Annotated in this window: 99 protein-coding genes, 3 tRNA genes and 2 pseudogenes (2 of these 104 running past the window's edge); 43 read left to right on the forward strand and 61 right to left on the reverse strand. The window is 69.4% G+C overall.

From position 1 onward, the window contains the following. A protein-coding gene (locus tag OG406_RS20065; RefSeq protein ID WP_081218393.1) for a protein kinase domain-containing protein crosses the window boundary here: on the reverse strand, window positions 1–212 show its 5' portion. The gene continues 1,369 nt to the left of window position 1, outside the view; 212 of the gene's 1,581 nt are visible here — the first part of the coding sequence; its start codon is at window positions 210–212; the stop codon falls past the left edge of the window. Between the two features lie 302 nt (window positions 213–514). On the opposite strand from OG406_RS20065, the gene OG406_RS20070 reads away from it, so the two are divergent. Continuing rightward, the gene (locus OG406_RS20070; RefSeq protein WP_329187007.1) at window positions 515–2,131 is read left to right on the forward strand and encodes a protein kinase domain-containing protein; all 1,617 of its coding nucleotides are present in this window, start codon (window positions 515–517) and stop codon (window positions 2,129–2,131) included. 114 nt (window positions 2,132–2,245) lie between these two features. Here OG406_RS20070 and OG406_RS20075 read toward each other — a convergent pair whose 3' ends face one another. Beyond that, window positions 2,246–2,788, reverse strand: coding sequence for a bacterial proteasome activator family protein (locus OG406_RS20075; RefSeq protein ID WP_081218391.1), 543 nt, complete (start codon window positions 2,786–2,788; stop codon window positions 2,246–2,248). 229 nt (window positions 2,789–3,017) lie between these two features. Here OG406_RS20075 and OG406_RS20080 point away from each other — a divergent pair, with 229 nt between their 5' ends. After that, window positions 3,018–3,509 carry a hypothetical protein gene (locus OG406_RS20080; RefSeq protein WP_329187010.1) on the forward strand — a complete coding sequence of 164 codons (492 nt, stop codon included), beginning with the start codon at window positions 3,018–3,020 and terminating at the stop codon, window positions 3,507–3,509. 43 nt (window positions 3,510–3,552) lie between these two features. Here OG406_RS20080 and OG406_RS20085 read toward each other — a convergent pair whose 3' ends face one another. The 8 genes and pseudogenes from OG406_RS20085 to pdhA all read right to left on the reverse strand — a co-directional run bounded on the left by OG406_RS20085 (window position 3,553) and on the right by pdhA (window position 12,450). Next, window positions 3,553–4,539 carry an NAD(P)H-quinone oxidoreductase gene (locus tag OG406_RS20085; RefSeq protein ID WP_329187012.1) on the reverse strand — a complete coding sequence of 329 codons (987 nt, stop codon included), beginning with the start codon at window positions 4,537–4,539 and terminating at the stop codon, window positions 3,553–3,555. A 31-nt stretch (window positions 4,540–4,570) separates the two neighbouring features. Further along, entirely contained in the window at window positions 4,571–5,677 is a 1,107-nt protein-coding gene (locus OG406_RS20090; protein WP_164372748.1) for a potassium channel family protein, read from the reverse strand. 113 nt (window positions 5,678–5,790) lie between these two features. Then, window positions 5,791–7,242 carry a molybdopterin molybdotransferase MoeA gene (locus OG406_RS20095; RefSeq protein ID WP_329187015.1) on the reverse strand — a complete coding sequence of 484 codons (1,452 nt, stop codon included), beginning with the start codon at window positions 7,240–7,242 and terminating at the stop codon, window positions 5,791–5,793. Then, entirely contained in the window at window positions 7,239–8,180 is a 942-nt protein-coding gene (locus tag OG406_RS20100) for a DUF6457 domain-containing protein (protein ID WP_434481586.1), read from the reverse strand. The genes OG406_RS20095 and OG406_RS20100 overlap by 4 nt, the downstream gene beginning before the upstream one ends. Further along, window positions 8,154–8,564, reverse strand: a pseudogene (locus OG406_RS39430) (NTP transferase domain-containing protein); the annotation flags it as partial. The pseudogene OG406_RS39430 and the gene OG406_RS20100, both read right to left, overlap by 27 nt. Window positions 8,565–8,642: 78 nt before the next feature. Then, entirely contained in the window at window positions 8,643–10,280 is a 1,638-nt protein-coding gene (locus OG406_RS20105) for a dihydrolipoamide acetyltransferase family protein (protein WP_329187016.1), read from the reverse strand. Further along, entirely contained in the window at window positions 10,280–11,284 is a 1,005-nt protein-coding gene (locus OG406_RS20110; protein WP_164372744.1) for an alpha-ketoacid dehydrogenase subunit beta, read from the reverse strand. Before OG406_RS20110 ends, OG406_RS20105 begins: the two co-directional genes overlap by 1 nt. Next, complete coding sequence (gene pdhA / locus OG406_RS20115; protein WP_329187020.1) at window positions 11,281–12,450, reverse strand: pyruvate dehydrogenase (acetyl-transferring) E1 component subunit alpha; 1,170 nt, start codon at window positions 12,448–12,450, stop codon at window positions 11,281–11,283. The genes OG406_RS20110 and pdhA overlap by 4 nt, the downstream gene beginning before the upstream one ends. A gap of 174 nt (window positions 12,451–12,624) precedes the next feature. On the opposite strand from pdhA, the gene OG406_RS20120 reads away from it, so the two are divergent. Further along, window positions 12,625–13,125 carry an Lrp/AsnC family transcriptional regulator gene (locus OG406_RS20120; protein WP_266615147.1) on the forward strand — a complete coding sequence of 167 codons (501 nt, stop codon included), beginning with the start codon at window positions 12,625–12,627 and terminating at the stop codon, window positions 13,123–13,125. An 85-nt stretch (window positions 13,126–13,210) separates the two neighbouring features. Here OG406_RS20120 and OG406_RS20125 read toward each other — a convergent pair whose 3' ends face one another. Next, a complete protein-coding gene (locus tag OG406_RS20125) occupies window positions 13,211–13,801 on the reverse strand; it encodes a TetR/AcrR family transcriptional regulator (RefSeq protein ID WP_081218381.1) in 591 nt (196 codons plus the stop codon). Continuing rightward, window positions 13,798–15,312, reverse strand: coding sequence for a 3-hydroxyacyl-CoA dehydrogenase (locus OG406_RS20130; RefSeq protein WP_329187024.1), 1,515 nt, complete (start codon window positions 15,310–15,312; stop codon window positions 13,798–13,800). The genes OG406_RS20125 and OG406_RS20130 overlap by 4 nt, the downstream gene beginning before the upstream one ends. 148 nt (window positions 15,313–15,460) lie before the next feature. Between OG406_RS20130 and paaN the strand changes: the two genes are divergently transcribed. Beyond that, window positions 15,461–17,170 carry a phenylacetic acid degradation protein PaaN gene (paaN, locus tag OG406_RS20135; RefSeq protein ID WP_329187026.1) on the forward strand — a complete coding sequence of 570 codons (1,710 nt, stop codon included), beginning with the start codon at window positions 15,461–15,463 and terminating at the stop codon, window positions 17,168–17,170. A gap of 22 nt (window positions 17,171–17,192) precedes the next feature. On the opposite strand, the gene OG406_RS20140 is transcribed toward paaN, so the two are convergent. Genes OG406_RS20140 through OG406_RS20150 form a run of 3 tightly spaced genes read right to left on the reverse strand, consistent with a single transcriptional unit; the run spans window position 17,193 to window position 20,370 of the window. Next, on the reverse strand, window positions 17,193–17,942 hold the full coding sequence (locus tag OG406_RS20140) for a TrmH family RNA methyltransferase (protein ID WP_329187027.1): 750 nt from the start codon (window positions 17,940–17,942) through the stop codon (window positions 17,193–17,195). Beyond that, a complete protein-coding gene (locus OG406_RS20145) occupies window positions 17,939–19,171 on the reverse strand; it encodes an HTTM domain-containing protein (protein WP_329187029.1) in 1,233 nt (410 codons plus the stop codon). The genes OG406_RS20140 and OG406_RS20145 overlap by 4 nt, the downstream gene beginning before the upstream one ends. Continuing rightward, window positions 19,168–20,370, reverse strand: coding sequence for a DUF5819 family protein (locus OG406_RS20150; RefSeq protein ID WP_443067091.1), 1,203 nt, complete (start codon window positions 20,368–20,370; stop codon window positions 19,168–19,170). The genes OG406_RS20145 and OG406_RS20150 overlap by 4 nt, the downstream gene beginning before the upstream one ends. A 323-nt stretch (window positions 20,371–20,693) precedes the next feature. Here OG406_RS20150 and paaA point away from each other — a divergent pair, with 323 nt between their 5' ends. The 6 genes from paaA to OG406_RS20180 all read left to right on the forward strand — a co-directional run bounded on the left by paaA (window position 20,694) and on the right by OG406_RS20180 (window position 25,712). Next, complete coding sequence (paaA, locus tag OG406_RS20155; protein ID WP_326842765.1) at window positions 20,694–21,734, forward strand: 1,2-phenylacetyl-CoA epoxidase subunit PaaA; 1,041 nt, start codon at window positions 20,694–20,696, stop codon at window positions 21,732–21,734. Further along, on the forward strand, window positions 21,731–22,018 hold the full coding sequence (gene paaB / locus OG406_RS20160; RefSeq protein ID WP_164372737.1) for a 1,2-phenylacetyl-CoA epoxidase subunit PaaB: 288 nt from the start codon (window positions 21,731–21,733) through the stop codon (window positions 22,016–22,018). The genes paaA and paaB overlap by 4 nt, the downstream gene beginning before the upstream one ends. Further along, the gene (gene paaC / locus OG406_RS20165) at window positions 22,015–22,734 is read left to right on the forward strand and encodes a 1,2-phenylacetyl-CoA epoxidase subunit PaaC (protein WP_327409380.1); all 720 of its coding nucleotides are present in this window, start codon (window positions 22,015–22,017) and stop codon (window positions 22,732–22,734) included. Before paaB ends, paaC begins: the two co-directional genes overlap by 4 nt. Next, window positions 22,728–23,273: a 1,2-phenylacetyl-CoA epoxidase subunit PaaD gene (gene paaD, locus OG406_RS20170; RefSeq protein ID WP_329187030.1), complete on the forward strand. Its 546-nt coding sequence runs from the start codon at window positions 22,728–22,730 to the stop codon at window positions 23,271–23,273. The genes paaC and paaD overlap by 7 nt, the downstream gene beginning before the upstream one ends. After that, window positions 23,273–24,337: a 2Fe-2S iron-sulfur cluster-binding protein gene (locus tag OG406_RS20175; protein ID WP_329187031.1), complete on the forward strand. Its 1,065-nt coding sequence runs from the start codon at window positions 23,273–23,275 to the stop codon at window positions 24,335–24,337. The genes paaD and OG406_RS20175 overlap by 1 nt, the downstream gene beginning before the upstream one ends. Before the next feature lie 241 nt (window positions 24,338–24,578). Next, window positions 24,579–25,712: an acyl-CoA dehydrogenase family protein gene (locus tag OG406_RS20180; protein WP_327411055.1), complete on the forward strand. Its 1,134-nt coding sequence runs from the start codon at window positions 24,579–24,581 to the stop codon at window positions 25,710–25,712. A 169-nt stretch (window positions 25,713–25,881) separates the two neighbouring features. Here the strand turns inward: OG406_RS20180 and OG406_RS20185 are convergent, their stop codons facing one another. The 4 genes from OG406_RS20185 to OG406_RS20200 form a co-directional block, all read right to left on the reverse strand. Next, the gene (locus OG406_RS20185; RefSeq protein WP_081218370.1) at window positions 25,882–26,229 is read right to left on the reverse strand and encodes a rhodanese-like domain-containing protein; all 348 of its coding nucleotides are present in this window, start codon (window positions 26,227–26,229) and stop codon (window positions 25,882–25,884) included. A gap of 65 nt (window positions 26,230–26,294) precedes the next feature. Then, window positions 26,295–27,332, reverse strand: coding sequence for a hypothetical protein (locus OG406_RS20190; protein ID WP_404128919.1), 1,038 nt, complete (start codon window positions 27,330–27,332; stop codon window positions 26,295–26,297). A gap of 149 nt (window positions 27,333–27,481) precedes the next feature. Beyond that, entirely contained in the window at window positions 27,482–29,113 is a 1,632-nt protein-coding gene (locus OG406_RS20195; RefSeq protein WP_329187034.1) for a DUF2252 domain-containing protein, read from the reverse strand. 218 nt (window positions 29,114–29,331) lie between these two features. Continuing rightward, window positions 29,332–29,703, reverse strand: coding sequence for a winged helix-turn-helix transcriptional regulator (locus OG406_RS20200; protein WP_164372733.1), 372 nt, complete (start codon window positions 29,701–29,703; stop codon window positions 29,332–29,334). 306 nt (window positions 29,704–30,009) lie between these two features. Between OG406_RS20200 and OG406_RS20205 the strand changes: the two genes are divergently transcribed. Beyond that, window positions 30,010–30,663: an FMN-dependent NADH-azoreductase gene (locus tag OG406_RS20205; protein ID WP_267051348.1), complete on the forward strand. Its 654-nt coding sequence runs from the start codon at window positions 30,010–30,012 to the stop codon at window positions 30,661–30,663. Window positions 30,664–31,099: 436 nt separating this feature from the next. Here OG406_RS20205 and OG406_RS20210 read toward each other — a convergent pair. Beyond that, a tRNA-Leu gene (locus OG406_RS20210) sits at window positions 31,100–31,183 on the reverse strand. A 576-nt stretch (window positions 31,184–31,759) separates the two neighbouring features. Between OG406_RS20210 and OG406_RS20215 the strand changes: the two genes are divergently transcribed. The 6 genes from OG406_RS20215 (at window position 31,760) to pknB (ending at window position 39,901) form a co-directional block, all read left to right on the forward strand. Then, on the forward strand, window positions 31,760–32,602 hold the full coding sequence (locus OG406_RS20215) for an FhaA domain-containing protein (RefSeq protein ID WP_164372731.1): 843 nt from the start codon (window positions 31,760–31,762) through the stop codon (window positions 32,600–32,602). A 10-nt stretch (window positions 32,603–32,612) separates the two neighbouring features. Beyond that, entirely contained in the window at window positions 32,613–33,137 is a 525-nt protein-coding gene (locus OG406_RS20220; protein WP_164372730.1) for an FHA domain-containing protein FhaB/FipA, read from the forward strand. 128 nt (window positions 33,138–33,265) lie between these two features. Beyond that, on the forward strand, window positions 33,266–34,792 hold the full coding sequence (locus OG406_RS20225) for a Stp1/IreP family PP2C-type Ser/Thr phosphatase (protein WP_239155399.1): 1,527 nt from the start codon (window positions 33,266–33,268) through the stop codon (window positions 34,790–34,792). 26 nt (window positions 34,793–34,818) lie between these two features. Then, window positions 34,819–36,258: an FtsW/RodA/SpoVE family cell cycle protein gene (locus tag OG406_RS20230; protein ID WP_081218363.1), complete on the forward strand. Its 1,440-nt coding sequence runs from the start codon at window positions 34,819–34,821 to the stop codon at window positions 36,256–36,258. Further along, a complete protein-coding gene (locus tag OG406_RS20235) occupies window positions 36,255–37,727 on the forward strand; it encodes a peptidoglycan D,D-transpeptidase FtsI family protein (RefSeq protein ID WP_164372728.1) in 1,473 nt (490 codons plus the stop codon). Before OG406_RS20230 ends, OG406_RS20235 begins: the two co-directional genes overlap by 4 nt. Before the next feature lie 170 nt (window positions 37,728–37,897). Further along, complete coding sequence (gene pknB, locus OG406_RS20240; RefSeq protein ID WP_267051346.1) at window positions 37,898–39,901, forward strand: Stk1 family PASTA domain-containing Ser/Thr kinase; 2,004 nt, start codon at window positions 37,898–37,900, stop codon at window positions 39,899–39,901. 146 nt (window positions 39,902–40,047) lie between these two features. Here the strand turns inward: pknB and OG406_RS20245 are convergent, their stop codons facing one another. The 6 genes from OG406_RS20245 to OG406_RS20270 all read right to left on the reverse strand — a co-directional run bounded on the left by OG406_RS20245 (window position 40,048) and on the right by OG406_RS20270 (window position 44,665). Then, window positions 40,048–40,815, reverse strand: coding sequence for a class E sortase (locus tag OG406_RS20245; protein ID WP_388648494.1), 768 nt, complete (start codon window positions 40,813–40,815; stop codon window positions 40,048–40,050). A 141-nt stretch (window positions 40,816–40,956) separates the two neighbouring features. Next, the gene (locus OG406_RS20250) at window positions 40,957–42,246 is read right to left on the reverse strand and encodes a class E sortase (RefSeq protein ID WP_267051345.1); all 1,290 of its coding nucleotides are present in this window, start codon (window positions 42,244–42,246) and stop codon (window positions 40,957–40,959) included. Beyond that, on the reverse strand, window positions 42,243–42,881 hold the full coding sequence (locus OG406_RS20255) for an aminodeoxychorismate/anthranilate synthase component II (RefSeq protein ID WP_164372725.1): 639 nt from the start codon (window positions 42,879–42,881) through the stop codon (window positions 42,243–42,245). Before OG406_RS20255 ends, OG406_RS20250 begins: the two co-directional genes overlap by 4 nt. Then, window positions 42,878–43,039 carry a hypothetical protein gene (locus OG406_RS20260; RefSeq protein WP_107482591.1) on the reverse strand — a complete coding sequence of 54 codons (162 nt, stop codon included), beginning with the start codon at window positions 43,037–43,039 and terminating at the stop codon, window positions 42,878–42,880. The genes OG406_RS20255 and OG406_RS20260 overlap by 4 nt, the downstream gene beginning before the upstream one ends. Before the next feature lie 31 nt (window positions 43,040–43,070). After that, window positions 43,071–43,823, reverse strand: coding sequence for a class E sortase (locus tag OG406_RS20265; RefSeq protein ID WP_267051344.1), 753 nt, complete (start codon window positions 43,821–43,823; stop codon window positions 43,071–43,073). 62 nt (window positions 43,824–43,885) lie between these two features. Continuing rightward, on the reverse strand, window positions 43,886–44,665 hold the full coding sequence (locus tag OG406_RS20270; protein ID WP_081218356.1) for a DUF881 domain-containing protein: 780 nt from the start codon (window positions 44,663–44,665) through the stop codon (window positions 43,886–43,888). A gap of 142 nt (window positions 44,666–44,807) precedes the next feature. Here OG406_RS20270 and crgA point away from each other — a divergent pair, with 142 nt between their 5' ends. Beyond that, window positions 44,808–45,062 carry a cell division protein CrgA gene (gene crgA, locus OG406_RS20275; protein WP_081218355.1) on the forward strand — a complete coding sequence of 85 codons (255 nt, stop codon included), beginning with the start codon at window positions 44,808–44,810 and terminating at the stop codon, window positions 45,060–45,062. A 289-nt stretch (window positions 45,063–45,351) separates the two neighbouring features. Here the strand turns inward: crgA and OG406_RS20280 are convergent, their stop codons facing one another. Next, entirely contained in the window at window positions 45,352–46,263 is a 912-nt protein-coding gene (locus tag OG406_RS20280) for a rhomboid family intramembrane serine protease (protein WP_266615127.1), read from the reverse strand. Window positions 46,264–46,441: 178 nt separating this feature from the next. Continuing rightward, window positions 46,442–46,975 carry a peptidylprolyl isomerase gene (locus OG406_RS20285; protein WP_329187044.1) on the reverse strand — a complete coding sequence of 178 codons (534 nt, stop codon included), beginning with the start codon at window positions 46,973–46,975 and terminating at the stop codon, window positions 46,442–46,444. A 394-nt stretch (window positions 46,976–47,369) separates the two neighbouring features. Between OG406_RS20285 and OG406_RS20290 the strand changes: the two genes are divergently transcribed. Further along, a complete protein-coding gene (locus OG406_RS20290; RefSeq protein ID WP_164372720.1) occupies window positions 47,370–48,071 on the forward strand; it encodes a DUF5324 family protein in 702 nt (233 codons plus the stop codon). Between the two features lie 484 nt (window positions 48,072–48,555). Here OG406_RS20290 and OG406_RS20295 read toward each other — a convergent pair. After that, window positions 48,556–48,628, reverse strand: a tRNA-Ala gene (locus tag OG406_RS20295). 182 nt (window positions 48,629–48,810) lie between these two features. On the opposite strand from OG406_RS20295, the gene OG406_RS20300 reads away from it, so the two are divergent. Further along, a complete protein-coding gene (locus OG406_RS20300; protein WP_037689714.1) occupies window positions 48,811–49,359 on the forward strand; it encodes a helix-turn-helix domain-containing protein in 549 nt (182 codons plus the stop codon). A 130-nt stretch (window positions 49,360–49,489) separates the two neighbouring features. Then, window positions 49,490–51,295 carry a protein kinase domain-containing protein gene (locus OG406_RS20305; RefSeq protein WP_329187046.1) on the forward strand — a complete coding sequence of 602 codons (1,806 nt, stop codon included), beginning with the start codon at window positions 49,490–49,492 and terminating at the stop codon, window positions 51,293–51,295. Between the two features lie 91 nt (window positions 51,296–51,386). Here OG406_RS20305 and OG406_RS20310 read toward each other — a convergent pair whose 3' ends face one another. Next, window positions 51,387–52,799: a hypothetical protein gene (locus OG406_RS20310; protein WP_329187048.1), complete on the reverse strand. Its 1,413-nt coding sequence runs from the start codon at window positions 52,797–52,799 to the stop codon at window positions 51,387–51,389. A 288-nt stretch (window positions 52,800–53,087) separates the two neighbouring features. Beyond that, complete coding sequence (locus tag OG406_RS20315; protein WP_003999697.1) at window positions 53,088–53,216, reverse strand: DLW-39 family protein; 129 nt, start codon at window positions 53,214–53,216, stop codon at window positions 53,088–53,090. A 327-nt stretch (window positions 53,217–53,543) separates the two neighbouring features. Here OG406_RS20315 and OG406_RS20320 point away from each other — a divergent pair, with 327 nt between their 5' ends. Next, on the forward strand, window positions 53,544–53,990 hold the full coding sequence (locus tag OG406_RS20320; RefSeq protein ID WP_329187050.1) for a DUF6344 domain-containing protein: 447 nt from the start codon (window positions 53,544–53,546) through the stop codon (window positions 53,988–53,990). Between the two features lie 673 nt (window positions 53,991–54,663). On the opposite strand, the gene OG406_RS20325 is transcribed toward OG406_RS20320, so the two are convergent. The 9 genes from OG406_RS20325 to dnaA form a co-directional block, all read right to left on the reverse strand. Further along, window positions 54,664–54,737 (reverse strand) — tRNA-Ile (locus OG406_RS20325). Between the two features lie 101 nt (window positions 54,738–54,838). Further along, window positions 54,839–55,558 carry a DUF3566 domain-containing protein gene (locus OG406_RS20330; protein ID WP_164372715.1) on the reverse strand — a complete coding sequence of 240 codons (720 nt, stop codon included), beginning with the start codon at window positions 55,556–55,558 and terminating at the stop codon, window positions 54,839–54,841. Between the two features lie 19 nt (window positions 55,559–55,577). Further along, window positions 55,578–58,169, reverse strand: a complete 2,592-nt coding sequence (gene gyrA, locus OG406_RS20335) for a DNA gyrase subunit A (protein ID WP_164372714.1) — start codon at window positions 58,167–58,169, stop codon at window positions 55,578–55,580. Between the two features lie 42 nt (window positions 58,170–58,211). Then, a complete protein-coding gene (gene gyrB, locus OG406_RS20340; protein WP_323178188.1) occupies window positions 58,212–60,275 on the reverse strand; it encodes a DNA topoisomerase (ATP-hydrolyzing) subunit B in 2,064 nt (687 codons plus the stop codon). Between the two features lie 586 nt (window positions 60,276–60,861). Next, window positions 60,862–61,437 (reverse strand): DUF721 domain-containing protein, encoded by a 576-nt coding sequence (locus OG406_RS20345; protein WP_267051340.1) that lies wholly within the window; start codon window positions 61,435–61,437, stop codon window positions 60,862–60,864. Next, entirely contained in the window at window positions 61,434–62,558 is a 1,125-nt protein-coding gene (gene recF, locus OG406_RS20350) for a DNA replication/repair protein RecF (RefSeq protein WP_164372711.1), read from the reverse strand. The genes OG406_RS20345 and recF overlap by 4 nt, the downstream gene beginning before the upstream one ends. Window positions 62,559–62,689: 131 nt before the next feature. Then, the gene (gnd, locus tag OG406_RS20355; RefSeq protein WP_081218342.1) at window positions 62,690–63,565 is read right to left on the reverse strand and encodes a phosphogluconate dehydrogenase (NAD(+)-dependent, decarboxylating); all 876 of its coding nucleotides are present in this window, start codon (window positions 63,563–63,565) and stop codon (window positions 62,690–62,692) included. Between the two features lie 192 nt (window positions 63,566–63,757). Continuing rightward, on the reverse strand, window positions 63,758–64,888 hold the full coding sequence (gene dnaN, locus OG406_RS20360; RefSeq protein WP_081218341.1) for a DNA polymerase III subunit beta: 1,131 nt from the start codon (window positions 64,886–64,888) through the stop codon (window positions 63,758–63,760). 1,094 nt (window positions 64,889–65,982) lie between these two features. After that, entirely contained in the window at window positions 65,983–68,058 is a 2,076-nt protein-coding gene (gene dnaA / locus OG406_RS20365) for a chromosomal replication initiator protein DnaA (protein ID WP_329187055.1), read from the reverse strand. Between the two features lie 398 nt (window positions 68,059–68,456). On the opposite strand from dnaA, the gene rpmH reads away from it, so the two are divergent. The 9 genes from rpmH (at window position 68,457) to OG406_RS20410 (ending at window position 75,531) form a co-directional block, all read left to right on the forward strand. Beyond that, window positions 68,457–68,594: a 50S ribosomal protein L34 gene (gene rpmH, locus OG406_RS20370; RefSeq protein WP_006381191.1), complete on the forward strand. Its 138-nt coding sequence runs from the start codon at window positions 68,457–68,459 to the stop codon at window positions 68,592–68,594. A 21-nt stretch (window positions 68,595–68,615) separates the two neighbouring features. After that, window positions 68,616–68,987, forward strand: a complete 372-nt coding sequence (gene rnpA, locus OG406_RS20375) for a ribonuclease P protein component (RefSeq protein ID WP_081218338.1) — start codon at window positions 68,616–68,618, stop codon at window positions 68,985–68,987. After that, a complete protein-coding gene (yidD, locus tag OG406_RS20380) occupies window positions 68,984–69,337 on the forward strand; it encodes a membrane protein insertion efficiency factor YidD (protein WP_081218337.1) in 354 nt (117 codons plus the stop codon). The genes rnpA and yidD overlap by 4 nt, the downstream gene beginning before the upstream one ends. 3 nt (window positions 69,338–69,340) lie before the next feature. Continuing rightward, window positions 69,341–70,615: a membrane protein insertase YidC gene (yidC, locus tag OG406_RS20385; RefSeq protein ID WP_164372710.1), complete on the forward strand. Its 1,275-nt coding sequence runs from the start codon at window positions 69,341–69,343 to the stop codon at window positions 70,613–70,615. 15 nt (window positions 70,616–70,630) lie between these two features. Further along, a complete protein-coding gene (locus OG406_RS20390) occupies window positions 70,631–71,140 on the forward strand; it encodes a Jag family protein (RefSeq protein WP_081218335.1) in 510 nt (169 codons plus the stop codon). Window positions 71,141–71,342: 202 nt separating this feature from the next. Continuing rightward, a complete protein-coding gene (rsmG, locus tag OG406_RS20395) occupies window positions 71,343–72,059 on the forward strand; it encodes a 16S rRNA (guanine(527)-N(7))-methyltransferase RsmG (RefSeq protein ID WP_327409391.1) in 717 nt (238 codons plus the stop codon). 362 nt (window positions 72,060–72,421) lie between these two features. After that, window positions 72,422–73,495 (forward strand): ParA family protein, encoded by a 1,074-nt coding sequence (locus OG406_RS20400; RefSeq protein ID WP_164372980.1) that lies wholly within the window; start codon window positions 72,422–72,424, stop codon window positions 73,493–73,495. After that, window positions 73,492–74,586, forward strand: coding sequence for a ParB/RepB/Spo0J family partition protein (locus tag OG406_RS20405; RefSeq protein ID WP_329187061.1), 1,095 nt, complete (start codon window positions 73,492–73,494; stop codon window positions 74,584–74,586). Before OG406_RS20400 ends, OG406_RS20405 begins: the two co-directional genes overlap by 4 nt. Before the next feature lie 327 nt (window positions 74,587–74,913). Further along, the gene (locus OG406_RS20410) at window positions 74,914–75,531 is read left to right on the forward strand and encodes a GNAT family N-acetyltransferase (RefSeq protein WP_081218331.1); all 618 of its coding nucleotides are present in this window, start codon (window positions 74,914–74,916) and stop codon (window positions 75,529–75,531) included. 198 nt (window positions 75,532–75,729) lie between these two features. Here the strand turns inward: OG406_RS20410 and trxA are convergent, their stop codons facing one another. The 7 genes from trxA to OG406_RS20445 form a co-directional block, all read right to left on the reverse strand. After that, window positions 75,730–76,062, reverse strand: coding sequence for a thioredoxin (gene trxA / locus OG406_RS20415; protein WP_081218330.1), 333 nt, complete (start codon window positions 76,060–76,062; stop codon window positions 75,730–75,732). A 43-nt stretch (window positions 76,063–76,105) separates the two neighbouring features. After that, on the reverse strand, window positions 76,106–77,071 hold the full coding sequence (gene trxB / locus OG406_RS20420) for a thioredoxin-disulfide reductase (protein ID WP_081218329.1): 966 nt from the start codon (window positions 77,069–77,071) through the stop codon (window positions 76,106–76,108). 237 nt (window positions 77,072–77,308) lie between these two features. Then, entirely contained in the window at window positions 77,309–78,208 is a 900-nt protein-coding gene (locus OG406_RS20425; protein WP_329187065.1) for a hypothetical protein, read from the reverse strand. Further along, complete coding sequence (gene sigM / locus OG406_RS20430; protein ID WP_329187067.1) at window positions 78,205–78,936, reverse strand: RNA polymerase sigma factor SigM; 732 nt, start codon at window positions 78,934–78,936, stop codon at window positions 78,205–78,207. The genes OG406_RS20425 and sigM overlap by 4 nt, the downstream gene beginning before the upstream one ends. Before the next feature lie 28 nt (window positions 78,937–78,964). After that, entirely contained in the window at window positions 78,965–80,680 is a 1,716-nt protein-coding gene (locus OG406_RS20435) for a protein kinase family protein (protein WP_266615100.1), read from the reverse strand. A gap of 118 nt (window positions 80,681–80,798) precedes the next feature. Next, window positions 80,799–83,045, reverse strand: a complete 2,247-nt coding sequence (gene murJ, locus OG406_RS20440) for a murein biosynthesis integral membrane protein MurJ (protein WP_266615098.1) — start codon at window positions 83,043–83,045, stop codon at window positions 80,799–80,801. 46 nt (window positions 83,046–83,091) lie between these two features. Next, entirely contained in the window at window positions 83,092–85,512 is a 2,421-nt protein-coding gene (locus OG406_RS20445; protein WP_329187070.1) for a DUF6049 family protein, read from the reverse strand. A 220-nt stretch (window positions 85,513–85,732) separates the two neighbouring features. Here OG406_RS20445 and OG406_RS20450 point away from each other — a divergent pair, with 220 nt between their 5' ends. Beyond that, window positions 85,733–87,199: a CCA tRNA nucleotidyltransferase gene (locus OG406_RS20450; RefSeq protein WP_267051334.1), complete on the forward strand. Its 1,467-nt coding sequence runs from the start codon at window positions 85,733–85,735 to the stop codon at window positions 87,197–87,199. Between the two features lie 195 nt (window positions 87,200–87,394). Here the strand turns inward: OG406_RS20450 and OG406_RS20455 are convergent, their stop codons facing one another. The 4 genes from OG406_RS20455 to OG406_RS20470 all read right to left on the reverse strand — a co-directional run bounded on the left by OG406_RS20455 (window position 87,395) and on the right by OG406_RS20470 (window position 91,169). Then, window positions 87,395–87,901: an LppU/SCO3897 family protein gene (locus OG406_RS20455; protein ID WP_164372701.1), complete on the reverse strand. Its 507-nt coding sequence runs from the start codon at window positions 87,899–87,901 to the stop codon at window positions 87,395–87,397. Window positions 87,902–88,015: 114 nt separating this feature from the next. Then, window positions 88,016–89,278: an MFS transporter gene (locus OG406_RS20460; protein WP_164372700.1), complete on the reverse strand. Its 1,263-nt coding sequence runs from the start codon at window positions 89,276–89,278 to the stop codon at window positions 88,016–88,018. A gap of 81 nt (window positions 89,279–89,359) precedes the next feature. Beyond that, entirely contained in the window at window positions 89,360–90,442 is a 1,083-nt protein-coding gene (locus OG406_RS20465; protein ID WP_329187072.1) for an inositol-3-phosphate synthase, read from the reverse strand. A 43-nt stretch (window positions 90,443–90,485) separates the two neighbouring features. After that, window positions 90,486–91,169 carry a PadR family transcriptional regulator gene (locus OG406_RS20470; RefSeq protein WP_081218319.1) on the reverse strand — a complete coding sequence of 228 codons (684 nt, stop codon included), beginning with the start codon at window positions 91,167–91,169 and terminating at the stop codon, window positions 90,486–90,488. A 374-nt stretch (window positions 91,170–91,543) separates the two neighbouring features. Between OG406_RS20470 and OG406_RS20475 the strand changes: the two genes are divergently transcribed. Then, window positions 91,544–94,267 (forward strand): transglycosylase domain-containing protein, encoded by a 2,724-nt coding sequence (locus OG406_RS20475; protein ID WP_329187075.1) that lies wholly within the window; start codon window positions 91,544–91,546, stop codon window positions 94,265–94,267. Window positions 94,268–94,385: 118 nt separating this feature from the next. Beyond that, the gene (locus tag OG406_RS20480; RefSeq protein ID WP_164372696.1) at window positions 94,386–95,894 is read left to right on the forward strand and encodes a glycosyltransferase family 87 protein; all 1,509 of its coding nucleotides are present in this window, start codon (window positions 94,386–94,388) and stop codon (window positions 95,892–95,894) included. A gap of 107 nt (window positions 95,895–96,001) precedes the next feature. Here OG406_RS20480 and OG406_RS20485 read toward each other — a convergent pair whose 3' ends face one another. From OG406_RS20485 to OG406_RS20495, 3 genes are all read right to left on the reverse strand, one after another. Next, complete coding sequence (locus OG406_RS20485; protein ID WP_081218316.1) at window positions 96,002–97,033, reverse strand: alanine racemase; 1,032 nt, start codon at window positions 97,031–97,033, stop codon at window positions 96,002–96,004. 129 nt (window positions 97,034–97,162) lie between these two features. Then, window positions 97,163–98,284, reverse strand: coding sequence for a peptidoglycan bridge formation glycyltransferase FemX (femX, locus tag OG406_RS20490; RefSeq protein WP_081218315.1), 1,122 nt, complete (start codon window positions 98,282–98,284; stop codon window positions 97,163–97,165). 163 nt (window positions 98,285–98,447) lie between these two features. Further along, window positions 98,448–98,759 carry a hypothetical protein gene (locus OG406_RS20495; protein ID WP_164372695.1) on the reverse strand — a complete coding sequence of 104 codons (312 nt, stop codon included), beginning with the start codon at window positions 98,757–98,759 and terminating at the stop codon, window positions 98,448–98,450. 288 nt (window positions 98,760–99,047) lie between these two features. Between OG406_RS20495 and rpsF the strand changes: the two genes are divergently transcribed. The 4 genes from rpsF to rplI all read left to right on the forward strand — a co-directional run bounded on the left by rpsF (window position 99,048) and on the right by rplI (window position 100,782). Next, window positions 99,048–99,338 carry a 30S ribosomal protein S6 gene (rpsF, locus tag OG406_RS20500; protein ID WP_037615007.1) on the forward strand — a complete coding sequence of 97 codons (291 nt, stop codon included), beginning with the start codon at window positions 99,048–99,050 and terminating at the stop codon, window positions 99,336–99,338. 76 nt (window positions 99,339–99,414) lie between these two features. After that, window positions 99,415–100,023, forward strand: coding sequence for a single-stranded DNA-binding protein (locus tag OG406_RS20505; protein ID WP_164372693.1), 609 nt, complete (start codon window positions 99,415–99,417; stop codon window positions 100,021–100,023). 57 nt (window positions 100,024–100,080) lie between these two features. Beyond that, window positions 100,081–100,317 (forward strand): 30S ribosomal protein S18, encoded by a 237-nt coding sequence (rpsR, locus tag OG406_RS20510; protein ID WP_003949403.1) that lies wholly within the window; start codon window positions 100,081–100,083, stop codon window positions 100,315–100,317. Window positions 100,318–100,335: 18 nt separating this feature from the next. Then, window positions 100,336–100,782 (forward strand): 50S ribosomal protein L9, encoded by a 447-nt coding sequence (gene rplI, locus OG406_RS20515; protein WP_081218312.1) that lies wholly within the window; start codon window positions 100,336–100,338, stop codon window positions 100,780–100,782. A 189-nt stretch (window positions 100,783–100,971) separates the two neighbouring features. Here rplI and OG406_RS20520 read toward each other — a convergent pair whose 3' ends face one another. Beyond that, window positions 100,972–102,309, reverse strand: coding sequence for an MATE family efflux transporter (locus tag OG406_RS20520; protein ID WP_329187079.1), 1,338 nt, complete (start codon window positions 102,307–102,309; stop codon window positions 100,972–100,974). 460 nt (window positions 102,310–102,769) lie between these two features. Here OG406_RS20520 and dnaB point away from each other — a divergent pair, with 460 nt between their 5' ends. Both dnaB and OG406_RS20530 read left to right on the forward strand, forming a co-directional pair. Further along, window positions 102,770–104,245, forward strand: a complete 1,476-nt coding sequence (gene dnaB / locus OG406_RS20525) for a replicative DNA helicase (protein ID WP_164372691.1) — start codon at window positions 102,770–102,772, stop codon at window positions 104,243–104,245. 72 nt (window positions 104,246–104,317) lie between these two features. Then, window positions 104,318–105,703, forward strand: coding sequence for a serine hydrolase domain-containing protein (locus OG406_RS20530; protein WP_329187081.1), 1,386 nt, complete (start codon window positions 104,318–104,320; stop codon window positions 105,701–105,703). A gap of 141 nt (window positions 105,704–105,844) precedes the next feature. Here OG406_RS20530 and OG406_RS20535 read toward each other — a convergent pair whose 3' ends face one another. Further along, a complete protein-coding gene (locus tag OG406_RS20535) occupies window positions 105,845–106,297 on the reverse strand; it encodes a GNAT family N-acetyltransferase (RefSeq protein ID WP_267051327.1) in 453 nt (150 codons plus the stop codon). Window positions 106,298–106,306: 9 nt separating this feature from the next. Continuing rightward, complete coding sequence (locus tag OG406_RS20540) at window positions 106,307–106,795, reverse strand: MarR family winged helix-turn-helix transcriptional regulator (RefSeq protein ID WP_267051326.1); 489 nt, start codon at window positions 106,793–106,795, stop codon at window positions 106,307–106,309. A 140-nt stretch (window positions 106,796–106,935) separates the two neighbouring features. Between OG406_RS20540 and OG406_RS20545 the strand changes: the two genes are divergently transcribed. After that, window positions 106,936–108,144 (forward strand): MFS transporter, encoded by a 1,209-nt coding sequence (locus OG406_RS20545; RefSeq protein ID WP_329187084.1) that lies wholly within the window; start codon window positions 106,936–106,938, stop codon window positions 108,142–108,144. A 100-nt stretch (window positions 108,145–108,244) separates the two neighbouring features. Then, on the forward strand, window positions 108,245–108,670 hold the full coding sequence (locus tag OG406_RS20550) for a GlcG/HbpS family heme-binding protein (RefSeq protein WP_164372686.1): 426 nt from the start codon (window positions 108,245–108,247) through the stop codon (window positions 108,668–108,670). 172 nt (window positions 108,671–108,842) lie between these two features. On the opposite strand, the pseudogene OG406_RS20555 reads toward OG406_RS20550, so the two are convergent. After that, a pseudogene (locus OG406_RS20555) lies at window positions 108,843–108,973 on the reverse strand (GNAT family N-acetyltransferase); the annotation flags it as partial. Between the two features lie 663 nt (window positions 108,974–109,636). Between OG406_RS20555 and OG406_RS20560 the strand changes: the two are divergent. Further along, window positions 109,637–111,406 carry a globin domain-containing protein gene (locus tag OG406_RS20560; protein ID WP_329187087.1) on the forward strand — a complete coding sequence of 590 codons (1,770 nt, stop codon included), beginning with the start codon at window positions 109,637–109,639 and terminating at the stop codon, window positions 111,404–111,406. A 36-nt stretch (window positions 111,407–111,442) separates the two neighbouring features. On the opposite strand, the gene OG406_RS20565 is transcribed toward OG406_RS20560, so the two are convergent. The 3 genes from OG406_RS20565 to OG406_RS20575 all read right to left on the reverse strand — a co-directional run. Further along, window positions 111,443–111,922, reverse strand: a complete 480-nt coding sequence (locus OG406_RS20565; RefSeq protein WP_164372684.1) for an NUDIX domain-containing protein — start codon at window positions 111,920–111,922, stop codon at window positions 111,443–111,445. Between the two features lie 103 nt (window positions 111,923–112,025). Then, complete coding sequence (locus OG406_RS20570) at window positions 112,026–112,931, reverse strand: LysR family transcriptional regulator (protein ID WP_164372683.1); 906 nt, start codon at window positions 112,929–112,931, stop codon at window positions 112,026–112,028. Window positions 112,932–113,147: 216 nt separating this feature from the next. After that, window positions 113,148–114,078: the 3' portion of a cystathionine gamma-lyase gene (locus OG406_RS20575; RefSeq protein WP_164372682.1), read on the reverse strand. 257 nt of this gene lie beyond the right edge of the window; 931 of the gene's 1,188 nt are visible here — the last part of the coding sequence; its start codon lies beyond the right edge, outside the window; the stop codon is at window positions 113,148–113,150.

Below are 114,078 nucleotides of genomic sequence, written 5' to 3' on the forward strand. Positions count from 1 at the left end.
GACCGGAGCAGCTTGACCGCGACGGTCCGCCCGAGGCGCACGTCCTCGGCGGCGAACACCTCGGCCATGCCGCCCCGGCCGAGTCTGCGTGTCAGCCGATATCGGCCGTCGCCGACCAGCCCGCCGTTACCCCACAACTCGGGCGCATCTGACATACCGCCGCCAGTCGCCTCGGGGTCGGACGGGCCCTGAGCGCGCTGCTGCTGTGCCATCAGTCCTCGCCGTCGTTTCTGCCCGCGGTCTGCGCGGTGGTTGTTACGGTCTCCGTCGGGCCACGCTACAGGCTCAGCGCAAGGCGTCGGCCCGAGATGAAAGTGAGATGGACGGGCCATCCAACCCGTCCCAGGTCCGTGCGTGCAAATTCTGTGTACCGGCCGCGCGGCACCTGTAACGCTTCCGCGACGCTTCTTTCGCAGACGGTCACGGAACGGGCACCGCGCTTGACGTGTCAGTGCCCTCGGGCAGACTTGGCCCGGAATAAGCCAATCGATCACGGCCGCGGGGGACGCAGAAGATGAGCCAGGACGGCGCACAGGGCCGGTATGCGGGGCGTGCGGTCGCCGGCGGCCGCTACCAGCTGCGCGATCTGCTCGGCGAGGGCGGCATGGCCTCGGTGCACCTCGCGTACGACTCGGTGCTCGACCGGCAGGTCGCGATCAAGACGCTGCACACCGAGCTCGGCCGCGAGCAGGCCTTCCGCGAGCGCTTCCGCCGCGAGGCCCAGTCGGTGGCCAAGCTCACCCACACGAACATCGTCTCGGTCTTCGACACCGGCGAGGACGACCTCGACGGCATGACGACGCCGTACATCGTCATGGAGTACATCGAGGGCAAGCCGCTCGGCTCGGTCCTCGAGGCGGACATCCAGCAGTACGGCGCGATGCCCGCCGACAAGGCCCTGAAGATCACCGCGGACGTGCTGGCGGCCCTGGAGATCAGCCACGAGATGGGCCTGGTCCACCGGGACATCAAGCCGGGCAACGTGATGATGACCAAGCGCAACGTCGTGAAGGTCATGGACTTCGGCATCGCCCGCGCCATGCAGTCCGGCGTCACCTCCATGACCCAGACCGGCATGGTCGTCGGCACCCCGCAGTACCTCTCCCCCGAGCAGGCGCTGGGCCGGGGCGTCGACGCCCGGTCCGACCTGTACTCGGTGGGCATCATGCTGTTCCAGCTGGTGACCGGACGCCTGCCGTTCGAGGCGGACTCCCCGCTGGCCATCGCGTACGCGCACGTCCAGGAGGAGCCGGTCGCGCCCTCCTCGGTGAACCGCTCGCTGCCCCCCGGGGTGGACGCGCTGGTCGCCCGCGCGCTGAAGAAGAACCCGAACGAGCGTTTCCCGAGCGCCGAGGCCATGCGCGACGAGTGCATGCGGGTCGCCCAGTCCTTCCACGCCGCCCCGCCGAGCATCGTGCCGGGCGCCCAGACGCCGAGCGGCGCGGGCGTCGCCTCCGCCGTCTTCCCGCCCGTCGACCAGGGCACCCCGGCCCCGGGCCCCGTCCAGACCCCGTACCAGCCGGGCCCGTACGGCACACCCGCCCCCGCCTACGGCTACCCGCAGCAGGGCGGCTACCAGACGCCGGCGCAGCAGACCTCCGCCTACGCCCCGCAGCACGGCACGTCGACCCCGCCGCCGTACCACCTCAGCCCGCAGCACCCGACGCCCGGTTCGGGCGGCGGGAAGAGCAACAGGGGTGTGGTGATCGGCGCGATCGTCGTCTCCCTCATCGCGATCGGCGGCCTGATCACCGCGCTCGTCCTGAACGGCGGCGGCAGCGGCGACGACACCAAGGGCGGCGATGACACCACGAGCGCTTCGCCCTCCGTGGTGAGCGGCCACAAGGGTCCGGACACGTCGAAGACCGTCGACACCGACGTGTGCACGGACGCGCAGGAGTCCTACAACGACCCGGACAAGATCCAGGTCCCGGACTTCCAGTTCAAGAACCTCACCTCGGTGAAGTCCTGCTTCCAGGCGGCCGGCTGGCAGATGAAGGTCACCCGCGTCGACGAGAACACCTACGGCGAGGACACGATCATGGATCAGTTCCCGTCATCGGGCACGGACGTCGACCCCAAGAAGATGCCGGAGATCGAGCTCAAGGTGTCGTCGGGCGACCCCTCCTGAGGCACCCCGCACCCGCACCGACGTGAACGGGCCCGGCACTTCGGTGCCGGGCCCGTCCCGTTCGGGGTGACGTGGGCGGATCAGGTGTCCGGGAGGACCCGGTGATCCGTGGGGCTACAGGTACGGGCCGCCCGAGCGGCCCCCCGTCCGGGGATCCTCGTCGCCCTCCGCCCCGCCGACACCCGGCGGGAGCGCACGGCGCATCTGCTCCAGTTGTGCCCTCGCCGCCATCTGCTGGGCGAAGAGGGTCGTCTGGATCCCGTGGAAGAGTCCCTCGAGCCAGCCCACCAACTGGGCCTGCGCGATCCGCAGTTCCGCGTCGCTGGGCGTCGTCTCGTCGGCGAAGGGCAGGGAGAGCCGCTCCAGTTCGTCGACGAGCTCGGGGGCCAGCCCGTCCTCCAGCTCCTTCACGGAACTGGCGTGGATCTCCTTGAGCCGGGCCCTGCTCGCCTCGTCCAGAGGCGCCGCGCGCACCTCCTCCAGCAGCTGCTTGATCATGCTGCCGATACGCATCACCTTGGCGGGCTGTTCCACCATCTCCGTGACCGGGACCTCGCGGGAGTCCTCGTCTCCGGTGCCACCGAGAGCCATACCGTCCTGGCCGACAACCAGGATCTGAGGGTTCTCCGGCGACCTTTCGTTCCTCGGCATCTCCATGCCGCCATTCTCTCGCACCCGTGCACTCCATCACGGTGGCGCCCCCTCCACACGGTGATCCACGAGGTACGGGGGCGGCCGTTCGCCGTCCGGTGCCCCGCAGACGGTCGGCGGGCGCTCACCGAGCGCCACTTTCCGCCGGGATGCCGGGAACGATCCCTCATGTGAGGCTTGTCCCGTCGATCACGGCACTCGTCGTGGCGAACCGCACCGGGAGGGGGTCACCGGCGTGACTCCATGGCTCCGCATCCTGCCCACGGCCGGGCTGCTCGCTGCCGCCCTGCTGTGCGGCACCGGCCCCGCGGCGAACGCCGCCCCGCCGGCCGCCGGGATCCTCGCGTCCACCGGGTCCCTCGGACAGCCCGGACCGGGCGCCCCCGAGCCCGGACGGGCCATTCCTACGCCGGACGCCTCGGGCGCCGGGAGCCTCGCGGGCGAGGGCCGGGTGCGACCGGGACGCCCCGACGAGGACTCACCCGACCCCGAGGACTCGGACTCGGACTCCGGCACGGACATCGGCAGCGACATCGGCTCCGGGCTCAGCCAGGTGGGTGACGTTCCCGAGGCGCGGGACGACCCGGCTCCCGTGCAGCAGAGCGTCGTGAGCCCCGGGTCCACCACCGAGCCGGTCTGGCAGGTACTGCCGCTGGGCGGCGGCCTGATCCTCGTGGGCCTCGGGCTGGGCCTCGCCTTCGTGGGCCTGCGCGTCCGCCGCGGCTGAGGCACACCGCGAGGGACACGGTGCGCCTCGAAGCCGCGTGGGCTCAGCTCTGCGGTGCGACCAGCAGGACCTTGCCGATGTGGCCGCTCTCCTCCAGCACCCGGTGCGCCGCGCCCGCCTCGCTCATCGGCAGCTCACGGTCCACGACAGGCCGGACGTGACCGCCGTCGATCAGCGGCCACACGTGCTCGCGTACGGCCGCCACGATGGCCGTCTTCTCACTGAGCGGCCGGGCCCGCAGCGAGGTGGCGCTGACGGCGGCGCGCTTGTTCAGGAGGGTGGCGATGTTCAGTTCGCCCTTGACCCCGCCCTGCATGCCGATGATGGCGAGCCGTCCGTTCACCGCGAGGGCGCGCACGTTCCGGTCGAGGTACTTGGCACCCATGTTGTCGAGGATGACGTCGGCGCCCGCCCCGTCGGTGGCCCGCTCGATCTCCTCGACGAAGTCCTGCTCGCGGTAGTTGATCAGGATGTCCGCGCCCAGCTCGGCACAGAGGTCGAGCTTCTCCTTCGTTCCGGCCGTGACGGCGACCTTCGCGCCGACGGCCTTGGCCAGCTGGATGGCCATGGTGCCGATGCCGCTGGATCCGCCGTGCACGAGCAGCGTCTCGCCGGGGAGCAGGTGGGAGACCATGAAGACGTTCGACCAGACGGTGCACGTCACCTCGGGCAGCGCAGCCGCCTGCAACAGGTTCAGGCCCTTGGGGACGGGCAGCAGCTGCCCCGCCGGAACGGCGACCTTCTGGGCGTATCCGCCGCCGCCGAGCAGCGCGCACACCTCGTCGCCGACGGCCCAGCCGGAGACCCCGGTGCCGACCTGGACGACGCGGCCCGAGCATTCGAGGCCGGGGTAGGCGGAGGCTCCGGGCGGCGGGTTGTACATGCCCTGCCGCTGCAGCAGATCGGCACGGTTGACGGCGCTGGCCACCACCTCGACCAGCACTTCGCCCTCGCCCGCCACCGGATCGGGGACCTCGTCCCACACCAGCGCCTCGGGCCCACCAGGTTCAGGAATCGTGATCGCGTACATGAGGACGACGCTACTCCTGGGGGGTGGCTCCCTAGTCCTGCGGGCGGATCCGGTTCCCGGGTGTCACCTGGGTGCCCGGCGTGACCCGCGCGATCGTGATGAGCCGGTCCGTCAACTGGAGGGTGCCGACGGCCGGATCGTCGTACCCGAGGACGCGATGCCCCCGGACGACGCTGACCACCAGGTCGGGAGTCTCCCGCACCCCCTTGCCCACCTCGGCCTTTATGACGGGACGCTCGACCATGTCGAGCCCGCTGCCCTGATGGATCAGGTCCTCCATCACCATGCCGGCGGCGGGGCTGAGCACGGAGAGGCCGAGCAGGCGTCCGGCCGCGCTGGCACTGGTGATGACCGCGTCGGCGCCGGACTGTTTGAGCAGGGGCGCGTTCTCCTCCTCGCGCACGGCGGCGACGATCTTCGCCCCACGGTTGAGCTGCCGGGCCGTCAGGGTCACGAGCACGGCCGTGTCGTCGCGCTGCGTGGCGATGATGATCTGTCGTGCCCGGTGCAGCTCGGCGCGCATCAGGACATCGCTGCGGGTGGCATCACCGATCACACCCGCGTAGCCCTCGGCGGTCGCCGCGTCGACCACCCGGGGACTCGGGTCGACGACCACGACCTGCTCCTTCTTCAGCCCGGTCGCGCACACGGTCTCGACGGCCGACCGGCCCTTGGTCCCGAAGCCGACAACGACGGTGTGATCTCTCAAGGCCGCCCTCCAGCGGTTCAGGCGCCATTCCTCACGGGTGCGTTCCGTGAGGACCTCCAGCGTGGTGCCGACCAGGATGATCAGGAACAGCACCCGCAGCGGCGTGATGAGCAGGATGTTGATGAGACGGGCGCCGTCGCTGGTCGGGGTGACGTCGCCGTAGCCGGTGGTCGAGAGGGTCACCGTCGCGTAGTAGAAGGAGTCGAGCAGGTCGACGCTTCCGTCCGAGTTGTCGGTGTATCCGGCGCGGTCGAACCAGACGATCAGCGCGGTGGCGACCAGCACCAGCAAGGCCATCGCCAGCCGCTTGGCGACCTGCCGGATCGGACGCTCGACGACCTTCCGCGGCAGCTTCACCTGGTGGGTCACGAGATGCTCGTCCGCCTGGCGGGCGATCGCATCATGGCCCGGAAGTTTCACGTGAAACACACCCCGTTCGGATTCATGCCGCTCCCACCCCGGACGTCACGCCGCCCCTGCACCGCCGTCACCCCGGTACCACCGTCGTCCCGCTGCCGCTTCGGTCCCTGCCCGGCCCCATCTCAGACGAAGCACGCGTCGATCCCCGCGGACGCCCACGGCAGGTCGACGAGTTCCAGCTCCTGACCCGCCCGCGCGCCGTCCGGCGGTACGACGGCGAGGGCGTCGGACGCGGCGATGCCCCGCAGCATCGCCGGGCCGTTGTAGTGCAGCGGCACGGCACGCTCGCCGCGCAACGAGACGGGGACGAGCCGGGTGTCGTACGGATGCCCCTGCACGGCCTCCCTGCAGGGCATCGTGTACGGCTCCGGGGCCGCGCGTCCGGCCAGCGTGCGCAGCAGCGGCTCGGCGAGCGTCAGGAGGCCGGAGACGGCCGCGAGCGGGTTGCCGGGCAGGCCGACGAGGTGCCGGCCCTCCTCGATGCGGGCCAGCAGCATCGGATGCCCCGGCCGCACCTTGACGCCGTCGACCAGCAGTTCGGCGCCGAGCCTGCGCAGTATCGGGTGGACATGGTCGACGGGGCCGGAGGCGGTGCCCCCGGTGGTGACGATCAGGTCGGCCCGGGAGCCGGTGATCGCCTTGTGCAGGGCCGCGGCGTCGTCGCCGAGACGGCGCACGGCGACGACCTCGGCGCCGAGCGCCCGCAGCCACGGCGGCAGCATCGGGCCGAGCGCGTCCCGGATGAGGCCTTCGCGAGGCAGTCCCTCGGTGAGCAACTCGTCCCCGAGGACGAGTACGTCGACGCGGGGGCGGGGGATCACGGTGAGGGTGTCGTAGCCGGCCGCGGCGGCGAGGCCGAGCGCGGCAGGGGTCACCAGGGTGCCGAGCGGCAGCAGTTGGTCTCCGCTGCGGCACTCCTGGCCGCGGGGGCGGATGTCCTGGCCGTGCGCCACGTCCAGGGTTCCGGCCTGCCGGGCGGGGCCGTGGCCCTGTGCGTGACGGGCGTGCAGGCGTCCCTTGTCGTCGAGCCGTCCGTGCTCGCTGCGCAGGACGGCGGTCGCGTCGCGCGGAACGCGGGCGCCGGTCGCGATGCGGACGGCCTCGCCGTCGGTGAGCCGCTCGGGTGCCGCGTTTCCGGCGAGCACCCCGTCGCCCCGCACCTCCCAGGGGCCGGGGCCCGCGACGGCCCAGCCGTCCATCGCCGAGGTGTCGAAGGAGGGAAGGTCGGTGAGCGCTGTCAGCGGCGCGGCGAGGACGAGGCCGAGGGCCGCGTCGAGGGGGACGGAGACCGGGGCCCGGCGCGGTGCGGACCGGGCGGCCCGCTCGGCGACGACGCGCGCCTCGGGCCAGGGGGTGGCCTTGTGCTGGGCCTGCTTGTCGGGGGTGCCTTGCTGCGCTCCGCTACCCGGGGCCGGGGCGCGATCGCCTCCGCGGGGTGCCCCCGCGGGGACGTCCCCGGCGCGGAGCTGTTCGGCGGACGGGCGCGGTCCGGGGTTCTTGACCAGGGCGAGCGCCTCCTCGACGTCGAACTCGTCGGCGTCCTGGCCGTCCCGGGTGGAGCGGGCGGCGGTCATCCGGCGTCCGGCTCGGTGGCGGCCGTGGGCGAGCTGCCCTTGGCGGTGTCCGGTGCGTCCTCGGCGGCCCAGCGGAGCGCGAGCGCCGTGGCCTTCCGGGACGCCTCGGCGACCGCTTCGGGTCCGCCACCGGCCCGGGCGGCCGCGTACCCCACGAGAAACGTGGTCAGCGGTGCGGCCGGCCTCGCCACTGCGTGGGCGGCGTCACGGGCCAGGTCGAGCAGCACGCCGGTGTCGACGTCCAGATCGATGCCCAGCTCGTCCTTGACTGCGGTAATCCATTCATCCAACACGTGCCCATGCTCCCTAATGCGTGCCCGCGCGGCGGCGATGTCGTCCCAGGTGTCGCAGTCGAAGGACGCGACGGGGTCGGAGAGGCGAAGAAGGCCGAGCGCGGCGACCAGCCGGCGCAGCGGCAGGCCGCCGAGTCCGCCGTGGGCGGCTCCCAGCACGGCCAGTTCACGGCGCAGCGCGTGGGTCCGGTAGGCGGCCACGAGGGGTTGGTCGCGTCCGTCGGGGTCGGTGAGGACGACGCCGTCCGGACGGGCGTCGGCGTCGGTGACGTGCCTTTCCCCGGCGGACGGGGAGGGGCCTTCGGCGGTTCGGGATCCCCGATCGGGCGGGGTGACCGCGTCGGCGGAGGCGCCTTGGGCCGTCGAGGCCGCCTGCTCGGGCGGTGTGCCGGGGGAAGGCGGGGCGACCGGGGCGTCTTGGGCGGCGCCCTCGCTCGGAGAGCCGGCCGGGGCGGCGGCGTCCGTGCTCCGGCGGTCGGCAGAGGCGGGGTCGAGGGCGGGAGGGGCTTCCTCAAGGGTTCCTGGGCTGCCCCGCACCTCTCGGGAGACACTCGGAGGCGCCGCGAGAGCCGCTGAGCCGCCCTCGGGGGCTCCCGGAGCGGCGTGGGGGACCGTGGCGGCGCCCGCACCGGCGAGAGCGTCCAGCAGGCGCCGTACCGTCTTCTCGTCCAGGAACGGCAGGTCGGCCGAGAGCACGACGACGTACGGCGCCGTGGTGTGCCGCAGGCCGGCGTCGAGCGCGGCGACGGGTCCGCCGCCCGGCGGGTCCTCGCGGGCCCACCGCACGGGTCGGGCGGTGGCCCGGGGTTCCGCCACGACCACGGTGACCGCCGCGTCGGCGCACGCGGCGAGCACCCGGTCGAGCAGGGCCCGGCCGCCCACACGCACCCCGGGTTTGTCCGCGCCGCCGAGCCGCCGAGCGGACCCGCCCGCGAGCACGACGGCGTCGTACGCGACGGCGTCGGACACATCGGGCAGACCGGGCCCGCCCGGTCGCCCCGGCGCATCCGGTCGCTCGATCGCGGTCATCCCCCGAGTATGGGCGCCCGAAGGATCATTGCCACCCCCGTACACAGCATGTGGACGGGGAGGACCTGCCCACCGGTGCTAGAGCGTGCGCAGCAGCACCGCCGGCTGTTCCACACAGTCCGCCACATACCGCAGGAAGCCGCCCGCCGTACCGCCGTCGCACACCCGGTGGTCGAAGGTGAGCGAGAGCTGTACGACCTGACGCACCGCCAACTCGCCCTGGTGCACCCAGGGCTTGGGGATGATGCGGCCGACGCCGAGCATGGCCGCCTCGGGGTGGTTGATGATCGGTGTGGAGCCGTCGACGCCGAACACCCCGTAGTTGTTCAGGGTGAAGGTGCCTCCGGTGAGGTCGGCCGGGGTCAGCGTGCCGGTGCGGGCCGCCTCGGTCAGCCGGGCGAACTCGGCGCTGAGTCCCTCGGCGTCCCGACCGTCCGCCTCCCGCACGACCGGGACCACGAGCCCCCGTTCGGTCTGGGCCGCGAACCCCAGGTGCACCCGGTCGAGCCGGACGATCTCACGGGCCTCCAGGTCGACCGTCGAGTTGAGCTCGGGGAACCGGGCCAGCGCGGCGGTGCAGATCCGGGCCAGCAGGGCGAGCAGCGAGATCTTCGCGCCACCCGCGGCGTTCATCGCCGTGCGGGCCCGCATCAGCTCCGTCGCGTCGGCGTCCACCCAGCAGGTCGCGTCGGGGATCTCCCGCCGGCTCCGGGAGAGCTTGTCGGCGACGGCTCCGCGCACGCCCCGCAGGGGAACACGGACTCCGCTCGGAGCGGTGCCCCGGGAGACACCGGACGCGCCGGGCACGACCTCGGTGATGTCCGCGTACGAGGATGCGCTGTTCCGCCCCGCGCCCCGCGAGGCCGCGTCGGTGTACCCGTCCGTGTCCGCCGCTGTCGCCGGGACGCCGAGCGGCTCCATGACGGACGAGGACGCCATCCGGCCGCCCGCCGCAGCGCGCAGCGCGTACTCCACGTCGGCCCGCAGAATCAGGCCGTCGGGGCCGGAGCCCTCCAGCTCCCGCAGGTCCACGCCGTTCTCCCGGGCGAGCCGGCGCACGAGGGGCGAGATGACCGGCACGGGCCCGTCCCCCCGAGCGGTTCCGTTCCGAGAGGCCGGTGCGTCCGCCTCCGCGGCGGTCCCGGTCGCGCCTGTCTGTTCCTGCCGTCCCGGTTCACGCGAACCGGCCACCGCACCAGGAGCCGCCGGGGCGGCCGAAGCGGCGGGAGTTCCAGCACCGCTCCGGTCCGTCGCGGCGTCGCGCGTCGGTGCGCCCGCCGGAGACGGTGCGCCCGTCGGACGACGGCCGCCGCCGGCCGGACCGCCCGGCGTCCGCTGCTCGCCGGCCGAGGGACCGCCCGAAGGCCGGACCCTGCGACGCCGCGCCGGGGGCGCTCCCGTGCCGTAGCCCACCAGCACGTTCCCTGAGCCCTCGTCGTCCTGGGCCTTCTCGTCCTCGCCGGAGGCCGGCGTGCCCACGGCTACGGTCAGCAGCGGTGCGCCGACCGGCAGTTCCGTGCCCTCCTCGCCGAAGCGGGCGGTGACCACGCCGCCGTAGGGGCAGGGCACCTCGACCATCGCCTTGGCCGTCTCGACCTCGACGACGGGCTGGTCGACCGCGACGACGTCGCCGATCTCCACCAGCCAGCGGACGATCTCCGCCTCGGTGAGTCCCTCCCCGAGGTCGGGGAGCTTGAACTCCAGCACCTGGGCCATCAGTTCACCGCCTCCCACTGCAGACGCCCCACGGCGTCCAGGATCCGGTCGACACCGGGCAGGTGGTGCCGCTCCAGCATGGGCGGCGGATACGGGATGTCGAATCCCGCGACGCGCAGCACCGGCGCCTCCAGGTGGTGGAAGCAGCGCTCCGTGACGCGGGCCGCGATCTCCCCGCCCGGACCGCCGAAGCCGCCCGACTCGTGCACGACGACCGCGCGTCCGGTCCGCCGGACCGACGCCGCCACCGTCTCGTCGTCGAACGGCACCAGGGAGCGCAGGTCGACGACTTCGAGGTCCCAGCCCTCGGCCCGCGCCGCCTCGGCGGCTTCGAGGCACACGGGCACGGACGGCCCGTACGTGATGAGGGTGGCGCTCCGGCCCGAGCGCCGCACCACCGCGCGGCCTATCGGTTCAACGGCCGGTGGCTCCTCGGGGTTCCAGGAGTCCTTCGACCAGTACAGCCGCTTGGGCTCCAGGAACACGACCGGGTCGTCGGAGGCGATGGCCTCGCGCAGCAGCCCGTAGGCGTCGGAGACCGTCGCCGGGGTGACGACATGGAGACCCGGGGTCGCCATGTAGTACGCCTCGGAGGAGTCGCTGTGGTGCTCGACGCCGCCGATGCCGCCGCCGTAGGGCACGCGGATCGTGATGGGCAGCGGCATGGCACCGCGGGTGCGGTTGCGCATCTTCGCCACGTGCGAGACGAGCTGCTCGAACGCCGGGTAGGCGAACGCGTCGAACTGCATCTCCACGACCGGGCGCAGGCCGTACATGGCCATGCCGACGGCCGCGCCGAGGATGCCCGCCTCGGCGAGCGGGGTGTCCGTGCAGCGGTCCTCGCCGAACTCCGCGGCGAGCCCGTCGGTGACCCGGAAGACACCGCCGAGGGTGCCGACGTCCTCGCCCATGACGTGGACGGTCGGGTCGGCCGCCATGGAGTCGCGCAGCGCTCGTCCGAGCGCCTGCGCCATGGTGGCCGGCTTGAGGGCAACCGTGGTCATCGCCCGGCTCCTTCCGGGCCGTGCGGGCCCGCTTCGTGCGAACCGTCCGCCTCCGCCTCCAGCTCCGCGCGCAACTGCGCTTCCTGCTCCAGCAGTTGCGGGGTGGGCCGGGCGTACACGTGGGCGAAGAGGTCCATGGGGTCGATCACCGGGTCCTGGTTCATGCGCTCGCGCAGGTCCGCGGCCATCACCTCGGCGTCGTCGCGCACCGCCTTGAGGGCGGCCTCGTCGAGCAGACCGCGCTCGGTCAGCTCGCGTTCGAGGAGGGTGACGGGGTCGTGCCCGCGCCAGGTCTCTACCTCGGAGTCGCCGCGGTAGCGGGTGGCGTCGTCGGCGTTGGTGTGGGCGTCGATGCGGTAGGTCACGGCCTCGACGAGAGTGGGACCGCCGCCGGCGCGCGCGTGGGCGATGGCCTCGCCGAGGACCTGGTGCACGGCCAGCGCGTCGTTGCCGTCGACCAGGCGGCCCGGCATCCCGTAGCCGACGGCCTTGTGGGCCAGCGACGGGGCGGCGGTCTGCTTGGCGAGCGGAACCGAGATGGCGAAGCCGTTGTTCTGGACGAGGAAGACGACCGGGGCCTGCCACACCGCGGCGAAGTTCAGCGCCTCGTGGAAGTCGCCCTCGCTGGTGCCGCCGTCGCCCACCAGGGCGAGCGCGACCACGTCGTCGCCCTTGAGGCGGGCGGCGTGCGCGAGGCCCACGGCATGCGGCAGCTGGGTCGCGAGCGGGGTGCTGAGGGGCGCGACGCGGTGCTCTCGCGGGTCGTAGCCGGTGTGCCAGTCGCCGCGCAGCAGGGTGAGGGCCTGGACGGGGTCGAGGCCGCGGGCGACAGCGGCGAGGGTGTCGCGGTAGCTCGGGAAGAGCCAGTCGCGGTCCTCGAGGACGAGCGCTGCGGCGACCTCGCAGGCCTCCTGCCCGGTGCTGGAGGGGTACACGGCGAGACGGCCCTGCTTGGTCAGAGCGGTGGCCTGCGTGTTGTAGCGGCGGCCGCGGACCAGCTCCTTGTACAGACGGCGCAGCAGCTCCGGGTCGGCCTGCGCGGCCGCCTCGGTGCCGAGCACGCGATGGGGCAGCGCGTCGGGCAGCAGCGGCGCGGGGTCGGTGCGGGGCTGCCAGGCGGGCGGCGGCGTGGGCCGGTAGGCCCCTCGCTGCTCCATGACCGTCATGACGGCACCTCCTCGTGGGAGCGGCTTCAGACGCGTCACGGGTGTGATGCGCCTCACCTACCGATTGTTCGGTCGTCGGCACATTTTGGCTACAGGCGGCGCCAGGCTGTGGACAAACGGTTCTGCACAGCCTGAGATGGACGCAGTACGTCCATGGTAGGGAGGCGGGGGGACATGGCACCTGAACAAATGGCCGAGCCGCCGGAGCCCGGCCCCGTCGATCCGCCCGCCCGGCCCCTCGACGCGATCGACCGGGACATCCTCCGCATGCTCCAGGCGGACGGCCGCGCCTCGATACGGTCCGTGGCCGAGCGGGTCCACGTGTCCCGGGCCAACGCCTACGCGCGGATCAACCGGCTCATCGAGGACGGTGTGATCCGCGGGTTCGGGGCCCGCGTCGACCACGAACGTGCTGGTCAGGGCACCTCGGCGTATATCACCCTCAAGATCGTGCAGAACTCCTGGCGCACGGTGCGCGAGCAGCTGAGGGTGCTCCCCGGGGCGTCCCACATCGCCCTGGTGGGCGGGGACTTCGATGTCCTGCTCCTGGTGCACACCCCGGACAACCGGGCCCTGCGCGAGCTGGTCCTCACCCGCCTCCAGGCCATTCCGGAGGTGCTCAGCAGCAGGACGCTGCTCGTCTTCGAGGAGGAGTACCTGGAGCCGGAGAACTGACCCGACGGGCCCCCGGATCTCACGGCGGATCCCCGGACTCACCCGTTCGGGTCGTCGCCGTCCGGACCGGGCGCACGGCGGGCTCTCAGGCCTCCTTCCGGAGCCCTCCGAAGACCAGCAGCACCACGGCGTCGGCGACCTCACGCGCGCCCATGCCCCGCGCGTCCGGCCGGTACCACTCCACGAGCGAGTTGATCATTCCGAAGACCAGCCGGGTCGCGAGCCTGACCTCCACGTCGCCCCGGACGTCCCCGTCGGCCGCGGCGGCCTTCAGGAGCTCGGCGACCTGGTGGTCGAACTCGCGGCGCCGCTCCAGCGCCCACCGCTCGGTGCCCGTGTTGCCGCGCACCCGCAGCAGCAGCGTCACGTAGGGCAGCTCCGAGGTGAGGACCTCGACCATGCGCCGGACGACGTACTCCAGGCGCTCCACGGCACGCCCCACGCGCGCGTCCTCCTCGTCGAGGATCCCGAAGAGGCCGTCGAGCGCCCGGCTCACGGCGCGCCGCAGCAGCTCCTCCTTGCCCGCGACGTGGTGGTAGATCGAGGACTTGGAGATGCCGGCCGCCTTGGACAGGTGCTCCATGGAGGTGCCGTCGTAGCCGCGGTCGTTGAAGACCTGGACGGCGACGGACAGGAGCGTCTCCGGGGTGTACGTGTCGCGCTTGGCCGTGGTCATGGGGTGCCCTCGCGCTTCTCGGTGGCGTACGCGTGACGGTAGAGCGCCAGGGACGGCGCGTAGCGCCCGGAAGGATCGCGTACGTGCAGCTCGTCCAGGAGGTCGTACGACCAGTTCGTACCGAGCCTGCGGCTCCATTCGAACGGGCCCAGGGGGTAGTTGACGCCGAGGCGCATCGCGGTGTCGATGTCCTCCTCGGTGGCGACGCCCTTGGCGACGGCGTCGTGCGCGAGGTCGACGATGCGGGCCACCGTGCGGGCCACGATCATGCCGGGGCAGTCCCCGATGACACTGACGTCCTTGCCGAGCGCCTGGAAGAGCCCGACGGCCTCGGACAGCGTCCGGGGGGCGGTGTCCTGGGACGCGGACAGGGCGATGCGGGTCGCCCTGCGGTAGTCGAGCGCCAGGTCGAAGTAGACGACGTCGCGGAACTCGACCGAGGTCTGACCGTCGGCGAGGACGAGCTGCCCGCCACTGGGCAGCACCAGCCGGGTGCCGTGATCCTCCTCCTCACCACGGACCGGGATGCCCGCCTCGCGGATGAGGTCGAGGAGGTCGGCGGCGGGCCCCAGGTCCCCCTCGGCGACGACGTACGCGGGCGCCTGTGCCTTCTCCGCGTTGTGGGGCTCGGCCGCCTCGGCCTCGTCGCCGTGGTCGTACCAGCCGTGGCCGGTCTTGCGGCCGAGCCGGCCCGACTCGACGAGCCGCCGCTGCGCGAGCGAGGGCGTGAAGCGCACGTCCTGGAAGAACGACTGCCACACGGAGTGCGTGACGGATTCGTTGACGTCCTGGCCGATCAGGTCGGTGAGTTCGAAGGCGCCCATCCGGAAGCCGCCGGACTCGCGCAGCACCGCGTCGATGGTGGCGGGGTCGGCGGCCTGCGCCTCGTGGACCGCGAAGGCCTCGGCGTAGAAGGGCCGCGCGATGCGGTTGACGATGAAGCCGGGCGTGTCCGCGCAGGCGACCGGGGTCTTGCCCCAGGCGCGGGCCAGCTCGTACGCGCGCGTGGCCGACGTGACGTCGGTCGCGTACCCGGAGACGACCTCGACGAGGGGCAGCAGCGGCGCCGGGTTGAAGAAGTGCAGTCCGACCAGACGGCCCGGGTTGCGCAGCGCGCCGCCGATGGCCGTGACGGACAGCGACGAGGTGTTGGTCGCGAGCAGGCAGTCCTCCCCGACGATGTCCTCGAGGTCGCTGAACAGCTGCTGCTTGGCGTCGAGTTGTTCGAGCACCGCCTCGACGACGAGCAGGCAGTCCGCGAGGTCGGTGAGTACGGCGGCCGGGTGGAGCCGGGCGCGGGCGGCGTCCCGGTCGGCGCCGGAGAGCCGGTCCTTGGCGACGAGCCGGTCGAGCCGGGCGCCGATCGCCTCCGCCGCCGCCTCGGCACGCCCGGGAGCCGCGTCGTAGAGCCGTACGGGGTGGCCCGCCACCAGCGCGACCTGGGCGATGCCCTGGCCCATGGTGCCGGTTCCGACGACTGCCACGGGGCTGCTGAGGTCGAGTGCTGTCATGTGCGCGATCCTCCCGCACGGCGTTTTCCACAGATGCGGCGGACCCCCTTGTCCCGACCGATCGTTCGGTTACTCTAACCCTGACTGTCCCTTCCTGCCCAGCTCGCGAGCTCGACGAAGAGCTCCTGAGACGAGGAGTTGGTCCTTGATGGCCGCCGAACTCACCGCGCACCAGCTGATCGCCCAGCACCGGCCCACCCTGGACCAGGCGCTGGAAGCGATCCGCACGCGCGCGTACTGGTCCCCGCACCCCGAGCACCCCAAGGCGTACGGCGAGCACGGCAGCCTGGGCATGGCCGAGGGCAAGGCCGCCTTCGACGCCCTGCTGGGCACCCGCCTCGACCTCGGACAGCCCGGCACGGACGACTGGGTCGGCGGCGAGATCTCGCCGTACGGCATCGAGCTGGGCGTGACCTACCCGCACGCGGACATCGACACGCTGCTGCCCGCCATGCGCGCCGGGCAGCGCGCCTGGCGGGACGCGGGCGCGGAGATCCGTGCCGCGGTCTGCCTGGAGATCATCAAGCGGATCAGCGACCGCACCCACGAGTTCGCGCACGCGGTCATGCACACCAGCGGCCAGGCCTTCATGATGGCGTTCCAGGCGGGCGGACCGCACGCGCAGGACCGCGGCCTGGAGGCGGTGGCGTACGCGTACGTGGAGCAGGTCCGCACCCCCGACACCGCGGAGTGGACCAAGCCCCAGGGCAAGCGCGACCCCCTCGCGCTGACCAAGGACTTCACGCCCGTCCCGCGCGGCATCGCGCTGGTGATCGGCTGCAACACCTTCCCGACGTGGAACGGCTATCCGGGCCTGTTCGCCTCCCTGGCCACGGGCAACGCGGTCCTGGTGAAGCCCCACCCGCGCGCGGTGCTGCCGCTCGCGCTCACCGTCCAGGTCGCGCGCGAGGTGCTCGCCGAGGCGGGCTTCGACCCGAACCTGGTGGCGCTGGCCGCCGAGCGACCCGGCGAGGGCATCGCGAAGACGCTGGCCACCCGCCCCGAGATCCGGATCATCGACTACACCGGCTCCACCGCGTTCGGCGACTGGCTGGAGACCAACGCCCGCCAGGCGCAGGTCTACACGGAAAAGGCCGGCGTGAACACGGTGGTCGTGGAGTCGACCGGCGACTACAAGGGGATGCTGTCCAATCTCGCGTTCTCCCTGTCGCTCTACAGCGGCCAGATGTGCACCACCCCGCAGAACCTGCTGATCCCGCGCGACGGCTTCCGCACGGACGAGGGCCCCAAGTCGTACGACGAGGTGGTCACCGACCTCGCGAAGTCGGTCGGCGGCCTGCTCGGCGACGACGCCCGGGCGAACGCGCTGCTGGGCGCCATCGTGAACCCGGACGTGAAGGCCCGCCTGGAGGCGGCCGCCGGACTGGGCGAAGTCGCCCTGCCCTCCAGGGAGATCGAGAACCCGGAGTTCCCGGACGCCGTCGTACGCACCCCCGTGATCGTGAAGCTCGACGGCGCGCGCAAGTACTGGGAGGGCGAGAGCGCCGACGAGGCGGCCTTCATGAGCGAGTGCTTCGGCCCGGTCTCCTTCGCCGTCGCGGTCGACTCGGCGGCGGACGCCGTGGAGCTGCTGCGGCGCACGATCAGGGACAAGGGCGCGATGACCGTCGGCGCGTACACCACGGACGAGGAGGTCGAGCGCGAGGTGCGGGAGGCCTGCCTGGAGGAGTGCGCCCAGCTCTCGCTGAACCTGACGGGCGGGGTGTACGTGAACCAGACGGCCGCGTTCTCGGACTTCCACGGATCGGGCGGGAACGGCGCGGCCAACGCGGCCCTGTGCGACGGCGCGTTCGTCTCGAACCGCTTCCGGGTCGTCGAGGTGCGCCGGGAGGCGTGAGCCGGCCGGAGGCCCGGCGGCCCTAAGCGGGTGCGCCCCCGGTCGCGCTCCAGTGGAACAGCGTCATGGCCACACTGGTCGCGAGGTTGTAGCTGGAGACCTGGGGGCGCATCGGCAGCGCCACCAAGTGGTCGGCCCGGGCGCGCAGTCCGGCCGACAGCCCGCTGCGCTCCGAGCCGAAGGCGAGCACCGCGTCGTCGGGGATCTTCGATCCGCGGATGTCCTCGCCCTCCGGGTCGAGCGCGAAGACCGGGCCCGGCGGCAGTTCGTCCATCGTCAGGCGTTCCACGGCGGTCGCGAAGTGCAGTCCGGCCCCGCCGCGCACGACGGTGGGGTGCCAGGGGTCCAGCGTGCCCGTGGTGACCACACCGGTCGCACCGAATCCCGCCGCCAGCCGGATCACCGCGCCGGCGTTGCCCAGGTTGCGCGGGTCGTCGAGGACGACGACGGGTGCGGTGCGGGGGGTGCGGGCCAGCGTCTCGAGATGGGCGGCCCGTGAGGGACGTACGGCAAGAGCGGCCACCGAGGTGGGGTGGGGACGCGTCACGAGGTGGGCGAACGCCGCCTCCGGGACCTCGGCCAGCAGGCCGTCCAGGGCCGCGCGGACGTCGGGGGCGAGTTCCGCGGCCAGCTCCAGTGTCGCCCGCCGGTCGGTGGTGACAGCGACCGGGATGTCGGCCCCGAAGCGCACCGCGTGCTTGAGGGCGTGGAAGCCGTCGAGCAGGACGGACTCGTCGGCGATCCGGTGCCAGACACGTACGGGGTCGTTCATGCGGTGAAGCCTACGTGCGTCGGTTCGGCCCCCTCCGGAACGCCCGGTTCGGGCGCCCGGGGACCCGGCACCGTACGGCCTCCGACAGCGGACAGGCGTCCACGCGTGCGTGCCGTCCATCCACCGAGGCGGCGCAGGAAGGACGTCGGCAGGAACACCGCGTCCGCGGCGATCATCGCGAGCGAGAAGAACGGCAGGCCGAGGACCACGGCGATCACCGCGTGCTCGGTCATCATCGCCACCAGCAGGACGTTCTTGACCCGCCGGTTGAACAGGGTGAAGGGGAAGGCGACCTGCATGATCACCGTGCCGTAGGTGACCAGCATGACGAGGGTGCCGTGCGCGGACAGCACGCCGGACAGGGCCGACCAGGGCGAGAAGTAGTCGAGGTGCAGCGGGTAGTAGACGGCGGTGCCGTCCTGCCAGCGCGAGCCCTGGACCTTGTACCAGCCGGCGGTCGCGTAGATCAGGCACGCCTCGGCCATGATGATCGACAAAGCGGCGTTGTGCGCGAGGTTGGCGACGACGTCCAGCAGGACGCGCGGCTCCGCGCTCCGCGCGAACCGGCGGACCGCCCACCACAGTCCCTGGGCCGCCCACAGCCCCCAGAACACCGTGAGCCAGCCGCCGAGCAGGCCGCCTTCGATCCGCCCGGCGCCCGTCGCCGTCGCCAGCAGGACACCGAGCACCGTCCACAGCACGGGCCCCACCCGGTCGGGCGCCGACCACTCTCCCCGCGCGCGTGCCTGGTGCGCGAGGCGCTCGCGGCGGGCGTCCAGGGACCACACCCGGCCACAGCGGGTGAACACCAGATAGATCGCCATCAGGTGCAGGACGTTGTCGCCGCCGTCCCCCATGAAGACGCTGCGGTTCTGCAGGGACAGCACGCCGATCATGAAGAGGACGGACATCGTCCGGGTCCGCCAGCCCGCCAGCAGCAGGACGCTGGACAGGACGGCAAGGGCGTAGACGATCTCGAACCACACCTGACTGTCGGACCAGAGCAGGGCCGTGAAGGCGTGATTGCTCGCGACGAGCCGCTGCGCGAGATCCCAGCTCCAGGGTCCGTCGGGCCCGTACATCTCCTGCCGGTGGGGGAACTCGCGTACCAGGAACAGCAGCCAGGTGGCGGCGAAGCCGATGCGGATCATCGCGGTCTGATAGGGCCCGAGGGCCGACTCGGTGACGCGGGCGATGCCGCGCGAGAGCGTCGGAGCGAATCGGTTCATCGGGCGCTCGCCTCCGTCAGGCCACCCGCGCGGTCGGCTGCGGGAACCGGCCACCAGGGCAGTTCGCGTACGACAGGCCGGTCGGACACCTTCTCGTCGCTCCACCGGGGCGGCTGCACGTCCGTCGTGCGGGAGCGGAACTGGACGCGTTCGACGGCCGCCCCGGCGCCGCCCGCGTGCTCGCGGTCGAGGCGCAGCACGGCGATGCGGCGCAGGTACCGCTCGGAGAGGTCGCCGCGCAGACCGGCGGGACGGTTCTCGGCGTCGTGCGTGCCGACGTAGAAGTCCCACGCACGGCGCAGTTCGTTCTGCTGGGTGTGGCTCGGCAGCGGGTTCCCGTCGATGGCGCGGCCGTCGAGCGCCGACAGGTCGTACCAGCCGGTCTCGCGGCTGATGCCGTCCGGGGACCGGACCAGGGCGCGGACCTGGACCCCGATGTTCTGCTGGAGCGGGTTGGGCGCGAAGAGCTTCCAGTTCTGCTCGAACTCGGGGTAGATCCACTCGTCGATCACCCGGCCGTGCTGCTTGGTCACCGTGTTCGACGGCGCGACGTGCAGGAACACCATGCCGAGGTGCACACAGGAGGCGACGGCGACCACGGCGAGGGCGAAGGCGGCGGCGATCTGATAGCGGAGGGAGAGGGCGGCCAGGCCCGCGGGCCTCGGCCCGTCGTCCGGGTCGGGGTCCGGGTAGGGGTCCGGGTCCGGGAGGGCGTCGTGGGTCCGTGGACGATCCCGGGGAGAGGGCCCATCCGGCCCGGCGTCGTCCGCCGTCGACAGATCGGGGAAGGACATGCGGCCGTCGCGGCCGGGCGCTCCCTGGTCGGGCACGGCACCACCGGGCGCCCAGCCGCCCGGAGAGGGACGACGGCGACCGGGGATCGCGGGGCCGGTCGCCCCGCCGTCGGACGGCTGGTCGTCGGACGCGGACGGGTCGAGGTCGGCGGGGTCGGCGCCTGCATGGTCGGCCTCGTTGCCGGCGGGCTCGGAGCCGGAGGGGCCGTCTGTGCGATCGAGGCCCGCCTGGTCGGAGCCCGCGGGGTCGGATCCGGCGGGGTCGTCTGCGCGATCGAGGCCCGCATGGCCGGGGACGTCCTGGCGATCGGGGCTCGCGCCGCCGGAGCCTGCGTGCTCGGAGCCTGCGTGCTCGGGGCCCGCCCCACCCGTGCCCGCCTGATCGGGCGGCACTCGATCGGGCATCGCGTGATCGGGCACGTCCGGGCCGGGCCCGGTCATGGGGCCCTCGTCGTTCGCGTCCATTCCGCCCCGATTCACGATCCCGAATCCGACTGCCGGCCGCCGGGCCGCGGGCGCCGCACCGCCACATCGCGCCTCACCACGGCGTTTCGCAAGCGAACCGTACTCAGCACCGGCCGCCCGGCACAGCCCCGTGCGTCACAACGGTCACGCGGACGCCCACGAGGTCATCCACAGCGGTTGACACCTTACGGCGCGCGACCGACCATTGTTGCGAGCGAACCGAACGATCGGTCGGTCGGGAACGAGAGGTCGAGGGGGACCGCATGGCGACAGCAGCAGCGCACCACACGGCCCGCACACAGGCGGACGAAGCCGCCGAGGAGGCGGCCCGCACAGCGGCGTACGAGGCGGTCTTCGACGCCGCGGTGGCGGCGGACGACCGCATCGAGCCCCGCGACTGGATGCCCGACGCCTATCGGTCGACCCTGGTCCGCCAGATCGCGCAGCACGCCCACTCCGAGATCATCGGCATGCAGCCGGAGGCCAACTGGATCACGCGCGCGCCCTCGCTGCGCCGCAAGGCGATCCTGATGGCGAAGGTCCAGGACGAGGCGGGCCACGGCCTGTATCTGTACAGCGCGGCGGAGACCCTCGGCACGAGCCGCGAGGAGCTGCTGGACAAGCTCCATTCCGGCCGTCAGAAGTACTCGTCGATCTTCAACTACCCGACGCTGACCTGGGCCGACGTCGGCGCCATCGGCTGGCTGGTGGACGGCGCCGCGATCACGAACCAGGTCCCCCTGTGCCGCTGCTCGTACGGCCCGTACGCGCGCGCCATGGTCCGCGTGTGCAAGGAGGAGTCCTTCCACCAGCGCCAGGGGTACGAGCTGCTCCTGGCCCTGAGCCGGGGGACGGCCGAGCAGCACGCGATGGCGCAGGACGCCGTGGACCGCTGGTGGTGGCCCTCCCTGATGATGTTCGGCCCGCCCGACGACGAGTCCTCGCACTCCGCGCAGTCGATGGCCTGGAAGATCAAGCGCCACTCGAACGACGAGCTGCGCCAGCGGTTCGTCGACATCTGCGTGCCGCAGGCAGCGTCCCTCGGCCTGACCCTGCCCGACCCGGACCTCGTCTGGAACGAGGAGCGCGGACAGCACGACTTCGGCGCCATCGACTGGACGGAGTTCCGCGAGGTCCTCAAGGGCAACGGCCCCTGCAACGAACAGCGGATCTCCCAGCGCCGGACGGCCCACGAGGAGGGCGCCTGGGTCCGGGAGGCGGCCGGGGTCTACGCGAAGAAGCACACGAGCGGAACCGGCGGCGCCGCGAGCACGGCCGGCGAGACAGGAGCGACCCGAGCATGACGAACACCGACTGGCCCCTGTGGGAGGTCTTCGTGCGCTCGCGCCGCGGACTCTCGCACACGCACGCCGGCAGCCTGCACGCGCCGGACGCCGAGCTGGCGCTGCGCAACGCGCGCGACCTGTACACGCGCCGCGGAGAGGGCGTCTCGATCTGGGTCGTCCCGTCGGCGGCCGTCACGGCCTCGTCGCCCGACGAGAAGGACCCCTTCTTCGAGCCGTCCGCGGACAAGCCCTACCGCCACCCGACGTTCTACGAGATCCCGGAAGGGGTGAAGCACCTGTGACGACCACCGTGAACACCACTGCCGCCCTGGCCCTCGGCGACGACGCCCTGGTGCTCTCGCACCGCCTGGGGGAGTGGGCGGGACACGCACCCGTCCTCGAAGAGGAAGTCGCCCTGGCGAACATCGCGCTGGACCTGCTCGGCCAGGCCCGGGTGCTGCTGTCCCTCGCCGGCGACGAGGACGAGCTGGCCTATCTCCGCGAGGAGCGCGCCTTCCGCAACCTCCAGCTGGTCGAGCAGCCGAACGGCGACTTCGCCCACACGATCGCCCGCCAGCTCTACTTCTCCACCTACCAGCGGCTCCTGTACGCCCAGCTGGCCGCCGGGGACGGAGAGTTCGCGCCCCTCGCCGCGAAGGCGGTCAAGGAGGTGGCCTACCACCAGGACCACGCCGAGCAGTGGACCCTGCGCCTCGGCGACGGCACGGACGTCAGCCACGAGCGGATGGACCGGGCCTGCCGGGCGCTGTGGCGGTTCACCGACGAGATGTTCCAGCCCGTAGAGGGCGTCGACGTCGACGGGGAAGCCATGCGGGCCGCCTGGCTGGAGTCCGTGACGGACGTCCTCGGCCGCGCCACCCTGTCCGTCCCCGACGGCCCGCGGTCCGGTGCCTGGACCGCGGGCGCCGGGCGCCAGGGAGTGCACACCGAGTCCTTCGGGCGGATGCTCGCCGAGATGCAGCACCTGCACCGCAGCCACCCGGGGGCGTCATGGTGACGGCCACCGCCCTGGAGGAGGAGCTGCGCCGGCTGGCCGGCTCCGTGCTCGACCCCGAGCTGCCCGTCCTCACGCTGGACGAGCTGGGCGTGGTCCGCGCGGTGCACGTGAAGGGCGCGGACTCCGTCGAGGTCGAGCTGACCCCGACGTACACGGGCTGCCCGGCCGTCGAGGCCATGTCCACCGACATCGAGCGGGTGCTGCACGAGCGCGGGATACGGGACGTGTCCGTGCGCACCGTGCTCAGCCCCGCCTGGTCCACCGACGACATCTCCGACGAAGGGCGCCGCAAGCTGCGGGAGTTCGGGATCGCGCCGCCCCGCGGTGGCCGTCCCGCGGGACCCGTGACGCTGTCCCTGGGCGCCACCCGCACCGCCGCCGACTCCGCTGCCGGAGCGCCGGAGCTGGAGCCGATCCTCTGCCCGACCTGCGGATCGGCCGACACCGAGCTGCTCAGCCGCTTCTCGTCCACCGCGTGCAAGGCACTGCGCCGCTGCCTGTCCTGCCGCGAACCGTTCGACCACTTCAAGGAGTTGTGATGGCCCGCTTCCACCCGCTCCCGGTGGCCGCGGTCGACCGGATCACCGACGACGCCGTGGCCCTGACCTTCGCGGTGCCCGACGGCCTGCGCGAGGAATTCCGGCACGCGGCCGGCCAGCACCTCGCCCTGCGCCGGACGATCGACGGTACGGAGATCCGGCGCACCTACTCGATCTGCTCGCCGGCACCCGCCCCCGGCGGGGAGGCACCGCGCACCCTGCGGGTCGGCGTGCGCCTGGTCGACGGCGGGGTGTTCTCCACCCACGCGCTCAAGGAGATCGCCGTCGGCGACGAGGTCGAGGTCATGACCCCGGCCGGACGCTTCACGCTGGAACCCTCGGCCGGTCTGTACGCGGCAGTGGTGGGCGGCAGCGGGATCACCCCGGTGCTGTCGATCGCCTCCACCCTCCTCGCCCACCGCCCGGACGCCAGGTTCTGCCTGATCCGCAGCGACCGCACCTCGGCGTCGACGATGTTCCTGGAAGAGGTCGCGGACCTCAAGGACCGCTATCCGCAGCGGTTCCAGCTCGTGACGGTCCTCTCCCGGGAGGAGCAGCAGGCCGGACTCCCGTCCGGACGGCTCGACCAGGAGCGGCTGACCCACCTGCTGCCCGCGATGCTCCCCGTGGACCAGGTCGCGGGCTGGTACCTGTGCGGGCCCATGGGCCTCGTGGAGGGCGCCGAGCAGGCGCTGCGCGGCCTGGGAGTGTCCAGGGGACGGATCCACCAGGAGATCTTCCACGTGGACGCGGGCACCGCGACCGTCTCGGTCATACCGGCGCCCGCGCACAGCACGGTGACGGCGCGGCTCGACGGACGCGGCGGAACGTGGCCCGTCCAGGCCGGCGAGTCCCTGCTGGACACCGTGCTGCGCAACCGGCCGGACGCGCCCTACGCCTGCAAGGGCGGCGTGTGCGGCACCTGCCGCGCCTTCCTGGTCTCGGGCGAGGTCCGGATGGACCGCAACTTCGCGCTGGAACCGGAGGAGACGGAGGCGGGCTATGTCCTGGCCTGCCAGTCCCACCCGTCCACGCAACAGGTGGAGTTGGACTTCGACCGCTGAGCCCGTGCAGGCCGGCCCTCGGGTCGGCCTCGCCGGTGGCCGTAACCTCTCGGCGCGCGACCGCCACCGTGACGGCCCACCGCAGGCGATCGACGGCTGACGGCTGACGGCAACCGTCCCCCGGCCACCCGTGTCCGTTCCCCGGCCGTTCCCTTCTCGTAGAACCTGTTCTATCTTGACGCTCCGTCAGATCAGGCGTCCTGTCTGATCGATGGTCCGGCGCGTGCGGGAGGACGGGATCGTGGACTTCACCTTCACCGAGGAGCAGCAGGCGGCGGTCGAGGCGGCGAAGGCGGTGTTCGCCGGTGTCGCTCCGGACGGCGTCCCCAGCCCCGCCCTCACCGCGGGCGCCGTCGCGGCGGACTTCGACCGGCCGGTGTGGGCGAAGCTCGCCGACGCGGACCTGCTGAGCCTGCTGCTCGACGAGGAGTACGGCGGGGCGGGCCTCGACGCTGTCGCCCTGTGCCTGGTGCTGCGGGAGTCCGCGAAGGTGCTGGCACGGGTTCCGCTGCTGGAGAGCAGCGCGGCGGCCGTGGCCGTACAGCGGTACGGCGGACCGGAGTCGAAGGCCGATCTGCTCGCGCGGGCGGGCCGGGGCGAGCTCGTGATGACGGTCGCCGCCAGCGGCAGGACCGGGCACGAACCGGCCGAACGGGCCGTGAGCGCGCGGCTGGACGATGACGCCTGGGTGCTGGACGGCACGCAGACCGCCGTCCCCTGGGCCTACGGCGCCGACATCATCGTCGTTCCCGCGCACACCGACACCGGCCGGACCGTCCTCGCCCTGGTCCCGCGTGACCTCGACGGGGTCGTACTGGCCGAGCAGATCTCCACGACCGGCGAACGGCTCGGCCGGCTGCGCCTGGATTCCGCACGCATCGCCCCCCGGGATGTCATCACCGCGGAGGGCGCGTGGGAGTGGTTGCGCGAGCTGCTGGCCACCGGGACCTGTGCGCAGGCGCTGGGTCTCGGTGAGGCGGTGCTCCGGATGACGAGTGAATACACGGGAAAGCGGGAGCAGTTCGGGTTCCCGGTCGCCACGTTCCAGGCGGTCGCCGTGCAGGCCGCCGACCGCTACATCGACCTGCGGGCGATGGAGGCCACTCTCTGGCAGGCCGCCTGGCGGCTCGACACGGGGGCCGGCGGCCCGCTTCCGGCCTCCGGTGACGTGGCCGTCGCCAAGATCTGGGCCTCCGAGGGTGTCCGCAGGGTCGTACAGACCGCCCAGCACCTGCACGGCGGATTCGGCGCCGACACCGACTACTCCCTGCACCGCTATCACGCCTGGGCCAAGCAGCTGGAACTGTCCCTGGGCCCGGCGGCAGCCCACGAGGAGGCGCTGGGCGATCTGCTGGCGGCGCACCCCTTGGGCTGAAGCCCGCGCAGCCACCGCGCCGACGCGCCTGTCCGACCCTCCGCCAGGCCACGGCGCGGTTCCTGGCGGGGACCCGGTTCCGGGGCCTCTTCACGAGGGCGACCGTCACGGCCGCGGCACGGAACCGGGAGCCACACTCCTACAGCTGCGGGTGCGGGTACAGGTGCGGCTACAGCACGAAGCCGGACTCGCCCTTGTCGTTCACGACGGGACGGCCGGTGGCCTCCCAGTGGTGCATGCCGCCTTCGACGTTCACGGCGTCGATGCCCTGCTGGACCAGGTACTGCGTGACCTGGGCCGACCGTCCCCCGGAGCGGCAGATCACGTTGACCCGGCCGTCCTGCGGCGCCGCCTCGGTCAACTCGCCGTACCGGGCCACGAATTCACTCATGGGGATGTGCAGCGCCCCCTCGGCATGACCTGCCTCCCACTCGTCGTCCTCCCGGACGTCCAGCAGGAAGTCGTCGACGGTGAGATGGTCGACTCCGACGGTGGGCACACCAGCTCCGAAACTCATGCCTCCGACGCTACCCGACCGCGCCGACGGAACAGTCCGGGGAGCCTCGCCGGAAGGCGGGGCACTCAGGGAGCCTGGGCGATCAGCTCCGCCAGCTCGGCCTCTCGCTCACCGACCTGCGTCAGCAGCTGTTCGGCGATCTCCTCGAGCAGCTTGTCCGGGTCCTCCGGAGCAAGCTTGAGCATCGCGCCGATGGCGCTCTCCTCCAGTTCGCTCGCGACGAAGGCCAGCATCTCCTTGCGCTGGGCGAGCCATTCGAGGCGCGCGTAGAGCTCCTCGCTGCGGCTCGGCTTCCACTCCTGGGGGGCGGGTCCGGCGGCCCACTCCTCGGCCAGCTCCCGCAGCAGCTTCTCGTCCCCCCGCGCGTACGCGGCGTTCACGCGGGCGATGAACTCGTCCCGGCGCTTGCGCTCGTCCTCGTCCTGCGCGAGGTCGGGGTGCGCCTTGCGGACCAGCTCGCGGAAGAACTTGCGGGCCTCCTCGCTGGGGCGCACCCGCTGCGGGGGCCGCACCGGCTGCTCCGTGAGCATCGCGACGGCCTCGGGGAACAGGCCGTCCGAGTCCATCCAGCCGTGCAGCAGTTCCTCGACACCGGGCATGGGCATGACCCGCGCCCGCGCCTCCTGTGCCTTGCGCAGGTCCTCCGCGTCGCCGGTGCGGGCGGCGCGCGCCTCGGCGATGTCGGCGTCCAGTTCGTCGAGCCGGGAGTACATCGGGCCGAGCCTCTGGTGGTGCAGGCGCGAGAAGTTGTCGACCTCGACGCGGAAGGTCTCCACGGCGATCTCGAACTCGATCAACGCCTGCTCGGCGGCCCGCACGGCCCGTTCCAGCCGTGCCTCGGGCCGAGCGTCCTCGCTCAGGACCTCGGCCGCCGCTTCCCCGCCGGTGCCGGCCTCGCCTTCGGTCCCGCTCGCGGCGGGGTTCTCGGCGGCCGGGGAGGCCTCCGTCCCCTGCGTGGCCTGCGCGTCCGAGGGACCGCCGCCCTCGCCCGGGGAGTCCTTCGGCGTCTCGCCCGCCGGAGCGTCGGCCGGAGCACCGGACTGTTCCCGGGCCCCCTCGATGGTGGGCTCGGACTGGCTCTGATCGGCTTCCGGGGTCGTCACCCGACCAGCGTAGGCCACGCTCCCCCGCGGCTCACGGTCTTCCCCGCCTCTCCACCCACCTGACCGGCCACAACGGCCCCAAAGACCCCAACCGCCCCGGTCATCCCGACGGCTTCCCCGGCACCGGGACCGCCGACGCGGGCGGCAGGTCAGACTCCCGGTTCGGAGGCGATCCGACCGGCCCTGACCGCCTCCACCAGAGCCGCGTGGTCCGCCTCGGTGCGGTCCGCGTAGGCGACGGCGAAGGAGGCGACGGCCTCGTCCAGTGCCTCCTTCTTCCCGCAGTAGCCGGAGACGAGACGCGGATCGACGCTGTGACTGTGGGCGCGGGCCAGCAGCGCACCGGTCATGCGGCCGTAGTCGTCCATCTGGTCCGCGGCGAGGGCGGCGGGGTCGACGCTGCCCTTGCGGTTGCGGAACTGGCGCACCTGGAAGGGAAGACCGTCGACCGAGGTCCAGCCCAGCAGGTTGTCGCTGACCACCTGCATCCGCTTCTGTCCGAGGACGACCCGGCGGCCTTCGTGCGCCACCTCGGGTATCCGGTGCCCGGCCGTCGCCAGATGGGGCAGCAGGGCCGAAGCGCGGGCTTCCTTCACCTGGAGGACGAGCGCCTCGCCCCGGTGGTCCAGGAGCAGCACGACGTACGAGCGGGTGCCGACGCTGCCCGTGCCGACGACGCGGAAGGCGACGTCGTGCACGGCGTAGCGCGCGAGCAGGGGGAGACGGTCCTCCGAGAGCGTCGTCAGATAGTGCTCCAGCGACGCGGCGACCACGGCCGCCTCCGCGTCGGGCACCCGGCGCAGCACGGGCGGTGCATCGACGAACCTGCGCCCACCGCCCTCCACCGCCTCGGTCGACCGGGCCGCGAACCGCCCGCTGGTGTTGGCCCGCGCCTTCTCGGAGACCCGCTCCAGGGTGCCGAGCAGATCGTGGGCGTCGGCGTGGGAGACGAGTTCCTCGTCGGCGATGGCGTTCCAGGCGTTCAGCACCGGCAGCTTGGCCAGCAGGCGCATGGTGCGGCGGTAGGCGCCCACGGTGTCGTACGCGGCGGCACGGCAGGTGTCCTCGTCCGCCCCCGCCTCCCGTCCGGCCAGCACGAGAGAGGTGGCGAGCCGTTTGAGGTCCCACTCCCAGGGGCCGTACACCGTCTCGTCGAAGTCGTTCAGATCGATGACGAGGCCGCCGCGGGCGTCGCCGTACAGGCCGAAGTTCGCCGCGTGGGCGTCGCCGCAGATCTGGGCGCTGATCCCGGTCATGGGGGTGCGGGCGAGGTCGTAGCCCATGAGGCCGGCGGAACCGCGCAGGAAGGCGAAGGGGGTGGCGGCCATTCTGCCGACCCGGATAGGGGTGAGATCGGAGAGCCTGCCGCGGTTGGACTCCTCGACCGCGGACACGGCGTCGGGCCGGTCGGCGTCCGACGTCAGCTCGGCGTGCGCGGCGTGCGGCACCCGCCCGCGCAGGGCCTTGCCCTCCGCCTTGGGCGACCCCTGCACCGGCCAGGCGGCGAAGCCCGGAATGCCGAATCCCCGGCTCCCGAAGCCCTCCACGGCCGACCGGCGCTCGGCCAGGGACACCACCCTGGGCAGCGGCGCGGTCCCGGTCGAGGACGGTCCGTCCGGATGCACCGCGCGCTTCCCCGGCTCCGCGCCGGAGACCGGGTGCTCGGCCCGGCCACCGCCCTCCTGCCGGTCGGACCCTGCGGCTCGGCCGGCCTCGGACCGCCCGTCCGGCACGGCCTCGACCGCCTGCTGCTCCGCCCCCGCTGAACCGACCTCGGCCATGAAGACCGCCTCCCCCGCACACGAACATCAACTCGTGCCGACCGTACAGCCGGTCGCGAAAACGCGTCAGACCCTGTGGACAACTCGGCCGGCACCCGGTCCGGACCGCATCGGCCCCGCGTCATCAGTGCGAGCGGCGCGCACCTCGGTGACGTCGGCGCCCACAGCGGCGGACCGCCCGCAGACGGCCGGCGAGACGTCGGTCACGCCGCCCCGGCCTACTTCCGCAGTTCTCCCGGGCACGGCCCGCTACCCGGCAGATACGTCTCCGCCCAGGCGCCCAGTTCCTTGAGCGCGGGCTCCAGCGCCGCACCGGCCTCCGTCAGGCGGTACGCAACCCGCAGCGGAGGCCCCTCGTTGACCTCGCGCACGACCAGGCCCGCCACGGCGAGTTCGGTCAGCCGGTCGGAGAGCATCCGTTCGCTGATGCCGGGGATCGCTCTACGCAACTCGGCGAAGTGGACGGGATGTTGCATCAGAACGGCGACGACCAGTCCCGTCCAGCGCTTTCCGAGCAGCGTGAAGACGCGGGTCATGCCGTCGTCGACCTTCTGGCACGGCCCCGCGTCGTGGCTTCCCGGTTCTGCCATGCCTCCAGAGTACTGCGTCCACACAAGGGGATGAAAAAAAGTAAGTAGCTGTGTTATCTCTAGTTAGGTACGAATGAGAAGCCCTCCAGGGCGTCCCGTCAGTTAGGTACGAATGAGAAGCCCTCCAGGGCGTCCCGTCGCCGTCCGTGCGTCGCCCTGCCCTGGATCCGTTTTCGAAGCCCTGCCCGGGCCCGTCCTCACCAGGTCGACCGGACTCGGCACCAAGAGCCCGCCAGGGCTCCGCCCCACGGCCCTCCCCGGGCCGGCGGGCTCCACCGGTTCACCCCGCTCTTCTTGGAGATCCCCATGGCCACCCTCCTCCACATCGACTCGTCCGTTTTCCCGGGCAGCGCCTCCACCTCGCGCGCCGTGACGGACGCCTACCGCACCGCCTGGCAGGAGCAGCACCCCGACGGCACGGTCATCTACCACGACCTCGCCGCCGAGCCCGTGCCGCACATCACCGCCGAGGCCCACACCGCCGGGTTCGCCGCCCCGGACACCCACAGCCCCGAGCAGGCCGAGGCCTTCGCCGCGCGCGTGAAGCTCATCGAGGAGCTGGAGCGCGCGGACGCGATCCTGATCGGCGCCCCGATGTACAACTTCTCGATCCCCTCGACCCTCAAGGCGTGGCTCGACAACGTGGTCCTGGTCGGCCGCACCGCCATGACCGAGGAGTCGCGGATCAAGGGCACCCCGGTGACCGTGGTCGCCAGCCGTGGCGGCTCGTACGCGCCGGGCACCCCGCGCGCGGGCTTCGAGTACGTGCAGAACTACCTGGAGGCCGTGCTGCGCGACATGCTCGGGCTGGACCTCGACTTCATCGTCCCGGAGCTCACCATGGCGCCGAGCAACCCGGCGATGTCCGAGCTGGTCCCCCTCTTCGAGGCGTCCCGCGACAAGGCCCTCCAGGACGCGGCCGCCAAGGCGAAGGACGTCGCACAGCGCGTCGCCGCGTAATCCCGCGGCCGGGGCAGCCGGCTGTCGGCGCTCCTCAACCCACCTGCCCACGACGTCACCGGGCCCCGCAGGGCGCATCCCCTCACCCTGCGGGGCCCGGCGCGCTTTCCGTGTGACTCCGTCCACTTTTTGCGGGACTTCACCGGAAACGGCTCACCGGTCGACGACACGGGAGCCCCACCCTCGGGCATCTGAGAGCATCGTCACACTTAGCCGCGCCCGCACGGGCCCCCCAGGCGGGTCGCCGGGCCGGGCCGCGACAGGACGGCCGTGACGATCCATCACGCGATCCGCGGGGTGATCGGCCAGGCTCCGGGCCGGTTCCAGGCCGCTCCCGGACCGGAACCGGCCGGCGCACCATCCGGAACCACCGGAGGCACGGCCACGGACAACGCAAAAGCCCCGCAGGTCCGAAGACCTGCGGGGCTTTCAACTGTGCGCGAGGGGGGAGTTGAACCCCCACGCCCTTTCGGGCACTGGAACCTGAATCCAGCGCGTCTGCCTATTCCGCCACCCGCGCATTGGGTGTGTCGTCCGTCTCTCACCGAGTGGTGCGAGCGCCTGCCGACATCCAGAAGATTAGCACGCTGTCAGGGGTGGATTCACATCCCTTTTCCCAGCCCCGGGCACCCACGGTCCACCGCCCGGCGTCGGGCGCTCCGGGCCCGGTGCCCGTGCGGCGCCCGGCCTGTACCCCTCGCGGCCCCGCCTCCGCCGTAGACCGGCTCCGTCACATGGACACCGTTCCGCCCCACACGTCTCAGACCGAGCCGGGTCACGTATCAACCTCGTACCGGTCCTGCCCATCTCCCCAGGAGCCGGACGGGCCGCACAGTCAGGTGCGGGACACTGGTCGCGGGGCGCCTCTACGATCCATGGCACGAGTAGTGCCGGGAAGAGTTCGAAGAGGGCCCTCTCAGGGAACGTGCGGAGGGGACTTCCGAAGGCGTCGACAACCTGTCGACCGGGCCGACAGGGGGAACCAGCCGATTTCCCGACGCGTGGATACGATCAGTAGGCAGTACGAGCAACGCCAGCACGATCAGGTAGACGACAGCAAGCTGTACCAGGACGGCTACGCAGGAGGAGGTGCCCCATGGGAGTCCTGAAGAAGTTCGAGCAGCGTCTCGAAGGTCTGGTCAACGGCACCTTCGCCAAGGTGTTCAAGTCCGAGGTCCAGCCCGTGGAGATCGCCGGAGCGCTGCAGCGCGAGTGCGACAACAACGCCACGATCTGGAACCGCGACAGGACCGTCGTCCCCAACGACTTCATCGTCGAGCTGAGCACGCCGGACTTCGAGCGCCTCAGCCCGTACTCCGGCCAGCTGGGCGACGAGCTCGCCGGCATGGTCCGCGACTACGCCAAGCAGCAGCGCTACACCTTCATGGGACCCATCAAGGTCCACCTGGAGAAGGCGGACGACCTCGACACCGGTCTCTACCGGGTACGCAGCCGTACGCTCGCCTCCTCCGCCAACCAGCAGTCCCCGGAGCGTGCCCCCGCGGGCCCCGCCCCGGCGGCACCCCGCGGCGCCCAGGGTGGCTACGGCTATCCGCCAGCGGCCGCTCCTCCCATGCCGTCCGCGCCGCCGCCCGGCGGCCGCTCGGGCGCGGCACCCTCGGGTGCCCGGCCCCCGGCCGCTCCGGCGGCGGGTGCCCGTATGCGGCACTGGGTGGAGATCAACGGCGCACGCCATCAGATCTCCCGCTCGACGCTGGTGCTCGGCCGCAGCACCGAAGCCGACGTGCGGATCGACGACCCCGGCGTATCGCGCCGGCACTGTGAGATCCGGACCGGAACGCCCCCGACGATCCAGGATCTCGGGTCCACCAACGGCATCGTGGTGGACGGGCAGCACACCACCCGCGCTACGCTCCGCGACGGCTCGCGGATCGTCGTGGGCAGCACCACCATCATTTACCGGCAAGCCGAAGGGTGAAGCGGGGGCAATGTCAGAGCTGACCCTCACGGTCATGCGGCTGGGTTTCCTGGCCGTACTGTGGCTGTTCGTGATCGTGGCCGTGCAGGTCATCCGCAGCGACCTGTTCGGAACGCGCGTCACGCAGCGCGGCTCGCGCCGGGAGGCCCAACGGCCTCAGCAGGCCGCGCGACAGGCCGCGCCTCCGCAGCAGCGCCAACAGCAGCAACCGCCCAGCGGCGGCGGCCGGCAGCGCCGTGGCGCCCCGTCCAAGCTGGTCGTCTCGGAGGGCACCCTCACGGGCACGACTGTCGCCCTCCAGGGGCAGACCATCACCCTGGGACGTGCCCACGACAGCACCATCGTGCTGGACGACGACTACGCGTCGAGCCGGCATGCCAGGATCTACCCGGACCGGGACGGCCAGTGGATCGTCGAGGACCTCGGCTCCACCAACGGCACGTATCTCGACCGGAGCCGACTGACGACCCCCACGCCCGTTCCGCTGGGCGCGCCGATCCGCATCGGCAAGACAGTCATCGAGCTGCGGAAGTAGTGCCACGTCATGAATGAGCGCGAGCGGAGCGAGCACGCGGCGGCGGTCCACGTGGTGGATCCCGGCGCGCTCCCGACCGGAGGGTGGGCACCGTGCGGATGTACCCGGAGCCGACGGGCGAGGTGCGCATGAGTCTGTCACTGCGCTTCGCCGCCGGATCGCACAAAGGCATGATCCGCGAGGGCAACGAGGACTCCGGCTACGCCGGTCCCCGGCTGCTCGCGATCGCCGACGGGATGGGCGGCCAGGCCGCCGGTGAGGTCGCCAGCTCCGAGGTGATCTCCACCATCGTCGCGCTCGACGACGACGTGCCCGGCTCCGACATCCTCACCTCGCTCGGCACCGCCGTGCAGCGCGCCAACGACCAGCTCCGGCTGATGGTCGAGGAGGACCCGCAGTTGGAGGGCATGGGCACCACGCTCACCGCCCTGCTGTGGACGGGCCAGCGCCTCGGTCTCGTCCACGTCGGCGACTCCCGCGCCTACCTGCTGCGCGACGGCGTGCTCACGCAGATCACGCAGGACCACACCTGGGTGCAGCGCCTCGTTGACGAGGGACGCATCACCGAGGAAGAGGCCACCACCCACCCGCAGCGCTCCCTGCTGATGCGCGCGCTGGGCAGCGGAGACCACGTCGAGCCGGACCTCTCCATCCGCGAAGTCCGCGCCGGCGACCGCTACTTGATCTGCTCCGACGGCCTCAGCGGCGTCGTCTCCCACCAGACGATGGAGGAGACGCTCGCCAGCTACCAGGGCCCGCAGGAGACCGTCCAGGAGCTCATCCAGCTCGCGCTGCGCGGCGGCGGCCCGGACAACATCACCGTCATCGTGGCCGACGTCCTCGACATCGACTCCGGTGACACCCTCGCCGCCCAGCTCTCCGACACCCCGGTCGTGGTCGGCGCCGTCGCCGAGAACCAGCTGCAGCTGCAGGACAACGGCGCGATGCAGACGCCCGCCGGACGGGCCTCCAGCCTCGGCCGGCAGGTCCCCGGACAGGGCGGCGGCGGCGAGTTCGGCCCGCCCGGCAGCGGCGACACCACCGGCTACGTCTCCACGGGCGGCTTCGGCGACTACTCGGACGAGGACTTCGTCAAGCCGCGCAAGGGCCGCAGGTGGCTGAAGAGATCCTTCTACACCGTCCTGGCGCTCGCCGTCATCGGCGGTGGCCTGTACGGCGGTTACCGCTGGACGCAGACGCAGTACTACGTCGGCACCAAGGGCGAGCACGTGGCCCTGTACCGCGGCATCAGCCAGGACCTCGCCTGGGTCTCGCTCTCGAAGGTGGAGAAGGATCACCCCGAGATCGAACTCAAGTACCTGCCGCCGTACCAGCAGAAGCAGGTCAAGGAGACCATCGCCGAAGGCGGCCTCGGCGACGCCAGGTCGAAGGTCGACGAGCTCTCCGTCCAGGCCTCCGCATGCAAGAAGGACGCGCAGCGCCGCGCGGCCGAGAGCGAGAACAACGCGAAGACCGGTGAGGGCAAGGCCGGTGGGACCACGGGAACCACAAAGACCTCCCTGACGTCCAAGGCCACGTCCAGCCCGAGCCCGACACCTTCGTCCTCCCAGTCCACGACCGCACCCACTCCCACACCCGGCCCCAGCCTCTCCGACGAGGAGCAGAAGCTGGTCTCGCTGTGCGGTAAGCAGTAAGAAGCCGTGAGGGGCCCTGTCACACGATGAGCAGTAGTACGAACACGCCGACGCACCACACGTCCACGATCGGATCGATCGGCGCACCGAGCCGACGCAACACCGAACTGGCCTTGCTGGTGTTCGCCGTTGTCATCCCGGTGTTCGCCTACGCCAACGTGGGCCTCGCCATCGACGACCAGGTGCCCGCGGGGCTGCTGAGTTACGGCCTGGGCCTCGGCCTGCTCGCGGCCGTCGCCCACCTCGTCGTACGGAAGTTCGCTCCGTACGCGGACCCGCTGCTGCTGCCGGTGGCCACACTGCTGAACGGGCTCGGTCTCGTCGTCATCTGGCGCCTCGACCAGTCCAAACTGCTCCAGCAGATCAAGCAGGCCGGCACCGCGGCGCCACGCCAGCTGATGTACACCGCGCTGGGCATCGCCCTGTTCGTAGTCGTCCTGGTGTTCCTGAAGGACCACCGCGTCCTGCAGCGCTACACCTACATCTCCATGGTCGGCGCCCTGGTGCTGCTGCTCCTGCCGCTCGTCCCCGGCCTCGGCGCCAACATCTACGGCGCCAAGATCTGGATCCACGTCGGCAGCTTCTCCATCCAGCCCGGTGAGTTCGCGAAGATCGTCCTGGCGATCTTCTTCGCCGGCTATCTGATGGTGAAGCGCGACGCGCTCGCCCTGGCCAGCCGCCGCTTCATGGGCCTCTACCTGCCGCGCGGCCGCGACCTGGGCCCGATCCTGGTCGTCTGGTTCATCTCGATCCTCATCCTGGTGTTCGAGACCGACCTCGGTACCTCGCTGCTGTTCTTCGGAATGTTCATCATCATGCTGTACGTCGCCACCGAGCGGACCAGCTGGATCGTCTTCGGTCTGCTGATGTCCGCGGCGGGCGCGGTCGGCGTGGCGACCTTCGAACCGCACGTCCAGCAGCGTGTCCAGGCATGGCTCAACCCCATGGGCGAGTACAAGCTCAGCCAGTCGGGCGCGCCCGGAGTCCACTCCGAGCAGGCCATGCAGGCCCTGTGGGCGTTCGGCTCCGGCGGCACCCTCGGCACCGGCCTCGGCCAGGGCCACTCCGAGCTGATCCGGTTCGCCGCCAACTCCGACTTCATCCTCGCCACGTTCGGCGAGGAGATGGGCCTCGCCGGCATCATGGCGATCCTGGTCCTCTACGGCCTGATCGTCGAGCGCGGCGTCCGCACGGCCCTCGCCGCCCGCGACCCCTTCGGCAAGCTCCTCGCCGTCGGCCTCTCCGGCGCCTTCGCGCTCCAGGTCTTCGTGGTCGCCGGCGGTGTGATGGGCCTCATCCCGCTGACCGGTATGACGATGCCCTTCCTCGCGTACGGCGGTTCGTCCGTCATCGCCAACTGGGCGCTCATCGGCATCCTGATCCGCATCAGTGACACCGCGCGCAGGCCGGCCCCCGCGCCCGCCCCCAGCCCCGACGCCGAGATGACCCAGGTGGTCCGACCGTGAACAAGCCCCTGCGCCGAATCGCGATCTTCTGCGGGCTGCTCGTCCTCGCCCTGCTCCTCCGCGACAACTGGCTCCAGTACGTCCAGGCGGACGAGCTGCGCACGGACACGGCCAACCGCCGCGTGAACATCGAGCGGTACGCCACTCCGCGCGGCGACATCATCGTGGACGGCAACCCGATCACCGGGTCCGTGAAGTCCAAGACGGGCGACTACGAGTACAAGCGCACGTACAAGGACGGCGCGATGTGGGCGCCCGTCACGGGCTACGCCTCGCAGGCCTTCGGCGCCAACCAGCTCGAGAAGATCGACGACGGCATCCTCACCGGCAACGACGACCGGCTGTTCTTCCGGAACACGCTCGACATGATCACCGGCAAGAAGAAGCAGGGCGGCAACGTCGTCACGACCCTGAACGGCGCCGCGCAGAAGGCGGCCTTCCAGGGACTCGGAGCGAAGAAGGGCGCCGTCGCCGCGATCGATCCCAAGACGGGCGCGATCCTGGCGCTTGCCTCGACGCCGTCGTACGACCCGTCGACCTTCGCGGGCAACTCCACGACCACGGACTCCAAGGCGTGGGAGAGCCTGCAGAAGAAGAAGAATCCCGACGACCCGATGCTCAACCGGGCGCTGCGGGAGACCTACCCGCCGGGCTCGACCTTCAAGGTCGTCACCGCCGCCGCCGCGCTGGAGAACGGTCTCGTCCCTGACGCGGACACCAAGACGGACTCCCCGGACCCGTGGACCATGCCGGGCACCACGACCAAGCTGCCCAACGAGGGCAACCTGCCCTGCAAGAACGCCGACCTGCGCACCGCGCTCCGGGTGTCCTGCAACACGGTCTTCGGCAAGGTCGGCTCGGACCTCGGCAACGACAAGATGCTGGAGGAGGCCAAGAAGTTCGGCTTCGGCTCCGAGCAGTTCACGCCGATCCGTTCCAGCGCCTCGGTCTTCTCGGACGACATGAACCAGTCGCAGACCGCGCTGTCCTCGATCGGCCAGTACAACACCGCCGCCACCCCGCTCCAGATGGCGATGGTGGCCTCCGCGGTCGCCAACGACGGCGCCCTGATGAAGCCGTACATGGTGAGCGAGCTGAGCACCCACAACCTCGACGTCATCGAGCACACGGACCCCGAGAAGTTGAGCCAGCCGCTCAGCGAGAAGAACGCCCAGGTCCTCCAGTCGATGATGGAGACGGTGGTCAAGAGCGGTACCGGCACCAGCGCCGCGATCCCGGGCTACACCGTCGGCGGCAAGACGGGCACCGCCCAGCACGGCATCGACAACAGCGAGAAGCCGTACGCCTGGTTCATCTCCTACGCGAAGCTCTCCGACGGCAGCTCGCCGGTGGCCGTGGCCGTGGTCGTCGAGGACGGCAGCGCCAACCGTGACGACATCTCCGGTGGCGGCCTCGCCGCTCCTATCGCAAGGGACGTGATGAAGGCAGTCATCGACAGCAAGAAGTGACCCCGATCACGTCCCCTTCACATCGGTGCACGTTGCGATACCGGTCCTGTCACGGGTGACGGTCTTGGCCAGGTCACACAACGCGATCCGGGTACGGTATGCCCGGACAGCACACCGCCGGACCACACAAGGGTGCGGTCGGGACCGACGGAGAGGGCTGGTAGGTAGCTATGGAAGAGCCGCGTCGCCTCGGCGGCCGGTACGAGCTGAGCCACGTGCTCGGCCGTGGTGGCATGGCGGAGGTCTACCTCGCGCATGACACCCGGCTCGGGCGCACGGTGGCGGTGAAGACGCTGCGAGCCGACCTCGCACGTGACCCGTCGTTCCAGGCTCGGTTCCGCCGGGAGGCCCAGTCGGCCGCCTCGCTCAACCATCCCGCGATCGTCGCCGTGTACGACACGGGTGAGGACTACATCGACAACACCTCCATCCCGTACATCGTGATGGAGTACGTCGACGGGTCCACGCTGCGAGAGCTGCTGCACTCCGGCCGCAGGCTGCTACCCGAGCGGTCGATGGAGATGACCATCGGCATCCTCCAGGCGCTGGAGTACTCGCACCGCGCGGGCATCGTCCACCGTGACATCAAGCCGGCGAACGTCATGCTGACGCGCAACGGCCAGGTCAAGGTGATGGACTTCGGCATCGCCCGCGCCATGGGCGACTCCGGCATGACGATGACGCAGACCGCCGCGGTGATCGGCACCGCCCAGTACCTCTCCCCGGAGCAAGCGAAGGGCGAGCAGGTCGACGCCCGCTCGGACCTCTACTCCACGGGCTGCCTGCTGTACGAGCTGCTGACCGTGCGGCCGCCCTTCGTGGGCGACTCCCCGGTCGCCGTCGCGTACCAGCACGTCCGCGAGGAGCCGCAGGCCCCGTCGGTCTTCGACCCCGAGATCACGCCCGAGATGGACGCGATCGTGCTGAAGGCCCTCGTCAAGGACCCCGACTACCGGTACCAGTCCGCCGACGAGATGCGCGCCGACATCGAGGCGGCCCTCGACGGCCAGCCCGTCGCGGCCTCCGCCGCGATGGGTTCCGTCGGCTACGGCGGGTACGGCGACGACCAGGCGACCACGGCCCTGCGCTCCTCGGACGCGCAGGCGACGTCGATGCTGCCGCCGATGAACCCGGACGACGGCGGCTACGGCTACGACGACCGCCCGGACCGACGCCGGCAGAAGAAGAGCGGCAACAACAACACCTCGACGATCCTTCTGGTCGTCGCGGGTGTCCTGGTGCTCATCGGCGCCATCCTGATCGGCAAGTACCTGGTCGGCGGCAACGGAGCCGGCAGTGACGAGTCGTTCGAGGTGCCCAACTTCGTCAGCCAGAAGTACGCGGTCGCCCAGAAGATGGCGGACAACCGCGATCTGACGCTCTCCCCCACACGGAAGCCGTGCGAGAAGGAGCCGAAGGGCAACGTCTGCTCCCAGGACCCGGCCTTGGGCGCGACGGTGAAGAAGGGCGACACGATCGACGTCGTCGTCTCGACCGGAGCGCCGAAGGTGGCGGTTCCGAGCGTCACGGGCGAGAAGCTGGACAAGGCCAAGGAAATCCTCCAGGCCGACAAGTACGAGTTCGAGGTCGAGACGAAGTACAAGGAGTCCACGGAGGACCCCAACACCGTCTTGGATCAGGACCCCGCCCTCGGCGAAGAGGTGCAGAAGGGCTCGACGATCACGCTGACCGTCGCCCGGGAGAAGAAGCAGTCGACCGTTCCCGACGTCTCCGGCAAGAACTGCGACCAGGCCAAGGCGCAGATGACGCAGAACAACCTCGTGGGCGAGTGCCAGGACGTCGAGACCGACGACCAGAACCTGGTCGGAAAGGTCATCGCCACCTCACCCCCTGCCGGCAACAAGGCAGACCCAGGCTCGAAGGTGACGATCCAGATCGGCAAGGCCAAGCAGAAGTCCACCGTTCCGAGTGTCGTCGGCAAGAAGGTGAACGAGGCCAAGCAGATCCTGCAGCAGGCCGGCTTCAACAACATCCAGTTCGCCCCGGGCAGTGACGGAAGCGACGGCGCCACCGTGATCCAGCAGGACCCCGGCGGCAACAGCCCGGTCGACAGCCCCGACAACACGACGGTCACCCTTACGACCGTCAACATCGGGGGCAACAACAACGGCGGTAACAACAACGGCGGTGGCGGGTTCATCGGCGGCAACTAGCCGCTGAGCAGGCAAGGCCATCACATAGGGGCCCGGTACTCCTCGGAGTACCGGGCCCCTATGTCATGTTCCGTATGTCCGCGCTCGTACTTTTGGCCGTGCTCGTACCCGGGCCCGTAGCCGTAGCTGTCGCTGTGACCGTGAAGTCAGCGGAGCTCCTTCGGCGGCGTCCGGGCGTTGTCGACCTTGTCGACGCGCTCCAGTTCGCCCCAGACCACGTAGCGGTACCGGGAGGTGTACACCGGCGTGCACGTGGTCAGCGTGATGTAGTGCCCCGGCTTCGTCTTCCCCGACTGCTTGGGCACCGCCTGGAGAACCTTGACGTTGTACTTCGAGGTCTCCGGGAGGATGCCGAAGACCTTGTACACGTACCACTTGTCCTTGGTCTCGAAGACGACCGCGTCGCCCTTCCTGACCTTGTCGATGTTGTGGAACTTCGCGCCGTGGCCGTCCCGGTGCGCGGCGAGCGTGAAGTTGCCGTCCTTGCCGGTCGTCGGGAGGGACGACTTGACGGGGTTCGTGTAGTAGCCGGCGACACCGTCGTTGAGGATGTTCGTCGACGTGCCCTTCTCGACGAGGACCTCGCCGTTCTTCATCGACGGGACGTGCAGGAAGCCGATGCCCGCCTTGGTGTCCAGGGCGCCGGGGCCGCCGGGTCCTCTGCCCTGCGCCCAGTCGTCGCGCACCTTGTCGCCCTGCTGGTGGGCCGCCCGGTCCGCGACGACGTTCGTCCACCACAGCGAGTAGACGACGAACAGTCCGAGCACCAGGCCCGTGGTGATCAGCAGTTCACCGAAGACGCTGACGATCATCGCGAACCATCCGATGCGCCGACGCTCCATGGTCGCTTCAGCGTCCGGTGGGGATCCGGCCTCCGCCGCGGCGCGCTCGTCGTGGTCGGTGCTCGCTGCCACTGTTCATCCGCCCCGTCTGGTTCTGTCCCGCTGGTTGTCTCGCGTACGTGTGCCGCGTGCACGCCCGCGCCCGCGTCCTGTGCGCTCGTTAGGTGCGTTCATGCGTTTCGTACGTCCCCGCCCGCTGCCCGGCCGGCGCCGTCAGCCGACCAGCGCGTCCGGTTTTCCCTTGCTGCGTGGCCGGTCCTCGACCATCTTGCCCCAGACGATCATCCGGTACTTACTGGTGAACTCCGGTGTGCAGGTGGTCAGTGTGATGTAGCGGCCCGGTGCCGTGAACCCGGACCCCTTGGGGACCGGGTCAAGCACGCTGGTGTTGCTCGGACTCGTGACCGGAAGGATCGACGACATCTTGTAGACGTAGTAGTCGTCCTGCGTCTCGACCACGATCTCGTCGCCCGGCTGGAGCCGGTTGATGTAGCGGAACGGCTCCCCGTGGGTGTTGCGGTGCCCGGCGAGCGCGAAGTTGCCCGTCTTGGCGTCCGGCATCGCCGTCTTGAGATCGCCCTCGCCGTAGTGGCCGACCATGCCCCGGTCGAGCACCTGCGTCTTGCTGATGCCCTCGGCGATCGGCGCGACGACGTCCAGCTTCGGGATGTGCAGGATGGCGAACCCCTGCCCGGGCGAGAACGTCCCGGGGTTCCGCTTGCCGTCCGCCCAGTCCTGCTGGAGGTGATGAGCGGCGCTGCCCGCCTGTTGGTGCGCCCGCACGTTCGACCACCACAGCTGGTACGTCACGAACAGCAGCATGAGAACACCGGTGGTGATGAACACCTCGCCGATCATCCGGCTCACGAGGACGCCCGCGCTGGGCTTGCGCGCCCGGGCGGCCCGTCGGGCCTCCATCCGGCTCCGAGGGGCCTCAGCGGCCCCCTGAGCGGACTCCTGGGGCTCCTGTGGCTCCTGGGCGCCACCGTGCCGTCCACGGCGCCTGGCCGCCTTACGACGGGCCGCGCGGCCGCCGGGTGCGGGGGTGCCTGCGGTCCCGGCCGCCCTTCCCTCGCCGGTGCCCGGCAGATCGGCCAGCCGCAACGCGACGGTCTCGTCGTCCAGGGGCAGCGCGGCGACCGCTTCCTCGTACGACGACGGAGGACGGGGGGCCGACGAGGCGCTCCGAGCGTTTTGCGGTGCCGGAGGCTGACCCGAGGACCACTGGAGTGCTGGGCCGTCCAGGCCGTACCCGGATGCTTGAGCCTGGCCCTGCGGCCGGGCGTGGCCCCGTCCTTGAGCCTGGCCGTGTCCTTGAGCCCGGCCTTGCGCCTGGCCCGGCAACGGATCCGTCAGCGGGTCGGCGAAGCCTGCGACCGTCGTCTCGAAGCCGCCCGCGCCGCCGAAGGCCCGGGTGTCCGCACCCTCGAACGCGTCGGCGCCCCCGTACGCGGCCTCGCCGCCGTAGGAGGAACTGTCGCGCTCGGGGCGCAGCGCGGTCACGCCGTGGCCCTGCCCACCACCGGGGCGAGCCCCGCCGACCTCGCCACGGCGACCTTGTCACCGCACTCGTTCAGCCAGTTGGCGAGCATCCGGTGGCCGTGCTCGGTGAGTACCGACTCGGGGTGGAACTGCACGCCCTCGACGGGAAGTTCACGGTGTCTGAGCCCCATCACGATGCCGTCGTGCGTACGGGCCGTGACCTCGAGTTCGGCCGGGACCGTCTCCGGCTCCGCCGCCAGCGAGTGGTAGCGGGTGGCCGTGAACGGCGACGGCAGTCCGGCGAAGACGCCCTTGCCGTGGTGCTCGACGAGCGAGGTCTTGCCGTGCAGCAGCTCGGGCGCACGGTCGACGACCCCGCCGTACGCCACCTGCATCGACTGCATCCCGAGGCAGACGCCGAAGACGGGGACCCCGGTGGCGGCGCAGTGCCGGACCATGTCGATGCAGACGCCGGCCTGCTCGGGAGCACCTGGCCCCGGGGACAGGAGAACGCCGTCGAAGCCGTCCTGTGCGTGCGCGGTCGACACCTCGTCGTTGCGCAGCACCTCGCACTCGGCGCCCAACTGGTACAGGTACTGGACCAGGTTGAAGACGAAGCTGTCGTAGTTGTCCACGACGAGGATGCGCGTGCTCACTGGTTGTCCACCGTCACATCATTGAAGGGCAGCAGCGGTTCGGCCCAGGGGAAGACGTACTGGAACAGCACGTAGACCACTGCCAGGACGAGCACGAGGGAGACCAGGGCCTTCACCCACACGGTCCCCGGCAGATGCCGCCAGATCCAGCCGTACATGCCGTCCCTTCCGTCGCCGTACGTCAACAGACTAACGGCGCAGAGCCCCCGGTTTCCCTGCCTCCACAGGCTGTGTGGAATCGAGGTGCGCCCAGACGATCAACCGGTGACTGTGACCCCACTCCGGATCGCACGTGGTCAGCGTGAGATAGCGCCCCGGCCGCGTGTACCCGGATTTACGTGGCACAGGGTCGATCACCTCAATGTCCGACGGCACGGTTTTGTAGGGGCCTTTGTCGATCCGATACGTGAACCAGGTCGTCCCGTCGGTGAGCACCACCGCGTCTCCGCGCCGCAGCCGCGGAAAGTCCTTGAAGGGATCGCCGTACGTGCGCCGGTGGCCCGCGACGGAGAAGTTGCCTTCCTGGCCGAGCTGGGCGGTGCCCCGATAGTGGCCGAGCCCCTTCTTCAGGACGTCGGTGGCGGTGCCTTCGAGCACGGGCTTGTTCCACGTGAAACCAAGCCGGGGGATGTACATGACCGCGAAGGGCCCGCCGTACTTGTACGGGCCGGGCTCTTTCGGGGTCACGGCCCCGGCCTGGGCGCCCGAGGAACCGGCGGAGCCGGAGGGGGCCGGGGAGGCCGAGGGATCCCCGGTGGAGGCCGGTTTCGGGGTGACCGCGCCCTTCGACCACTGTTTCTGCAGGACGTCGATCTGGTGGTCCATCGCGCTGTCGGCCTTCACGCCGGTCCAGAAGAGCACGTAGACCACGAAGAGCACGATCACACTGCCCACGGTGATGCACAGCTCACTGATGGTCCTGACGACCACTCGTACCGACACAAGGTCCCCCTGGCGGCAGCTCGCTCAACAGGCTTCGCCCACTGCTCCGCGACGGCGTGCGGTTACTCCACGGGCTTCGCGTAGTGGAGATCCACTGTGCCCGAGTAGCCGGGAAGAGTCACCGTCCCGTCCTCCGCGACTTTCCAGCCGAGCCCGTAGACGTTGACGTAGACCATGTAGTTCTGGATCGCCGGGGAAGCGGCGAGCGCGTCCTGCAGCTTCTTCGGATCACCGATCGCGGTGATCTTGTACGGCGGCGAGTAGACGCGGCCCTGGAGGATCAGGGTGTTGCCCACGCAGCGCACGGCGCTCGTGGAGATCAGCCGCTGGTCCATGACCTTGATGCCCTCGGCGCCGCCCTGCCACAGGGCGTTCACCACGGCCTGGAGGTCCTGCTGGTGGATGACCAGGTAGTCCGGCTGCGGCTCGGGATAGCCGGGCAGCTTGGCCGTTGCGTTCGGCGGAGCGTCGTTGAGCGTGACCGTGACGGCCTTGCCCTTGAGCTTCTTGGTGCCGGCGTGCTGCTCCAGGGCGGCGAGCTTGGCGTCCTCGGCCTCACTGCTGCCGTCCTCACGGCCGGCGAGGGAATCCACGTCGTCGCGCAGGGTGCCGTTGGACTCGTCCAGGGTCGCGTTCTTGTGACTGCGCTCCTGGATCAGGTCGGACAGCTTCAGCAGGGAGGTGTCCGTGCGGATGTTCGTGCCCTTGGCCGTGTCGAAGCTCGTGAAGAAGATGAGCCCGGCCAGGGCGAAGACGGCCGCCGTGAGTACGCGTACAGGCCGGAAACGGCGCTTTCCGGCAGGACTGGGACCCGTCCCGGGGGAGTCGGCAGAATTGCTCAACGTACCCTTATCTCCTTAGGCGCCGCGGAAGCACTACGCTAACGGACGCCCGGGGGAGCACTCAGTGTCCCCTTGTACGCTGCCCCGGAGCCCGCCCCAGTTCCCTGCGCGGCCACGCAGCGCATCGACAGGAGAGACCCTCGTGCCGAAGTCACGTATCCGCAAGAAGGCCGACTACACGCCGCCCCCGGCGAAGCAGGCGTCCACCATCAAGCTGACCAGCAACACCTGGGTCGCCCCGGTCATGCTGGCCATGTTCCTCATCGGCCTCGCCTGGATCGTCGTCTTCTACGTGACAGACGGATCCCTGCCGATCGACGCGCTCGACAACTGGAACATCGTGGTCGGTTTCGGCTTCATCGCAGCCGGATTCGGTGTCTCCACGCAGTGGAAGTGACTGCTTCCACGCACAGGTGAGCAGTCGGGCACCAGCTCTGCCCACGGCTATCCACTGAGTTATCCACAGCAGTTTTCCACAGGTGGAAAAGAAAGACGATCTGTGGATAACTCATCAGCGGTTGACGCCGGTGTGACTGACCTACCGGGATCCGGAAACCTGTTCGCCCCCTGTCCTACCTGCGGAAACTCAGGTCAGTGACAGGGGGCACAGTTGTTCCCGCACAGCGTGCACAAGATCCGCCACGGTCTGTGGACAACATCACTCCTCACCTGAGCCGAGGGCGTCCTCAGGTGAGCTGAGCGGTCCTGAGCAGGGTCGTCCCCACGACGACCACCAGGAAGAGCGCGCACACCCCGTACTGGACGAGGTTCCTCCGCTCGCGCGGCGCGTGCACCATCGCGTATCCGACCACCACGCCGGCGACCAGACCACCGATGTGCGCCTGCCAGGCGATACCGCTCCAGCCGAAGGTGAAGATCAGGTTGATCACCAGGAGGGCGATCACCGGTCGCATGTCGTAGTTGAGCCGGCGCATCAGAACCGCCGTGGCCCCGAACAGGCCGAAGATCGCGCCCGAGGCGCCGAGCGACGGCTGGTTGGGCGCGGCGAGCAGATAGCAGAGGGCACTGCCCGCCAGACCCGAGATGAAGTAGAGGGCGAGATAGCGGGCGCGGCCCAGGGCCGCCTCCAGAGGCCCGCCGAGCCACCACAGGCTGAGCATGTTGAAGACGATGTGCATGAAGTTGCTGGGCTCGTGCAGGAACATCGAGGTCAGCATCCGGTACCACTGGCCCTCGGCCACGCCCTGGATCTCACCGTTGAGGAACGCGCGCCCGAAGAGGGTGAAGCGTTCGGTGAAGGCATCCCCCACCGCGAGCTGCACGGCGAACAACGCCACGTTGAGCCCGATCAGCACCTTGGTCACGAGCCGTGGATCCCGGGCGACCGTGCCGCCCGCGATGGTCCGGGGCTGTGTGGCCGTGGGCGCGTGGCCCGTGCCCGAGCCGCCGCGGATGCAATCGGGGCACTGGAATCCGACAGAGGCGCTCACCATGCACTCGGGGCAGATCGGGCGCTCGCAGCGGGTGCAGCGCACACCTGTCTCGCGTTCCGGGTGCCGATAGCAGGTCGGCAGGTCGTGGGCTTCCTGCGATCCCTGGTCCCGCGGCCCCTGCGGGCTGCCGGGCGGCTGGTCCATGGGGTCCCCTCCATCTCCGTACGGCGGCTCGCACAGGCTCACCACGGGTTCGTGCGCACAACGCGCCGCCCCGTCCATCCTTACGGATGAACGGGGCGTTTGGTTCCCCGCCTGCGCGGTCGAAGCCGGGGCTGCCCTGCCCCGAGTCCTCGCGCCTGACGGCTCGGGTTCGGCCGGCTCAGCCTTCGCGCGTCTCGACGACGACCGACTCGATGACGACGTCGTTGACCGGGCGATCGGTGCGCGGGTTGGTCTGGGCGGCTGCGATGGTGTCCACGACCTTCTGGCTGGCCGTGTCCGTGATCTCGCCGAAGATCGTGTGCTTGCGCGTCAGCCAGGCCGTCGGGGAGACGGTGATGAAGAACTGCGAGCCGTTGGTGCCCGGGCCGGCGTTGGCCATGGCGAGCAGGTAGGGCTTGTTGAAGGACAGGTCCGGGTGGAACTCGTCCTCGAACTGGTAGCCGGGGCCACCGGTGCCGTTGCCGAGGGGGTCGCCGCCCTGGATCATGAAGCCGCTGATCACCCGGTGGAAGACCGTGCCGTCGTACAGCTTGTCGGTCGACTTCGCACCCGTCTCCGGGTTGACCCACTCACGCTCACCCTTGGCGAGCGCGACGAAGTTCCGGACCGTCTTGGGCGCGTGGTTCGGCAGGAGCCGGATCTCGATGTCGCCTTGGTTGGTCTTCAGGGTGGCGTAAAGCTGCTCGGCCACGATCTGCCTTCCGTTGCCTTCTTTTGACTGACCGATCCTCGCACGGACAGGGACCCCGGACGCTCGTCCGCCACCGTCGGGCGGGCATCCGCGCAACGGGCTTGCAGAAAACAGGCCGAGTACCTCCGGGACGGGGGCGAGGGGCGGCGATCCGTGGCATTGTCGACGACAAGCTCCCGTTGCCCGTATTTTTCCGCTATCTCATGTGATCGACACCTGACCGACCGAGGCGGGTCCGTCGCCCTGGGACTCAACCACCCGTGACCCGGATGCCCGTCCTCACATGCCCCGGCCCTGTCAGGCGGGCATGATCCCCGTAGGGGTGGAAAGGTGAACTGTGTGTCTTTGGGGGTACCCGAACCCCCGACGTACGCCACCGAGGAGGAGGAAACCCGTGACCCGCATCGACAGCGTGCGCGCCGCGACCGGCTCGGCGAAGGACAGCGTGCTGCACGCCGCGGAAGTGGTGGCGCCTTACGCCGACACCGCCAAGGACAGGGCTGCTTACTACGCGACCGAAGCACGCGTACGGCTGGCGCCGAAAGTGTCGCAGGCCGCCGAGCAGGCCCGCGTGCAGTACGACGCCCATCTCGCGCCGCGCTTTGAGCAGGCCCGCACGCACGTTCCGCCCAAGGTCGACCAGGCTGCCCAGGAGGCAGCTGTGCGCACCCGGAAGGCGGCCCGCCAGGCCGCCGTCTATTCCAAGCCGAAGATCGAGCAGGCGGTGGCAGCCGCCCAGCCCGTCGGCGAGGAGGCCGCGTCCCGCGGTGCGGCGGCCATCGCCGCGCTGCGCGGCCAGGTATCGGCGAAGGAGATCCAGAAGCTGGTCCGCAAGCACGAACGGCGGGCCAGGAACGGCCGTCTCGTGAAGGGACTGGCCGTTCTGGGGATCCTGGCGGGCGGCGCTTTCGCCGCCTGGAAGTGGTGGGACAAGCAGGCCAACCCCGACTGGCTGGTCGAACCGCCGGCCGCGACCGAGGTTCCCGAGACCGGGCGCCTGACGTCGGTCGACGGCAGCGGCCAGTCCGACCTGGACCCCGAGGTACAGATCAAGGAAGCACAGGAGGACGCGGCTGAGCGCGACGACCTGCGCTGAGCCCGACCGACTCACAACATCGCCGCGGGGCAGGAGACTTGAGGGTCTCCTGCCCCGCGGCGATGTTTCACGTGGAACACCCGCCGGGTCTCGCGCGGCTCCGTTTACCCACCCCGACCACGATGACGTTTGCAACGGTCTTCGTGTGCAGCATCCGTGGAGATGTTGTTGACGGGCTGCACCTGCACGGCTACGCGACCTGCTGCACGCCAGCTCACACAGGGGCTCGAACTCCGCCCACCCGACCGAGGGGGCGCCTCCGAGGCCCGTACGGTCACGGCGAGCACCTCTCCCTCCGGCCATGTTTGCGCAAAGAAATGCAACGACTGCAAAGAGAATGCGCGTGACGCAGTTCACCGGCGGCCTGCCCCACAGCCTGGGACCTCACCCGGAAGGCGCTTCACGACGCCCCGCGGGTCGGTGAAAGCCGGACATGCAAAAGACCGGCCAGCCGCCGCTGAGGGCGTCTGGCCGGTCCGGGTTGTGGAGCCTAGGGGAGTCGAACCCCTGACATCTGCCATGCAAAGACAGCGCTCTACCAACTGAGCTAAGGCCCCGAAAAAGGAGCGTCCGGCCACAGGAACCACCTGCCGACGGGCGCCGCAGACCAGAGTACCGGGTCACCCCCGGTATCTCGCAAAAAGATAGGGGGTCCCCGTGGACGACCACTCTCCGTAAGATGCTCGACGTGGTTCGCGACAGCGAACCGCGGTACTTGGGGAAGCGATGGGGAGACGCAATGGACGCCGCACAGCAGGAAGCAACCGCGAGAGCCCGGGAGCTGCAGCGGAACTGGTACGGGGAGCCGCTGGGGGCGCTCTTCCGTAGGCTCATAGAGGACCTGGGCCTGAACCAGGCCCGCCTCGCCGGGGTACTGGGCCTCTCCGCTCCGATGCTGTCGCAGCTGATGAGCGGCCAGCGGGCCAAGATCGGCAATCCCGCGGTGGTCCAGCGCGTTCAGCTCCTGCAGGATCTGGCGGGCCAGGTCGCCGACGGCAGCGTCAGCGCCGCCGAGGCGACCGAGCGGATGGACGAGATCAAGAAGTCCCAGGGGGGATCGGTGCTCAGCAACACCACGCAGTCCACGACCAGTTCGGGCGCCCCGACGGTCAAGCGTGTGGTCCGTGAGATCCAGTCCCTGCTGCGGTCGGTCGCCGCCGCGGGAGACATCATCGACGCGGCGGACACACTCGCCCCGACCCATCCGGAACTGGCAGAGTTCCTCCGGGTCTACGGCGCCGGCCGCACCTCGGACGCCGTCGCGCACTACCAGTCCCACCAGAACTGAGCAGGCCGCCCGGCCGCCGAACTTCCGGCCACCGAAGGCCCGCAGGACCTTCCAGCCGCCGCACGTCAGGCAGCCGGGCACCTCGGAAGAGGTCTCCGGAGCGACCGCCGAAGGGGAGCGACGCACGACCATGGGTGAGGTCTTCGCAGGCCGGTACGAACTGGTCGCCCCGATCGGACGCGGGGGAGTCGGCGCCGTCTGGCGCGCCTGGGACCACCGGCGACGCCGCTATGTCGCCGCCAAGGTGCTCCAACAGAGCGACGCGCACGCTCTGTTGCGCTTCGTACGGGAGCAGGCGCTGCGGATCGATCATCCGCACGTGCTGGCTCCCGCGAGCTGGGCGGCCGACGACGACAAGGTCCTGTTCACCATGGACCTGGTCGCCGGAGGCTCCTTGGTGCACCTGGTCAACGACTACGGGCCGCTGCCTCCGGTCTTCGTCCGCACGCTGGTCGACCAACTCCTCGCGGGCCTCGCGGCCGTGCACGCGGAGGGGGTCGTGCACCGGGACATCAAGCCCGCCAACGTGCTCCTCGAAGCCACCGGCACCGGCCGGCCGCGGTTGCGGTTGTCCGACTTCGGCATCGCGATGCGACTCGGTGAGCCCCGGCTCACCGAGACCAACTACGTGGTGGGGACGCCCGGTTACTTCGCCCCCGAGCAGATGTTGGGATCCGAGCCCGACTTCCCCGCGGACCTGTTCGCCGTGGGCCTGGTCGCCCTCTACCTCCTGGAAGGCGCCAAGCCGGACGCCAAGGCGCTGATCGAGTACTTCGCCGAGCACGGCACACCCCCCGCGCCCCGGGGCATACCCGAGCCTTTGTGGCAGGTGGTGGCGACCCTCCTCCAGCCGGATCCACAGGCCCGCTTCCGTACCGCCACCGGGGCGCGCAAGGCACTCGCCGCAGCCGCCGAGCTGCTCCCGGAACCCGGCCCGGACGACGAACTCATCGAGGTGTTCGACCAACTCGGTCCGCTGCCGATGGGATTCGGACCGGAGGGACCCTTCGGAAACGGTCCGGCGTCGGCACCGCCGGGCGGGAATCCGGCGGCCCTGTTCTCCCCCGGGCACCCGGACAGCACGGCGGCGCATCTCGGCCCCGGCTCGGACAACAGTCCCGGCGGCAACGCGGACAGAGCTTCGGACAGAGCCCCTTCTCAGCCGGATGCCGGTACGGGCTCACTGCCGGGTGGCGACAGCGGCCTCCTGTCGGGTGCCCACACGGACGCCGACCCCGGCACCGACCTCGGCACCGCTCCCTCGTCCCATGCGGACCCGGTCCCCCCAGCCGGAGTCGCCACGGACGGGACCGCCGACGACGTGACCGACAAGGACGCGGCAAGCCTCCCGGAGTCCGGCGTCGACAGTCCGGGGCGATCGGATCACGCGCCCTCCCCACACTCCTCGATGTCCGACACCGGCAGCTTCCACTTGCCGCCGCCGAGGCCCACCGCCGTAGCCGACTCGGCGCGACGACAACAGGCAACCCCACAGGCTCTGCCCCGGCCGCAGGCCGAACCCCCTTACACATCCCCTCAGTCCCCAGCCCGTGAGGCCGGAAGCGCGACAGAGCCGCCCACTCCCCCCGCCTCGGTCCCGCTGCCACCGCTGTCGCCGCCGCCGGCGGCCGTTCAGCCCGTTCCCCCGGGATCGGAGCCCACCCCGACTCCGACTCCGCATGCGCCGTTCCCCCACCGCCCCGAGCCTCCAGCCGCCGCGATGCAGCAGCACGCGTACGCCCCTACTGCTTCTTACACCGCTCGATCCGCCCAGGTTCCGCTTCCGCAGGCCTCACTTCCGGCAGCGGCGGCTCACGGACACCGGGGAAGGCGGGCACGACCGCGTCCGGGACCGCCGGCGAAGATCGCCGTCCCGATGCTGGTCCTGGCACTGGCCTGCTTCGCGGTGGGGTTCTGGGCACTCAGTCAGATCTGAGACCGGACCCGGTTCGGACAGCCCGGGCACGAACGTCGGCTGCTCTCCCCGCGGAGCGCGTCAGCCAGCAGCTCTCCCCGCAGGGAGCGCGTCACCGGCTCCGTGGTGTGCCGCGGTCCCACGGCGCGGGCTCAGGTGCGGGCAGAGGAGCCGGAACGGTCTCCGCCTCCGCCGATACCGGCCAGGGAGCCCGTATCGGCCGCCTCCGTCGTGCGGCCACGGTCCACGCTCCGAGCGTCAGCACCAGCAGGCTCCCGAGACCGATACCGCCCACCGCCAGCAGTTTCATGGTCGTGACGCGGCCTGCGCCGTTCCCCGTGCCCGTCGAACCACCCGCTGTGCCGTCGGCGCCCGCCGCCACGTCGAACACGTCATGCGGCAGGGGCCGCCCCGCGTAGGCAGGCCCTGACCGCGCCGCTCCGGCCACACGGACCCGCAGGGTCAGCCCGAGCGGGCCGTCGCCGAACCGGTCGGCGACCTGTTCGGCGAGATGGACCACGAGGTAGTAGGAACCGGCGAACCGCATACCGCTCACGCGGTCGCTGAGCGCGTAGCGGTTCTCGTAGGCGACCGGAGGAACGGCGGCGAGCGCGGCGGACCGCTGCCTTCCGTCGTATCCGGAGCCGACGTCGTCGACGAAGCCGCGGACCGGGTTGTAGAGGGACAGGGCGAGGGCGGTGCCGACGTAACCGTCGCCACCGCTCGAACTGCCCAGGTCGGCGGTGGCGGAGAACTGCTGCCCCCAGCCGACCGGAACCTTGTAGAAGCGGGTCTGTCCGGGGTTGATGCCGTCCCGCCAGACGCCCTGTCCGAGGGTGGTCGCGGTGCTGAAGCCGGCTCCGCCGTCGCGGTGCCGCGGAGTGCCCGCGAGGGCTTCGGGGGTCGCGGAGTCCCAGGTCTCCGGCGCGGTGGTGGAGCGCGCCTCCTTCAGACCCGGCTCCGACACGTAGCCGATCTCCAGGTCCCACACCCGCGAGGCCGAGCTCGTCGGATCCGCGGTACCTCCCGGCGTAGCTCCCGGGGAGGCCTTCGAAGGGCCCGCGCCGCTGCGCTCGACGACGACGTAGTACGTCCCGGCCGTCTGACAGGCGTACTGCTTGCCTCCCGTTTCCCGCGCCGCCCATGCTGCGATGGGGTGCGGGCTCTGGGTGGCGCCGAAGTGGGCACTGCCGGAGGAGGAACAGTTGCGGCCGTTGCCGTCCTGCAGGGAGACCTTGAGACCGTCCGAGTAGGAGACGCTCGCTCCGGTCCGGGGGACGGCCGTGGCGGACACGTACGCGGTGGACGCGGCGTCGAGTTCGAGACGGTAGTAGAGCCTGCCGCCCCGTCCGGAGGGCCCTATGGAGCTCCGGTAGGTGTGGCCCGCCTCAAGTCGCGCGGAGTCGGTGGTTCCCTCGGCACCCCGGACAGCGGTGGCGTCCTCGGCGAAGGCGTACGGGCCCGGCGTCCCGTCCGCGGCCCAGCCGGCGGGGGTGAGCGCCCCGCACAGGGCGACCGCCGCCACGACCGTGAAAGCCCTGCCGTGCCACGTTCTCGCACGCCGTCTCTCCGTGCGCACCCCCATCACGCGCCACCCCTCGTCGTAGCCCCCTGGCGTGGCCCCATCCTGCCCCCTCGGCCACGGCCGCACCCCGGCTATCCCGGGGAGCGGCCGAAAGGGAACGGCCGTACGACGGTCAGCCGTTGCCCCGGCGACCCGTCCGCTTCCTTTCGGCAACCGGAGAGGGCCCGGACAACACAAAACCCCGACCACCAGGGCGGCCGGGGTCTGCTCTGAGACTGTTGTCGGTACTCACGAACCTGTAGGCACGGAGTCGGTCGCCTCCGTCCACAGATCCTGCTCGGCGCGATCCGCCTGGATCTGGCGGTACACGAGGAGCCCGCCGATGGCGGCCAGTGCGACCAGGAGAAGCTTCTTCACCGCGCGACCTCGTCTTTCGTTGACGTAGGGGACTTCTGGCGCCCGACTATACACACCGACCGATACCGATCGGTGACCTGGTTCAGCCCTCAACTCCGGCCCTGAGAACGGCGGTAGGACCGGACCTCGCCGCCCCGATCTGAGGGTGATCACATGTCACAGAAAGTGACTTTAGGTGGCATCTGGGGACTTTCCCGGTCTCTTGCGGCCATCCGGGTGGTGTTCATCTGAACATCGACGCGCCACGGGCGTCGGTCCACCACTTCGCGGTCCGCATACACATCATGAGGAAAGTACGCAAATCGCCTGACCCGAAAGTGAGGGGCCATGACCCAGAACAAGGTCATGAAGCTGTGGACCGCGATCGTCACCGCGTTCCTGGCTCTGTGCACGACGCTCGGACTCATCACCACCACCGCGGCCGCCGCGGTACCCCAGGCCATCCCGGCCCGCAACACCGAGGCCACCGTGACCGCCCCGGCGGCCTCCCCCTGGACCCTGTCCTTCAGCCGGGCACTCCCCCCGACGATGAAGCAACGGATCCGCGCCGAGGCCCACGGCTCCTCGCCGAGCTGCCGCCACCGCGCGCCGGCCGAGGAGGACGCGACGGACACCGCCGCCCTCAGCGAGGCGGAGGGACTGGCCGAGGTGGAAGGCCTGACCGGATCGGAAGGCCTGAGCGATCCCACGGCCTGCTCCGACCCCGCGGCCCTCGCGGCGACCGAAGCGGCCCCGATCGCGCCTCTCAGGGCTCCGGTGCCCCTCCAGCGCTGACCAGCGCGCCACGAGCACGGGGTTGAGACCGTACGGGGCACGCCACCGTACGAGAGCCGGTCCGAGAACGAGTGCGGGAACCAAGGACAGCACCGCGTACGGGACACCGTCCCTGCCTGAGCGTCGTCCCTGGCCCTTCCTCGAACCTGGCGCCCCGACAGCTTCCCGCCTCACGTACTCCTTCTTCTTCTGTACCGCCTCTTATCAACACCCTCAGCACCTTGCCGCGCCTTTCAGCGCCGGTCAGTGCTGCTCTCTTTCCCAGCTGCGCCCATCCACCGACCTCACACCGCACAGCAGCCCCCGCAGACTCCCTGACGTAGCGGCGAACTTGCGTACAAAGCACCCAGGGCAAAGGCCCGGCGACTCCCACGAGTTGCCGGGCCTTTCACGTCTCCCCGCATGGCGGGCATCCCAGCGCAGCGTCGCCCCACCAGGACGAAGCCGTGCGCCGCGACCGCACAGCGTCCGGTGTGGGCTCCAATGCAGCCCCCGGTGACGGCAGTGACAGGGGCAGCGGCAGCAGCAGGACCGTGCTTCCACAGGCCGCCCGTGAGCAGCCTCAGGGGCACCGGCGTCCGCACCCCCATGAAGCCCCGGCACAGCACGCCACAACGCCCGTACGCGCAACGCAAAGACCCCCAACCGGAACCGGTTGGGGGTCTTGATGCTGTGGGGCTAACAGGATTTGAACCTGTGGCCTCATCCTTATCAGGGATGCGCTCTAACCAACTGAGCTATAGCCCCGCCGCGCTTTGCGGTGTGTGTCCCGCGCGCTGACCTCTGAAGATTAGCGCACGACGTGGCCAGTCCCAAAATCGATAGTCAGAGGCCGTTTGAGAGGGCCCTCACTCGTCCTCGGCGAGGGTCAGCTCGACACCGCCGACGAAGCCGGCGGAGAGGTTGTAGATGAACGCGCCGAGGGTCGCGAGAGCCGTCGCGAGGACGACGTCGATGACCGCGATGATCGACGTGAACATCAGGACGTGGGGCAGCGAGAGGAACGACTGCAGGTCGAAGCCGTTCGACTCGTTCGAGCCCGTCGCCTCGGAGATCGTGCCGCCGACGGTCGAGAAGACGCCCATGGCGTCCATGACCATCCACAGCACGGCGGCCGCCACGATCGTGCAGATGCCGAGCGCGATGGAGAGCAGGAAGCTGACCTTCATCACCGACCACGGGTCGGCCTTGGCCACCCGCAGTCGTGCCTTGCGGGTGCGCGGCGTGGTCCGCGCGCCGGTGCGCGGCCGGCGGACCGCGCCCGAAGGCGCCTGAGCCGGGTACGCCTGCGGCGGGTGATACGGCTGGGCGGGCTGCTGCCCGTTCCGCTCGCCCGGCAGCGGCGAACCCGGCACTGCCGGTCCCGCCCCCGGCGCGCTCGGCGCCGAGGTCGCCCCGGCCGGGGCCGCCTGCCCGCCCGCGTACTGCTGGGCCTGCTGGCCTCGGGTGTCCGTCACAGTTCCCCCCTGGGATCCATGAGAGTCATGGGAGTCGTCCCCCTCGATGGCGGGGCCACGGCCGCCGTCCGTTTCCGTGCCGGTCGATCCGGCGCCCGTGGCTCCGCTCACGATGAACTCACTCCTCGCGCTACTCGGCCGAGGACGGATCGCCCTCTTCCGTACCGACGGCCTCGACGCCCTCGGCGACGTCGTCGACAGCGTCTCCGCCGTCGACTTCCTCCGCCTCACGACCGGCCTCGGCGTTACGAGCGATACCGACCACGGCATCGCGCTTGCCCAGGTTGATCAGTTGGACGCCCATGGTGTCACGGCCCGTCTCCCTGACCTCGTTGACTCGCGTACGAATCACACCGCCGGACAGCGTGATGGCGAGGATCTCGTCGGTCTCCTCGACCACCAGCGCACCGACGAGAGAACCGCGGTCCTCGACGATCTTGGCGGCCTTGATGCCCAGGCCACCGCGACCCTGGACGCGGTACTCGTCGACGTTGGTGCGCTTCGCGTACCCGCCGTCTGTGGCAGTGAACACGAACGTACCGGGTCGAACAACATTCATCGAGAGAAGCTGGTCGCTCTCGCGGAAACTCATTCCCTTGACGCCCGAGGTCGCACGGCCCATCGGTCGCAGAGCGTCGTCCGTAGCGGTGAACCTGATCGACTGGGCCTTCTTGCTGATCAGCAGCAGATCGTCCTCGGCCGAGACGAGTTCGGCTCCGATCAGTTCGTCGTCGGAACCGTCCTCCGTCTCGCGGAGGTTGATCGCGATGACGCCGCCGGAACGGGGCGAATCGTAATCCTTGAGAGGCGTCTTCTTGACCAGTCCGCCCTTCGTGGCCAGCACCAGGTACGGCGCCGCCTCGTAGTCACGGATGGCCAGGATCTCGGCGATCGCCTCGTCCGGCTGGAAGGCCAGCAGGTTGGCGACGTGCTGCCCGCGCGCGTCCCGGCCGGCGTCCGGAAGTTCGTACGCCTTGGCCCGGTAGACGCGGCCCTTGTTGGTGAAGAACAGCAGCCAGTGGTGCGTCGTCGACACGAAGAAGTGGTCGACGATGTCGTCCTGCTTCAGCTTCGCGCCGCGGACGCCCTTGCCGCCGCGCTTCTGCGAGCGGTAGTCCTCGGTCTTCGTCCGCTTGATGTAGCCACCGCGCGTGATGGTGACGACGATGTCCTCTTCGGCGATCAGGTCCTCGATGGACATGTCACCGTCGAACGGCACCAGCTTGGAGCGTCGGTCGTCGCCGAACTTCTCGACGATCGCGGCGAGCTCCTCGCTGATGATGCCGCGCTGGCGCACGGGCGAGGCGAGGATCGCGTTGTACTCGCGGATCTTGGCCTGGAGCTCGTCGTGCTCCGAGATGATCTTCTGACGCTCCAGGGCGGCGAGCCGGCGGAGCTGCATCTCGAGGATCGCGTTCGCCTGGATCTCGTCGATCTCCAGGAGGCCCATCAGGCCCTCTCGCGCGATCTCCACGGTGTCACTGCGCCGAATGAGGGCGATGACCTCGTCGATGGCGTCCAGGGCCTTCAGGAGGCCACGCAGGATGTGCGCGCGCTCCTCGGCCTTGCGCAGCCGGAACTTCGTCCGGCGGACGATGACCTCGACCTGGTGCGTCACCCAGTGACGGATGAACGCGTCCAGGGAGAGGGTGCGCGGCACACCGTCGACGAGCGCCAGCATGTTGGCGCCGAAGTTCGTCTGCAGGTCGGTGTGCTTGTACAGGTTGTTCAGGACGACCTTGGCGACCGCGTCCCGCTTCAGCACGATCACGAGGCGCTGGCCGGTACGGGAGCTGGTCTCGTCCCGGACGTCCGCGATGCCGCCGATCTTGCCGTCCTTGACCAGGTCGGCGATCTTCTGCGCGAGGTTGTCGGGGTTGGTCTGGTAGGGGAGTTCGGTGACCACCAGGCACTGGCGGTTCTGGATCTCCTCGACGTCGACGACCGCGCGCATCGTGATGGAGCCACGGCCCGTGCGGTACGCCTCCTCGATGCCCTTGCGGCCCACGACCAGGGCGCCGCTCGGGAAGTCGGGGCCCTTGATCCGCTCGATCAGCGCGTCCAGGAGCTCCTCGTGGGAGGCCTCGGGGTTCTCCAGGTACCACTGGGCACCCGCCGCGACCTCGCGCAGGTTGTGCGGCGGGATGTTGGTGGCCATACCGACCGCGATGCCCGCCGAGCCGTTGATCAGCAGGTTCGGGAAGCGGGCCGGCAGGACCGTCGGCTCCTGGTTGCGGCCGTCGTAGTTGTCCGTGAAATCGACGGTCTCCTCGTCGATGTCGCGGACCATCTCCATGGACAGCGGCTTCAGTTTGCACTCGGTGTACCGCATGGCGGCGGCCGGGTCGTTGCCGGGGGAGCCGAAGTTGCCGTTGGAGTCCACCAGCGGCATCCGCATCGACCACGGCTGCGCGAGACGGACCAGCGCGTCGTAGATCGAGGAGTCGCCGTGCGGGTGGTAGGTACCCATGACGTCGCCGACGACGCGGGCGCACTTGTAGAAACCCTTCTCGGGCCGGTAGCCGCCGTCGTACATGGCGTAGAGGACGCGGCGGTGGACGGGCTTGAGACCGTCCCGCACGTCGGGCAGCGCACGCGACACGATGACAGACATCGCGTAGTCGAGGTACGAGCGCTGCATCTCGGTCTCGAGCCCGACGGGCTCGACGCGCAGGGCGACCTCGCCCTCCACAGGGATGCTCGGAGTGTTCTCGTCGGTCATTGCTGGTGAAGATCCTTTCTGACGCGGTCAGCTGAGACCGACTCAGATGTCGAGGAAGCGGACGTCCTTGGCATTGCGCTGGATGAACGCGCGGCGCGCCTCGACGTCCTCGCCCATGAGGACCGAGAACAGGTCGTCGGCCTGGGCGGCGTCGTCGAGCGTGACCTGACCGAGGACGCGGTGCTCCTGGTCCATGGTCGTGATGCGCAGTTCCTCGGCGTTCATCTCACCGAGACCCTTGAATCGCTGGATCGAGTCCTCACGGACGCGCTTGCCGGCCTGCCGGCCCAGCTCGATCAGGGCGTCGCGCTCGCGGTCCGAGTACGCGTACTCGAAGTCGTCCCGGCCCCACTTGATCTTGTAGAGCGGCGGGCGCGACAGGAACACGTGACCGGCTTCGACCAGCGGCCGCATGAAGCGGAACAGGAAGGTCAGCAGCAGGGTGTTGATGTGCTGGCCGTCGACGTCGGCGTCCGCCATCAGGATGATCTTGTGATAGCGGAGTTTCTCGATGTCGAAGTCCTCGTGGACTCCGGTGCCGAAGGCGGAGATCAGTGCCTGGATCTCCTGGTTCTGCAGGATCTTGTCGATCCGCGCCTTCTCGACGTTGAGGATCTTTCCTCGGATCGGGAGGATCGCCTGGTACTGGGGGTTACGGCCGGACTTGGCCGAGCCGCCGGCGGAGTCGCCCTCGACGATGAAGATCTCGCACTTGATGGGGTCGTTCGACTGGCAGTCGGACAGCTTGCCGGGCAGGGACGCCGACTCCAGCAGTCCCTTGCGGCGGGTGAGGTCACGCGCCTTGCGGGCCGCCACGCGCGCGGTGGCCGCCTGGATGGACTTGCGGATGATGTCCGCGGCCTCGTTCGGGTTGCGGTCCAGCCAGTCGTTGAGGTGCTCGTAGACCGCGCGCTGGACGAAGGTCTTGGCCTCCGTGTTGCCCAGCTTGGTCTTCGTCTGGCCCTCGAACTGCGGCTCGCTCAGCTTGACCGAGATGATCGCCGTCAGACCCTCGCGGATGTCGTCACCCGTGAGGTTGTCGTCCTTCTCGCGGAGCAGCTTCTTGTCGCGCGCGTACTTGTTGATGAGCGAGGTCAGCGCAGCACGGAAGCCCTCCTCGTGCGTACCGCCCTCGTGCGTGTGGATGATGTTGGCGAAGGAGTACACGCCCTCGCTGTATCCGCTGTTCCACTGCATCGCGACTTCGAGGGACAGGCTCTTGTCCTTGTCCTCCGCCTCGAGGTCGATGACGGTGGGGTGCACCACCTCCCCCTTGCGGGAGTTGAGGTACTTCACGAAGTCGACGATGCCGCCTTCGTAGTGGTACGTGACGGTCTTGACCTCGTCCTTCTCGTCCGCACCCGCCTCGTCCGCGCCCGCCACGGCCTTCGCCGACTCACGCTCGTCCGTGAGCTTGATCGTCAGGCCCTTGTTGAGGAACGCCATCTCCTGGAAACGCCGCGAGAGCGTCTCGAAGGAGTACTCCGTGGTCTCGAAGATGTCCCCGTCGGCCCAGAAGGTGACCGACGTGCCCGTCTCCTCGGTGGCCTCGTGCTGGACCAGCGGGGCGGTCGGGACGCCCATCTTGTATTCCTGCGTGTGGCGGTGGCCGTCCGTCTTGACCTCGACGGAGACCTTGCTCGACAGGGCGTTCACGACGGAGACGCCGACGCCGTGCAGACCACCGGAGACCGCGTAGCCGCCGCCTCCGAACTTGCCGCCGGCGTGCAGGACGGTGAGCACGACCTCGAGGGCCGGCTTGCCCTCCGAGGCGACGATGCCCACCGGGATGCCTCGGCCGTTGTCGATGACGCGAACGCCGCCGTCCGGGAGGATCGTGATGTCGATCGTGTCGGCGTGGCCGGCCAGCGCCTCGTCGACCGAGTTGTCCACGACCTCGTAGACGAGGTGGTGGAGCCCGCGCTCACCGGTCGAGCCGATGTACATGCCGGGTCGCTTGCGGACCGCGTCCAGACCCTCGAGGACGGTGATGGCGCTGGCGTCGTACGAGGTTGTGACCTCGCCGTTCGCGCCGGCGTCGATGGACGGGATGTTCTCGTTGGGGTTGCCGGAATCGGCCACGAAGCGCCCTTTCTGGCACAGCACAAGCCGAACTCCCGGCGGGTGGCCGGAGCGGCTGCGGCGTGTTGCGTTGGTAAGCCTTAGTCAGCGTTGCTCGGTGCGTCCCACAAGTGGGGCGGGATTAGCTTCCAGTCTACCGGTAGCGCCGACAGTGATGGGGGTTTGCCGGTACCTGAGTCCGCATGTGCCGCCCTGAACCGGTCTCGCCCGACTCCCCATATGCGGACCCGGGCCCAAAGAGGCTCACAGCGGCACTCAGCGCTTCCGGGTGTCAACCCTTGGCTACTGGCAAGTCAGGTCGGTCTTCGCAACCGCATCCGGTTGCCCTCGACGGCCCTGCCGAGCGCGCCGGGATCGGCGGTACGAGGAGTCCGGAACAGCCGTCGAAATGGGCCCGGCACGCCTCTGAACAGGAAGAACGGGCCGCGCGCACGACTCAGGGGGAGAAGGCGTCGGCACGCCTCCCGCCGCAGGGCTCGGTGCGGGGTCGACCCAGGGAGGACGCGCGACACCCGCGAAGGGGAGTGACGAAGGAGGCACAGGGTGAACCGCCGTGGACCCGAGGGAGCCGCAGAGGCGTCTCCGGGCCCGGACGATCACCGCGGTGAGGTCATCCGTAGGTGTCGCCGGGGCCCTTGCTGCCGGGGGCGCGCAGGGGCCCGTAGCGGCGGGCGGGGCCGTTGGGGCCCAGGACCTTGATCAGGCGGACGGCACCGTGGCCGAGGTCCTGGTTGAGCCGGGCGACGAGCTGGGGGGCCAGCAGGCGCAGCTGGGTCGCCCAGGCCGTCGAGTCGCACTGCACGGTCAGGACCCGCTCGGCCGGGTCCTCGTCGTAGCGCAGCGGGACGCAGTGATTGGCCAGGTCCTCGCCGACGATCTGCGGCCAGCGCCCCATCACCCCGCCCACCGCGGCGGGGGTCTCCCAGCCGCGCTCGGTGAGCAGCCGGTTGATGGCGGCGCCCAGCGCCATGGGGTCGCGGCCGTCCGCGCCGGAGCCGGAGCGCAGGCCGCCACCCCGGCGGGCCTGTTTCTTCTGCTGGGCCGCGTCCCCACGCGCGCGTGCCTGCTCTTTCGCGGCGCGCAGCGCCACGCGCGCGAGGTCGACGCCGGACGGTTCGGGGGTCTTCTTGGCGGCGGCGTCCCCGGACCCGCCCTCGGCACCCGCTCCCGATGTGTTTTCCGTCATACGCGCTCCACCGTGCCTTCGGACACCGCGTACCGCGTCCCGCTCAGGACCCCCGGCACGTCGTCGTCCACGGCTGCCGTCACCAGCACCTGCTCGCCCGGCGCGACGAGTTCCGCGAGCCGTTCGCGCCTGCGGCTGTCCAACTCGGCGAAGACGTCGTCGAGCACCAGCACCGGTTCGTTGCCCTCGGCGCGGAGCAGGTCGTACGAGGCCAGGCGCAGCGCCAGCGCGTACGACCAGGACTCGCCGTGGGACGCGTATCCCTTGGCCGGCAGCTGGCCGAGCTTGAGCACGAGGTCGTCGCGGTGGGGGCCCACGAGGGTCACGCCGCGCTCGATCTCGGACTTGCGGGACTCCTCCAGGGCGGCGATCAGCTGGGCGAAGAGCTCCTCGCGCGCGTGGCCCACGATGCCGGGCGAGGACGCCTTGTACTCCAGGGAGACGGGGCCGCCGCCGGGGGCCAGCTGCTCGTACGCCTTGTCGGCCAGCGGCTGGACCGCGGCGACCAGGTCGAGGCGCTGGGCGAGCAGTTCGGCGCCCACGCGCGCGAGGTGCTGGTCCCACACGTCGAGGGTGGAGAGATCCATGGTGCGGCCGCCGTGCCGACGGGCCAGCGCGGCCGACTTCAGGAGGGTGTTGCGCTGCTTGAGGACGCGGTCGTAGTCGGAACGGACGCCCGCCATGCGCGGGGAGCGCGCGGTGATCAGCTCGTCCAGGAAGCGGCGCCGCTCACCCGGGTCGCCCTTGACGAGGGCGAGGTCCTCGGGCGCGAACAGCACCGTGCGCACGATGCCGAGCACGTCACGGGGCCTGACCTGCGAGGACCTGTTGATGCGGGCGCGATTGGCCTTGCCGGGGTTCAGCTCGAGCTCGATGAGCTGCTGGCGCTCGCCCTGCCGGACGTTGGCCCGGATGATCGCCCGCTCGGCGCCCATGCGGACCAGCGGCGCGTCGGAGGAGACGCGGTGGCTGCCGAGAGAGGCGAGGTACCCCACGGCCTCGACCAGGTTCGTCTTGCCCTGTCCGTTGGGGCCGACGAACGCGGTGACGCCCGGGTCGAGCGGAACCTCGACCCGGGCGTACGAGCGGAAGTCGGCCAGCGACAGATGCGTGACGTGCATGGTCGTTCGCCGACCTCCCCCAGCGTGGTGTTTCGGGTTCTGCCCGGGGTCCGGGTCGCCCCGGTCCCCAGGTTCTTTCCCCGGCTGTGGACAACCGGGTCACCCCGGGTGTGGAGAACCCGGGGTGTCGATCAGGCCTTCTCGACGGCGTGGCCGCCGAACTGGTTGCGCAGCGCGGCGATCATCTTCATCTGCGGCGAGTCGTCCTGCCGCGAGGCGAAGCGGGCGAAGAGCGACGCGGTGATCGCGGGGAGCGGCACCGCGTTGTCGATGGCGGCCTCCACCGTCCACCGGCCCTCGCCGGAGTCCTGTGCGAAGCCCCTGAGCTTGTCGAGGTGCTCGTCCTCGTCCAGCGCGTTGACGGCGAGGTCGAGCAGCCAGGAGCGGATGACGGTGCCCTCCTGCCAGGAGCGGAAGACCTCACGGACGTCCGTGACGGAGTCGACCTTCTCCAGCAGCTCCCAGCCCTCGGCATAGGCCTGCATCATGGCGTACTCGATGCCGTTGTGGACCATCTTCGCGAAGTGGCCCGCGCCGACCTTGCCGGCGTGCACCGACCCGAAGTCGCCCTCCGGCTTCAGCGCGTCGAAGATCGGCTGCACCTTCTCGACGTTCTCGGGGGTGCCGCCGTACATCAGCGCGTAGCCGTTCTTCAGGCCCCAGACGCCGCCGGAGACGCCGCAGTCGACGAAGCCGATGCCCTTGATGCCCAGCTCGACGGCGTGCTTCTCGTCGTCCGTCCAGCGGGAGTTGCCGCCGTCCACCACGACGTCGCCGGGCTCCAGCACGGCGGCCAGCTCGTCGATGGTGGCCTGGGTCGCGGCACCGGCCGGGACCATGACCCACACCACGCGGGGGCCCTTGAGCCTGCCCACGAGTTCTTCCAGGCTGTGGACGTCGGCGAGGTCCGGGTTGCGGTCGTATCCGATGACGGTGTGGCCTGCGCGGCGGATCCGCTCGCGCATGTTGCCGCCCATCTTGCCGAGGCCGACGAGACCGAGCTCCATCAGTTGTTCCTTAGGGTTGCGACGTGGCGTGAGGGCACTCTCGTACCTGGGTCCGAGCCTAGACCTGGGGGTACCACCCACGCCTTTCGGGCACCGGGGGAACACCTGCGCATCTGGGGGCATAGCCGCTCAGACGTGTACTCCGTCCGCGGTGCGGCCCGCCGGCCCCTCAAGGCCGGCGGGCTCCGGGCGTCAGCCGGAGAGGCGGACCGGCATGATCAGGTACTTGTAGGCCTCGTCGGCCTCGGCGTCCAGGGCGGGCTTGCCGCTCAGCAGCGCGGGCTTCGTGGACGTCGTGAACGACAGCTGGGCCACCGGCGAGTCGATGGCGCTCAGGCCGTCGAGCAGGAACGTCGGGTTGAAGGCGATCGAGACGTCGTCGCCCTCCAGCTGCGCGTCGACCCTTTCCACAGCCTGTGCGTCGTCGCTGGAACCGGCCTCGAGGATCAGCACGCCCTGCTCGAAGCTCAGCCGCACCGGAGTGTTCCGCTCGGCGACGAGGGCCACGCGCTTGACGGCCTCCACGAACGGGGCGGTCTCGATGACGGCGATCGAGTTGAACTCGGTCGGGAACAGCGAGCGGTACTTCGGGAGGTCGCCTTCGAGCAGACGGGTGGTCGTACGCCGGCCGGCGCCCTCGAAGCCGATGAGGCCCTCGCCCGCGCCGGAGCCGGAGAGCGCCAGGATGACGCTGTCGCCGCTCGTGAGGGCCTTGGCGGTGTCCAGGAGCGTCTTGGCGGGCACCAGGGCCACCGCGGACGCCTCGGGGTTCTCCGGCTTCCACAGGAACTCGCGGACCGCGAAGCGGTAGCGGTCGGTGGAGGCCAGGGTGACGGTGTCGCCCTCGATCTCGATCCGCACACCGGTGAGGACGGGCAGCGTGTCGTCGCGCCCGGCGGCGATGGCCACCTGAGCGGCGGCGGAGGCGAAGACCTCACCGGGGACGGTGCCGGTCGCCGACGGCATCTGCGGCAGCGCCGGGTACTCCTCCACGGGCAGGGTGTGGAGGGTGAAGCGAGAGGAGCCGCAGACCACGGTCGCCCGTACACCGTCTGTGGAAATCTCCACCGGCCGGTTGGGGAGCGCGCGGCAGATGTCGGCGAGGAGACGGCCGGACACGAGGACGGTGCCCTCTTCGTCGATCTCCGCGTCCACGGAGACCCGCGCCGAGACCTCGTAGTCGAAGCTGGAGAGGCTCAGGGCGCCCTCCTCGGCCCTCAGAAGGAGGCCGGCGAGCACAGGAGCCGGCGGACGGGCCGGGAGGCTGCGTGCCGCCCAGGCCACTGCCTCCGCGAGTACGTCGCGTTCCACCCGGATCTTCACCGTTGCCGCCTCCGTCTGTTGCCGGCGCTCTCGCCCTGCTGGCCTTCGTCGTCTGACTCGGTGTCGTTCGGTCCTGTGAGGGGAAGGACACCGGGGACCAGTCTGACGCACCGCGCTGACAGTCGGTGCCCCTCGGGGTCAAGTCGTACCGAGCGGCAGTCGAGCCGCCGGGAGCGAGTTGTGCACAGCCCCGTCTTCGAAACGTTTCTCAGGCTCTCTCTAGTTGGTCTTAGTAGTAGGGCCTGTGGAAACCGTGGATAACCCCGTTTTCGCAGCTCAGAGGCGGTTTTTTGTCCACCGGCCCTGTGGGCGGAGACGGTGGACAACCAGGCTTCTCTGTGGACGGCGAAAAGTTCTGCACACTCGATACACAGCCTGAGGCCACTTCTCCCCAGCGCCGTCCCCAGCTTTACCCCCGTTCCCCACAGCCCAATCAGGCACCTTGGTGTGACGCCTTTCACTCGACCCGGTGAGATCGCGCGTCGCGTTGCCGAACAGTGGACAGTGGTGTGGAGAAGCTGGAGATCGCTGGGGACAACGAGCTCCTGCCTGTGGGCTGCCCGTGGACAACTCGGTCCACACCCTGTGGATCTTTTCTTCGTCCACAGCCTGTGGAAAATCTTCGTCCACGAATCCACAGGCGGTTGACCTGGTCTGATGGTCTTTCAACAGACTGTCCTGTGGACACGATCTGGACAACTTCCCGGTCCCCAGGATGTGGACGCCAGAAAGTCGCCCAATCTGTGGAGGGTGGCCGTAACCCCGCCCGGATTCGAACAGCAGGTGTCGGGCCGGTAGCGGTGACAGCGCGGTCCGAGCCCTCGAAGAGGCCGTCAGAAGGCGTCGAAACGCGTTTCCGGGCGCTCGCAGGACGCGTCCAGGGCACTCCCGGAACGGCGCGCGTCGGCCGGGCAAGGGCTCCGTATCCCTCGTACGGGGGCGCCGGAGGTCCCGGGAGGGGTGCTGAGGAGGCCTGTCGTTTGGGTGACCGAGCCCGACGCCCGCGCCCGCGGAGCCTCCGGGAACGACGAAGGGCGCCCCGGGAAGGTGCGTTCCCGGGGCGCCCTCGACAGGCTGTGCTGCGGCCGGCTCTGTCAGCCGTTCTTGATGCGGTTCGTGAGCTCGGTGACCTGGTTGTAGATGGAGCGGCGCTCCGCCATCAGCGCACGGATCTTGCGGTCCGCGTGCATCACGGTCGTGTGGTCGCGGCCGCCGAACTGCGCCCCGATCTTCGGCAGCGACAGATCGGTCAGTTCACGGCACAGGTACATGGCGATCTGGCGCGCCGTCACCAGGACGCGGCTGCGCGAGGAACCGCACAGGTCGTCCACCGTGAGCCCGAAGTAGTCGGCGGTCGCCGCCATGATCGCGGTCGCCGTGATCTCCGGGGCCGAGTCCTCGCCGCCGGGGATCAGGTCCTTGAGGACGATCTCGGTCAGACCGAGGTCCACCGGCTGCCGGTTGAGCGACGCGAACGCCGTCACCCGGATCAGCGCCCCCTCCAGCTCGCGGATGTTGCGCGAGATCCGGGACGCGATGAACTCCAGGACCTCCGGCGGGGCGTTGAGCTGCTCCTGCACCGCCTTCTTGCGGAGGATGGCGATCCGGGTCTCCAGCTCGGGCGGCTGGACGTCCGTGATCAGACCCCACTCGAAGCGGTTCCGCAGGCGGTCCTCCAGCGTGACCAGCTGCTTGGGCGGCCGGTCGCTGGAGAGCACGATCTGCTTGTTCGCGTTGTGGAGCGTGTTGAAGGTGTGGAAGAACTCCTCCTGTGTCGACTCCTTGTCCGCGAGGAACTGGATGTCGTCGACGAGCAGGATGTCCATCTCCCGGTACCGCTTGCGGAAGCTGTCGCCCTTGCCGTCGCGGATGGAGTTGATGAACTCGTTGGTGAACTCCTCCGAGCTCACGTACCGCACCCGCGTGCCCGGGTAGAGGCTGCGCGCGTAGTGCCCGATCGCGTGCAGCAGGTGCGTCTTGCCGAGACCCGACTCCCCATAGATGAAGAGGGGGTTGTACGCCTTCGCCGGCGCCTCGGCGACGGCCACCGCGGCGGCGTGCGCGAAGCGGTTCGAGGCGCCGATGACGAACGTGTCGAAGAGGTACTTCGGGTTCAGTCGTGCGGTGGGCTCGCCCGGACCCGACGCCGGCGCCGGCTGCGCCGCCTTCGGTCCGGGAGCACCGCTCGAAGGCCCGCCCCTGCGCACCTGTCCGTTGCCGGAGGGGTCCTGGAGGTCGCGGCGGTCCGGGCGCTGGTCGTAGTCCGAGCGCGCCTGGTCGTAGTCCTGGCGCTGCTGCTCGTAGGGCGAGCGGTCCATCGACTGCGGCCGGTAGTCCTGCTGGGGCGAGGCGTACGGGTCGCGGTCCGGGAATCCGAGGCGCTGCTGCTGCCAGCCGTAGTCGTCCTGGGAGTGGCGCGGCCAGGCACCCGGCGTGGGGCGCTGGTAGTCCGGGTACGCGGGACGCGCGGTCGGCAACTGGTCGCCGGGAGCTCCGGGCAGCGGCTCGGAGCGGCCGCCGCGGTGGTCGTCGGCGCGGTGGCGGCCGTAGCCCTCGTATCCGTCGCGGCGCTGGGGCTCGTACGGGTTGCGCTCCTCGCGTCCCTGCGGCTCGTACGGGCTGCGGTCGTCGCGGTCCTGGCCGCCCTCGTAACCGCCGCGGTCGTCACGGCTCTGGCCGTCGTAGGCGCCGCGATCGTCGCGCTGTCCCTCGTAGGACTTCCGGTCGTCGCGAACGGGGCCGCCCTCGTAGGGGCCGCGTTCCTCCCGTGCCTGACCGTTGTCGTACGGGCCGCGCTCTTCGCGTCCCTGGCTCTCGTACGCGTCGCGGCCCTGTCCGGCGGAGTGCTCCGACTCCTCGTAGCGAGGCGCGGCAGGAGTGGGGGGCGGCTCGCCGGCCGAGTCGTCGACGGTGATCGCGATCCGGATCGGGCGGCCGCACTCACGGCTCAGCGTCTCGCTGACGATCGGCGCGAGGCGGCCTTCCAGGACGCCCTTCGCAAACTCGTTCGGGACTGCGAGCAGAGCGGTGTCCGCGACCAGCGCCAAGGGCTGGCAGCGCTTGATCCAGTGCTCGTCCTTGACCTCGACGCCCTGCCCGCGGCCCTCACCGAGGAGTTGTTCCAGTACTCGTGGCCACACTGCGGCAAGATCGGCAGGTACGTCAGCCACAGGGCACGCTCTCTCACGGGTCCCACGAACGTGTGGTTCTGGGAACGGGTTGGTAAATCAGGCGGGGCGGGGCGGAGGAACAAAACCGCTGGGGCGGTGAGAACGGAACGAATCGGAGTTCAGCCACGGTAGTCAGGGCGACCCGTGCGGTTCAAGTTGTTGTCCCCAGCCTGTGGATAGTGTCTCCTGCGAGGGACTGGTTTGACCGGATGGCGTAGCCGCGCGTACCGTAACCAGGTCGAGTTGTCGATGGCTGCTGCCGCCTGCCTCCGATGGGCACAGATCGCGAAGAGCGATCGGGAAGCGGTGCACTCGGGCGTAATACGAGTTTCCTCGTGGGCGCACGGTGACAGCCAGGACGGCACCCCGCCACCACCGATTCTTTCTGGAGCCCCCGAGTGAGCAAGCGCACCTTCCAGCCGAACAACCGTCGTCGCGCCAAGACCCACGGCTTCCGCCTGCGGATGCGCACCCGTGCCGGCCGCGCGATTCTCGCGAACCGCCGTGGCAAGGGTCGCGCCAGCCTGTCCGCCTGATTACTTACAGGTCATGATCTCGTGCTGCCTACCGAGCATCGGCTGAGGCGGCGCGAGGACTTCGCGACCGCGGTACGTCGAGGACGCCGGGCCGGACGCCCGCTCCTCGTCGTCCACCTTCGTAGCGGTGCACCGGACCCGCACGCGCCTGGGGAGAGCGCTCCCCCGACGCGTGCGGGTTTCGTCGTGAGCAAAGCCGTGGGCGGAGCGGTCGTACGCAACAAGGTGAAGCGCAGGCTTCGCCATCTGATGCGTGACCGAGTCGCCCTGCTGCCCCCCGGTAGCCTGGTAGTCGTACGAGCGCTGCCCGGTGCGGGTGACGCCGACCATGAACAGCTGGCCCGAGACCTGGACGCCGCCATCGAGCGGCTACTGGGAGGGGGCGCGCGATGAAGTACCCACTGCTTGCTCTGATCAAGATCTATCAGTGGACGATCAGCCCGTTGCTCGGGCCGGTCTGCAAGTACTACCCGTCGTGCTCCCACTACGGCTACACAGCCATCGACCGGCACGGTGCGATCAAGGGCACGGCACTGACCGCCTGGCGCATCCTCCGGTGCAATCCGTGGTCGCTGGGCGGTGTGGACCATGTTCCGCAACGCAAGCGTCCGCGGTGGCACGAATTGCTGCGTAACGCCTGGCGTGCACGCAAGGGCGGGAACTCCGCCGCCGAACCGGCCACCGGGGAGACCACTGCCCCGAGCCCGGCCGCCGAGACCCCGTCCCATGCTCAAGGAGCCTGATTAGTGGACACGATTGCCAGTCTTTTCAGCTTCATCACGACACCCGTTTCCTGGGTCATCGTCCAGTTCCACTCCGTGTACGGGCAGATCTTCGGCCCCGACACGGGCTGGGCCTGGGGCTTGTCCATCGTGTCCCTGGTGATTTTGATCCGTATCTGCCTGATCCCGCTCTTCGTGAAGCAGATCAAGGCCACTCGGGCCATGCAGACGCTGCAGCCCGAGATGAAGAAGATCCAGGAGCGCTACAAGAACGACAAGCAGCGCCAGTCCGAAGAGATGATGAAGCTGTACAAGGAGTCGGGTACCAACCCGCTCTCCTCGTGCCTTCCCATCCTGGCCCAGTCGCCGTTCTTCTTCGCCCTGTACCACGTGCTCAACGGCATCGCGACGGGCAAGACGATCGGCGTCATCGACGATCAGCTGCTCGCCAGCGCTCGTCAGGCCCACATCTTCGGTGCCCCGCTCGCCGCGAAGTTCACGGACAGCGCCGACAAGGTCGCTGCGCTCGGTGCCACGATCACGGATGTCCGAGTCGTCACCGCGATCATGATCGTGCTGATGTCGGGTTCGCAGTTCTACACCCAGCGTCAGCTGATGACGAAGAACGTCGACACCACGGTGAAGACGCCCTTCATGCAGCAGCAGAAGATGCTGATGTACGTCTTCCCGGTCATGTTCGCCGTCTTCGGCATCAACTTCCCGGTCGGTGTCCTCGTCTACTGGCTGACCACCAACGTGTGGACCATGGGCCAGCAGATGTACGTCATCCGCAACAACCCGACCCCGGGCTCGAAGGCTCAGGCCGCCTACCTGGAGCGCCTGCAGAAGCACGTCACCAGCCACGGCAAGACGCGCCGGCGCAGCGAGAAGGCCATCGTCAAGGCCATCGTCTCCAAGGGCCGCGACCGCAACGAGTTCGAGCGCAAGTTCATCAACAGCCTCACCAAGGCGGGTCTCGTGGCCCAGCCCGACGGGGTCGTGACGAAGGGCGACGCCGCGACGGTCATCGAGGCCGAGGACGGCACCACGACGACTGCTCCGGCCGCTCCCAAGCGTCAGCAGCCGAAGCGGCAGTCCAAGTCGCAGCGCCAGTCGGCCGTGACCGCAGGCGGGGCCAAGCCTGCGGACGAGTCCGAGCCGAAGACCTCGTTGAGCAAGTCCGACGAGCCACAGGACACCAAGCCCTCCGCGGCCAAGCCCGCCACCGGTACCCGCAGCAAGGCCCAGTCCGGACAGCGCAAGGGCCCACAGCGGCCCAAGTCCCCGTCCAAGAAGTAAGAAGGAGTCCATCCCGTGACGGAAGGCACCACCTCCGCCGCCGCTGAGGGCGACACCCTGACCCGCCTGGAGCAGGAAGGCGAGATCGCGGCGGACTACCTCGAAGGTCTGCTCGACATCGCCGACCTCGACGGCGACATCGACATGGACGTCGAGGCCGACCGCGCCGCTGTCTCGATCATCAGCGACTCGGGCGGCCGCGACCTGCAGAAGCTGGTCGGCCGCGACGGCGAGGTGCTGGAAGCACTCCAGGAGCTCACGCGCCTGGCCGTGCACCGGGAGACCGGGGACCGCAGCAGGCTGATGCTCGACATCGCCGGCTTCCGCGCCCAGAAGCGTGAGGAGCTCTCCGAGCTGGGGGCCAAGGCCGCCGCCGAGGTCAAGAGCTCCGGTGAGCCGGTCAAGATGGACCCGATGACCCCCTTCGAGCGCAAGGTCGTGCACGACGCGGTCAAGGCTGCGGGCCTGCGCAGCGAGTCCGAGGGCGAGGAGCCGCAGCGCTTCGTCGTCGTGCTCCCCGCCTGATCGGTACGTACGCTCCCTCGGCCCCGTCTGTTGCGCAGACGGGGCCGAACTTTGTCAGCCTGGTAGTCCCCTGCAGCTGTGGTCCCCGACACGGAACGCCGGCCGCGGTACCCGCACCTGCGGTCCTCGACAGCTGTTAGTCCCTGGTAGTCCTGGTGATCAGCGCCCAGAGCGCTCAAGCGGTACGGAAGGACGGTCCCCCGTGACGGAGGCAGCGGAGCTTCCCCCCGCGCCCGAGCAGGCGCGCGAGGTATTCGGCGATCGCTTCGCGGACGCGGTCCGGTACGCGGAACTGCTGGCCGAGGCGGGAGTGCAGCGCGGGCTGATCGGCCCTCGTGAGGTGCCCCGACTGTGGGAGCGGCACCTGCTGAACTGCGCGGTGCTCTCCGAGGTCGTGCCCGAGGGCGTGACCGTGTGCGATGTCGGCTCCGGTGCCGGACTCCCCGGTATCCCGCTGGCACTCGTCCGTGAGGACCTCAAGATCACGCTGCTCGAGCCGCTGCTGCGCCGGACCACCTTCCTCACGGAGGTCGTGGAGCTCCTCGGCCTCGGCCATGTGACCGTCGTGCGCGGCCGCGCCGAGGAGGTCATGGGCACACTTCAGCCGGTGCACGTGGTGACGGCCCGGGCGGTCGCCCCGCTCGACCGCCTCGCCGGCTGGGGCATCCCGCTGCTGCGCCCGTACGGCGAGATGCTCGCCCTCAAGGGGGACACCGCCGAGGAGGAGCTGAAGGCCGCCTCCACGGCGCTCAGCAAGCTCGGTGCGGTGGAGACCTCCGTTCTGCATGTGGGTGAGGGGGTCGTGGACCCGTTGTCCACCGTCGTACGCGTCGAGGTGGGTGAGAGCCCCGGTGGTGTGCGTTTCGCGGCCAAGCGGGCCAAGGCGGCCAGGACGGGCCGAACGCGTCGTCGCCGCTGACGCCTGGCGGTATGAACATCGCGGCTCCCGGTTCCCTGTCCAAGGGAGCTGGGAGTTTTGCTGTTCCGTGTGAGGAGTTCTTTGTCACTCCCGCGGCGCGGCCTTCAGGGTGGGCCGTACTCCACACAAGCAGCCAAACCTACGCATCTCGGAGTGTCGCGTCGCGATGACCCGAGTGGCTAGGCATCGTGTTTCACGTGAAACGTCGCTCACTGTTGCACGGCATCATCAGTCGTGGCCGCGCTGCGGCCGAACCTCGCGACCGAAAGCCTCTCGGTTCACTCGGAGAGGGTGCGGAGTTGTCCACAGAGGTGGATTTCTCCACAGAACAACGGGCCTCGCTGGTTCACGACCCCGATCGCATGGGAGGCTCTGTTCATTGCGAGCCTGAAGTCGAGGAGAGTGAATCCTTGCGGTCCGACGCCAACATCGCGGGACCGATGACCGATCCGGTCCCCGGTCCCCGTACCGAGTCGATGGGGGAGGATGTTTCACGTGAAACACCGCCCCCTATGGACGACACTCCCATCGGTCGTGCTGCCCAACTGGCTGTGGAGGCGCTAGGTCGCGCCGGTGAGGGCCTGCCACGGCCCGAGCAGACCCGAGTCATGGTGGTCGCCAACCAGAAGGGTGGGGTGGGTAAGACCACGACCACGGTAAACCTTGCCGCCTCCCTGGCCCTGCACGGTGGCCGTGTCCTGGTGATCGACCTCGACCCGCAGGGCAATGCCTCCACCGCGCTGGGCATCGACCACCACGCCGAGGTCCCGTCGATCTACGACGTGCTGATCGACAGCAAGCCGCTCTCCGAAGTCGTTCAGGCGGTCCCTGATGTCGAGGGTCTCTTCTGTGCTCCCGCGACGATCGATCTCGCCGGTGCGGAGATCGAGCTGGTGTCGCTGGTGGCCCGCGAGAGCCGACTCGAGCGAGCGATCCTGGCGTACGAGCAGCCGCTGGACTACATCCTCATCGACTGCCCGCCGTCGCTCGGTCTGCTGACAGTCAACGCGCTCGTCGCCGGCGCCGAGGTCCTCATCCCCATCCAGTGCGAGTACTACGCACTGGAAGGTCTGGGACAGCTTCTGCGCAACGTCGACCTGGTGCGCGGGCATCTCAACCCCAACCTCCACGTCTCGACGATTCTGCTCACCATGTACGACGGCCGGACGCGTCTGGCGTCCCAGGTCGCGGACGAGGTGCGCAGCCACTTCGGCGAAGAGGTGCTGCGGACGAGCATCCCGCGCTCGGTGCGCATCTCCGAGGCTCCGAGCTACGGGCAGACGGTCCTGACCTACGATCCGGGTTCGAGCGGTGCTCTCTCGTACCTGGAGGCGGCCCGAGAGATCGCTCTCCGCGGAGCCGGAGTGTCGTACGACGCACAACATGCCCACGCGGGCGCACAGAACGATCGGAACACGGCGGAGGGGATCCAGTGAGCGAGCGACGAAGGGGGCTGGGACGGGGTCTTGGTGCGTTGATCCCCGCGGCTCCTACAGGTGAGCGTGTAGGCGGTTCGGCGAGCGGGGCGTCCACGACGCCTGCTTCCGGTCCCGTCCTCACCGCGGAGCGTGGGGTGGCGGCGGCCAAGGTGACGACGCTGGCGCCTGTTTCACATGAAACCGAGGAGCCGTCTGCGAGCGGGGCGACGGATGAGCTGCAGGCGCCGGTCGGTGTTCACTTCGCCGAGCTGCCCCTGGACTTCATCACCCCCAACCCGCGTCAGCCGCGTGAGGTCTTCGACGAGGACGCCCTGTCCGAACTCGTCACCTCCATCAAGGAGGTCGGACTCCTCCAGCCTGTCGTCGTCCGGCAGGTCGGTCCGTCGCGCTTCGAGCTCATCATGGGTGAGCGGCGCTTCCGGGCCTGTCGCGAGGCGGGACTCGAGGCCATCCCCGCGATCGTCCGCGCCACGGACGACGAGAAGCTCCTCCTGGACGCACTGCTCGAGAACCTCCACCGTGCCCAGCTGAACCCGCTGGAAGAGGCAGCCGCCTACGACCAGTTGCTCAAGGACTTCAACTGCACGCACGACCAGCTGGCCGACCGGATCGGACGTTCGCGTCCGCAGGTCTCCAACACGCTGCGTCTCCTGAAGCTCTCGCCGTCCGTTCAGCGTCGCGTCGCCGCCGGGGTGCTCTCCGCCGGTCACGCACGCGCGCTGCTCTCTGTCGACGACTCGGAGGAGCAGGACCGCCTGGCGCACCGCATCGTGGCCGAGGGACTCTCGGTGCGAGCCGTGGAGGAGATCGTCACCCTCATGGGGTCGCGTCCGCAGTCGGCTCAGCGAACCAAGGGTCCGCGGGCCGGCGGTCGGGTCTCTCCTGCGCTGAGCGAGCTGGCGACGCGTCTGTCGGACCGCTTCGAGACGCGGGTGAAGGTCGACCTGGGGCAGAAGAAGGGCAAGATCACCGTCGAGTTTGCTTCGATGGAAGACCTTGAGCGCATCCTCGGCTCCTTCGCTCCCGGCGAGGGCCCAGTCCTTCAGAAGAGCCTTCTGGACGACGGCTCCGACGACGCGGAAGCCTGAGCCGGCTGCCGGCGGATCGATCTCCTGTCGGTCCACCAGCGTGGAGCGGGCCGTGACCGGTGTGTACCGGACACGGCCCGCTCTTTGCTTTCTGGCGGTATCGAGGGAATCGCAACGTGGATACGATGCGATGGGTATGGCGCATTCACCTGGCAGCACCTTCATAGGGGAGGCGGGGGCCATGCACACCGTGAGCCGTACAGGACTGCTCACCGCAGGGCTGGGCCTGGGGGCCGTCGGAGGGTTCGTCGGCAGCCTGCTCAAGGAGCGGAGCCATCTGACATCCGCCCGTGACGCCGCGGGGGAAGGAAGCGAGGAACATCCTTCATGGGGCGTCGGCTCGTACCGCTCACGCTGGACAACCTTCCGGACCTTCCCCAGCGCTGTCGGTCGTGTGTCTTCTGGGAGCTGGATCCCGTCAGCGGTGAGGCCGCGGTAAAGGCGGGCACTGCGGCGTCGGAGAAGGAGGCATGGATCTCCGCGGTCCTGTTGGACTGGGGATCCTGTGGCCGGGTGGTCTACGTGGACGACATCCCGGTGGGCTTCATCCTGTACGCGCCGCCGGCCTATGTCCCGCGTTCGACAGCGTTCTCCACGAGCCCTGTGTCGCCTGACGCGGTGCAGCTGATCACCTCGTTCATCCTGCCCGGGTATCAGGGGCAGGGACTCGGCAGAGTGATGGTCCAGACGGTGGCCAAAGACCTGCTCCAGCGAGGCTTCAAAGCGATCGAGGCTTTCGGGGACGCCCGGTGGAAGGAGCCCGCCTGTGTGCTCCCCGCCGACCATCTCCTCGCGGTGGGCTTCAAGACGGTGCGGCCGCATCCCGCCTACCCCCGCCTGAGGCTGGAGCTGCGGACGACGCTCTCCTGGAAGGAAGACGTGGAGATGGCACTGGACCGCCTTCTCGGAGCCGTACAGAAGGAACCGGCGCTTCGCCCCCTGTGATCTCCGGTGGCCGCTCCTGTCCACCGTTGCCGGCTCACGGACAGCACTGGAGGCCGCGAGTCGGCGTGGAGTGAGACAGACGAAACGTGAAGTGAGACAGACGAAACGTGAAGTGAGACAGACGAAAGGGCCGACCCCTTCGGGTCGGCCCTTTCGTGTTTCACGTGAAACATGCGCCGCGTGTGCGCCCGTCTTCGACTACTCGGCGATGAAGTCCTCGAGGTCCCGCACGATCGCGGCCTTCGGCTTGGCGCCGACGATGGTCTTGGCGACCTCGCCACCCTGGTAGACGTTCAGGGTCGGGATCGACATGACGCCGTACTTGGCGGCCGTGCCCGGGTTCTCGTCGATGTTGAGCTTGACGATCTCGATCTTGTCGCCGTACTCGGCGGCGATGGCCTCCAGCGACGGGGCGATCTGGCGGCAGGGCCCGCACCAGGCGGCCCAGAAGTCCACCAGAACGGGCTTGTCGTTCTTGAGGACGTCCTGCTCGAAGGAGTCGTCGGTCACGTTCTTCAGGGTGCCGGCCACGGCGGGCTCCTTAATTCGTTGTTGCGGTGGGGCGGACGGGGGATCAGACGGTGGCGGCCGCGGTGGCCGCCTCGCTGTCCGCGAGGGCAGCGAGGTAGCGCTCGGCGTCGAGAGCGGCGGAGCAGCCGGTGCCGGCCGCAGTGATCGCCTGGCGGTACGTGTGGTCGACGACGTCACCGGCGCCGAAGACTCCGGTCAGGTTCGTCCGGGTCGAGGGGGCGGCAACCTTCAGGTAGCCCTCCCCATCGAGGTCGAGCTGACCCTTGAAGAGCTCGGTGCGCGGGTCGTGCCCGATCGCGATGAACAGACCGGTCACCGGCAGCTCGGAGGTCTCACCGGTCTTGAGGTTGCGCAGCGTCAGGCCGGCGAGCTTCGGGTCACCCTTGATCTCGGCCACCTCGCTGTCCCACACGAACTTGATCTTCGGGTCGGCGAAGGCGCGCTCCTGCATCGCCTTGGAAGCACGAAGGCTGTCCCGGCGGTGCACGATGGTCACGGACTTCGCGAAGCGCGAGAGGAAGGTCGCCTCCTCCATCGCGGTGTCACCGCCGCCGATCACGGCGATGTCCTGGTCCTTGAAGAAGAAGCCGTCACAGGTCGCACACCAGGAGACGCCGCGTCCGGAGAGCGTGTCCTCGTTCGGGAGGCCGAGCTTGCGGTGCTGCGAGCCGGTGGTGACGATGACGGCCTTGGCGCGGTGCACCGTACCGGCGGTGTCCGTGACGGTCTTGATCTCACCCGTCAGGTCGACGGCGACCACGTCGTCCGGCACCAGTTCGGCGCCGAAGCGCTCGGCCTGGGCACGCATGTTGTCCATCAGGTCCGGGCCCATGACGCCGTCCTGGAAGCCGGGGAAGTTCTCGACCTCGGTGGTGTTCATGAGTGCGCCGCCCGCGGTGACGGCGCCCTCGAAGACCAGCGGCTTCAGCGACGCGCGCGCGGTGTAGAGCGCCGCCGTGTAGCCGGCGGGCCCGGACCCGATGATGATCACGTTACGGACGTCGCTCACGGCTTCATTCCTCGTCTCTGGAGACTGCTGCGTTCCGGTGGGAGCCTCACTCAGTACTCTCACCCCACCCAACGGATCCTAAGGGGCTTCAATTCCCGCTGTGTCCGGGCACACGGGGACGAGCTCCCGCACAGAGATCCCAGGCACCCTCCGGGCAGCAGCACACGGGATTCCAAGGGTGCCTTGAAGGGGGTCGAGGGATGTCTCCGCGCTGCCAGGACGGCTTGGTCGACGGGCTCAAGGCCGGGCGTACGACCGCGTCAGCAGCAGCTTGCCCGGCTTCGCGGAGGCCTGCTTCGCGCAGGCGGCGTCGACGATGCGGGCCGTGACCTTCGTGTTGTCGGAAGGGTCGGTCAGCACCAGAAGGAACACGTCCTTCCCCTGGTACGTGCCGGCTTCCGCGCCGAGGAGGGTTCCACTCGTTCCGGCACCCTCCTCGACGCAGTCCGGAACGGGAAGCGTGGGCGTCATGAAAGTGCCGACGCCGCCGTCCTCCGACTGCGCACCCCACGGCTTGGCGCTGCCGGAGGGAGCGGGCGACTTCTTGTTCTTCGCCAGAAGGTCGGAGACGTCGCTCCTCAGTGAGCCCTCGGAGAGGGTGTCCCGTGCGCCCGCCTCCTGCCGACCGGCGCTGGGGGTGCCCTTGCCGGAGCCGTCGTCACTCAGCGTCTGCACGAGGATGACGCTCACTCCCAGCGCGGCGGCGGCGAAGGCGGTGCTGAGGAGCGCGACGGTTCCGCGTCGTCCGCGGCGCGCTCGATGAGGGCGGCGGCCCGGCCCGGTACCGGCGCGCGGGTGGCCGGAGGGGCGATCCGCTGTCGATGTTTCACGTGAAACATGGGCTCCCGGAGCGTCCGTACCGGATGTCTCATCGGGTGCCGTCGCGCTCAGCAGGGCTTCCGCGGCCAAGGCGGCATCGATCCGGCCGGCCACGTCGTCCGGCATACGCGGAGGACCGGGCAGCGTGCCGAGCAGGCCGCGAATCTCCTCCAGGGAGTCGTACACGTCGGCGCACAGGACACAGTCCTGGAGATGCCGTCGCACGTCCTCCGACCGGGACGAGGGAAGCAGACCTTCGGTGAGGTCGGAGATCTCCGCGACGTCCGGGTGTCCGGCCTTGCCCGTCGTGGATGTCACGCTCGCCCACCTCCGCCCTTCACAGCAGCTGAATCGCTCGGTCCCGCATCACTGGGGCCCCCGTCGTGGGGACCCGCTGCCGGTGGGACGGATGTCCCCTGCGTCCGGTTCCTTCCCTCGCCCGGCTTCTTGGTCCCCTCCTCGTCCGCGCTCGTCGTCCGGAGATGTGTGAGGAGGGGGAGGAGTCTGGCTCTGCCTCGTGCACAGCGGCTCTTCACGGTGCCGGTCGGCACATCGAGCACGCGAGCCGCCTCCGCCACCGGATAGCCCTGCATGTCCACCAGGACGAGGGCGGCGCGCTGGTCGGGGGGAAGCGTGCTGAGCGCGGCTATGAGTTCGCGGTGCAGGTCGTTGCGCTCGGCCGGAGCGGAAGCCGACTCGTGCGGCTCGAGGAGCTGTTCCAGACGCTGGGTGTCGTCGACGGGGGAGGTCCGCCGTGACGCGGTCTTGCGGGCCCGGTCCAGACACGCGTTCACCGTGATGCGGTGCAGCCAGGTCGTGACGGCCGACTGACCCCGGAAGGTGTGGGCGGCCCGGTAGGCGGAGACGAGGGCGTCCTGAACGGCGTCAGCGGCCTCCTCGCGGTCTCCCAGCGTCCGCAGGGCCACTGCCCAGAGGCGGTCGCGATGGCGCCTTACAAGCTCGCCGAAGGCGTCGGGATCGCCGTCCACGTGACGGGCGAGGAGATCCTGATCGCTTGCTTCACCGAACACGACTTCATCGGCCATCGGACCCCCTCCCCCTCGTCGACGAACGTCAGCCGGTGAACTTCACGTCCGTGACGGCCTGCTTGTAGCCGGCGCTGCTGTAGCCGTCGCTGGGAGCATTCGGCACGTCGGTGATCCACAGGAGGACGTACTGGGTCTTGACCGACTTGGACGCCTTCACCTTCATGGTGGTGCCGGTCGTGGTGGCCGTTCCGATCTCCTTCATCCCGTCGACGGACGTCGAGGGCGTCAGGGAATCGGCTGCGTAGAGATGGACGGTCGTGTGGTCACCCGCGTACCGAAGCCCTATCGAGGCGGCCGACACCGTCTGCGCCGAACCCAGGTCATAGACGATGCCCACGCCGGGCTTGTACGGCGCGAGCTTGGGACCGGCGTTGTACTTCTTGGTGCGCCAGTACGTGGTGCTGTCGCCGTCGAAGGTCTTGCCCACGTCTCCAGCGGCCTGCGCGGAGCCCTCGGCAACGTACTCCTGCGCGTTCTGGATCTTGATCGGCCTGACCGGCCTGGTCTGGTCGCCGTTCTTGTCGTTGCCGTCGGTCGTGTGCGTCTGTTTGGTGTCGTCGGACTTGTTGCCCCGGTCCATGAGCGCGTCGGCGAGCTGCCAACTGCCCAGTCCCAGCGCGGCGATGAGCAGCGCGGACACGGCCCACTTGAGAGCCTTGCCGGTACGGCTCTGCAGCGGTGGGGGCGGGGCCGCCACCGGCTGGGGGGCGCCGGGGGGACCCTGGCGGCCGTAGGTGCCCTGCTGGTACGACGTGCGCTGGTATTCGGGCGGGGCGGTGAACGCGGGCTCCGGCGGGCGGATGCGGGGCATCTCGCTGATCGCCTTCACGAGCTCCTCCGGCGTCGTGCACGGCGACTCGTGCCGGGAGGCGGTCGCCCCGTCATTGGCGAGCGCGCGCATGGCGAGCTCCGACAGGCCGCGGTGGACTCCGGCGCGCACCTGGTCGGGTGCGATCAGGCCGACGCCCTTGGGCAGCCCCGAGAGGCCGTAGGCATCGCTCTCGTACGGCCAGCGCTGGGTGAGCGAGGCGTACAGGAGTGCGCCGATCGCCTCGGTGTCGCTGCGCTGGGGGGTGTCGGAACTGATGCCCCGCAGGGCGGCGTTCACGGCGAGCCCGCGGATGCGCCACTGACCGGACGACGTGCGGAGCACGGCACCCGGCGTGAGCCGCAGATGCGCGAGCCCCTCACGGTGCGCGGCGGCCATCGCCTGGGAGACCTGACTGACCATCTGGTAGGCCTCGTGCACCTCGAGAGGGCCCGCGGCGAGGAGAGCGGTCAGCTCCGTGGCGTCCGGCAGCCATTCGTGGACCACGTAGACAAGGTCGTTCTCCTCGACCGCGTCCAGGACCTGGACGAAGCGGGGATCACCCAGCAGGGCCGATGAACGGGCCGCCGCGAGTACCGAACGGGCCCGCGGATGGTCGGCGGGCAGCAGATGGACACCGACGGCACGGCGGAGTTTCTCGTCCACCGCACGCCAACTGCTGAAGCCGTCCAGACGGGTGACGCACTCTTCGAGGCGATAGCGCCTCGCGAGTTTGTGACCACTGTGCAGTTCGGGCGGTGAGGCCTTCCCGGGACTCTCGGTCCCGCCGCTCCCCTGTGCCTCTTCGCTTTCCGTTTCCCGCTCCCGGTCCTGGGCCACCCCGTCGGACGTGGACTGGTCCGCCTTCGCGGTCAGCGGTTCGTCACCGCTGTTGTCTGCCACGTCGACGGCAGACGTGCTCCGTTCCGCCACCGTCGTCCCTGCCTCCCCATCCGTTGCGCACTGTCCGACGCAGAAACCAATTGTGCCCACAGTCCGGCGCTATGCACGACACGCGGCGACGGACGATGGTTGTGCGCGTACCCCCGCCTCAGCGCCCCAGGCGCCCGCGGACCATTCCGACCATTGAATTGAGCTCTTCGATACGCATCTTGCGCGCCGCGATGTAGAACACGCCCAGCAGGGCGATCGTTCCGGTGACGAGCGCCGCGATCGAGCCGATCGCTCCGTGTCCGAGAACCCGGGTGACCGCGAAGCCGACGGCGCCGCCCACCACGGCGCCCGGGATGGACGCGAGGCAGAGACGCGCGTACGTACGCAGCACGCGCGCGCCGTCCAGGTCGCCGCCGAGCCGCCTGCGCAGGCGCTGCCAGGCCACTCCGACACCCACGGCGTACGCCAGGCCGTAGGCGCCGGCCATGCCGACGACGGCCCACTGTGCGGGCAGCACCACGTAACAGACAGCGGACGCGGCGGCGTTGACGCCGGCCACGATGACCGTGTTGTAGAAGGGGGTGCGCGTGTCCTCGTAGGCGTAGAAACCGCGGAGGATCACGTACTGCACCGAGAACGGGATCAGGCCGAGCGCGAAGGCCATGAGTACGTAGCCCTGGGATTCGGCGGCCTGGAGGCCGCTGGACCCGAAGAGCAGTGTGCACATGGGGATGCCCAGGGCGATGAACATGAAGGACACCGGGACGATCGCCACCGCCGAGGTCCGCAGACCCTGCGAGATGTCGTCGCGGACGGCACCCGGGTCACCGTCGTGGGCCGCTCGCGAGATGCGCGGAAGCATGGCCGCCATGACCGACACCGTGATGATCGCCTGAGGCATGCCCCAGATCAGCTGGGCGTTGGAGTAGGCCAGGATGCCTGTTCCGCCCTTGCCGGAAGCCTTCTGTGCCGCGGTCGCGAGCTGGGTGACGACGATGACGCCCGCTTGGTTGGCGAGGACGAAGAGCACGGTCCACTTGGCCAGATGGATGGCCTTCCCGAGGCCGTGACCACGCCAGTCGAAGCGCGGACGGAATCGGAAGCCTGCCTCGCGCAGGTAGGGAACCATCGCCCCGGCCTGCACGACGAGGCCGAGCAGGGTGCCGATGCCCAGGAGGCGGACGCCGTCCGGCGGGATGTTGCTCACCGTCATGCCGGAGTGCCGCGCGGTCCCGTAGACCCAGAGGAACGTCCCGAAGGTGAAGATCATGACGATGTTGTTCAGGACCGGAGTCCACATCATCGCGCCGAACTTCCCGCGGGCGTTGAGGATCTGGCCCATGACCACGTGGACGCCCATGAAGAAGATCGTGGGCAGGCAGTAACGGGCGAAGGTGACCGCCACGTTGTTGGCCGCCGCGTTGCTCGCGATGGGGTCCGACATCAGTTGGATCAGCACCGGCGCGATGAACACCGCGGCGGTGACGATGACGCCGAGGGCGACCATGACGAGCGTCAGCAGGCGGTTGGCGTAGGCCTCGCCCCCGTCGTCGTCCTCCTTCATGGACCGCACCAGTTGCGGCACGAACACGGAGTTGAGTCCGCCGCCGACCGTCAGGATGTAGATCATCGTCGGCAGTGTGTACGCCACCGTCCAGGCGTCACCGAGCGTCGCCGCGCCGAGAGCCGCCGTGATGATCATGGTGCGGACGAAGCCGGTGAGGCGGGACACCAGGGTGCCCGCCGCCATCACCGCGCTCGACTTCAGCAAGCCCGAGGCCCGGCCACCCGACTTCGCGGCCGGAGCCGGCGGCGGGGCCATGGGAGGCTCGGCGACGGACGGAGCCGCTTCGGGTGCCGGCGCCGGGACGGGGGCCGCGGCGTAGGCGTTACGGACGCCACCTTGCTGCTGGTCGCGGAAGAGGTGCGCGAAGGCGTCGGGCTCATGCTGCTCCTCGCCGGCCTGGGTGACCAGGTCGTCCACCCCCACGTACTGGGTGGTCCGGGCGTCGTCGCCGTACGGCAGGTGCCGGGTCGGTCCCGAGGGCTCGGGAGGGGGCGTCTGGGCCCACACCCGCGGGTCGGGGGCGTACTGCGGCGTGGGCGGCTGGGCGTAGAGCGGCTGCTGCGGGTAGTACGAGCCAGGAGGCGGCGGAGGGTGCGCGGCGCGGTCGTAGAGCGCCTCGGCCACCGGGTCCTGGGCCGAGAGGTCCTGCCCCCGGTAGGGATCCTGGTCGTAGGCGTCCTGGAGATACATGTCCGCGGGATGTCCCGGCGGCATCTGGCCGGGCTCCGGCGTGCCCTCGGGGTAGCCGGAGCGGCCCGCGTCCTGGTCCGGGTACTCCTCGGGATAACCCGAGGGTCCCGCCCCCTGACCGCGGTCACCGTCGTACGGCGCGTTCATGGTTACCCCACCTCATCGTCCCCGGGCCCACCGGCCACGACATCGCTCAACGGTCCACTCTCTCACCCGTGCCGGACGGGTCGGCGCTTTCCGGAGCGGTGTCCGGTGTCGGGTCACTCGGGTGCCCCGGGTCGTCAGCCCCCGAGTTCGGGCCGGTCGTGCTCTCCTGACCGGCCTCGGAGTCTTCGGCGTCCTCAGTCTCTACGGTGCCATCGGTGTCCTTGTTCACGCCCTCGGCCTCGGGACCGTCCTCGGGTCCGTCCTCGGCCTGTTGGGCGGCAGCCCGCTTGCGCTGCGTGTACATCCGGAAACCGGCGAGCACGAGGAGCAGGACGCCGCCACCGATGACGAGCATCACGGTGGAGGTGATCTCCGTGACCTTGACCTCGAAGGGCACCGCGGCGCCGTAGGGCTGCCCGTCCTCCGTGTACAGCTGGGCGACGACCTTCACCGGGCCGTTGGCCTTGGTGGAGGTGGTGAACTTCACCGACTGGCTGTGTTCACCCGCGACCTTGATCAGCTTCTCGTCGAACGGCCCGTTGCCGATCTTGAGGCGGGTCGGCTGCATGGACGTGAGGCGCAGCGTGAGGTGGCCGACACCCTGGACCAGGTTGTTCTGGACGGTCACGGGGATCGTGGCGCTACGACCCGAGAGCTTCGCGTCCGACTTCTCGATGAGGTGCACCAGCCCGGTGAGCCCGTCGAGGTAGGAGTCCACAGCGTCGCGGAAGACCTTGCCCTCGGCGGGGCGGCCGCGCCAGGACGTCGACATCCCTCGGTTCATGGCCAGGCCGAAGGGCGTGGCCACGCGTGACTTGTCGGTCAGGATCACCTGAAACTTGTCGAGCTTGGTCTGCGTGCCTTGTATCCAGTCGAAGGCCGAGGCCGGCAGCTGCTGACTCTTCAGGGCGCGCGGGTACGAAGAGGCTGGGGGAACCCGTGTGGTGGCCCCCGGGTCCGGCTTGGCCTTGGCGGCGGCCGCCAGCCCCTGCGACTCCGACCAGTTCCCCTGCTGGAGCGTCCTCAGGGCCGCGGCCATGGACTGTGCCTGGCTGGCGGTGGGCATACGCTGCGGCGCGACGACGATGCTGCGCTGGTCCGCGTCCTGAAGGTTGATCATCAAGCTCTGAGCGAGGAACTTCTGGACGGCGAGTGTGGAGTTACCGGCCTTGAGCATGTCGCCCTGGAACGCGGTCGACAGCCGCTCGTCGGCGACGACCGCCGTCGTGCCGCCCCCGATGGGGCGGGCGGCGCTCGGCGTGTACGCCAGCCCGCCCGTCTCCTGAAGACTGTCGCTGCGGGCGATGACCTTGTCCGCGCCGGCAGAGGTCGCCACATTCACGATCGAAGGGTCGATCGCTCCGTCCACCGGCCAGGTGAAGTCCGTACTGGGCTTCACGTGGACGATCGATGCGACCGTGTCGGAAGCCACATCGGTGGCGTCCTTGAGGCGGCTCAGAGAGCCGGTGACCCTGCCGCTGTGGGCGAGGGACGCGATGTCGGGGTCGGCAAAGGGGAGCGCGACGATCTTCTGGCCCTGGACCGTCTTCTCGAGTCTGTCGAGCCAGGCCTTGGCCAGCTCCCGGTTCTTCTCGCTCCCGGCCACGGTTTTGCCGTCGGGCTGCTGGACGCGGTAGCCGCCCCTCATGGCGTCGACCGAGGCCAGCACGTCCGGGTCCAGCACCCACGTGACGTCGAGCCCACTGCCCAGCGACAGGAGCTGGTCCAGCCGGCCGCCCGGGGAGATCTCCTTGGCCAGGTCGTCGTTCTTGAAGACACGCGTCTGCTGCTCGTCCGAACCGGTCTCAGCCGTGAGGTGGACCGAGGAGATCAGCGGCCAGAGGTATGTCGTCTTCGTCTTCGTGTCCGCCGCGTCGGGCTGCCACGGAAGGAACGTCCGCTTGATGCCGAGCACCTGGTCCCACTGCTGGGCCGTCGTCCGGCCCGTGAGGGAGACACCCAGCTGGTAGACCCCGTCGTCCCCCAGATCGAGGTCCTTGACCGGAACCGAGATGCTGAAGTTCTGCGAGCTGCCCGCGGCGAGCCGGGCGACCTTCTCGACGTACTTGCCGCCGACCTCGGCCGCGTCGAGGCCGGGCTGGAAGCTGGTGAGCTTCGCGGCGGTGTCGATGGCGGAACGCGTGGTCAGGGGGGACGAGCCCACACGGATACCCACGTGGGCATCCGTGACGGTCTGCTTGCTCCTGTTGGTGACCGAACCGGAGACGGTGACCGTGTCGCCGTCCGTGGGGGCACTGGGGCTCAGGGACGCGATGTTGATGTCCACCCCGCCCGAGCTCGCGGCATCGGCCGCAGAGGCCTTCTCAGCGGCTTGTGCGGGTACGCCGAGGGGTAGCTGGAGCAGCCCGGCCAGCAACGGCGCCCCGGCCAGCAGTACACCGCTGCGCCGGAGCCACCGACGGGCAGGTGAGGGACTCGTCCCCTGGAAGTCTGCCGCCTCGGCCACGCGCTCGCCCGTCCTCGTCGTCGTCAGTGGTCGTCGGAATGTGCGTCCACGCATGGTAACGATGCGCGCCGAGGGTAAGTGCCGCGGAGTGGTCCACAAGATCGGCGGAGAGCGCCGACTGTCCTGTATGTGGGCCTATCTATGCCCGTGAAATAGGGGACGGCGGTACAAGATTTATGGAGGCGCTTCCCGGCGTCCCGGCCACGTACCCTTTTCTGTTGTGCCGAACGCCAATGAAGACAATCCCAGCGCCCTGAGTCAGGTGCAGCGCCGCGCGGTGAGTGAACTGCTGCGGGTGTCCCCTGTCGCCGACGAGCTCGCCCGCCGTTTCCAGGAGGCGGGGTTCTCGCTTGCCCTGGTGGGCGGCTCGGTCCGGGACGCGCTCCTGGGCCGGCTCGGCAATGACCTGGACTTCACGACGGACGCCCGGCCCGAGGACGTGTTGAAGATCGTCCGTCCGTGGGCGGACGCCGTGTGGGAGGTCGGGATCGCCTTCGGCACCGTGGGGGCTCAGAAGGACGCCCGCGTGGGCGATGTGGAGCAGACGTTCCAGATCGAGATCACCACGTACCGGTCCGAGGCGTATGACCGGACCTCGCGCAAGCCCGAGGTGTCCTACGGCGACTCCATCGAGGAGGACCTCGTCCGTCGCGACTTCACGGTGAACGCGATGGCCGTGGCTTTGCCGGAGAAGGAGTTCATCGACCCGCACGGAGGCCTGGAGGACCTGGAGGGACGCGTCCTGCGCACCCCCGGCACTCCGGAGGCCTCCTTCTCCGACGATCCGCTGCGCATGATGCGGGCCGCGCGGTTCGCCGCACAGCTCGACTTCGAGGTGGCGCCCGAGGTCGTGGCGGCCATGACGGACATGGCCGGACGTATCGAGATCGTCTCGGCGGAGCGTGTGCGGGACGAGCTGAACAAGCTCATTCTGTCTGCGCACCCCCGCAAGGGCCTCACTCTGCTCGTCGACACCGGCCTCGCCGAGTACGTGCTGCCCGAGCTTCCCGCGCTGCGGCTGGAGAGTGACGAGCACCACCGGCACAAGGACGTCTACGAGCACACGCTGATCGTCCTGGAACAGGCGATGGCGCTCGAGGAGGAGGGGCCCGATCTGGTCCTCCGGCTCGCCGCGCTGCTGCACGACATCGGCAAGCCGCGGACCCGTCGCTTCGAGAACGACGGGCGGGTGTCGTTCCACCACCACGAGGTCGTCGGCGCCAAGATGACCAAGAAGCGGATGACGGCGCTCAAGTACTCGAACGATCTCGTGAAGGACGTCTCACGTCTGGTCGAGCTGCATCTGCGCTTCCACGGCTACGGCACCGGCGAGTGGACGGACTCAGCCGTGCGGCGCTACGTCCGGGACGCCGGCCCGCTCCTCGGTCGCCTTCACAAGCTGACGCGCTCCGACTGCACCACTCGGAACAAGCGCCGGGCCGCTGCCCTCTCCCGCGCCTACGACGGATTGGAGGATCGCATCGGGCAGCTCCAGGAGCAGGAGGAACTCGACGCGATCCGTCCGGACCTCGACGGCAACCAGATCATGGAGATCCTGGACATCGGACCGGGGCCCGCGATCGGTCAGGCCTACAAGTTCCTGCTGGAGCTGCGCCTGGAGAACGGTCCGATGGAGCATGAAGCGGCGACGGCAGCACTCAAGGAGTGGTGGGCCGAGCAGGGCTGAGGCGCGGGGGCGTCATGTTTCACGTGAAACATGACGCCCCCGCACTCGGGCGGTCGGCCTGGCGCCGCGGCCAGGCATCGTCCCGAACCTCGGAAGTCATATGCGAACGGCACCGCATGGGGAACCGATGCGGTGCCGTTCGGAGCTCGGCGAATGTTTCACGTGAAACACCGGCCGGCGGGTCACATCCAGGTGTTACTTGTTGTCGCCCAGGCAGAGGGTGAAGGACTCACCCGTCTCTTCCCATGTCAGCGTCGCCGTCGTTCCCGTGACGCTCTGGCACGTCAGCTCAGGAACCGAAGCGCCGTCCGCCTTCTTGAGGACCTTGTGCGTCGCCTTGGCGTTGGTGCAGTCGACCTGCACCACGTCGGGGTCGCTGTCGCTGCCCTTGTTGTAGAGGCAGTCGCCGACGGCGAGCTTCTTGGCGTCTTCGTTGTCCTTGCTGAACAGGTAGCCGCCAATGACCAGGACGGCGACCACGACGCCGCCGATTATCCGCAGGTAGGGCTTGATCCCCCGCTTCGGCTGCTGCGGAGGGGCGAAGCCTGCGGCCTGCTGCTGAGGGAAGCCAGGCTGGCCGGGCTGCTGCGGGTAGCCCTGCGGGGGCTGCTGGGCGTACGGGTTCTGGCCCTGGGGCGGAGGCCCGTAAGGCTGCTGGCCCTGAGCGAACGGGTTCTGGCCCTGAGGCGGCGGTGTGGTCACTGGGAGTCCCCCCATTGGAACGCTGGCGCGTGGCGCGTATAAGACGCACATAAGTTATCGGGCCCCAGTGACAACGCAGTAGCCAGGATTGGCTCTGTGGCACTGATGTGACACTTACTGGAGTTCAAAGCGGGCCATAGCTGCCGCAATGCCCGCGTAGATTGCCGCCACCGTCACCACAAGGGCAGTCGACCGGCCGTCAGAAGGCAGCATCAGCGCGGCCACTCCGGCTGCTCCCACGAACGCGACGTTGAACAGGACGTCGTAGACGGAGAAGATCCGGCCGCGGAAGCCGTCGTCCACCGACGACTGCACGATCGTGTCTGTCGCGATCTTCGCGCCCTGAGTGGTCACTCCCAGGACGAATGCGGCGACCAGCATCGGTGTGGGTGCGAAGGGAAGGCAGAGCGCGGGCTCCAGGACCGCGGCGCCGGCGGCGCAGACCGCGATCCAGCGGCCGGGGCCCAGCCGCCCTGCCGCCCAGGGCGTCACCAAGGCGGCGACGAAGAAGCCCGCCCCCGAGACGCCCACCGCGACTCCCAGGAGAGCGAGCCCGTCGTCCGATCCGGACGCCCAGGCGTAGCGGCAGAGCATCAGCAACATGACGGTCAGGGCGCCGTAGCAGAAGCGCAGCAGCGTCATCGCCATCAGAGCCCAGGCCGCCTCCCGCCGCGGGGGCTGGGCGAGATGACGTACACCCGCGGCGAGGCCGCGTGCGGTGCCGGCGAGTGCCTTGGCGACACGTGGATGGAGCAACTCGCGATCAGGCCCGAGGAGTTCCGGCGCGATGCGGGCGGCGGCGAGGGCGGCGCAGAGGTACAGCGAGGCTCCTACGAGGACCACCGCCGCGTCGGAGTCCGCGACGAGCAGCCGTACGACGAACGCGATTCCTCCGCCCATCGTGGCGGCCAACGTTCCGGCGGTGGGGGAAAGGGAGTTGGCCAGCACCAGACGATCCGTATCGACGACGCGAGGCAGTGAGGCCGACAGCCCGGCCAGGACGAAGCGGTTGACCGCGGTGACACAGAGCGCCGAGACGTAGAAGAGCCAGTCGGGGACATGGCTCAGCATCAGAACGGCTGTCAGGCACGCGAGGGCCGTGCGCAGGAGATTGCCGTACAGAAAAACCTGCCGCCGCCGCCACCGGTCCAGAAGGACACCCGCGAAGGGACCGATCAGCGAGTACGGAAGCAGCAGGATCGCCATCGCGGAGGCGATGGAGGCTGCGGAGGTCTGGTTCTCCGGGGAGAAGACGACGTAGGTGGCCAGCGCGACCTGGAAGACACCGTCTGCGCCCTGCGACAGCAGTCGTACGGCGAGCAGGCGTCTGAACCCCTGAAAGCGCAGGAGGACGCGCACGTCACGCACGACAGCCATGGGGCACAGCCTCACATACGGGGAAGGTCCCCGGGCGCAGTGCCCGGGGACCTTCGACAGCAAGCACGAAGAGCTGTGCTTTTAGCGCTCGACCTCGCCCTTGATGAACTTCTCGACGTTGGCGAAGGCCTCGTCGTCGAAGTACTGGACCGGCGGGGACTTCATGAAGTAGCTCGACGCGGAGAGGATCGGGCCACCGATGCCGCGGTCCTTGGCGATCTTCGCGGCGCGCAGGGCGTCGATGATGACACCGGCCGAGTTCGGGGAGTCCCAGACCTCGAGCTTGTACTCCAGGTTCAGCGGGACGTCACCGAAGGCACGGCCCTCGAGGCGGACGTACGCCCACTTGCGGTCGTCGAGCCAGGCCACGTAGTCCGACGGACCGATGTGGACGTTCTTCTCGCCCATGTCGCGGTCGGGGATCTGCGAGGTGACGGCCTGCGTCTTCGAGATCTTCTTGGACTCGAGGCGGTCGCGCTCCAGCATGTTCTTGAAGTCCATGTTGCCGCCGACGTTGAGCTGCATCGTGCGCTCAAGGCGGACACCGCGGTCCTCGAACAGCTTCGCCATCACACGGTGCGTGATGGTGGCGCCGACCTGCGACTTGATGTCGTCGCCGACGATCGGGACGCCGGCCTCGGTGAACTTGTCCGCCCACTCCTTGGTGCCGGCGATGAAGACCGGGAGAGCGTTGACGAAGGCGACCTTGGCGTCGATGGCGCACTGGGCGTAGAACTTCGCCGCGGCCTCGGAACCGACGGGCAGGTAGCAGATCAGGACGTCGACCTGCCTGTCCTTGAGGACCTGGACCACGTCGACCGGCGCCTCGGCGGACTCCTCGATGGTCATGCGGTAGTACTTACCGAGACCGTCCAGGGTGTGACCGCGCTGGACCGTGACGCCCTTGTTGGGGACGTCGCAGATCTTGATGGTGTTGTTCTCGCTGGCACCGATGGCGTCGGAGAGGTCGAGGCCGACCTTCTTCGCGTCGACGTCGAACGCGGCGACGAACTCGACGTCACCGACGTGGTAGTCGCCGAACTGGACGTGCATCAGGCCGGGGACCTTGGCCGCCGGGTCGGCGTCCTTGTAGTACTCGACGCCCTGAACCAGCGAGGCGGCGCAGTTGCCCACGCCGACGATGGCTACGCGAACCGAACCCATTCCGGTTGCTCCCTGTGTGTATCGGTGAAACCCCGAATGGGTCTCACGTGACGGTGTCGTCGGACGGATCCGGCCGGGTGCTGTCCCGGTGCCGGGGCAGGCCGCCCGTCTCTCCAGATGTGTTGTCCTGCTGAGCGGAGCCTTCGGAGGCGGAAGTCTTGATGTCCCGTCCGGCTCGCTCACTCTCGATGAGCTCGTTCAGCCAGCGCACTTCGCGCTCCACGGACTCCATTCCGTGGCGCTGGAGCTCAAGCGTGTAGTCGTCGAGGCGCTCTCGGGTGCGCGCCAGTGAGGCGCGCATCTTCTCGAGGCGCTCCTCCAGACGGCTGCGGCGACCTTCCAGTACGCGCATGCGCACATCGCGTGACGTCTGCCCGAAGAAGGCGAAGCGAGCAGCGAAGTGCTCGTCCTCGTAGGCGTCGGGACCCGTCTGCGCGAGAAGTTCCTCGAAGTGATCCTTACCTTCTGCCGTCAATCGATAGACGATCTTGGCGCGACGTCCCGCGAGTGTTGCCGTGAGAGCGTCTTCGGGTGTGGATCCTGCTTCCTCGATCAACCAGCCGTTGGCGACCAGCGTCTTGAGGCAGGGGTAGAGCGTTCCGTAGCTGAAGGCACGGAAGACACCCAGTGATGTGTTGAGTCGTTTGCGCAGCTCATAGCCGTGCATCGGAGACTCGCGGAGCAGGCCGAGTACGGCGAACTCGAGGATCCCGGCACGCCGGCTCACTGTCGCCTCCTCCCTGTCGCTGCCTCGTCAGCGCGACGTTTATGCCGTGCTGATGTATCGACTCGATACATCAGCACGATAGAACGCCTCTGCGGTTGCGACAAGAGGGGCCAAGGTGAACGGCGTCACATCACTGATTCATACGAAGCAAGTTGCCTGATTTGGGGTGAACTTCGGTGCTAGGCAGGTTTTGACGGTGCGTAGTCTGTGCGGCATGCACACCACCGGGAACCGAGTGACGACTGAGGACGTCATCGTCTTCGGTGCAGTACGGGTGAATGCGCGATCGACCGCATCCGTACTTCGGGGGGACCGGAAACCAGCCGCCGTTTCCAGGCGCGCAAAGGTGCGCCTGCCCGAGGAGTAATCGTTCGATGAGCGAGCACCGTCGCAAACCGTCGCAGCCGCAGGGCGGCGGGCGTGCCGCGGCCCGACGCGGTCAGCCCGACCCGTCCGCAGGCCGCCGCGCGGCACCGCGAGGCGCCACCGGGTCTCCTTCCGATTCCTACGAGTCGGGGGGTGAAGAGCGCGCGTACGGCAGTCGTGCCGAGGCACGGCGAGCCGCACAGAAAGGCAGCGGCGGCCGCCGCCGAGCCGCCGACGGCGCCGGACGTGGCGGTCCCGGCGGCCCTGGAGGCGGGGGCGGCCGGCGTGGTGGCCCCCCTGGGCCCAGCGGGCCCGGACGCGGTCGTGGCCGCGCCCCCGAGCCCTCCAAGAAGCGCATCGTCGACTACCCGCGCGCCGGCAAGTACGGCGCAGCGCGCTGGGTGCCGTCCTGGAAACTCGTGACGGGTCTCTTCATCGGCTTCTGCGGCAGCCTTGTCGCGGTCGCGGGTGTCGCGTACGCCCTGGTCGGTGTCCCGGACGAGGCCAAGACGGCGACCGCGCAGAACAACGTCTACTACTGGGCGAGCGGCGAGCAGATGGTCGCGACGGGCGGTGAGACCAACCGCCAGATCATCGGCTACGCGCAGATCCCCAAGGAGATGCGCTACGCGGTGATGTCGGCCGAGAACAAGACGTTCGAGTCCGACAGCGGTGTCGACCCGATGGGTATCGCCCGTGCCTTCGTGAACATGGCCAAGGGCGGACAGACACAGGGTGGCTCCACCATCACCCAGCAGTACGTGAAGAACGCCATGCTGGACGATCAGTCACAGACGATCTCCCGCAAGTTCAAGGAGCTGTTCGTCTCCGTCAAGGTCGGTGCCTCGGTACCGAAGGAAGACATCATGGCCGGCTACCTGAACTCGGCCTACTACGGACGTAACGCCTACGGCATCCAGGCTGCCGCGCGGGCCTACTTCAACACGGAAGCCACAAAGCTGAACCCGAGCCAGTGCGCGTTCCTGGCAGCCGTGCTCAAGGGCGCCACGTACTACGACCCCGCCGGGTCACCGTCGATCGACCCCGCCGCCACGGCGCAGGCCAACCGCAAGCGTGCCGAGGCCCGCTGGGAGTGGATCCTCAACGAAGAGGTCAAGGACGGGCGCCTGAAGCAGACGGAACGCGCCAAGTACAAGGACTTCCCCAAAGTCCAGAGCCCGCGGTCCAACGCGGCACTGGGCGGGCAGATCGGCTACCTGGTCGATCTGGCGAACTCGTACATCGTGAACAACAGCGACAAGACCGGTATCACCGAGACCAAGCTTCGGCAGGGCGGCTACGAGATCCACACGACCTTCGACAAGAAGAAGGTCGACGCCCTTGAGGCCTCGGTGAAGAAGGTGCAGAAAGCCAACATCAAGGAGAAGCTGCGCCCGAAGACGGACAAGTACGTCCAGTTCGGCGGAGCATCGGTCAACCCAGGCACCGGCGCGATCGAGGCCATCTACGGCGGCTCTGACGCCACCAAGCACTTCACCAACAACGCCGACCAGACCGGTGCGCAGGTGGGCTCCACCTTCAAGCCGTTCGTTCTGGCGGCGGCCATGACCTGGGGGGCACGGGATCCCGAAGGGCCCGAGGAGCAGGCGCAGGACGAGCGCACCATCGTCTCCCCGAAGAGTCTGTACAGCGGCAAGAACAAGCTGAAGATCAAGGACTACAACGGGACCGACTGGCAGGACGACAAGGGCAAGGAGTGGCTGCAGCAGAACGACGGCCAGCAGTCGTACAACCCGCCCAGCTACAAGATCGACCTGCGTGAGGCGATGCGCGAGTCCGTGAACTCTGCCTACGTCCAGTTGGGTATGGACGTAGGCCTGGACAAGGTCAAGGACTCTGTGCTGCGCGCGGGCATCAAGGAGTCCAGCCTCGCCAGTTCCAGGTTCCCCTCGTTCTCGCTGGGTACCTCGTCTCCGAGCGCGATCCGCATGGCCGGTGCCTACGCCACCTTCGCCGCCAGCGGCGAGCAGCGTGACCCGTACTCGGTCGAGAAGATCACGAACAGGGACGGCAACGTCTTCCAGCACGACGACGTCGAGAAGAGCACAGAGGCCTTCAGCTCGAAGGTCGCCGACAACGTCACTGACGTCCTGAAGACCGTGGTCGAGAAGGGCACCGGTACGAACGCCCAGCTCAAGGGCCGTGAGGTGGCGGGCAAGACCGGTACTACGGACGGCAACAAGTCCGCCTGGTTCGTCGGCTACACCCCGCAGCTGTCCACGGCGATCAGCATGTACCGCCTGGACGACGACGAGACCAAGAAGAACCGCAAGTTCCTTCAGATGTACGGCACGGGTGGCGAGAAGACCATCCACGGCGCCTCATTCCCGTCGCAGATCTGGCGGGACTACATGGAGGTCGCGCTCAAGGGCGAGAAGGCGGAAACCTTCCCCAAGCCCGAAGAGATCGGCACGGTGCTCAACGACACCCCGAGCCCGACACCGACTCCGACGGTCAGCAAGAGCGAGTCGCCGAGCCCGACGCCGACCCCGACGCCGACCCCCACGCTCACGTCGCCCTCGCCCTCGACGAGTGAGACCTGTGGCAAGTTCGACTGGTCCTGCAACAACGGCGGGACGGACAACGGTGGCACCGACAACGGAGGCACCGACGGAGGCGTGACGTCGACGCCGACGGAGTCCGCGACCGACGGGACCAGCAGAGGCAACAGCAACGGCAATGGCGGGGGCCTCTTCGGAGGCACCGGATAGTCGTCACCGTGTGTGTTTCACGTGAAACACACCGTTTCACGTGAAACGAGGGCCGCCGCACCGACCAGGTGCGGCGGCCCTCAGCGCGTTCCTGGACACGTACGGCAGGATGTGCGGCATGCCCAGTGCAGAGACGACGCGCGTGAGCGCGCACGAGCCGGAGCTGGTGCGGCCGACCAAGGATGACGAGGTCGCCGCCAGCGGCAGCGAACTGATCGGCGGTCCCATCGGGCGGCGAGCCCTGCTCGGGACGTCCTGGTGGACGCCCGTGCGGGTCGTCGCCCTGATCGCGATCGGCATGTTCGCCCTCGGCATGGTCCAGAAGCTGCCCTGCTACGACGGAGGCTGGTTCTTCGGAGCGAGTTCGCAGTACACGCACGCGTGCTACTCGGACATTCCGCACCTCTATCAGGGCCGCGGATTCGCCGACGGGCTCGTGCCCTACTTCGACAAGCTCCCCGGCGACATGGACTACCTCGAGTACCCGGTGCTGACCGGCGTGTTCATGGAGGTGGCGGCCTGGCTCACCCCGGGAAGCGGGAGCATCCAGGATCAGGAGCAGATCTACTGGATGGTCAACGCTGGGATGCTCATGGTGTGCGCGGCGGTCATCGCCGTGTGTGCCGCCCGCACCCACCGGCGACGCCCCTGGGACGGCCTCCTGGTGGCCCTCGCGCCCGCTTTCGCGCTCACGGCCACCATCAACTGGGATCTCCTCGCTGTGGCCCTCCTGGCCGCCGCGATGCTGATGTGGTCGCGGGGACGCGCGCTGGCCTTCGGCATCCTGGTCGGGCTCGCCACGGCCGCCAAGTTCTATCCGTTCCTCGTGCTCGGTCCGCTCTTCCTGCTGTGCTGGCGGGCCGGCAAGTGGCGGGAGTTCGGCACAGCCCTTCTCGGGGCCGTCGGTGCCTGGCTCGTGGTGAACCTTCCGGTCATGTACTTCGCGCCCGAGGGGTGGTCGAAGTTCTACACCTTCAGCCAGGAGCGTGGGGTCGACTTCGGCTCGGTCTTCCTGTTCATCTCGCAGTGGCTGAAGATCACGATCACTCCCGACACGGCCAACACCTGGGCGCTGATCATGATGCTGCTCCTGTGCGCGGGGCTGAGCGCCGTCACGCTCACCGCACCCCGCCGGCCCCGGTTCGCCCAGCTCGCTTTCCTGATCGTCGCGGCCTTCATCCTGACGAACAAGGTCTACTCGCCGCAGTACGTACTCTGGCTCGTCCCTCTCGCCGCTCTGGCACGGCCGCGCTGGCGGGACTTCCTGATCTGGCAGGCGTGCGAGGTCGCGTACTTCCTGGGGATCTGGATGTACCTCGCGTACACGACCAGCGGGGACGCTCACAAGGGTCTTCCGACCGACGGATACCAAGTCGCGATCGCCGTGCACCTGTTGGGAACGCTCTACCTCTGCGCGGTGGTGATCCGGGACATCTTCATGCCCGAACGCGACGTGGTGCGGCGAGCCGGCGACGACGATCCGTCGGGCGGGATCCTGGACGGCGCCGAGGACGTGTTCGTCCTGGGCGCCGCGGCCCATCCGCCGCGGCATGCGGCGCACTTCGACGGACAGCCTCCGGTCGAGTGGGGTGGCCGGAGCGGGCCCCCCGAAGGCGGTTCGCTCTGAGCGAACAGACCAGGGAGAGGTCGCGAGAGGTCATGTGAAAGGCCGTACACGGGCTCCGTGTACGGCCTTTCACATGAGTTGGAGCGATGTCGGAACCGATCCCGATGTCAGCGCTCGACGACCCGGTCGTACTGCGTCGTGGTGTGCCGCAGGTGCGCGACGAGCTCGTCGCCGACCTTCGGCTCCGAGGCGTCGGAGGGCACGAAGAGGATGGAGACCTGCATGTGCGGGGGCTCCGCGAACCAGCGCTGCTTGCCCGCCCAGACGAACGGTGCGAGGTTGCGGTTCACCGTGGCCAGGCCGGCGCGTGCGACGCCCTTGGCCCGCGGCATGACGCCGTGCAGCGCCTTGGGGGCTTCCAGACCCACTCCGTGCGACGTACCGCCCGCCACGACGACGAGCCAGCCGTCCGAGGCGGCCTTCTGCTGCCGGTAGCCGAAGCGGTCGCCCTTGGAGACGCGCGTGACGTCCAGAACGGCTCCGCGGTACTCGGTGGCCTCGTGGTCCCCCAGCCACAGCCGCGTGCCGATGCGGGCGCGGAAGCGGGTCTGCGGGAACTGCTGCTGAAGCCGCGCGAGTTCGTCCGCCTTGAGGTGGCTGACGAACATCGTGTGGAGCGGCAGGCGGGCCGCACGGAGGCGGTCCATCCAGCCGATGACCTCCTCGACGGCGTCCGAGCCGTCGGTGCGGTCCAGCGGCAGGTGGATGGCGAAACCCTCGAGCCGCACGTTCTCGATCGCGGCGTGCAGATGCGGCAGGTCCTGCTCGCTCACACCGTGCCGCTTCATCGAGGACATGACCTCGATGACCACGCGGGCTCCCACGAGGCCGTAGACGCCGTCGATGGACGACACCGACCGGATGACACGGTCGGGCAGCGGCACGGGCTCCTCGCCGCGCCTGAACGGCGTCAGCACCAGGAGATCGCCACCGAACCAGTCCTTGATCCGGGCGGCCTCGTACGTGGTGCCCACGGCGAGGATGTCCGAGCCCAGGCGGGTGGCCTCGTCCGCGAGCCGTTCGTGGCCGAAGCCGTAGCCGTTGCCCTTGCAGACGGGGACCAGCCCCGGAAACTGCTCGGACACCTGCTTGTGGTGTGCCCGCCAGCGCGCGGTGTCGACGTAGAGCGTGAGCGCCATGGCCGGTCCCGGAACCTTTCTCGTGGCTGCCGTGTGTTCAGAGGTACGAAAGCGAATTGTCGCTGATTTCTCGGGCCGATGGGGAGGTGCCGGGCTCGATCGGGGGCCTGGCACGTGTTCCGGGTCGGCTCAGCGGCGCGACATGTAGATGTCGAGCGCCTTGTGGAGCAGCTTGTTGAGGGGGAAGTCCCACTCGCCGAGGTACTCGGCCGCCTCGCCGCCGGTGCCCACCTTGAACTGGATGAGGCCGAAGAGGTGGTCGGTCTCGTCCAGCGAGTCGGAGATGCCGCGCAGGTCGTAGACCGTGGCACCGAGGGCGTACGAGTCGCGCAGCATGCGCCACTGCATCGCGTTCGAGGGCCGGACCTCGCGACCGATGTTGTCCGAGGCACCGTAGGAGTACCAGACGTGGCCGCCCACGACGAGCATCGTCGCGGCGGAGAGGTTCACGCCGTTGTGACGCGCGAAGTAGAGCCGCATGCGGTTCGGGTCCTCGGTGTTGAGGGCCGTCCACATGCGCTGGAAGTACGACAGCGGGCGCGGCCGGAAGTGGTCGCGCACCGCGGTGATCTCGTAGAGCCGCTGCCACTCCTCCAGGTCGTGGTAGCCACCCTGGACGACCTCGACGCCGGCCTTCTCGGCCTTCTTGATGTTGCGGCGCCAGAGCTGGTTGAAGTTCTTGTGGACCTCTTCCAGCGAACGGTTGGCGAGCGGCACCTGGAAGACGTAGCGGGGCTGGACGTCACCGAAGCCGGCGCCGCCGTCCTCGCCCTGCTGCCAGCCCATGCGGCGCAGCTTGTCGGCCACCTCGAAGGCGCGCGGTTCGATGAAGTCGGCCTCGATGTCGCGCAGGCGCTTCACGTCCGGGTTCTGGATGCCGCCCTTGATGGAGGTGGCCTCCCAGCGCCGGATGATCACCGGCGGGCCCATCTTCACGGAGAAGGCGCCCTGCTGCTTGAGGTGCGCGAGCATCGGCTGCAGCCAGTCGTCCAGGTTCGGCGCGAACCAGTTGATGACCGGGCCCTCGGGAAGGTAGGCCAGGTAACGCTTGATCTTGGGCAGCTGGCGGTAGAGCACCAGGCCCGCGCCGACCATCTCGCCGGTCCGGTCGTCGAACCACCCGAGGTTCTCGGAGCGCCATTCGGCCTTTACGTCTGCCCATGCGGGGACCTGCATGTGACTGGCCGCGGGCAGGCTCTGGATGTACGCCAGATGCTGCTCACGGCTGATGGTCCTCAGGGTCAGGCTCATTAGGGGCGCTCCTCGGGCTGGTGTGTCCCCATGGGTACAAGGGCTCCGGCTCTCGCGCCGAAGCCTACTGCGCCCTGCGAGCGCCCCGTCTGGCCGTATGCAACCTGAACCCCGGGAAGAGAACGTGGAGCGTCCCGGGGTCAGGGGAAAACGGACGTTCGACTCAGAACGTCCCACCGAAGAGGCCGCCGTGGGCCAGACCGAGGTAGAAACCGACCCCCGCGAGACCGAGTCCCAGGATCAGTCCGAAGCGCTCCCGGGTCGTCACGGAGATGAACTGCCCGTAGGCGCCGGTGAGGATCCCGACGAGGCCGGCCCACGAGCTGATCAGATGGAGGCTGTGGAACATCGACGTGACGAAGGCCAGGATCCCGAGCACCAGAGTCACCGCGAGCAAGGTGTCCTGGAGGGGATGAGGCTTGCCGTCCGTGGCGAAGAGTGAGCCGGTGGTGTTCGGTCGCAATACCTGTGCCATAAGGCACCTCCTGCGGAAGGCGGCGCATCGTAGCGCCATACACACCCGATGTGTACAGACTGGGGGTCAACCCGGTCGGATTTCAACCGGAAGGCAGGGTGCAGGTAGTCTGTACCGTCTGCACCGGTGTCTGCCCAGGCTCATGGCCAGGTCACGACAGGGATTGCCGCTCGGTTTCACCGACGGGGACCCCGATTGTCAGTGGCGGCCGATACCGTTGCGTACGCATCACAACCCTCCTGCCACGGAACGACCGTGGCCGCTGAGTCCAAAGGAGGTGGGTTCCACATGCGTCACTACGAAGTGATGGTCATCCTCGACCCCGATCTGGAGGAGCGCGCTGTCGCCCCCCTGATCGAGAACTTCCTCTCCGTCGTCCGTGAGGGCGCCGGAAAGGTCGAAAAGGTCGACACCTGGGGCCGTCGTCGTCTCTCGTACGAGATCAAGAAGAAGCCCGAGGGCATCTACTCGGTCATCGACCTGCAGGCCGAGCCTGCGGTCGTCAAGGAGCTCGACCGCCAGATGAACCTGAACGAGTCGGTCCTCCGGACCAAGGTCCTCCGTCCCGAGACCCACTGAGCTTCCAGCTCAGCTGATCTCGGGCATCGAGTAGCAGCACCAGCAGCCAGCAGCAAACCCGCCGAGAGGTACCCCCATGGCAGGCGAGACCGTCATCACGGTTGTCGGCAATCTTGTCGACGACCCCGAGCTGCGCTTCACCCCTTCCGGTGCGGCGGTCGCGAAGTTCCGTGTCGCGTCCACTCCCCGCACCTTCGACCGTCAGACCAACGAGTGGAAGGACGGCGAGAGCCTGTTCCTGACCTGCTCGGTCTGGCGTCAGGCGGCGGAGAACGTCGCAGAGTCGCTCACGCGAGGCATGCGCGTCATCGTGCAGGGCCGGCTGAAGCAGCGGTCCTACGATGACCGTGAGGGCGTCAAGCGCACGGTCTACGAGCTGGACGTCGAGGAAGTCGGCGCCAGCCTGAAGAACGCCACGGCCAAGGTCACGAAGACCACGGGTCGAAGTGGCCAGGGCGGCCAGGGTGGTTACGGCGGCGGTGGCGGCGGCCAGCAGGGCGGTGGCTGGGGCGGTGGCTCCGGCGGCGCTCCGCAGGGCGGCGGCGCTCCCGCTGACGACCCCTGGGCGACCGGCGCTCCCGCCGGTGGCAACCAGGGCGGCGGCGGTGGCGGTGGCGGTTGGGGCGGAAACTCCGGCGGTGCCGGCGGTTCCGGCGGCGGCTACTCGGACGAGCCCCCCTTCTAGGCCCTCGGGCCGAGGGTGGGTCGTACCCCCACTTCTTGATCACACAGGAGATACACCATGGCGAAGCCGCCTGTGCGCAAGCCGAAGAAGAAGGTCTGCGCTTTCTGCAAGGACAAGGTCACGTACGTGGACTACAAGGACACGAACATGCTGCGGAAGTTCATTTCCGACCGCGGCAAGATCCGTGCCCGCCGCGTGACCGGCAACTGCACGCAGCACCAGCGTGACGTCGCCACGGCTGTGAAGAACAGCCGTGAGATGGCGCTGCTGCCCTACACGTCCACCGCGCGATAAGGGAAGGGTGACCGACAAATGAAGATCATCCTCACCCACGAGGTCTCCGGCCTCGGTGCCGCGGGCGACGTCGTCGACGTCAAGGACGGCTACGCTCGCAACTACCTGATCCCGCGGAACTTTGCGATCCGCTGGACCAAGGGCGGCGAGAAGGACGTCGAGCAGATTCGTCGTGCTCGCAAGATCCACGAGATCGCCACCATCGAGCAGGCCAACGAGATCAAGGCCCGCCTCGAAGGTGTCAAGGTCCGCCTGGCCGTTCGCTCCGGCGACGCCGGTCGTCTCTTCGGTTCCGTCACCCCGGCCGACGTCGCTTCGGCGATCAAGGCTTCCGGTGGCCCCGAGGTCGACAAGCGCCGCATCGAGCTGGGCTCGCCCATCAAGACCCTGGGCGCCCACGAGACGTCCGTGCGTCTGCACCCCGAGGTTGCCGCCAAGGTCAACGTCGAGGTCGTCGCTGCCTGAGTGCAGCGCTCTGCATAGCTGAGAGAAGGGCCGCACCCCTCGGGGTGCGGCCCTTCTGCGTTGCCGCGATCGGATCGTGGAGAAGCCGAGAGAAACCGAGCGACCCGCCTGTGACGGAGTAGGGCGTTTCTGGTGTTTCACGTGAAACGCGTCGTCGTTTCACGTGAAACGACGACGCGGTCAGCGCCGTCAGCGCGTTGCGCCCGTGACGATCCAGCGGCCCGAACGGGAACGCAGCCACAACGTCACCATGCGCATCGTCATCATCAGTGCCATGGCGCCCCAGAGTGCGGTCAGCCCGCCGCCGAGTACGGGGACGAGCAACGCGACGGGGGCGAAGACCGCCAGTGTCAGCAGCATCGCGCGCGCCAGATACGGGCCGTCCCCCGCGCCCATCAGGACTCCGTCCAACACGAAGGCGACGCCGCAGATCGGCTGCACGAGAGCCACGACGACCAGCGCCGGCAGCGCCGTGTCCTGCACACCCGTGTCGCCGCTGAACAGCGGAAGGAACACGGAGCGGGTCGCCACGACCAGCAGACCGAGGACGATACCGGTGGCGATGCCCCACTGGATCATGCGTCGGCATGTCTCGCGGGCGCCGTGTGCGTCGCCCGCGCCCAGATAGCGACCGATGATGGCCTGGCCCGCTATGGCGATGGCGTCGAGAGCGAAGGCAAGCAGACTCCACAGCGACAGGATGATCTGGTGCGCGGCCATGTCGGCGTCCCCCAGCCGGGCGGCGACGGCAGTGGCGATCAGCAGGATCGCCCTGAGCGACAGAGTACGGACGAGCAGGGGCGCCCCAGCCTGGGCGCAGGCGCGTATCCCGTCGGCATCCGGTCGAAGGGACGCGTCGTGTTTCCGGGCACCTCGCACGACGACGTAGAGATAGACGGCCGCCATGGCCCACTGAGCGATGACGGTGCCCCAGGCGGAGCCGGCGATACCGAGGCCGACTCCATAGACGAGGAGTCCGTTGAGGGCAGCGTTGGCGACGAAGCCACCGACGGCGACATACAGCGGAGTCCTTGTGTCCTGAAGTCCGCGCAGCACTCCTGTTGCGGCGAGGACGACGAGCATGGCGGGAATGCCGAACGCCGAGATCCGGAGATACGTCGTTGCGTACGGAGCTGCGGTGTCGGAGGCGCCGAAGAGTGCCATCAAGGAAGGCGCCGTGGGGAGCGTGACGACGATGACGGCCACACCGATGAGCAGGGCGAGCCAGATGCCGTCCATCCCCTGTTTGATCGCGGCTCCGAGATCACCCGCGCCGACGCGTCGCGCGACGGCGGCTGTGGTGGCGTAGGCGAGGAAGACGAAGACGCCGACCGCTGTCATGAGCAGCGCGGAGGCGACGCCGAGTCCGGCCAGTTGCGCAGTGCCCAGATGGCCGACGATGGCGCTGTCGGCCATGACGAAAAGAGGCTCGGCGACGAGTGCACCGAAGGCCGGGACGGCCAGCGCGACGATCTCTCGGTCATGCCGACGCCGGGCGGTCCGGGGTGCCGCGGGAGCCTGTGTCATGAGCACCAATCTAATCTTCCACAGGTAAGAGATGCAATCCCAAAAGGACCCTTACTGTTGGGCTCGCTCGGCGTGTCGCCGCGGACCGTTCGAGCCGATCTTGATCCGGCAGGAAAAGTTTTTCTTCTGCACAACCGGTGGACGGTAAACGGGCAGGTCAGAGCTTGTTCTGTGAAAGAGGTGAGGGCTTGTTCACAGGGCTGTCCACCGAGTCGTGCACAGGTTTTGTGGGGTTCTCCACAGCATCGGGGCCGTCGTCCACATGGCCTGTGGATAACCAGATTGGCTGACGGTGCCCGCGGGCCTAACGTGGTGCGGCGCCCGTTCTCTCCTCCGTCCTCGGAATCCACGCAAAACCGACGCGTGAGAACCGGAGTTGGGCAGCTCAGTTGTCAGTGCCGTGCCGTAGAAATAAGGGGCACGGCTAGGTCCGCTCCGGCGGACGGGAGGAGGTGGCTCGGTGAGTATTTCCGAGCCCTTGGACGACCCCTGGGCGGACAGTGGTCCCAGTGATCGTCTGCCTTCGTCCCGCCAGCGTGGCAGCGGCGGCCGAGGCCGCGACGAGCAGCACGACCGCGATCGGGACAGCGGTTCGTGGGAGAGCGGCGGTTCGTCGTTCGAGCGCGTCCCCCCGCAGGACCTGGACGCCGAACAGTCCGTCCTGGGCGGCATGCTCCTGTCGAAGGACGCCATCGCCGACGTCGTCGAGGTCCTCAAGGGCCATGACTTCTACCGGCCGGCGCACGAGACGATCTACGGATCGATCCTCGACCTGTACGCGAAGGGCGAGCCCGCCGACCCCATCACGGTCGCGGCCGAACTCACCAAGCGCGGCGAGATCACCAAGGTCGGCGGCGCCCCGTATCTGCACACGCTGGTGCAGACCGTCCCCACCGCGGCGAACGCCGAGTACTACGCGGAGATCGTGCACGAGCGCGCGGTGCTCCGGCGTCTGGTCGAAGCGGGCACCCGCATCACCCAGATGGGATACGCGGCCGACGGGGACGTCGACGAGATCGTCAACAGCGCCCAGGCCGAGATCTACGCCGTCACCGAGCAGCGCACCACGGAGGACTATCTGCCGCTCGGCGACATCATGGAGGGCGCGCTCGACGAGATCGAGGCGATCGGATCGCGCTCGGGGGAGATGACCGGTGTGCCGACCGGGTTCACCGACCTCGATTCCCTCACGAACGGTCTGCACCCGGGTCAGATGATCATCATCGCGGCTCGTCCCGCCATGGGTAAGTCGACGCTCGCGCTGGACTTCGCCCGGGCCTGTTCGATCAAGCACAACATGCCGAGCGTGATCTTCTCGCTCGAAATGGGCCGCAACGAGATCGCGATGCGCCTGCTCTCCGCCGAGGCACGCGTGGCGCTGCACCACATGCGGTCCGGCACGATGACCGACGAGGACTGGACCCGACTGGCCCGCCGTATGCCGGACGTGTCGGCTGCTCCCCTCTACATCGACGACTCCCCGAACCTGTCGATGATGGAGATCCGCGCCAAGTGCCGCCGCCTCAAGCAGCGCAGCGACCTGAAGCTCGTCATCATCGACTACCTCCAGCTGATGCAGTCGGGCGGCAAGCGTTCCGAGAGCCGTCAGCAGGAGGTCTCCGACATGTCGCGAAACCTGAAGCTCCTCGCCAAGGAGCTGGAGTTGCCGGTGATCGCGCTGTCGCAGCTGAACCGTGGTCCCGAGCAGCGCACCGACAAGAAGCCCATGGTCTCCGACCTGCGTGAATCCGGCTCCATCGAGCAGGACGCGGACATGGTCATCCTGCTCCATCGCGAGGACGCGTACGAGAAGGAGTCACCGCGCGCCGGCGAGGCCGACATCATCGTCGGCAAGCACCGTAACGGCCCCACGGCCACGATCACGGTGGCCTTCCAGGGTCACTACTCCCGCTTCGTGGACATGGCACAGACCTGATCCGGAAGGCCGGCAGAGCCACGCCGGACATATCCGCTCGACGTCCGGGGGCAGGGCGGGTGGACTGGTGCCATGACGACACCTCAGGACGATCTCCTCCCCAGCACACGCCGAGCCCTTCTGCATCGCATCGCCCTCGCGCAGAGCGAGGGGCGGGCGCCATCACTCGTCGCGACGGTGGTCCGCGGCGGGAAGGCGGTCTGGCACGGAGCGCGGACTTCGGTGGACGGTCACGGGCCGGACGGGAACGTGCAGTACCGGATCGGCTCCATCACCAAGACGTTCACGGCGGTGCTCGTACTCCGGCTGAGGGACGAGGGTCTCCTGGACCTCGGTGACCCGCTGGAGAAGCATCTCTCGGGTACGGGCGCGGGGGAGATCACCATCGCCCAACTCCTCGCGCACACAGGCGGATTGGCGGCCGAGTCGCCCGCGCCCTGGTGGGAACGCACACCCGGATCGCTCCGCCCCGGTCTGGCCGATGTGCTGGGCGAGCAGCCGTTCCGGCATCCGGTCGGCCGACGCCACCACTACTCGAATCCCGGCTACACGCTGCTCGGTGCCCTCGTCGAGGAGGTACGGGGTGCCCCCTGGGAGGACGTGCTGCGCCGCGAAGTACTCGAACCACTCGGCCTGCACCGTACGAGTGGAGACCCGCAAGCCCCGCACGCGGGAGGCTGGGCGGTCCACCCCTGGGCCGACGCGATGATGCCCGAGCCCACGGAAGACCTCGGGCGCATGGCTCCGGCAGGGCAGCTCTGGTCCACCACGGGGGACCTGGCCCGCTTCGCCGCCTTCTTGATCGAGGGTGACGACCGGGTCCTGAGCGCCGAGTCGGTCCGGGAGATGCGGACGCCCGCGGCTCCCTCGGAGACCGCGGACCTGGCCGTGGGAACCAGCTACGGGCTCGCGATGCAGATCCTGCATCGTGACGGACGGACCCTCGTCGGGCATTCCGGATCCCTGCCGGGCTTCCTTGCCGGGCTGGTGATCAGCGTGGACGACGACGTGGCGGCCGTCGTGCTGTCCAACTGCACTTCGGGACCTCCCACGTTCGCCGTCGCCGCCGATCTGGTGCGGATCGTCGCGGAGGCCGAGCCGCGGATTCCCGAGCCTTGGCGGCCGATGGCCGAAGTCGACCGGGCGGTTCTGGAACTTGCGGGTCAGTGGTACTGGGGGACGCATCCCTTTGGCCTGCGGGTGCCGGTGACCGGCGGGCTGGTGCTAGGGCCACTGTCGGGCATCGGCCGTGGCGCCCGCTTCAGGGCGAACGGCGACGGGACGTGGACCGGGCTCGACGGCTATTACGCGGGTGAGCTTCTACGGCCCGTCCGGCGGGATGACGGGTCGGTGAGCCACCTGGACCTCGGGTCGTTCGTGTTCACGCGTCAGCCGTACGACAAGGAGGCTCAGGTGCCCGGTGGAGTGGACGCGGCCGGCTGGCGAGGAATGAAGTAGCCGCACCGTCGTGGAGGTGGCCTGTTTCACGTGAAACAGGCCACCTCTTCGCGTGGGTGAGCTGCGGAGCCTGCCTCTGTACCGCTGCATGTGCCGTACGGCGCCCACGAGGGGCGCGTTCAGGTGTCCCGGCTCCTCGGGTCAGAGCGCGAGCTTGAAGCCGACGTGGGAGGCCTCGAAGCCGAGCCGTTCGTAGAAGCGGTGGGCGTCGGTGCGGGAGGCGTCGGAGGTGAGCTGGACCAACTGGCAGCCCTGGCGGCGGGATTCATCGATCGCCCACTCGATGAGCTGTGTTCCGAGCCCACTGCCGCGTTCGTCGGCGTGAATGCGGACGGCCTCGATGATCGAGCGGGTCGCTCCCTTCCGGGAGAGCCCGGGAATCACCGTGAGCTGCAGAGTGCCGACGACGCGGCTCTCGCGGACGGCGACGACGAGGTGCTGGTTCGGGTCGGCACTCAGACGCTTCAGGGCGTCCAGGTACGGGGTCAGGTCGTCGGGCGATTCCCGCTGCGCTCCCAGCGGGTCGTCGGCCAGCATCGCGACGATGGCGTGCATGTCGTCGGCGACTGCGGCTCGTATTTCAAGATCTGCCATGAGCGCACCCTACGAGGGCACGCCCACTGACGACATCGGCTGTACGGGCGCGTTCGCCGACTCCACGACGCGGACCAGCGGTGCCAGCTCCGGGACCTCGGCGGCGTCGTCGAGCGCCTCGCGGAGCGCGGCGTCGTTGGTCGGGCGTGCTGCGGTCAGCAGTTCCAGGCCCGCCTCGCTGACGTTCGTGTAGATGCCACGGCGGTCGGTCGGGCAGAGATAGCGGGCGAGCAGCCCTCGGTCCTCGAGCCGGGTGACCAGGCGGGTGGTGGCGCTCTGGCTGAGCACGACCGCGTCCGCGACCTGCTTCATCTGCAGATGGCCTCCCTCACCGTCGTGCTGTCGGCTGAGCACGTCGAGCAGGGAGTACTCGCGCACGCTGAGTCCGTGATGGGCCTGCAGGGCCCGCTCGATGTGCGCCTCGATCCTCCCGTGCAGCAAGGAGAGGGCGCACCATCCCTGAGCGAGGGCGGTGAGCGCGGGGTCCGTGGCTGTCATGACGTTTCCTCCGTCCCGGAGCGGCTGAAACCAGGATAGAGCACGAACGCAATAGCCCGCTGTTGCATATAGCCCGCGTCTGCAACTATTGTGGGCGCACGCTAAGCGCTCCTGCAATCTTCTGGAAGGTGTATCCCACCATGCCTCTCGCGCTTCTGGCCCTCGCGATCGGGGCCTTCGGAATCGGAACGACCGAGTTCGTCATCATGGGCGTCCTGCCCGAGGTCGCCGGAGACTTCGGGGTCTCCATCCCCACCGCCGGACTGCTGGTCACCGGCTATGCGCTCGGAGTGGTGATCGGCGCGCCGATCATGACCGCTCTGGGTACGAAGGTGTCCCGCAAGCGCATGCTGATGGCGCTGATGGGGCTGTTCGTCCTCGGGAACCTGCTCTCCGCCGTGGCTCCGGTCTTCGGCCTGATGCTCGTCGGCAGGGTGGTTGCCTCCCTCGCCCACGGTGCGTTCTTCGGCATCGGCTCGGTGGTCGCCGCCGAACTCGTCGCGCCCGAGAAGAAGGCCGGCGCGATCGCGATGATGTTCAGCGGTCTCACGATCGCCAACGTCGTCGGTGTCCCGCTGGGCACGCTGATCGGACAGTCCGCGGGCTGGCGGGTCACGTTCGCGGGCGTCGCCGTGCTCGGACTGGTCGGGCTGCTGGGCATCGCCAAGCTGGTCCCGGAGATGCCGAAGCCCGAGGGCGTTCACCTGCGCCATGAACTGGCCGCGTTCAAGAACGTCCAGGTACTGCTCGCCATGGCGATGACCGTGCTCGGCTTCGGCGGAGTCTTCGCCGCCATCACCTACATCGCACCGATGATGACGAACGTGGCAGGCTTCGCCGACGGATCGGTCACCTGGCTGCTCGTCTTCTTCGGTCTCGGCATGGTCGGCGGCAACCTCGTCGGCGGCAGGTTCGCCGACCGTGCCCTGATGCCGATGCTCTACGTGTCCCTCGGCGGCCTCGCCGTAGTACTGGCGCTGTTCACCTTCACCGCACACAACAAGATCCTCGCGGCCGTCACCATCGCTCTGATCGGTGCCCTCGGCTTCGCGACGGTTCCCCCGTTGCAGAAGCGCGTGCTCGACCAGGCGCACGGCGCCCCGACGCTTGCCTCGGCCGTGAACATCGGTGCCTTCAACCTCGGCAACGCTCTGTCGGCCTGGCTCGGCGGGATGGTGATCGCCGCCGGTCTCGGCTACACCGCCCCCAACTGGGTCGGCGCGGCCCTAGCCGCAGGCGCACTCGTCCTCGCCGTCCTCTCGGCCGCTCTGGAGCGGCGGGCGTCCACCCCCGGCACTGTCGTTGCCGGCGGCACTCCCGCCGATCAGCGGACCGCCGTCCACTCCTGACCGAGATCGAGCCGGCCTGAGCAAGGGCCGTCCCAAGGCTGTCTCGACTCAGCACCTCCTCAACACCCTGAACAGCACACCCCCACAAGGAGAAACCCCGATGAGCACCACCGTCACCGCCGTCGCCCCCCTGACCATCGAGGACGCGGAGGTCCTCGTCACCGCGGCCCGGCGTGCCGCCGAGGCCGCCGGTGTGCGAGTCAGCGTCACCGTCCTCGACGCAGGCGGCCACCTGCTCGCCTTCCGGCGCGACGACCAGGCCGTGCTGATCTCGGGAGAGACCAGCACCCGCAAGGCCTACACGGCCCTTCAGCTCAACTCGGCCACCGCCGATCTGGTCGACGCCGTGCAGCCGGGCGGTCTCTTTCACACCCTGCCGACCGCGCTCGACCGTCCCCTGCTGTTCATCGCGGGTGGTGTGCCCGTGCACCGCGGCGGCCGTCTGATCGGCGCGGTCGGGGTCGGCGGCGGCATGCCCGACCAGGACCACGGCTTCGCCGTCACCGCCGTCGAGACGCTCGTCTGACCTTCACGTTGCCGCAGCGTCTTTTCCGGGCGCTCTGCAGACCCGAAGTGCCGGATCCCACATGGTTGGGGGTCCGGCACTTCTGTCATGACGTCGGGCGAGTTCTGGGCGGACGGCCACCGTGAACGGTGTGAAGCGACGCGTCCGGTCACCCGGCAGGTCAGGGACCCTGGACGACGTGTCGCATCAGACGTCGGCCGATGCCTTGTCGTGCACGCCGCTCGGCGACCAGGGCCATGCCGGCCGATGCCAGTTCGGACGCTCAGGCGGGCCGTATGTGGCCACCGCGCAGAGCGGTTTCACGTGAAACGTCCGGCTGTGCGCCCCAGGGTGAAGGTGCTCGGCTCGGCGGTGAAGGTGCAGATCGCGAACCGGCTTTGTGAAGGGTTCGGGAGGGGCCGAATCGACTGCGCCGGTCTGTGGTGACTCCCGTCGGGCAGGCCCTTTGGGCATCGTCCCGCTGTCCGTCGCGGTCAATGCGCGGCGGCATCCGTGCGGTCCCGCCACTCACTCATCCGTGAGCCGAAATCTGTGGGACGCCTATCAATTGGGCTACCGAGCACGGTAATTGAGGCAATTGGCAGGTCCGGCGTCGGTGGATTCGCGGAGAGCGAAGAGGGGACTTGTGCGGGGAGCTACTGCCGGTATGGTCGACTCCGGTTCGCGTCCGCCGACATGTGTACCCGTCGTGGTGGAACGAACGCAGGCCAAAGCAGCGTAACGGGATGGAGAGATCGAAGACCCGTATTTTCCGTTATGCGGTCGGGTGTCGACCCGCAGTGGGATGCTGCGGTGAGAGCACTGCGGCCAATGTCACATTCTCTCCTTGCTTGTCCGTGCTGGGCAGGAATCCAGGTTCAATGTGGCCGCATTGGGACAACGGAACTGAACCGGGAAAGAGAACACGCCGTCTGCGGGGGAAAGCAGGCATCTTCCGATCGTGGAGGTGCGCAGACCGACCGAAAGATGTTCGAGGCGAGGCAGAACATGGACGCTCCGACCACCACGTCGGCCGACAACGGCACTTCAGGCGGCAACGGCGGGGGCGGCTGGTTCACTCCACGCAAGGAGCCCGAGGCTCCCAGTGGGGACCAGACGCCGTCGGACGGCCGCCGACTGGCCGCGATGCGCCCGATGGGCCGTTCGACCGCGGCGCCCGAGGAACAGGCGCAAGCCGCCCCCCAGCAGACAGCCCCCGAGCGGGAAACGTCCGAGCAGGAACGAATATCCACAGGCGAGACAGTCATGGCTCGGCACGGCGCGGCACCGGCGTCCCACTCGGGGACTCCTGCCACGACGCGAGCTGACGAGACGCCGCGCCGCACCCTGGGCCCGCACGAGTCGGCGCTGTCCGGGACGCGTCCTTCGCCGTCCGCACCGCCCGAGGCGGGCCCTCCGCCGTCGGCGCGGCCCGAGGCGCAGCGGTTCGAGCCGGAGCCCGCTCACGAAGGCGTACAGCACCGTTCCGCTGCCGGACAGCCGGAGCGCCACGCTCCACGGCCCTCAGAGGGCTCTGGGCCCGGAGACAGGGCCACACAGCCGTTCCACGGCGCTCCCACGCCTGTCGCCCGGACCGAGCCGCGAGCGGCGGCGCCGCAGCCCGCCGCCTCGCGCCGGCCGTCTCCCGACGCCGTGTTGGTCCGCCGGACCATGGCGGAGGTCGGCCCGGTCGCCGACAAGGTCACGTCGTACTTCTACGCGCTGCTCTTCGTGCGTCACCCGGAGCTCCGCCCCCTCTTCCCCGCGGCGATGGACACCCAGCGGGACCGCCTGCTCAAGGCGCTCCTGACCGCCGCCGAGCACATCGACAACACCGAAGTCCTCGTCGCGTATCTGCAGAACCTCGGACGCGGACACCGCAAGTACGGGACACGGCCCGAGCACTACCCGGCCGTCGGTGAGTGCCTCATCGGATCTCTCAGCCACTACGCTGCGGCTGTCTGGGATCCCGAGACGGAGGCCGCCTGGGTGCGCACGTACACCACGATCTCCCAGGTCATGATCGACGCAGCCGCCGTCGACGAGTTGCGGGCTCCCGCGTGGTGGTACGCCGAGGTGGTGTCCCACGACCTGAGGACACCGGACGTCGCCGTCATCACCGTCCGGCCCGACCAGCCCTACCCGTTCCTCGCCGGCCAGTACACGAGCGTGGAGACGCCGTGGTGGCCGCGGGTCTGGCGGCACTACTCCTTCGCCTCTGCCCCACGCTCCGACGGACTGCTGACGTTCCATGTGAAGGCCGTACCGGCGGGCTGGGTCTCCAATGCGCTCGTCCACCGTGCCCGGCCCGGTGACGTCGTCCGGCTGGGCCCTCCGTCCGGCTCGATGACGGTCGACCACACCACCGACAGCGGCCTGCTCTGCCTCGGGGGCGGCACCGGTATCGCGCCCATCAAGGCACTGGTCGAGGATGTCGCCGAGCACGGGCACCGACGCCGCGTCGAGGTCTTCTACGGGGCACGTACCGACCACGACCTGTACGACATCGACACCATGCTGCGGCTCCAGCAGAGCCACCCATGGCTCGCGGTGCGCCCGGTCGTCGACCAGCAGGCACATCTGCAGCTGCCGGACGTCGTGCGTGAGTACGGGCCGTGGAACGAGTACGACGCGTACCTTTCGGGTCCGCCCGGCATGATCCGCAGCGGTGTCGACGCGCTCAGGGACATCGGTATCCCGTCGGACCGCATCCGCCACGACTCGGTGGAGGAACTCGTCGCGGCGGCCGGCGACTGACCGACGGGGCTCTGACCCGACGCCGTCTGCGGGGGGTCAGCCCAGGTCCGGTGCGTGCATGGCGCGCACGCCCTCGATGTTCCCGTCGAGGTAGTGCCTCAGCGACAGCGGAACGAGGTGGACCGAAGCGATGCCGACACGGGTGAACGGGACGCGGACGATCTCGTACTCGCCGCAGGGCTCGTCCATTTCCGGACCGTGCCGCAGGGACGGATCCATGGACTCCAGGTGACAGACGAAGAAGTGCTGGACCTTCACTCCGGTCGCGCCGTCGTCGCCGATGTGCTCGACGGTGTCCACGAAACAGGGGACCACGTCAATGATCTTGGCCCCGAGTTCCTCGTGCACTTCGCGGTGGAGCGCCTCGACGACAGTCGTGTCCTCCGGCTCGACCCCGCCGCCCGGGGTGAGCCAGTAGGGATCGACGCCGGGCTTGGTGCGCTTGATCAGGATCAGGTCGTCACCATCGAGCAGAACGGCACGGGCGGTGCGCTTGACCACGGGTCGGACGGTCATGGGAGGAATGTGGCCCGGCTGGTTCCACGTGAAACATCACCGGGGCACGATTTCGCGTGAAACCTCCGGAAGTCCTGCCCGGGGTCCCGGGCGAACCGAGCTCTCAGCTCCAGTCGGCGGCCGCTCGCAGCAGCCACTCGTGGGCGCGGGCGATGTGCGGCATCGCCAGCGTGCCCGTCCGCACGACGAGGAAGTACGTACGCAGGGGCGGCACCGCGGGATCAAGAAGGGCCACGACCTCACCACGCGCGATGGCGTCGGAGCAGAGATAGGCGGGCAGGACGGCGAGGCCGGCACCCGCGGCGGCGCAGGCGAGGACGGCACGCAGATCGGGGACGACGACCATGCCCGAAGAAGCCGGACGGCAGTCGAAGACCGAGGCCCAGTAGCGGGCGACGAGCGGCAACGACTCGTGGACCTCGACGACGGGGACGTCCTCCAGCGCGCGGGCACCCTTGCGGCGGAGTTTGCCGGGGCCGACCTCGGCGGCCCAGCGCGGGGCGGCGACCAGGACGTGTTCTTCGTCGCAGAGCGGAGTCGCGGTGAGGAGCGCACCCCGTGGACGGGCTGTTGTGATGGCCAGATCATGATGTCCGGCCGCGAGTCCCTCCAGGGTCTCCTCCGCGTTCCCGAACGAGGCGCGCAATGCGAAGCCCTGGCCGTCCTCCCCGGTCAGTTCCGTGAGCGCGGGCAGCGCCCGCTCGGCGGTGAACTCAGGAGGCCCGGCGAGGTGCAGTGTGCGGACGTGGGAGTCCTCGTCGAGGCCGGTCTCGGCGATCTCGACGAGCGCGTCGAGATGCGGCGCCGCCTTGTGTGCGAGTTCGTCGCCGATCGTCGTGGGGGTCACCCCGCGGGCCTGGCGCAGGAACAGGGGCCTCCCCAGCTGCCGCTCCAGTGTGCGGATCTGTGAGGTCACGGCCGGTTGCGAGAGCCCGAGCAGTGCGGCGGCACGAGTGAAGGAACCGGCCCGGTGCACCGTCACAAAAGTGCGCAGCAAGGCCAAGTCCATGGTGCCCCTCCCCTCCCAGCACCCCCGCGCGAGCCCCAACTATAAATAAGTCGATAGGTCTCTGTCGCTACTGTGATTGGACACTGACACAGAGTCAACTAGCCTTGTGCGCGCGGTTCTTCGCGCGCAGAACCGGGGCGGTCCGAGCCACGAGGGGGGAGGCTCGGACCGTCCGTCGTCCGTGGCGGGCGTACTGATCCCGCCGTCACGCTCCTCCTACTCCGCGGATGCGTCCAGAGCCCGCAGCACGTCCGCCACCAGGTCCTCCGGATCCTCGGCGCCCGCCGAGAAACGGATGAAGCCTTCCGGGACGGCGTCCCCGCCCCAGCGCCCACGTCGCTCGGCCGTCGACCGCACCCCGCCGAAACTGGTGGCGTCGTCCACCAGGGTCAGCGCGTCGAGAAAACGGTCCGCGTGCTCGCGCGTGGGCAGCGTGAAGGACACCACACAGCCGAACCGACGCATCTGCTGTGAAGCGATCTTGTACGAGGGGTCGTCGGGCAGTCCGGGGTAGCGCAGCCCGGTCACCTCGGGCCGGTCCCGCAGCGCCTCGGCGATCGTCCGGGCGTTGGCGGTCTGCCGGTCGGCGCGCAACTGCAGCGTCGCGAGCGAACGGTGGGCCAGCCAGGCCTCCATCGGGCCGGGGATGGCGCCGACCACCTTGCGCCAGCGTCGGACGGGAGCCATCAGGGCGGCGTCGCGTCCGGTGACGTACCCCAGCAGGATGTCACCGTGTCCGGTGAGCATCTTGGTGCCGCTGGCGACGGAGAAGTCGGCGCCGAGCTCCAGCGGGCGCTGGCCGAGCGGGGTGGCCAGCGTGTTGTCGACGGCCACGAGGGTGCCCTGCGCGTGGGCGGCCTCGACGAGGCGTCGGAGGTCGCACACGTCGAGCCCCGGGTTGGACGGCGTCTCGATCCAGAGCAGCTTCGCCCCGTCGAGCAGCTCCAGCTGGGCGTCCCCGGCCGTGGGCGCGGTGCGCACCTCGACACCGAACGCCGTCAGCTGTTCGCGCACGAGCGGCAGCACCTGATAGCCGTCGTCGGGCAGCACGACGACGTCGCCGGCGCGCAGCTGGGAGAAGAGCACGGCGGAGATGGCGGCCATGCCCGACGGGAAGGCGAGCGTTTCGACGCTGCCCTGCCCGGGC

The organism is Streptomyces sp. NBC_01428 (assembly GCF_036231965.1).
Taxonomy (GTDB): Bacteria; Actinomycetota; Actinomycetes; order Streptomycetales; family Streptomycetaceae; genus Streptomyces.

What these genes read in the sequence shown, in the direction of transcription:
- OG406_RS20150 (WP_443067091.1), bottom strand. Translation starts at nt 20,370, where the DNA reads ATGCCCGATCGAGTGCCGCCCGATCAGGCGGGCACGGGTGGGGCGGGC.
- OG406_RS20125 (WP_081218381.1), bottom strand. Translation starts at nt 13,801, where the DNA reads ATGACCACGGCCAAGCGCGACACGTACACCCCGGAGACGCTCCTGTCC.
- OG406_RS20110 (WP_164372744.1), bottom strand. Translation starts at nt 11,284, where the DNA reads ATGACCACGGTTGCCCTCAAGCCGGCCACCATGGCGCAGGCGCTCGGA.
- OG406_RS20410 (WP_081218331.1), top strand. Translation starts at nt 74,914, where the DNA reads ATGGGGCGTCGGCTCGTACCGCTCACGCTGGACAACCTTCCGGACCTT.
- OG406_RS20075 (WP_081218391.1), bottom strand. Translation starts at nt 2,788, where the DNA reads ATGGAGATGCCGAGGAACGAAAGGTCGCCGGAGAACCCTCAGATCCTG.
- OG406_RS20305 (WP_329187046.1), top strand. Translation starts at nt 49,490, where the DNA reads ATGGGTGAGGTCTTCGCAGGCCGGTACGAACTGGTCGCCCCGATCGGA.
- pdhA (WP_329187020.1), bottom strand. Translation starts at nt 12,450, where the DNA reads ATGACGGTCATGGAGCAGCGAGGGGCCTACCGGCCCACGCCGCCGCCC.
- OG406_RS20205 (WP_267051348.1), top strand. Translation starts at nt 30,010, where the DNA reads ATGGCCACCCTCCTCCACATCGACTCGTCCGTTTTCCCGGGCAGCGCC.
- OG406_RS20220 (WP_164372730.1), top strand. Translation starts at nt 32,613, where the DNA reads ATGTCAGAGCTGACCCTCACGGTCATGCGGCTGGGTTTCCTGGCCGTA.
- OG406_RS20460 (WP_164372700.1), bottom strand. Translation starts at nt 89,278, where the DNA reads ATGGCTGTCGTGCGTGACGTGCGCGTCCTCCTGCGCTTTCAGGGGTTC.
- OG406_RS20280 (WP_266615127.1), bottom strand. Translation starts at nt 46,263, where the DNA reads ATGGACCAGCCGCCCGGCAGCCCGCAGGGGCCGCGGGACCAGGGATCG.
- paaA (WP_326842765.1), top strand. Translation starts at nt 20,694, where the DNA reads ATGGCGACAGCAGCAGCGCACCACACGGCCCGCACACAGGCGGACGAA.
- OG406_RS20540 (WP_267051326.1), bottom strand. Translation starts at nt 106,795, where the DNA reads ATGACAGCCACGGACCCCGCGCTCACCGCCCTCGCTCAGGGATGGTGC.
- rpsR (WP_003949403.1), top strand. Translation starts at nt 100,081, where the DNA reads ATGGCGAAGCCGCCTGTGCGCAAGCCGAAGAAGAAGGTCTGCGCTTTC.
- recF (WP_164372711.1), bottom strand. Translation starts at nt 62,558, where the DNA reads ATGCACGTCACGCATCTGTCGCTGGCCGACTTCCGCTCGTACGCCCGG.
- OG406_RS20465 (WP_329187072.1), bottom strand. Translation starts at nt 90,442, where the DNA reads ATGGGTTCGGTTCGCGTAGCCATCGTCGGCGTGGGCAACTGCGCCGCC.
- OG406_RS20570 (WP_164372683.1), bottom strand. Translation starts at nt 112,931, where the DNA reads ATGGACTTGGCCTTGCTGCGCACTTTTGTGACGGTGCACCGGGCCGGT.
- OG406_RS20260 (WP_107482591.1), bottom strand. Translation starts at nt 43,039, where the DNA reads ATGTACGGCTGGATCTGGCGGCATCTGCCGGGGACCGTGTGGGTGAAG.
- OG406_RS20105 (WP_329187016.1), bottom strand. Translation starts at nt 10,280, where the DNA reads ATGGCCCAGGTGCTGGAGTTCAAGCTCCCCGACCTCGGGGAGGGACTC.
- OG406_RS20485 (WP_081218316.1), bottom strand. Translation starts at nt 97,033, where the DNA reads ATGGCGCTCACGCTCTACGTCGACACCGCGCGCTGGCGGGCACACCAC.
- paaD (WP_329187030.1), top strand. Translation starts at nt 22,728, where the DNA reads ATGGTGACGGCCACCGCCCTGGAGGAGGAGCTGCGCCGGCTGGCCGGC.
- OG406_RS20225 (WP_239155399.1), top strand. Translation starts at nt 33,266, where the DNA reads ATGAGTCTGTCACTGCGCTTCGCCGCCGGATCGCACAAAGGCATGATC.
- OG406_RS20300 (WP_037689714.1), top strand. Translation starts at nt 48,811, where the DNA reads ATGGACGCCGCACAGCAGGAAGCAACCGCGAGAGCCCGGGAGCTGCAG.
- OG406_RS20140 (WP_329187027.1), bottom strand. Translation starts at nt 17,942, where the DNA reads ATGAACGACCCCGTACGTGTCTGGCACCGGATCGCCGACGAGTCCGTC.
- paaB (WP_164372737.1), top strand. Translation starts at nt 21,731, where the DNA reads ATGACGAACACCGACTGGCCCCTGTGGGAGGTCTTCGTGCGCTCGCGC.
- OG406_RS20565 (WP_164372684.1), bottom strand. Translation starts at nt 111,922, where the DNA reads ATGACCGTCCGACCCGTGGTCAAGCGCACCGCCCGTGCCGTTCTGCTC.
- gyrA (WP_164372714.1), bottom strand. Translation starts at nt 58,169, where the DNA reads ATGACCGACGAGAACACTCCGAGCATCCCTGTGGAGGGCGAGGTCGCC.
- yidD (WP_081218337.1), top strand. Translation starts at nt 68,984, where the DNA reads ATGAAGTACCCACTGCTTGCTCTGATCAAGATCTATCAGTGGACGATC.
- OG406_RS20195 (WP_329187034.1), bottom strand. Translation starts at nt 29,113, where the DNA reads ATGGCCGAGGTCGGTTCAGCGGGGGCGGAGCAGCAGGCGGTCGAGGCC.
- OG406_RS20200 (WP_164372733.1), bottom strand. Translation starts at nt 29,703, where the DNA reads ATGGCAGAACCGGGAAGCCACGACGCGGGGCCGTGCCAGAAGGTCGAC.
- rpsF (WP_037615007.1), top strand. Translation starts at nt 99,048, where the DNA reads ATGCGTCACTACGAAGTGATGGTCATCCTCGACCCCGATCTGGAGGAG.
- OG406_RS20085 (WP_329187012.1), bottom strand. Translation starts at nt 4,539, where the DNA reads ATGTACGCGATCACGATTCCTGAACCTGGTGGGCCCGAGGCGCTGGTG.
- gnd (WP_081218342.1), bottom strand. Translation starts at nt 63,565, where the DNA reads ATGGAGCTCGGTCTCGTCGGCCTCGGCAAGATGGGCGGCAACATGCGC.
- OG406_RS20120 (WP_266615147.1), top strand. Translation starts at nt 12,625, where the DNA reads ATGGCACCTGAACAAATGGCCGAGCCGCCGGAGCCCGGCCCCGTCGAT.
- OG406_RS20215 (WP_164372731.1), top strand. Translation starts at nt 31,760, where the DNA reads ATGGGAGTCCTGAAGAAGTTCGAGCAGCGTCTCGAAGGTCTGGTCAAC.
- OG406_RS20560 (WP_329187087.1), top strand. Translation starts at nt 109,637, where the DNA reads ATGTTCGAGGCGAGGCAGAACATGGACGCTCCGACCACCACGTCGGCC.
- sigM (WP_329187067.1), bottom strand. Translation starts at nt 78,936, where the DNA reads ATGGCCGATGAAGTCGTGTTCGGTGAAGCAAGCGATCAGGATCTCCTC.
- murJ (WP_266615098.1), bottom strand. Translation starts at nt 83,045, where the DNA reads ATGAACGCGCCGTACGACGGTGACCGCGGTCAGGGGGCGGGACCCTCG.
- OG406_RS20145 (WP_329187029.1), bottom strand. Translation starts at nt 19,171, where the DNA reads ATGAACCGATTCGCTCCGACGCTCTCGCGCGGCATCGCCCGCGTCACC.
- OG406_RS20505 (WP_164372693.1), top strand. Translation starts at nt 99,415, where the DNA reads ATGGCAGGCGAGACCGTCATCACGGTTGTCGGCAATCTTGTCGACGAC.
- OG406_RS20545 (WP_329187084.1), top strand. Translation starts at nt 106,936, where the DNA reads ATGCCTCTCGCGCTTCTGGCCCTCGCGATCGGGGCCTTCGGAATCGGA.
- OG406_RS20475 (WP_329187075.1), top strand. Translation starts at nt 91,544, where the DNA reads ATGAGCGAGCACCGTCGCAAACCGTCGCAGCCGCAGGGCGGCGGGCGT.
- OG406_RS20175 (WP_329187031.1), top strand. Translation starts at nt 23,273, where the DNA reads ATGGCCCGCTTCCACCCGCTCCCGGTGGCCGCGGTCGACCGGATCACC.
- femX (WP_081218315.1), bottom strand. Translation starts at nt 98,284, where the DNA reads ATGAGCCTGACCCTGAGGACCATCAGCCGTGAGCAGCATCTGGCGTAC.
- OG406_RS20535 (WP_267051327.1), bottom strand. Translation starts at nt 106,297, where the DNA reads ATGGCAGATCTTGAAATACGAGCCGCAGTCGCCGACGACATGCACGCC.
- OG406_RS20130 (WP_329187024.1), bottom strand. Translation starts at nt 15,312, where the DNA reads ATGACAGCACTCGACCTCAGCAGCCCCGTGGCAGTCGTCGGAACCGGC.
- OG406_RS20095 (WP_329187015.1), bottom strand. Translation starts at nt 7,242, where the DNA reads ATGACCGCCGCCCGCTCCACCCGGGACGGCCAGGACGCCGACGAGTTC.
- paaN (WP_329187026.1), top strand. Translation starts at nt 15,461, where the DNA reads ATGGCCGCCGAACTCACCGCGCACCAGCTGATCGCCCAGCACCGGCCC.
- OG406_RS20230 (WP_081218363.1), top strand. Translation starts at nt 34,819, where the DNA reads ATGAGCAGTAGTACGAACACGCCGACGCACCACACGTCCACGATCGGA.
- OG406_RS20550 (WP_164372686.1), top strand. Translation starts at nt 108,245, where the DNA reads ATGAGCACCACCGTCACCGCCGTCGCCCCCCTGACCATCGAGGACGCG.
- rplI (WP_081218312.1), top strand. Translation starts at nt 100,336, where the DNA reads ATGAAGATCATCCTCACCCACGAGGTCTCCGGCCTCGGTGCCGCGGGC.
- OG406_RS20530 (WP_329187081.1), top strand. Translation starts at nt 104,318, where the DNA reads ATGACGACACCTCAGGACGATCTCCTCCCCAGCACACGCCGAGCCCTT.
- OG406_RS20070 (WP_329187007.1), top strand. Translation starts at nt 515, where the DNA reads ATGAGCCAGGACGGCGCACAGGGCCGGTATGCGGGGCGTGCGGTCGCC.
- OG406_RS20400 (WP_164372980.1), top strand. Translation starts at nt 72,422, where the DNA reads ATGGGAGGCTCTGTTCATTGCGAGCCTGAAGTCGAGGAGAGTGAATCC.
- OG406_RS20345 (WP_267051340.1), bottom strand. Translation starts at nt 61,437, where the DNA reads ATGACGGAAAACACATCGGGAGCGGGTGCCGAGGGCGGGTCCGGGGAC.
- OG406_RS20520 (WP_329187079.1), bottom strand. Translation starts at nt 102,309, where the DNA reads ATGACACAGGCTCCCGCGGCACCCCGGACCGCCCGGCGTCGGCATGAC.
- pknB (WP_267051346.1), top strand. Translation starts at nt 37,898, where the DNA reads ATGGAAGAGCCGCGTCGCCTCGGCGGCCGGTACGAGCTGAGCCACGTG.
- OG406_RS20320 (WP_329187050.1), top strand. Translation starts at nt 53,544, where the DNA reads ATGACCCAGAACAAGGTCATGAAGCTGTGGACCGCGATCGTCACCGCG.
- OG406_RS20495 (WP_164372695.1), bottom strand. Translation starts at nt 98,759, where the DNA reads ATGGCACAGGTATTGCGACCGAACACCACCGGCTCACTCTTCGCCACG.
- OG406_RS20185 (WP_081218370.1), bottom strand. Translation starts at nt 26,229, where the DNA reads ATGAGTTTCGGAGCTGGTGTGCCCACCGTCGGAGTCGACCATCTCACC.
- OG406_RS20480 (WP_164372696.1), top strand. Translation starts at nt 94,386, where the DNA reads ATGCCCAGTGCAGAGACGACGCGCGTGAGCGCGCACGAGCCGGAGCTG.